Below are 97,866 nucleotides of genomic sequence, written 5' to 3'. Positions count from 1 at the left end.
GCTGCAGCAAGGCCGGATATAGAGATGCAGCCCATCCTGTCTGTCGAAACACACGAAAACTGTTGCAAACGGGACGCGTTCATATAGAAGCCATGACCGCCGAACAGACGTCGATCGATACGCTCGTGGTGGGCGCCGGCCAGGCCGGTGTCGCGATGAGCGAACACCTGTCGAGACAGGGTGTGCCGCATCTCGTGCTGGAGCGCGATCGCATCGCGGAACGCTGGCGCACCGGGCGCTGGGATTCGCTCGTCGCGAATGGCCCCGCGTGGCATGATCGCTTTCCGGGACTCGAATTCAACGACCTCGATCCCGATGCGTTCGCGACCAAAGAGCGCGTGGCCGAGTACTTCGAAGCGTATGCGAAGAAGTTCGAAGCCCCCATCCGCATCGGTGTGGACGTGAAGAAGGTGGTGCGCAGCGCGGGGCGGCCCGGCTTCACGATCGAAACCTCGGACGGCGTGCTCGAAGCCCGCCGTATCGTGGTGGCGACCGGCGCGTTCCAATGTCCGCTGATTCCGCCGATCGCACCGAAAGACGAAGCGCTGATGCAGATCCATTCCGCCCATTATCGCAACCCGGGTCAGTTGCCGGAGGGCGCGGTGCTGGTGGTCGGCGCGGGATCGTCAGGTGTACAGATTGCCGATGAACTGCTGCGTTCGGGCAGGAAAGTGTTTCTGTCCGTCGGTCCGCACGACCGTCCGCCGCGCGCGTATCGCAACCGCGACTACTGCTGGTGGCTGGGTGTGCTCGGCGAATGGGACAAGGAGACGGTGACGCCCGGCAAGGAGCATGTGACGATCGCGGTGAGCGGCGCGTACGGCGGCCATACCGTCGACTTCCGCGTGCTCGCGCATGAGGGCATGACGCTCGTCGGGCTCACGAAGACGTTCGATCGCGGCGTGGTCACGTTCCAGCCGGATCTCGCGGAGAACCTCGCGCGCGGCGACGAGAACTACCGGACGCTGCTCGATGCGGCGGATGCGTACATCGCGCGCAACGGGCTCGACCTGCCGGAAGAGCCCGAAGCTCGTAGAGCGCTGCCGGACCCGCAGTGCGTCACGCAGCCGATCCTCGAACTGAACCTCGCTGAAGCAGGCATCAGGTCGATCGTCTGGGCGACCGGCTATACCGTCGATTACAGCTGGCTGCAGGTCGACGCGTTCAAGCCGAACGGCAAGCCGCAGCATCAGCGAGGCGTATCGAGCGAACCGGGCATCTATTTTCTAGGGCTGCCGTGGCTGTCGCGGCGCGGGTCCAGTTTCATCTGGGGCGTGTGGCACGACGCGCGGCACATCGCGGACCATATCGCGATTCAGCGCAGCTACCTCGCGTATCGCGATGCGTCACAACGTGATACGGACCACGAAGTCGTCAGCGCCAATGTGCAGCGTCTCGCGGATATATCCGGCCGATAGCGCGCGTCACGTGATGCAGCGCCCTTAAAGTTCGATCAACCGTTACCACGATCCAGGTGCACGATGAACCAGCCGACTCACACCCGCATCCGCATGTTCAACACGAAGGACACGTATCCGAACCAGGCGCTCGACAACGACCTATGCCAGGCCGTGCGCGCGGGCAATACCGTGTACGTGCGAGGGCAGGTGGGCACCGATTTCGACGGCAACCTGGTCGGGCTCGGCGATCCGCGCGCGCAGGCCGAACAGGCGATGAAGAACATCAAGCAGCTGCTGGAAGAAGCGGGCAGCGACCTCACGCATATCGTGAAGACGACGACCTACCTGATCGACCCGCGTTATCGCGAGCCCGTGTATCAGGAGGTCGGCAAATGGCTGAAGGGCGTCTATCCGATTTCGACGGGGCTCGTGGTGAGCGCGCTCGGACAGCCGCAATGGCTGATGGAGATCGACGTGATCGCGGTGATTCCGGACAACTGGACGCCGAACCAGGCATGAGGAGCGAGAGATGACGTTTTCCATCGTCGGACGCTGCGCGCAAACGAGGCAACTGGGTATCGCGATCAGTTCGTCGAGTATCGCGGTGGGTGCGCGCTGTATGTGGGCGCGCGCGGGTGTCGGCGTGGTCGCGACGCAGAACGTCACGCTGCCGTCGCTTGGGCCGCGCATTCTCGATCTGCTTGAGAGTACGCAAAGCGCGCCGGACGATGCGCTTGCAAAAGCGCTCGATGCCGACGAGTGGAACGCCTACCGGCAGGTGACGGTGGTCGATGCGCGGGGCCGCACCGCGTTGTTTACCGGCGCGCAGGCGCTGGGTCTGCATCATGCGGTGGCGGGCGAGCAGTGCGTCGCGGCAGGGAACATGCTGGCCGATCTCAAAGTGATCGAAGCAGTGGCGCACACGTTCGCGAACTCGCAGGGCATGCTGGCCGAACGCCTGCTGTCCGCGATGCAGGCCGGACTCGCGGCAGGCGGCGAAGCGGGGCCCGTGCATTCGGCCGCGCTGCGCGTGATGGGCGATGTGATCTGGCCGATCGCCGATCTGCGCGTCGACTGGGCGGACGCGGATCCGATAGGACAACTGGAGAAGCTGTGGCGCGCGTACAAGCCGCAGATGCAGGACTATCTGACGCGCGCGTTGAATCCGACGGCGGCGCCGAGCTACGGCGTGCCGGGCGACGAGTAAGCGTCCGTTCGCGACGCGCTGAACCAGATCAAAATCTTCAGACCGCATAGCAACTTCAACACCGCGCACACGCGAAGCCATTCCGTGGTGCGCTGACCTCGCCGCATCCATCGCAACGACGCTTCCGCCCAGCGGAAGCCGTCTGCTCCAACCTCCATCGAGTCTCTCTCCACCCCTCGGAAACCCCAGGTCGGACGTCTTTTTTGGCATGTTGACATATGACGTCTCACCTAATACCTTGACGACTAGCGGGACGGCCGACCGCTTCCCGGCAATCCGCTGGCAATACGCCGGGAAAGCGCTCTGACAGGCAACAGAAAGACAAACCGCGCCGATGTCACACCTTGAGGTCGCTGGAGCGAGGTACTCCAGTCTTCGCGGCTTTTTTAAAACCGATCCGAAACTGCTGAGGTATCGAATGAAGATTCCCTTTGTAATCCGACCCGTGGTGCTTGCCGCTTCGCTGGCCGCAGGCGTGGCCATGACCAGCCCCGCGGCATGGGCCGCCGACGTCACGATCGGCTTTGCCGCGCCGCTGACCGGCGCGTCCGCGCACTACGGCGTGGACCTGAGAAACGGCGCGCAGCTCGCGGTCGACGACGCGAACGCGAAGAAGCTGCAGATCGGCGGCCAGACGGTGCATTTCGTGCTCGACGCCGAGGACGATCAGGGCGACCCGCGCACGGGCTCGCAGGTCGCGCAGAAGATGGTCGACGAGAAGGTGGCCGGCATCGTGGGGCACTTCAACTCGGGCACCAGCATTCCGGCTTCGCGCATCTACAACGGCGCGGGCATTCCGATGGTGTCGCCGACCGCGACCAACCCGACTCTGACGGAGCAGGGCTTCACGTACGTGTTCCGTGTCGTGAATTCGGACGCGCAGATGGGACAGCTCGCGGGCCACTCGGCGGTGGATGCGCTGAAGGGCAAGAGCATCGCGGTGCTCGACGACCGTACCGCGTTCGGGCAAGGCATGGCCGACGAGTTCGTGAAGGGCGTGGAGGCGGCGGGCGGCAAGATCGTCGATCGCGAGTTCACGACCGACAAGGCCGTCGACTTCAAGTCGCAACTGACGACCATCAAGGCGCACGAACCCGACGTGATCTTCTGGGGCGGTCTCGACCAGCAGGCGGGCATGCTGGTGAAGCAGATGCGCCAGCTCGGCATCAAGGCGATCCTGCTGGGCGGCGGCAGTTTCGAGAACGACACGTTCCTGAAGGTGGCGGGCGACACCGCCGAGGGCGCGTATTCGTGGGACTACGGCGTGCCGCTCGCGAAGATGAAAGCGGGCAAGGAATTCGACGACCGCATGAAGGCGAAATTCGGCGAAGGCGTGGTCGCCTATTCACCGGCTGCCTACGACGCAACCTGGGTGCTGATCAACGCGATGCGCAAGGCGAATTCGACGGATCCGAAGGTGTACGGGCCGTTCGTCAAATCGGTGTCGTTCGAGGGCATCTCGGGCAACATCGCGTTCCTGCAGAACGGCGACATGAAGGACCCGACGGCAACCTTCTACAAGGTGGTGGATGGCAAGTGGGTGCCGCAGGCGATTGCAACCGGCAACAAGGTCGAGCCGCTGAAGAACTGATCGTCTTAGCCAAGGGAAAGCGTCAAGCCGACGCTTTCCCTTTTGCGACGATGCACCTACTCGCCGCGGCTGCTCGACAGGTGGTGATAGCGTTCAAGGCTTTCGTTCAGATGCCGGCGCATCGCGCGCCGCGCTGCGGTCACATCCTGGGTTTCGATCGCATCGAGAATATCGCCGTGCTCGCGCTGGATGCGCCGGATGTAGGTCTTGCGCTCTTTCGCATCCGCCTTCGCATGCTTGAGGCGCAGGTCGATGATGATCTCCTGGCCAAGCGACCGCAGGATCGACGTGAAGTGCGGGTTCTCCGAGCAGGTTGCCACCGCGAGATGGAATTCGAAGTCCGCGCGCGCGCATTCCGCTTCGTCGTCCACCGGCACGATCTCCATGCGCGCATAGACTTCCTTCAACGCACGCAGATGCGCGTCGGAGCGGCGTTGCGCAGCGTACGCCGCACATTCGGTTTCGACGCCGATGCGCAGCTCGAGCACGTGCATCGAATTGTTGAGCGTGCGCGTATCGATGAACTCGGTGCCCGACGATGCTGCCGTGTTGTCGCTCACGAATACGCCCACGCCGTGCCGCGCGATCAGACGGCGGCCAAGCTTCAGCGATGCGACCGCTTCGCGGATCACGGTGCGGCTCACGCCGAATTCGGTGCAGAGTTCGGGTTCGGTCGGCAGCTTGGCGCCAGGCGCATATTCGCCGCGATCGATCTTGTCGTTCAACGCTTGAATGACGAGTTCCGTCAGGCTGCGACGCTTGCCGGAACTGGCCGCGTTTTTCAGCAGGGTTTCAGCGTCCAGAGTCATTCCAGAAGCTCCACGCCATAAGTTCAAGGCTCTGCAATTTCGGATGCAGACACACCGCGGGGCGTGGGTTCGCGGTAGCCGCGGTTGCTTGACCTACGCCGTATGACATAGTATGACTTTAACATAGTCATGCGCGCGGGCGCCGCCTTGGCGCTTGTGCGCGGGCGGCTTTCAGGACGACTTCGGGGCCGTGTCAGGCGTAGATATACCCGCCGCTGACGATCACGTTTTCTCCGGTCGCATAGGTGTTGCGGCTGCTTGCCAGCATCACCACCCACTGCGCGATCTCTTCCGGTTCAGCAGCGCGGCCGAGCGGATTGGCCGCCGCGAGCTCGCCGAGAAAGCCGAGCTTTTTCGCCTTGTCGGTCGCGAAACCGGCGGGCGCCACCGAGTTGACGAGGATGCCGTCCTTCGCCACTTCATGCGCGAACGACTTCGTCAGGCTGACCACGGCGGCCTTCGTCGCCGCGTAGTGCGCATTCTGCGGATGAGCCTTGAACGCATCCACCGACGTGATGTTGACGATGCGGCCCGCCACGTGCGCCTCGACCTTCGGCCGGTCGTGCATGTGCAGGATCGCGGCCACCGTCATGTGATACGTGCCCTTGATGTTGACGGCGTTTTCGAGGTCCCATTCGTCGTCGGAGATTTCGAGAATCGGCGCGCGCGGATAGATCGCCGCGCTATTGACGAGACAGTCCACACGGCCGAGCTGCTCCAGCGCTTCGCCGAATGCGCGGTGCGCAGTGTCCTTGCGCGTGATGTCGCCTTCGACGGCAAATACCGTATGGCCTTCGGCCCGCAGATTGCCGACGGTCTCGGCGAGCAGCGGGCCGTTCCTGTCGATCAGCGCAAGGCTTTCCGCGCCGTTCGCCAGCATCAGCTTCGCGACAGAGAGACCGAGGCCGGAAGCGCCGCCGGTAATCACCACTCGTTGATTCTTCATGATCGGGTTCAATCCTTTCGGGATGCTGAATTACTTCACGGAGACGATCTGGGAGCCGCCTGGCGCCTGGTCGGTCGGGAATACTTCCATGCGCGATACGTCGACGAAATCGGGCAGCGCGATCGCGGTCGCGATCAGCTCCGCGATGTGCTCCGGCTGGATCGAGCGGTAGGCGTCGTAGAGCTTTTCGTTCGCCCCCTGTTCGCCGAGCGCGGTGCGATACAGGCTGGTCTGCACGCGGCCGGGCGCGATTTCCGTCACGCGCACCTTGCTGCCGAGCAGATCGCAGCGCAGCGAGTCGCAGAACAGGCTGATCGCGGCTTTGGTCGCGCCATAGACGGCCGTGTTCGGATGCGGAAAGCGTCCCGCGCTCGAACCGATGAAGAACAGGTGCCCACGCTTGCGCTTCATCATCCCGTCGAGCGCCCTATGCGCGAGGCGAAGCGGCGCGCGCAGGTTGATGTCGATCATCGCGTCGATGTCGGCTGGCGTGCTCTGGTCGAAGCGCGCGATGGCCGGCAGCAGCCCCGCGTTGTTCACGACCACATCGATCTCCACGCGTTCGAAAACGTCTGCCAGCGCGGACGGATCGCGCAGATCGACCGCGAGCGGCGTGACCTTGCACTCCGCTGCGAGCGCTTCGAGCGCGTTCGCGTCGCGACCGACCGCGTAAACCTGCAGGCCTTCCTTGACCAGCCGTTGCGCGATGGCCCGGCCGATGCCGCTCGACGCGCCGGTCACGAGCGCGGTCTGGTACGAGTGTGAGTTCATGGAGTGGGGTTGCTCGTTGAGCCAGGTCAGATCACGCCTTCCTCGAGGAAGGGCTGGTTGTCGATCACGCGCTGATAGCCGAGCGGCGCAAGATCGAGCGCACGGTATTCGCCGTACGCGATGAGTTCGGAGAGGCCGCGCCCGACTGCGGGCGACTGCTGCAGGCCGTGACCGCTGAAGCCGTTCGCGAACAGGAAGTTCGTCACCTCCGGATGCGGACCGACGATCGCGTTGTGATCGAGCACGCAGAAATCATAGTGTCCCGCCCACGCGTTCACGACCTTGATCGCTTCGAACGCGGGAATGCGTTCGGCGAGCGCGGGCCAGATGATGTCGTCGAACTCGTTGTGGATCACGTCGAAGTCGTTCACATCGGCAAGCGGATCGGGCTCCGGATAGCAGCCAGTCAGGAAGTACTTGCCCTCGGGCCTGAAGAAGATCCCGGTGGTGTCGATCGTCAGCGGTACGGTGCCTTCCAGCGGCGTGCGGCAATCGAAGACGAACAGGCAACGCTTGCGCGGCTCGACGGGAATGTTCAGGCCGGCGAGGCGCGCCATCGCCGGGCCGCGCGTACCTGCCGCATTGACCATCGTGTCGCAATGGATGGTCTCGCCGCTTTGCAGCACCACGCCGGTGACCTTCGAGCCTTCGCGAAGAATCTCGACCACTTCGTTTTCGATGTATTCGATGCCGAGCGCGCGCGCCTTGCGACGCATGCCCTGCAGCAGGCCGTAGCTGTCGAACCAGCCTTCGCCCGTTTGCCCGTAGACGCCGTTGACGAGCCCCTCCGTGTTGAGCCACGAAAAGCGCGAGCCCAGCTGTTCGCGATCGAGCAGCACGACGTCGGCGCCGTTTTCGCGTTGCGTGTGATAGTTGCGCTCGAACATCGGCGCGCCGTTCGCATCGCCCAGGTACAGATAGCCGTTTTCCTTGAAGCCGAGTTCGGGCGCGTCGCCATCCACTTCGACCAGTTCATGGAAGTGCCGGATGAACTCAGTGCCGAACCGCGAAATCTGGATGTTGAGCGGGTTCGAGAACTGATGCCGGATCGACGCGCTGGACAGCGCCGTCGCGGATTTCGCATACGACCAGTCGCGTTCGACGACCAGCACCGAGCCGTCGAAATCGGGGTTCTTCGCGAGAAAATACGCGGTCGCGCTGCCGATCACCGCGCCGCCGACGATCACGACGTCGTAGTGAGACTTCGATGCCTGTTGTGCCATCTTCGTAGTGTCCAAACAGTGGTTCCGGGTCACAACGCCTAAGCGGACTCTTTCGGGTCTTCGAAATGACCGTCGGCGGCGAACTGGCCGCCCTGGAAGCGGACCGCCGGGTGACGCGGATCGCGCGCCTCGGTGTTCGCGTGGACCTCGGCCGCGTACGCATCCGCCGAATCCTGCGGGCGATAGCCGAGGTAGCCTGCCTGCGAGTTGTCCCAGAAGTTCGCGCTGTTGTTCGAGTTGCCGTACACGATCATGTGGCCGACGCTCGGCGTGATCAGCGCGCGGATACACAGGCGCGAGAAATCGTCGTAGGAGAGCCACGTCGCGAGCATGCGGCGATCGACCGGCTTCGGAAAGCACGAGCCGATCCGCATGCACACCGATTCCAGCCCGAACTTGTCGAAGTAGTAGCGCGACAGATTTTCGACGAACGCCTTGCTCACGCCGTAGAGACTATCCGGCCGCTGCGGTACGTTCGCATCGATGGTCTGCACGCATTCGTAGAAGCCGATCGCATGCACCGAGCTCGCGTAGATCACGCGCTTCACGCCGCATTGCCGGGCCGCTTCGTAGATGTGGTAACTGCCCGCGATGTTGGAATCGAGGATCACCTGGAAGGTGTTTTCGCGCGGCGCGCCGCCGAGATGGATGACCATGTCCACGCCATCCATCATCTTGAACACGGCGTCGCGATCGGCCAGATCGCAGACGAAGTGGCGTTCGTTCTCGCGCAGGTCGCCGAGCGGCTCGCGGTCGTTCAGCGTGAGCTGCGCGGCATACGGGCGCAGCGATTCGCGCAGCACCGAGCCCAATGCGCCGGCGGCGCCCGTCACCAGGATGTTCCCGAACGGCGGTTTCGTGATGTCGGTCATAGGTCTGTCCTCAGTGGCTGGTGGAAGACGGCAGCGCATCGGCCGAGATGCCGTAGTCTTCGCGCAGTTGCGATTCGGAGATGTACTCGTTGCGGATGTCGCGCCTGAGCGCTTCGTGGTCGCGCTGTTCGGGCGAGCCGATGCCGCCGCCGCCCGGCAGCGACAGCACCACACGCTGATGCTCTTCCACGAACTGCGTGCCTTTGCCCTTCATCTTCGTGCCGTCGGAGAGCGTGACTTCGCCGGCGGCGCCGGGCTTGCCGCCCGACTGCCCACGCGCCGGATGATCGATGCGATCGAACATCGCGTTGAAGCGGAACCGGTAGCCCATGCGCGGCCCGATCTCGACGATCTGACCGAGGCCGCCGCGATGCTCGCCGGCACCGCCGGAATCCGAGCGCATCTCCTTGCGCCACACGACGATCGGGCCGACCTGTTCCGTTGCTTCGACCGACATCGCGTGCACGCCGCTCGGAAACGCGGTGGCGGAGAGGCCGTCGAGCTCGGGGCGTGCGCCGGTGCCGCCGCTGTTGAACATCAGGATCTCGCTGCCTTTCAGGCCGGATTCCTCGCTCACAGGACGTGCGCTCACATGCAGATTCCACAACGCCCCCGAGCCTTCGGCGGGCACGCGGTCCGGCAGGATCTTGTGCAGCGCGCCCAGCACGAGGTCCGGCACAAAATGGCCGAGCACGTGACGCACGGCGACGGGGCTCGGACGCTGCGCATTCAGGATGCAGCCCGCGGGCGCCTGCACGCGGAACGGTTCGAGCGATGCCGCGTTGTTCGGCACTTCCGGCGCGATGATGCATTTGAGTCCGTAGCATGCGTAGGCTTTCGCATACAGCAGCGGCACGTTGATGCCGAACGGACTGGCCGGCGACGAACCCGCGAAGTCGGCGAGCAGGTGATCGTCGGAAACGGTTAGCGTGACGTTGAGCTTGACCGGCGTGTCGTAGCCGTCGAGCGTCATGTCGTTGGTCTGCGTGCCCTTCGGCAGCGCGGCAATGCGTTCGAGCGTGGCTTCGCGGCTGCGCGCCAGAATGAATTCGCCGATGCCTTCCACGTCCTTCAGCGCGAACTCGTTCAGCATCTCGATCAGCCGCTTGTGGCCCGTCTCGTTGCACGATGCGAGTGCGTACAGATCGCCGACCACCTTGTCGGCTTCGCGCACGTTGTTGCGCAGGATGTTGATCAGGTCGCGGTTCACTTCGCCGCGCTCGATCAGCTTCATGATCGGCACGAACAGACCTTCTTCGTAGATCTCGCGCGAGTCCGGGCCGAAACCGCGGCCGCCGATATCGACCACGTGCGCGGTGCTCGCGAAGTAGCCGATCAGCTCGCCGTGATGGAACGACGGCGACACGACCGTGAAGTCGTGCAGATGGCCCGTGCCTTTCCACGGGTCGTTGGTCAGATAGACGTCGCCTTCGTACATCCGCTCGACGCCGATGTCGTTCATGAAGTGCTCGACGGCTTCGGCCATCGTGTTGACGTGGCCCGGCGTGCCCGTGACGGCCTGCGCGAGCATGCGGCCGCGTTTATCGAAGATGCCGGCGGAGAGGTCGCCCGCTTCGCGCACGCTGGTGCTGAACGCAGTGCGGATCAGCGCCAGCGCCTGTTCTTCGACGACGGAGATCAGCCGGTTCCACATCACCTGCATGTGGATGGTGTCGAGATTGCTGGATGACATGCTCTTACTCCTGGTTCGCGAGGGCGGGCGCGCCACGCGTTGCCTTGGTGACGACCAGCAGGCAGCCGTCGGGCTGCACCGTCGCGTCGAACGACGACGTGACGAGCGTCGACGTTTCCGGCTCGACGATGATCGCCGGGCCGTGCACGCATTCGCCAGTTTTCAGCGAACCGCGTTCCACGATCGCCGCGTCGACGAACTGATGCAGCGCGGCGTCGAAGATGCGGCGCGTGTTCGGCGCGGCGACGGCATCGCGCGACGTCACGAGTTGCAAACGCTCGACGGGCGGCAACGGCGAACTCGCCTTCACGGCCCAGCTGACGATCTCGATGTCGAGACCTTCGATCGGCCGGCCGAAGAACTGCGTGTATGCCTTCGTGAACGCGTCGCGGAATGCGCTCGCATCGCTCGCTTCGAAACGGCGATGCGCGATCGCCACCGGGATCTCCCAACCCTGGCCGACGTAGCGCATGAACGCCTTGATCTCCACTTCAGGCTCCGCATCGCCGGAACCTTGACGCGCGAAATGCACGGACTCGTTCGTCAGGTGGTCGACGATTTCGTTGAGCGCGTTCGCATCGAAATCGTTCAGCCGCATGCTGGCGCTGCGCACGCTTTCATAACCGAACGGCGCGCGCAGAAAGCCGATCGCGGAACCGACGCCCGCGCCCGGCGGCACGATGAACTTCGCGATGCCGCTCTTCTCGCAGAGCCGCGCGGCGTGCAACGGCCCTGCGCCGCCGAACGTGATCATCGTGTAGTCGCCGATGTCCTTGCCGCTTTCCACCGCATGCACGCGTGCCGCGTTGCTCATGTTCTCGTCGACGACTTCGGCTACGCCGTAGGCGGCTTCTTCGGCGTTCAGATCGATTGAAGCGCCGACAGTTGCGACCATCGCGCTGGCCGCGTTATCGACGGAGAGCGGAATCGAGCCGCCCGCAAAATTCGCGGGATCGAGACGGCCGAGCAGCAGGTCCGCGTCCGTCACGGTGGGCTGCGTGCCGCCGCGCTGATAACACGCGGGGCCGGGTTCCGATGCCGCACTATGCGGGCCGACGCGAATCTGCCGCATCACGTCGAGCGATGCGATCGAGCCGCCGCCCGCGCCGATCTCCACCATCTCCACGACCGGAATCGAGATCGGCATCCCGCTGCCTTTCTTGAAGCGGTACGTGCGCGCGACTTCGAACGTGTTGGCCGTTTTCGGCGTGAGGTCGTCGATCAGGCAGATCTTCGCGGTGGTGCCGCCCATATCGAACGACAGGACCGAATTCAGGTCGTAGCGTGCGGCGATGTGCGCGGCGAAGATCGCGCCGCCGGCGGGGCCCGATTCGACCAGGCGCACCGGAAATTCCGACGCGCTTTCGATCGACACGATGCCGCCGCCGGAATGGATGATGAAAATCGGGCACACGGCGCCGGCCGCGCGCACTTCGCCCTGCAGGCGGTCCAGATACGACTTCATGATCGGCCGCACATACGCGTTCGCGCACACCGTGTTGAAGCGCTCGAATTCGCGGATCTGCGGCGACACTTCGCTGGAGATGGACACCGACACATGCGGCAGCCGCGCTTCGATCGCATCGCGCATCATGCGTTCGTGCTCGCCGTTTACGTATGCATGGATGAAGCCGATTGCGACGCTCTCGTAGCCGCCCTGTTCGATACGATCGACGATCGCCGCGATCTGGCTTTCGGTGGGCGACAGCAGCACGCCGCCTTGCGCATCGATGCGCTCGCTCAGCGTGAAGCGGTCGCAACGTTCGATCAGCGGAGGAGGGAGCTTGATGTTCAGGTCGTACTGCTCGAAGCGGTTCTCGGTCCGCATCTCGATCGTGTCGCGAAACCCTTGCGTCGTGACGAACGCGGTGCGCGCGCCGCGGCGTTCGATCAGCGCGTTGGTGGCGAGCGTCGTGCCGTGAATGATCACGCCGATGTCCTGCAGGCGGATGCCGGCCTTGTCGGCGACGATGCCGATGCCCTTGATGATCGCGCGCTCGGGCGCCGTGTAGTCGGTCAGGACCTTGGTGGAAAAGAGCGCGCCGCCGAGTTCGAGCGCGACGTCGGTGAAGGTGCCGCCAATGTCGACGCCGACGCGCGCCTTGTCGTGACTGGTTGCCATGAATCTCCTCTATACCGTGACATGCGTCGGGCGCCGACCTGGGTGAGCGCCTTCAGCGAAGCTGCCGAACCGACCTGAACGGACCCGGGCAAACCATTTTTTGCTCGTTGACATATGATGAGTGACGTCTTACAGTGATGTCAACACGAACAAATTAAATTTCGCGATCTGGGGGGCGGGAGGTGCTTGGGAATGTTGTTTATCGCGTTGTTTTTAAATGATAAATGCGATTTACTGTGGTTGTCGCCCTGGCACCTGTCGAGCTCTCCGGTCACTATACCGGCTCGCGGAAAGTTTGCAAAAAATTTCTATTTTTCGTGAAAATTTGAAGTGCGCAGCGTCGCCGCCCAAACCCATCGCAGAGGATCCAGCATGATTTCCACCACCGACCCGCACGTGAACCGCAAGCCGCGCAACATCTCGCAGGCGGAGTGGGACACCCGTGTGCAACTCGCCGCCGCTTACCGGCTCGCGGCGAAATTCGGGTTGACCGATCTGATCTACACGCACATCTCCGCGCGCGTGCCGGGCACGAACGACCAGTTCCTGATCAATCCGCATGGCTGGTTCTTCGATGAAATCACGGCGTCGTCGCTCGTGAAGATCGACGTGGAAGGCAATCCGATCGGCGACGACCGCTTCGAGGTCAATGCCGCCGGCTTCACGATCCATAGCGCGCTGCACCAGGCGCGTCACGACGTGGAGTGCGTCGTGCATCTGCACACCACGCACGGCATGGCAGTCGCCGCGATGGAGTGCGGCCTGTTGCCGTTGAACCAGATCAGCATGCAGTTCTACAACCGCGTCGCGTATCACGAATACGAGGGCATTTCGCTCGAACTGGACGAGCGCGAGCGCATCGTTCGTTCGATCGGCGAGAAGGACTATCTGATCCTGCGCAATCATGGTCTGCTGACCACGGGTCGTTCCGTGGCCGAAGCCTTCACGCGCATGTACTACCTGAACAAGGCCTGCGAGATCCAGGTGGTGACGCTGTCCGCGGGGCAGAAGGTGACCATTCCGTCGCCCGAGGTGTGCGAGCACGCGGCGAAACAGCACGACGACTACGCGTATCTCGACACCGTGCATCTGGACCGCGAATGGACCGCGCTGCTGCGGCTGCTGGAACGCGACGGCGACGATTACCGGTGCTGAAGCTGTGCTGAAGCGGTGCCGGTTCAGTGCTGACAGCGAGCGTTCGCGCTAGAGTACGGATTCCTCCAGACTCGCGCGTAATCCGATCGTGAAGAAGCTTTCAATTGCCGCCGCGCTCGCGGCCAGCATCCTGCTGTCAGCGAACACCATGGCCGACGACCAGCCTCAGGTCACCTATCTGCCCGCCACGGCCGCGGCGAAATTCCAGAACGCGCCGGCAATCGTCGAAGGCGCGACGGGCAGCGCCGTGAAGACCACGATCTACGTGTTCATGGACCCGAACTGCATCTTCTGCCACTTCACGTGGAAGGCGCTGCAGCCGTACGAAGCCGCGGGACTGCAGGTGCACTGGATTCCGCTTGCGTTCCTGAAACCGGATTCGCCCGGCAAGGCCGCGGCGCTGCTGCAGTCGAGCGACGGTCCCGCGTTGCTGAAGACGCTGGAAACGCACTACTCGGTGAAGACGGAATCTGGCGGCATCGCGCCGCTGCCGTCTATTCCGCCCGCCGCGCGCAGCAAGCTCGACGCGAACCTGCAGACGTTCCAGGATCTCGGCTTCCAGGGCACGCCGACGATCATCTATCAGGCGTCCGGCGGCCGTTGGGCCGACCTCCAGCAGATGCCGAAGCTGAGCCTGCTGCCGGCAATGCTGAACCTGCCCGCGCAGCCCGAGACGGATCCGGAACTAAAGATCTATCAATGAGCCGCTGCTGAGGCCGGTGCACAACCGGCCACGCGCGGGATCACGCTTCGACTTTCGCCCGCTGTTCGAGCCGCCCGAGCGTTTCGGGCACCACGAACGCGCCCACCAGAAAGATCACGCTGATCGCGCCGACGAACGCCGCGAGCGTGACCGGCAGTTCGGCGGGCGACTTCGCGACGAGCGATACGAAGGTCGGCATCATCCCACCGATCGCGAAGCCGATGTTCCATGACAGGCCCGTGCCGGTCGCGCGGATCGCGGTCGGAAAACGTTCGTTCAGGAAGATCAGGATCGGCGCGTAGCCCGCGCTGCCCAGGCCGCTCAGGATCACCGCATAGAAGCCGAGCAGCCACGGGTCGTTCGTGCCCGGCAGGACCATGTACAGCGCCGGCAGCGCGATGAGCCGCACGACGCCGATCCAGATGAACGCGCGCTTGCGGCCGATGAATGTGCTCAGATGTCCCGTGCCGATCGACGCGATCACCACCATCACGCTGCACAGCATCAGGATCGCGGCCGCGGCGCCGCTCGGCGTGTGATTCACGACCTTCAGGAAAGTCGGCAGAAAGCCCGACGTGAGGTAGTAGCCGCTGCCGCCGCCGATCGTCAGCAGCAGGTTGACCAGCAGCACGTTGCGGTATTCGCGCGAAAACAGCGTGCGCAGCGGCGAGTGGATCACCTCGACGGGTGCGGACTGCGCCTGTTGTGCGGCGCGCGCGGCCTTGTCGGCGGCGAGCTTCTGCCACACCGGAGATTCGTCGAGGCTGTTGAAGATGAAGAGCCCCAGCACCGAGCTGATGATGCCGGTGAAGAACATGCAGCGCCAGCCCCACACTTCGAACTGGTGACCTGGGAACAGCGTCGACCACGCGAGATACGCGATCGATGCGATCAGCGCGCCGACGCCCGCGCCGCCACCGCCGATCAGCCCCGACACCGCGCCGCGATATTTGAGCGCGACGGATTCGGTGCCGATCGTATGCGTCGATGCGACCACGCCGCCGACGAATACGCCCTGCACGAGCCGCAGCAGCAGGAACAGTACCGGCGCTGCAACGCCGATCTGCGCGACGGTGGGCAGCAGGCCGAACGCGGCCGTCGATATGCCGACACCCACCACCGCGACGATCATCGCGCCCTTGCGGCCGCGCCGGTCCGCATACGAGCCGAACAGCGCGGAGCCGAGCGGGCGCATCAGCAGCGTCACCGCGAACGCGGCATACACGGCCGCGAGCGACAGCATCGCGTGTTCCGACGGAAAGAACAGCTTGCCCACCACCGGCGCGACGAACAGCAACACGAACAGGTCGAACAGATCGAGCGCCCAGCCGAGACACGACGCGGCCACCGCGCCGAGTATCTGCCGGTTGCTGACGGCTGGCATCGCGTCGGCGTTCTGTGCAGCAAAAGTCATGTCTGTCTCCAAGGTGGCGGCCGCACCCATATCATGTCGTGATACATCGCTGCACGACCTGCGGGCTGCGGGCTGTGACGCGCTCGTGGCTCCTGCCGGAGCGCCGCGCGTTCTGGTTACGTTGACGAAAGCGTTGCGTGGATCACGGGTCCTGCGGTACTTCGGATGCATTTCGCGCCGAGCGCAGCGCGGTGGGCCTGAAACGCTCGTCGACGATCGTCGCGGCGATCTTCTCCGCGATCATGATGGTCGGCAGGTTCGTGTTCGCGGACGGCAGACGCGGCATCAGCGACGCGTCGATCACGCGCAGTCCGCGCGTGCCATGCACGCAGCCGGCCGTGTCGGTCACCGTCGACGGATCGCGCGGATCGCCCATCCGGCACGTGCCGCTCGCATGCCAGACGCCGAACACGTTCGCGCGAATGAACGCGTGCAGGTGTTCGTCATCCGCGAGCAGCGGCGCGAGTGCGACGCCGCGCGTGACGAAGCGCGCGATCATCGCGCGCCGCAGCGGCGCCGGCGCATCGAGCAATGCGCCAAGTAACGTGGTCAGCCATGCGTTGCGGCGGCTCACGCGGCTCAAGGCCTTCACGCGCGGCGAAAACGTAGCGGGGAAGCAGTCGCGCAGGTCGTCGCTGAGTCCTGCCGCGCTCACCACGCGCGCGAGCATCCGTACGCCGGCCGCGAGACGCGTAACGTCGCGTTCATCGTCGAGCAGATTCAGCGCGATACGCGGTGCGTCGAACGGATCGGCGGAATGCAGCTCGACGCTGCCACGCGATACCGGCCGGTTGCACCACAGAAAGAACAGCCCGAGCCGCTTGCCGAGCGCATGCCACGCGGCGCGCGTGGCGCTCGACAGGTACAGGTCCGACACGTCGTCATCCACGCCTGATGTGAAGCGCGCCGACGCCATCGTCGCGCGCCGGCGCGACAGCGGTACGCGCCAGTGCGGCGCGAGGAAATGACAGAACGTGAGAGCAGGGTGATCCTGCAGATTGCGCCCGACGCCAGCCAGATCGACCACACAGTCGATACCGTGCGCGGCGAGCGCCGGCGCCGGTCCGATGCCCGCGCGCATCAGCAGCGCGGGCGACTGCAGCGCGCCGGCCGACACGATGGTTTCGTGCGCGTCGAAGCGCAGCTGGTCGCCGTTCGCGGCGAGCGCGATCACGCCGCGCGCGGTGCTGCCGTCCATCACGATCCGCTCGACCCGCATCGACGAAAAGATCTGCAGATTGGGGCGCTCGCGCGTTGCGGCATCGAGGTAAGCGGAGGCCGACGTCGCGCGCCGGTCGTCGAGATTCGAAAACGTGCCGGGAAAATAGCCGTCGCCGAACTGCGCGTTCTGGTCGTCGAGCGTGGCGAAGCCATTCGCGCGCAAGCCCTGCGCGAACGCGTGGCAGAAGGGCGGCCAGTCGGACGGCTGAATGCGGCGGATCGGCAATGGACCGTCGGCGCCGTGCAGTGGATCGCGCGGGAAATCCACGTCGCGTTCGAGCTTGCGGAAATACGGCAGCACGTCATGCCATGCCCAGCCGCGCGCGCCGTTCGTGGCCCACTCGTCATAGTCGCGTGGCAGCCCGCGATTCGCGGACTGCACGTTGATGCTCGAACCGCCGCCCATCACGCGGCCCTGTTCATAGACCTTCGGCGCCGCACCGCGCGTCGCGCTCGCGCTCAGCTCGGGCCAGACATAGGTGTCGCCGCAGAACACCGGCATCGGGTAGCTGTCGAGAATCGCGGCGGGCACGGCGCCCGGCGGCGTATCGATGCCGGCCTCGATCAGCGCGACCTGCACGGATGGCGCCGCCGACAGCCGATGCGCGAGCACGCATCCCGCCGAGCCGCCACCGACGATCACATAATCGAAACGCGCGCCGACACGCTCCATCCCGTTCGTCTCCTCGCTATTCCGTTGGCTTTACTGTTGCCGCGCCTCGTGCATTGGTGCGCGGCGGCAGTGTGTTTCGCTACCTGTGCCGACTCAGCTACCGCGAAAATCCGGCTTGCGCTTGCCGTGAAAAGCTTCGACGCCTTCGCGGAAATCGTCCGAGCTGCGCAGCCGGCTATAGCAATGGCCTTCCAGTTCGATCGCGATTGAAAGCGGCGCGTCTTCGGTGTCGTTGAGCAGCTTCTTTGCGGTGCGTTGCGCGAGCGGCGAAAACGCGCGCAACTCGTCGACCAGCGCATCGGTCGTCGCTTCGAGTTCCGCATCGGGTACGCATTCCACTGCAATGCCCCACTCGTACGCCTGCTTGCCGGGAATGCGCCGCGAACGCATCACGATATCTTTCGTGCGGCCGATGCCGACCATCTTCTGCAGGCGCGCCGAGCCGCCCGAGCCGGGAATCTGCCCGAGCTTTTGTTCGGGCAGCGCGTAGAAGGTCGTGTCGGTCGCGATACGGAAGTCGCACGCGAGCGACAGCTCGAAGCCGACGCCGAAGCAGAAGCCGCGATTCGCGGCGATCACCGGCTTGCTGCAGCGCGCGGGCGCCGCGATGTTCCAGGCGAGCTTCGACACATGTTCCGGCGAAGCGGCGAGAAAGCCCTTGATGTCGCCGCCGCTCGAAAAATGTTCGCCCTGTGCGCGCAGCACGATCACACGCACGCGGTCGTCTTCGTCGAGCGCTTCGAACGCCGCGCGCAACTGGTCGCGCGCATGCATCGAGATCACGTTGAGCGGCGGGCGGTGCAGCACGATATCGGCGCGTTCTCGCGCTGCATCGATCTCGATCGAAAAGCCGTCGAGGTCCTGCAACAGCGCCTGGCCGCGATGGGTCAAGTCGGTCATCTGCTACTCCTTCGTGGTTTCAGTGTGATGCGCGGCGTCCGGCGCGACCATGGCATCGGCCACATACTCGCCCGCCTGCAGCTTGCGGCGCAGGATCTTGCCCACCGGCGACTTCGGAATCTCGTCGACGAACACGTACTCGCGCGGCCGCTTGAAGTTGACGAGGTCCGACGTGCGGCAATACGCGTCGAGCGTCGTGGCGTCCACATACTCGCGACGCTTGATGAAGGCGACCACGCGCTGGCCCCAGCGTTCGTCGCGAATGCCGGCCACCGCGACTTCGTCGACAGCCGGATGCAGCGACAGCACCGACTCGATATCGACGGGCGAGATGTTTTCGCCGCCGCTGATGATCATGTCGTCGACGCGGCCGGTCACGTACAGGTCGCCGTCGGCATCGAAATAGCCGGTGTCGCCGGTGAAGTACCAGCCGTCGCGCAGCGACTTCGCGTTCGCGTCCGGACGGTTCCAGTAGCCTTCGAATGCTTCGTCGCCGCGCAGGTCGGCGATGATCTGGCCTTCCTCCTGCGGCTGCGCGACGTCGTCGGGCGAAGCGGCGTCGAGCCTGACGACCCGCAGCCGCGTGTTGATACCCGCGCGTCCAGCGCTGCCGGGTTTCTTCGTTGCGTCCTGGTCGATGCTGCACGTGTAGACCTCGGACGAGCCGTAGTGATTCACGAACAGCTCCGGCCGGAATGCCGCCGACGCGCGCTTCAGCAGGCCGTCGTTCATCGGCGCGCCCGCGAAGCCGAGCTTCGCGACCGAGCGCGTATCGGTGGTCGCGAACGCGGGGTCGGCGAGCAGATCGTGATACAGCGTCGGCACCAGATAGAGGCACGTGAGCTGGTGCGCAGCGATGGTGTCCAGCGCGAGCCGCGCATTCCAGCGCCGCACGCAGACGAACAGGCCATCGACGAGCGCCATCGCGAGCAGCGAGCGCACGCCCATCGTGTGATAAAGCGGCATCACGCCGAGCGTGCGCTCGCCGTGGCGATAGAGGTTCTGCGCGACGTGCGCGAGCGCGGCGGCGCGCTCGTGCCGGTGCCGGCGCGGGACGCCCTTCGGCTTGCCGGTGGTGCCGGACGTGTAGAGGATCAGCGAGTAGTCTTCGGCGTCGGCTTCGGGTGCGATGTGCGGCGATGCGGATGGCGATGCGCGCTCGCGAAGCCTGGCGAATGACAGTGTTGCGCCCGCCGCATCGTCGAGCGCGATGCGCGGCACCTGCTGCGCGACGGGGCTGCCGTTCACCGCATCGGCCGTCAGCGGTTCGTAGACGATCGCTTTCGCGCCCGCGTCGGTCACGCAGTAGTCGAGTTCCTCGGGTTTCGCACGCCAGTTCAGCGGCACGACCACGATGCCCGCGAACTGGCAGGCCCAATGCAGCGTCGCCATTTCCCAGCGGTTCTGCAGCACCGCGAGCAGTCGATCGCCGCGCACGAGGCCGAGCCTGCGCAAGCCCGCCGCGGTATCGGCGATCAGCGTGTGCCACTGCGCGTAGGTCAGCGTCAGCTCGCCATCGGCGAGCGCGGGCGCGTTAGGGCTGCGCTCGACGCTTTGCAGGAACGTGCGGCCGAGATCAAGCATGCTGGGCCTCCTGTTCCTGTGCGTCGGCTGCGTCGCGCCGTCGCGCGGCCACATCAAGGACTGCCGCGACGATCGGCGTATAGCCGGTACAGCGGCACAGATGACCGGACAGCATGTCGCGCACCTGTTCTTCGGTCGGGTTCGGCACGCGCTGCAGATAGTCCGCGCACGACATCAGGATGCCTGCCGTGCAGAACCCGCACTGCAGCGCGTGATGACGCTGGAACGCCTGCTGAAGATCGCTTAGCGCGCGATGATCTGCACCGGCGTTTGCATCGCGCGCGGCGAGACCTTCCACGGTATCGATGCGCCGGCCGTCCGCCTGCACCGCGAGCATCAGGCACGAACGCGCGGCCACGCCATCGACATGCACCGTGCACGCGCCGCACACGCCATGCTCGCAGCCGACGTGCGTGCCGGTTGCGCCGAGCTCGTGGCGAAGGAAATCGCACATCAGGTCGCGCGGTTCGCAGTAGCCGCTGCGTTCGCGGCCGTTCAGCGTGACGGTGATGCGGCGCCGTTCGTCGTGACGATGCACGCGTTGCGGCTGATGTTCAGGGGAGTGTTGGGCTGCGTGAGTCACTGCGCCTCCTCGATGACGCGCCATCCGAGTTGCCGGACCAGATGCCGGCGATAGCCTGCGCTGACCTGCGCGTCGTCCTGTGCGCCGAGCTGCCAGCTCAGATCGTTGATGGCGTCGCGCAACGCGTCGCCGGTGAGATGCGGCCAGTGCGCGACGACCGGCCGGTCGGCAACGCCGCCGACCGCGAGCGCGATCGCATCGTCCGTGACGACGGCCGCGCACGACACCAGCGCGAAGTCGCCATGCCGCGCGGAGAATTCGGTGAAGCCGTAGCGCGCGCCGGCCTGCTTCAGCGGGAAGCGTGCCGCGACGACGAGCTCGTCGGGCTCGCGCGCTGTCATCAACATGCCCTGGAAGAAATCGCGCGCGGCGAGCGTGCGGCGGCTCCGCTTCGCGGATGCGAGCACGACTTCGCCGCCCAGCACGCTCAACACGAGCGGCAGTTCGGCGCTCGGATCGGCATGCGCGATCGAGCCGCATACGGTGCCGCGATTGCGGATCTGGAAGTGCGAGATGTGCGGGAACGCGAGCGCGAGCAGCGGCACTTCGTCGCGAAGCGTTGCGCGCCATTCGACGCTGCCCTGGGTGGCAGCCGCGCCGACCGTAAGCCGCTGCGCGTCACGATCGACGCGCACCACGTTGAGATCTTCCGTGCGCGAGATGTCGATCAGGCAGCGCGGCTGCGCGAGGCGCATGTTCAGCACCGCCATCAGCGACTGGCCGCCGGCGAGCACGCGTGCGTCTTCGCCGGTCTCCGCGAGTGCGTCGAGCGCGTGCTGGGTGTTCATCGCGCGCACATAGTCGAACGGGGCCGGCTTCATTGCTTGCCTCCGAACCATGCTATCAATCGTGCGAACCACGATGAACGTGCTTCGTTCGCCTGATGCTCTCCACGCGTGCTAACCAGCTTGCCACCAGCTTCGCGCCCGAGCGATTCGAACAACTGCTTCAGGATCACTTTCGCCGCGCCTTCCAGCATCCGGCCGCCGACTGCCGCGACCTTGCCCGACACCTGCGCTTCATAGTCGTAGCTGAGCAGCGTGCCGTTTCCGTTCGGCTTCAGTTCGACGAGACCTTCGCCGCGCGCGCTGCCAAGCGGCGACAGACCGCCGCCCGCGAGCCGCACGCGCCGCGGTCGTTCGATCTCCGACAAACCGATGCGCGCTTCGAAACGCGCCTTGATCATGCCGACGCCGACTGTTACGTCAGCGCGGTACTGGTTCTCGCCGGTTGCTTCGAGTGCGTGGCAACCGGGAATCACCTTCGCAAGACGCTCGGGGTTCAGCAGCACATCGAAAATCGCATCCGGCGAGGCGGGGAGGTCAACGGTGCCGCGCGCGGTGAGGGCTTTGCCGCTGCCTTTAGTTGGCGTCGCCGCTTCGCTCGTATTGGCTTGCGTCGATGCACATTGCGCGCCCGCTGCGGTTTCAGCAGCCTCACGCAACTCCGGCCGCGACGGCGGCGGATCGTCGAAGCCGATCAGCTGCATCACTTTCGCCGGCGTCAGCGGCAGGCGAATGTCGGCGACGCCGAGCGCATCCGCTACCGCGTTCGCGATGCACGGCGGCGTGCTCATGTTGTTGCCTTCGCCAAGCCCCTTCGCGCCGAGCGGCGTGAACGGCGACGGCGTTTCCAGATGCACGATCACCGGGTCCGGCACTTCGCAGGTGGTAGGCATCAGATAGTCCGCGAGCGTGCCCGACAGAAAACTGCCGTCCACGCCATAGCGGAATTCTTCCATCAGCGCCGCGCCGACGCCCTGTGCGAACGCGCCGCGGATCTGCCCATCGGCGAGCGCGGGGTTCAGCAGCGTACCGGCGTCGTGCGTCGTCACATAGCGGTCGATTCGCACACGGCCCGTCGCGCGATCCACTTCGACCGCGCACATATCGAACGCGAAGCCGTACGCCGCGGACGTGTTGATGCGATCCTGCTCGTCCGGCGCATCCATATGTGGAGGATTCCAGAACACCGTCTCGCGCAGCCCGGGTTCCTCGCCTTCGGGCAGCAACGCGGGCGCCCAGTGCGGCGCGTTGCTCGCGACGCGGCCGAACGGCAGCGCGCCGTCCTCGTGTCCGCGCACATCGATCTTGCCGTCGGCGAATTGCACGTCGTCCGGCGAACATCGATATTGTGCGGCGACGATGCGCGCGATCTTGTCGCGCACCCGCATCGCCGCAAGATGCACGGTGCCCGCCACCGCGCCGGCGAAGCGACTCGAATAGTTGCCGGCCGCGACCGACCATGCGTCTTTCGCGGTATCGAACTCGACGTTGACGACGATGTCCTTCGGGTCCAGCCCGAGCGCATCCGCCACCACTTGCGCGCAGACCGTCATGTGCCCCTGGCCCGCGGGCGTCGATGCGATCGTCACGTTGACGCCGCCCAGCAGATCGACGCTGACCGTCGCGCTCGCGATCGCGCCGCTCTTCGGACCGGACTTGCGGCGCGCGTCCGCGGGCATCACGGTCGTGATGTAGCCCATGTTCGACACCGACGGTTCGACGATCGCGGAGAAACCGATGCCAAACAAACGGCCTTCGCTGCGCGCCTGTTCGCGTCTGCGCTGCAGTTCGTCGTAGCCGCCTTCGTCGAGCGCGCGGCGCAGCGCTTCCTGATAGTTGCCGGAATCGAGCAGCGCGCCCGCTGCCGCACGATACGGAAAAGCGTCGGCGCGCACAAAATTGCGGCGATAGACATCGAGCACGTCGAGCTTCAGTTCGACGGCGATACGTTGCACCAGCCGTTCGAGCGCGAAATACACCTGCGGTCCGCCGAAGCCGCGCACGAGCCCGGTCGGCGTCTTGTTGGTCAGCACCACACGGTTGCGCACCAGCAGATGATCGATCGCATACGCGCCCGTCAGACAGCCGTGCATCCGGTAGAACGTCGCGGGTTCGGGCGCGCGCAGATACGCGCCGCAGTCTTCGAGCTGATCGTAGGCGAGCGCGACGATGCGGCCGTCGTCGTCCACCGCGGCTTCGAGTGTCGTCAGGCGCGCCGTTGCGGAGGTCGCCGCGCTCAGATGCTCGAGGCGGTCCTCGACCCACTTGACCGGCGCGCCGGCCTTGCGCGACGCGACGCACATCAGCACCGCGTACGGAAACACCGCCTGCTTGACGCCGAAGCTGCCGCCCGAGTCGCGCGGCGCCTTGTGGCGCAGACGGTTGGCGGGCACGTTCAGCGCCATCGCCATCACCGCGTGCAGCGAGAACGGACCCATGAAATTCGACGTGACTTCGTACGCTTCGTCGCCCGCGAGATGTTCGGCGATCACGACGCCGCATTCGATCGGCGCGCACGAATTGCGCGGGTAGTGCGCTTCGAGCTTTACGCGGTGACGCGCGTGTGCGAACGCCGCTTCCGGATCGCCGTAGCGAAACGAGCGGTCGCTGATCACGTTGCTGCCCACTTTCGGATGCAGCGCGGGCGCGTCTTCGCGTGTCGCGGTTTCGATCGACGTCACCGGGTCCAGCGGCGCGTAGTCGACCTTGATCAGGTCGAGCGCATCTTCGGCAAGCGCGCGCGATTCGGCGAGCACCACCGCGACGGGTTCGCCGACATAGCGCACGCGATCCATCGCGAGCGCCCATTGTTCCATCGGCGATTTCACACCGACCACGAACGGCCGCGACCATGCCGGCAGATCGTCGCGCGTGAGAATCGCGCGCACGCCGGGGTGTTGTGCGGCGGCATCGGTGTCGATCGTGCGAAGCTCGGCATGCGCGTGCGGCGAACGCAGGATGGCTGCGTGCAGCGTGCCGGGTTTGATGCCCAGGTCGTCGGCATAGCGGCCGCGGCCTAGCAGGATCGATGGGTCTTCGAAGCGTTGAAGCGATTTGCCGAGGTGACGTTGAGGTTGTGGTTCTGAGTGCGTTTGAGTTTGCGTTTGCTTTTGTGTCTGCTCGGCTGGCGCTTGCGTTTGCAGCGTAGACGTGTCGCTATCTGCGAAGGCCGTCGTGGTGTGAGGATCGTGAGCGTCGCGCTGATTCATGCCGGGCGCTCCTCGCCATCGTTTTCATCTTCGTTCACGCTGCCGCCACGCTTGCTGCCAAACGCATCCGCAAGCCCATTCCAGCGGCTTTCGATCTCGCGATGCTCGATCGAAAGCAGATCGAGAATCCGCCCCACCGTGTGATCGACGATATCGTCGACGGTCTGCGGATGCGCGTAAAACGCGGGCACCGGCGGCATCACGATCGCCCCCATTTCGGTGGCGCTCGTCATGTTGCGCAGATGCGCGAGATTGAGCGGCGTTTCGCGCGTGACGAGCACGAGCTTGCGGCGCTCTTTCAGCATCACGTCGGCGGCGCGCGTCAGCAGGTTGTCCGCGAAGCCATGCGCGACCGCCGCGAGCGTCTTCATCGAGCACGGCGCGATCACCATGCCACTCGTCAGGAACGAACCGCTCGCAATCGTCGCGCCGATGTCGCGTACGTTGTGCACGACGTCCGCGAGTCCGTCGAGATCGCCGCGCGTGAGGCCGAGTTCCTGAGCCGCTGTGAGCACGCCCGATGCCGACACGATCAGATGCGTTTCGTGCGTGCCGAGCCTGCGCAGTGCAGCCAGCAGGCGCACGCCGATCACGGCGCCGCTCGCACCGGAGATGCCGACCACGATCCGTTCGCGACGTCCGTTCGTCTGCATCGTCTCGTCCCTCAGCCCGCTTTGCGCGGCGTGGCGCTGGTGCCGGCGGTGAGCCATGCGTCGAACGCAGCGTTGCTGTCCGCGACGAGCCGCTTCAGGTCGACCTCGTTCTGCCCGGGAATCCGCACGCGCGTGAACACGTGTTCGGGGTAGACGACGGGCCGCGTCGCGTCGATTCCCATCTTCGCGCTTACGCCCTGCAGGTGCGCGGGAAGATCGTCGGGCTGACCGACAGTGGTGGACGGATCGAGCACCGAACCTTGCGCGCCTTCGATCACGACGAGATCGCGATCGGCCTGGAAGCGCGTCGCGATCGCCCATTCGATTTCCGCGGGGTTGTGCACATCGACGTCCGTATCGACCACGACGACCTGCTTGATGTCGTAATGCGCGCCGAACGCGCACAGAATCACGTTCTTCGCTTCGCCTTCGCGCTTCTTGTCGAACTGGATCCACAGGTGATAGCGGCACACGCCGCCGACCGAAAGCTCCACGTCCTTCACGCCCGGATGGCTGCGCTGCAGATGCGACAGCAGCGTCGCTTCGCGCGGAATCGCGCCGAGCAGCAGGTGCTCCATCTCGGCCGGCACGATGGTGTGATAGATCGGCTGCTCGCGATGCGTGACAGCGGTCACCTCGATCACCTCGCGAGCTTCGCGCGCGCTGTAGTACTTCGGGAACTCGCCGAACGGACCTTCGGGTTCGCGCACGTTCGGCAGAATGCGTCCTTCGATCACGATCTCCGCCGAAGCCGGCACGCGTACGTCGTTCGTCAGGCACTGGACGACCGGCAGCGGCTGGCCGTGCAGCGCGCCCGCAATTTCGAGTTCGTCGTTGTCGATCGGCGAGATCGCCTGCGATGCGAGCATCGTCAGCGGATCGACGCCGATCGCGATCGCGATGTCGAGCGGGTCGCCGGCTCCTTCGGCAATGCGGTGGAACGCGTACAGGTGACGCGGCAGCAGCAGGATCGCCGTGCGATCGCGGCCATGCACCTGGATGCGGTTGATCGACACGTTCTGGACGCCGGTGCGCGGATTGCGCGCGATCACGAGACCCGCGGTGATGTAAGGGCCGCTGTCGTGCTCGCTGTGCGTGGGCACGGGCAGGAGTGCGTGCAGGTCGATGTCTTTCGTGTGCACGACCTGGCGGCATGCGGCCGCATCGGCGGACACTTCGCGCCACGCGAGCGGATGTTCGGCGGCGTCGCGAAAGCGCGCGAGCAGATCGCTTTCGGCCACGCCCATCGCTTCGGCAATCCACGCGCGCCGCGACATGAAGCCGCTGACCACCGGCATCGTGTGGCTGCCAGGCTGCATGAAAACAGCGGCCTGCTGACCGTCGAGGCGTTTAGCGATGGCCGCGAGTTCGTGCTTCAGCGACACCGGTTGATCGATCGTCGCGACGCGGCCGGTCGACGACAGATGCGCGAGCCAGTCGCGCAACGTCAGCGGTTCCGGGCGGCGGGTCCATGACGTGGCGGTCACGCTGTCGGCAGGGTGGGCAGCGAAGCGGCTCGATGCGCCGTTCGCGGTGGCCTCGCGCAAATTCATCTGCACTGTCTCCGGTCTCTGACCGCTCACGCCTGGTGCGCGATGCGGTGCTGTTCTGTAAAAGCGTACCGGGCGAGGACCATAAGTTCTAATATTGTTTTTTGATGCGCCGTATCACTTGTCCTAATGCTAGTGAAAACCCGCATGACGCTTTGACGGTATTCAGCTTCAATACGCGGCTTCAGTACGCAAACCGTTCAGCGAGTAACGCGCGCAACGCACGTGCCCGCATTTGGCATCGGCGCATCGCATGTCCGTTGAAAGCGGCCACGCGCGTCCCGATGATGGCGGGTCGCGAGTCCATTCACTTCACTGATGAGTCTCCAACGCATGGACCTCAAGCAGATCCAGTACTTCATCGCGCTGTTCGAAGACGGCTCAGTCACGCGCGCCGCGAAGCGGCTGAACATCGTGCAGCCGGCGCTCAGCATGCAGATCGCGAAGCTCGAGGAAGAACTGAACCAGCAGCTCTTCGAGCGCAGCGCGCACGGCATGTCCCCGACCGCAACGGGCCGCTTGATGTACCGCCTGTTCCTGCCGATCGTGCGCGACATCGCGCATGCGCGGCAGCAGTTGTTGCAGCGTGACGAAGTGGTGACGGGGCATGTGTCGATCGGCGTGATCGCATCGGTGACGGAGAGCGTGCTGGCCGATTCGCTGTCGCGTTTTCACGCGCGCTATCCGCACGTTGAAGTGACGGTGGCGGATGGCTACAGCGCAACTTTCATCGACTGGGTGTCGGGCGGCCAGCTCGACGCGGCGCTGATCAACAAGCCGCGCACGCGGCTGTCGCTCGATTCGCAGCCGCTGCTCGACGAAGAGATGGTGCTCGTGACGAGCGCCACGCATGGCCCCGAGTTGCCGCCCACCATCGAGCTCGCGAAGCTGCCCGATCTCGAACTCGTGCTGCCCACCAAGCGTCATGGTTTGCGCGGCGTGATCGAAACCGCCGCGCAGCATGAGAACGTGCTGCTCGCGCCGCGCATGGAGATCGACGTGCTGAGCACGATCGTCAAGCTCGTCGCCGCGACGCGCTTCGCGACCATCCTGCCGCGCATCGTGATCGAGCGCGCGGTGGGGCTCGGCACACTGCGCGCTCATCCGATCCTCGCGCCGCGCATCGTGCGGCATATCGTGCGGATCAGTCATCCGCGACGGCCGCTGAGCGCCGCGGCGGAAGCGTTGATCGAAATCGTCGCGGACGAACTGCGGAAGGTGTCGGCTGCGACGACTGCCGTGAGCGCTGCGAGTGCCGCAAGCGCCAACCGCCGGGCCGCGCGCGATTCATAAAATCCACCCGGCTGGATTCGTCATTAGCAATAATATTTGTTGAGATTGCTGCACCGCACGGTCGCAATAAGCATGCTGTCTCGCCTTGAGCGCGCATCAGGGAATCTACTGAGGCGGCATGTCGATAATAATGACTAATATTATTAGCGCCAGCGCAGCCGTGGTGCCGCACGGTTGCTCACTTCAAAAGGATCCCGGTCAGACGCACGGTTCCACCCGCACGAAGCAGGGTGGCGCCGCGCTGTTGCCTGTCGTTCACGATCCCTGGCTGGCCGCAGCGATGGTGTGGGTTTGCCGATGGGGCTCCCGTTGCGCACGTCCATGGTCGGCGTAAAACATTCTTCGAGGACAGACACCGACGGTAACTGTTACGCGTGAATCTTTTAGTAATCCTGCGTTAATTGGATGTAATCCAACAGCTGGTTTATCGGAGAGGATCATGACGTTGAGAGCAATGGGACTGGTGCCCTTGCTGCTGTCGGCCGCGCTCGCGCTGACGGCATGCAATGGCGATTCACCTGCCGGGAGTTCGGCGACCGGCGTAGCGAACGCGAGTACGTCGCCATCCAATACCAACACCGAAGCGCAACCGAATGCGGCAACGACAGCCGAAGTGGGCTCGTCGCTGCCATTGCCGTGCGATGCCGCGGCTGCCGCGGGCACGTCGTGCTCGGCGGCTCACAGCGTGACGCGCCTGCTGACGAAGAACTACACGGGCCCGCTGTTCCAGATCGCGCGTGCATCGGACAACACGACCCAGAACATCTATCCGTACACGTCGGCGACGCTGCCGCACGGCGCCGGTCACAACCTGATCGGCACGACCAACGTCGCGAGCATCGATTCGTTCTGCAAGAACACGACCTGCTCGGTGACGGACATCTATGACCAGATCGATCTGGTCGCATCGCTGAAGGGCGGTACCTTCGGCAACGTGCCCGCCACGCTCACGCTGAACAGCGACGGCACCGAGTCGCTGAAGCTGCCGGTGAGCGGCCCGGGCTCGCAGAACCCGACCACGGTGCCGGTGCTCAACGGCTTCGCGACGATCACGCAGCCGGGCAGCGCGGGTTCGCTGACGGTGCAGGTCACGCAGCCGCCCACCGCGTTGACCGCGCAGGCGCCGACGCTGCAACTGACCGTCGGTAACGACCTGCCGGCGCTGTCGGGATCGCCCGCGAAACTGACGATCGTCACGGTGAACGGCACCGAGGTTCCGTCGCTGACGACGCTCGCGGGCCAGGCCTATCGCAACCGCTTCGGCACGGTGAACCAGTCGATCGGTGACACGGAGATTGCCGAGTATATGGTGGCGGGTGCGCACTACGACCAGTCGTCCACGTGTTGCGGCACCTACGGCAACATGGAGAACAGCGCGAATCCGAGCACCTATGCGCACGGCGAAGTGGAAGGCGAGATGTTCGCGCTCGCGTTCTCCGATGGCGCCGCCGCGGTGTTCGGCTACTGCGATGGCGATTCGGCCCAGTCGCCGACCACCAAGGACCCGGTGTGCAACGGCCTCGACGTCAACTGGCCGGGCGTGGATGCGGAAGCCGGCGTCTATCTGTACGGACCGCAGCAGCCGCCCAAAGAAAAGTTCGTCACGGTGCTCGCGAAGTACTCGCCGGTCACCGCATCGAATCTCTTTGCGGTGAAGGGCGGGGCCGCGACGCAGGGTGTGCTGACCGCGGTCTATGACGGCCAGCCGCCGGAAGCGTACATCTTCAGCAACAGCGCGGGCCACGCGTTCAACGGGCAGTGGCAGGGCGGCCTGTCGCTCGGCGAAGGCGGCGACGGTAGCGCGGCGCCGATCCAGTTCTACGAAGGCGCGGTGCTGGAGAAGGCAACCTCGGATGCGACGGACAACTCGATCCAGTCGAGCATCGCGAACTTCTACGGACCGCCTGCCGACCCGAACCTGGCGTCGTGCTACGCGGGCAATCTGGTGAACTCGCCGCTGAGCCTGTTCACGCCGGATGCATGGACGCAAAGCAACGGCGGCACCGCGACGCCCGCGACGGACCTCTACGGCACCACCCGCGCAGCGTCGGTTACGGCGACGAACGGGTCGGCGGTCGCGAACATTCACGAGGTGATCCGCGTGCAGGGCGGGCAGACGTACAACTTCACCGACTACGTGGCGGCGACGACCAACGCGACGGTGTTCCCGGGCGGCTCGGTGCAGACCGACGACAGCAATGGCACGGAGTTCGGCTGGGTGCTCAACACCAACACGGGTGCGATCGTGCGCGGCACGTGGGGCTCGGGCCAGGCGAATTCGCTGTCCGCGGTGAAGGTCGGCAAGTGGTGGAAGATCACGATGAACTACACCGCGCCGGCGGGCTCGAACAACGCGTCGATCTTCATCGATCCCCCGACGTCGAGCGCGGCCGGCGTGCGTTCGCAGCAGGCGTCCTACCTGACCGCGACGCACTACTGCCCGGCCATGGCGATCTCGGCGGCATCGGGCACCTGATCGATATGTCGAGTAGCTTCAGTCCGGTTTAAATAGGGCGCTGACCGCCTCCGCCCCGGGGGCGTGTAAACTGCAGCCTTTTTGCTTTGCCGGAATGGTGCATGTCCCCGAGCGTCGGGCCGTGAGCGGCCCGGCGCTCATTCGCTTACTCGCCCGCCTGACGGACGCCAATGTGGCGGCGTCCGGGCAGCCGCTCGCGGACCGGCTGGGCCAATGGCTCAGCTGGACCGACGCGATCGCGCTGTCCACGGCATTGAGCGGCAATCCGCCCGCCATCGAGCCTCGCGGCACGACTTCCGACCCCACGGAAGACGCGCTGTGCACGCGTGTGCGTACGACGCTGACGAACGCGATCGCGCGCGACGCGACGCTTGCGCCCGAGCGGCAGCGCAGCCTCGCGCGCGGCCGCGCGATCACGCCTGCGGTCGTCGACGACACGCCGCCGGACTACGCGGTGTATCGCCAGTGCTATCTGTCCTTCCAGGAAGAGATGGAGGACGCGATCGGCGATCTGCGCGCGCGTCTCAGGGCGATGCTCGCGGCGCGCAAGCCAGCGATGGCGCGGCTCGCGGCGGTGGATGGCGTGATGGAGCGCGTGCTTGGCACGCGCGAGCGCACGCTGCTGGCCGCGGTGCCGGGTTTGCTGTCGATGCACTTCGACCGTCTGCGGGCGGCGCACGAAGCGGCGCATGCCGAAGCGCACGACGCGAGTCAGTACGACGCACATGCGCTTCCGGCAGAGCCGCCAAAGGCCAACGCGAACCCATGGCTCGACGTGTTCCGCAAGGACATGCAAAGCGTGCTGTTCGCCGAACTCGAGGTTCGTTTTCAACCGGTCGAAGGGCTGCTTGCAGCGCTTCGCGACTGCTAACCGGAACCCCATGTCCAGATATCGCATCGATGTTGTCGTCTTTGTTGCCGGGCTTGCCGTCGTCTGCTGGATCGGCGCGGGCTATGCCGTCACGAATCCGCTCGCGCTCGCGGTCACGCTGCTGATCGCGCTGTGCTACGTCGCGGGCGCATTCGAACTGCGTCGCTTCCATCAAGCCACCGCGAGCCTCGCGCGGGCCGTCGGCGAACTGTCCGCGCCGCCCGCTTCCCTTGACGCGTGGCTCGAGCGATTGCATCCGACGCTGCGCGGCCCGGTGCGGTTGCGTGTGGAAAGCGAACGCGCCACGTTGCCTGGGCCGTCGATGACGCCGTATCTGGCCGGTTTGCTGGTGCTGCTCGGCATGTTCGGCACGCTGCTGGGCATGGTGACGACGTTGCGCGGCACCGGCGCCGCGCTCGACAGCGCGACGGATCTCGCCGCGGTGCATGCATCGCTCGCCGCGCCGATCAAGGGCTTGAGCTTCGCGTTCGGCACGTCGATCGCGGGCGTCGCGACCTCCGCGATGCTCGGGCTGCTGTCGGCGTTGTGCCGGCGCGAACGGATCGAAGCCGCGCGCCTGCTCGACGAGAAGATCGCGACCACGTTGCGGGTCCATTCTCAGGCATGGCGGCGCGAGGAAAGCTTCCGGCTGATGCAGCGGCAGGCGGATGCGCTGCCCGCGCTCGTCGACCGGCTGCAGACGATGATGGGCGCGATCGAGCATCACAGCGCCACGCTGCACGAGCAGCAGCGCACGAACCAGCAGGCGTTGCACGCGAGCATCGAGGCGTCGTATACGGCGCTCGCGTCGTCGGTGGGACGCTCGTTGCGCGATAGCGCGGCCGACAGCGCGCGCGGCGCGAGCGCGGCGATCCAGCCGGTCGTGCAGGCGACCATGACCGGGCTCTCGCGCGAGATGAGCGCGCTCGGCGCGACCGTGACGAGCGCGGTGCAGAAGCAGCTGGATGGTCTGTCGAGCGGTTTCGAAGCGACCACCACGACAGTGGCCGGTCTGTGGACGAACGCACTCGCGGAACAGCAGCGTTCGGACGATGCGCTCGTCGAGCAGTTGCGCGTCGCGCTGGAGCGCTTTACGAGCACGTTCGAAACGCGCTCGGCGGGCTTGCTGGATGGCGTGTCGACTCGAATCGATGCGGGTGTCGGCAGCGTGTCCGATGCGTGGAATGCCGCGTTGACGCGTCAGGAACAGGCGAGCGAAAAGCTCGCCGCGAATCATCAGCAGGCGCTCACGGCGACCGTCGCGAGCTTTGAGCAGCACGCTTCGTCGCTGCTCGGCGCGGTGGATCGTTCGCATGCTGAGCTCCAGCAGCAGCTGGCATCGCGCGACGAAACGCGCCTTGCCGCATGGACCGGCGCACTCGATGCCACGGCCGCATCGCTGAACGAGCAGTGGCAGAAAGCCGGTGAAGCCACCGCAAGCCACCAGCAGGCGATCTGCGCGACGCTCGAACAGACCGCGCGCGAAATCTCCGCACAAACGAAGACGCACGCCGCCGATACGATCGCCGAAATCGCGCGGCTCGTGCAGGCCGCGTCGGAAGCGCCGCGCGCCGCCGCCGAGGTGGTCGCGGAACTGCGCCAGAAGCTCTCCGACAGCATGGTCCGCGACACCGCGATGCTCGACGAGCGCGCGCGCTTACTCGATACGCTCAGCACGCTGCTCGATGCAGTGAACCATGCCTCCACCGAACAGCGCGGCGCGGTCGACGCGCTCGTGTCGACCTCTGCCGGTCTGCTCGAGCGGGTGGGCTCGCAGTTCTCCGCAACGGTCGAAGCGGAGACGAACAAGCTCGGCGGCGTCGCCGCACAGGTGACGGGCAGCGCGGTCGAAGTCGCGAGTCTCGGCGACGCGTTCGGTGCGGCCGTGCAGGCGTTCGGCGCATCGAACGACACGCTCGTCGCGCATCTGCAAAAGATCGAGACCGCGCTCGACCGCTCGCTCGCACGCAGCGACGAACAGCTCGCGTACTACGTCGCGCAGGCGCGCGAGGTGATCGATCTGAGCATGCTGTCGCAGAAGCAGATCGTCGAAGACCTGCAGCAGCTTGCCGTGCAGCGCGCCGATAGCGGAGCCGAAACGGCATGAACGACGAGATCGACGGCGGCGTCGAGCCGACGGCACCCGTCTGGGCCGCGTTCGCCGACCTGATGTCGGTGCTGGTGGGCGCGTTCGTGCTGATCCTGGTAGGCGTGATCGGCTTGCAGCTGGAACTGTCCGCGCGCCTGCACGACCAGGTGAAGCAGCGGCAGCTCGAAGCGGAGCGCCGCAAGACGCTGGAACAGGCGATCGCGGGGCCGCTCGCGGCGGGGCGCGTGACGCTCACGAACGGACGCATCGGCATCAGCGGCAACCTGCTGTTCGCGCTGAACTCGGACCAGCTGCAGCCGCAGGGCCGCGATCTGCTGAAGAGCCTCGCGGGGCCGCTGTCCGTCTATCTGCAGTCGCACGACGAGATTTTGATGGTCAGCGGTTTCGCCGACGATCAACAGGTGCGCGCGGGCAACCGGCGCTTCGCCGATAACTGGGAGCTGTCCGCGCAACGCGCGCTGACGGTCACGCGCGCGCTGATCGATGCGGGCGTGCCGGCTTCATCGGTGTTCGCGGCGGCGTTTGGCTCCCAGCAGCCGGTGAGTTCGAACGCGGACGATGCGGGGCGCGCGAAGAACCGCCGCGTCGAGATCGCGCCGGTGCCGAAACGCACCGGCGCGGCGGCGGAGCAGCATGAGTAGCGGCACGAGCGGCGATATCCGCCAGGTTCGCGCGACGCTCGATGCGTGGCGCGCTCAAGGCGCCGATCGCGTGAACCTCACACGCTATCGCTTCATCGATGCGCTTGAGCGGCGCGCGGCCGGCTACGACGGCGACGCGCGGCGCGTGCTCGACGAGCGACTGGCCACGCTGATCGCGGCGTATGCGGACGAGATCGAACGCGCCGACGGCGTGGTGAAGACTGCGAACGCAGCGGCAACGCTCAACGCCACGCCCGCGCGCAACACGCTGCGCGATCTCGTCAACCAGATGCATATCCGTCGCGCCGCAACCGAAGGTGGAAACGACGACGCATCGACCGCGCGCGCTGCGTCGCGCGGGCTGCATTCGCACGCATCGCCGGACCTCCCCGTGCTCGACTTCTTCCGCGAAACGTGGTCGAAAGTCAGCGCGGAAAAGCAGCTGCGGCAAGCGCTCGAACGCGTGCCGGGCAACGCGGGCCCGCTCAATTCGAACAGCCTCGTGCACCGTTCGCTCGCGTTGATGCGCGAATGTTCGCCCGGCTATCTGCAGCAGTTCCTGTCGTACGTCGATGCGCTCGCGTGGATGGAGCAGCTCGCCGGACCGATCATGGGCAACCACACGCCGACCCCGACAGCCACAGCCGAACCGCCACGCGCGGCCAGCGCGAAGAAAGGCGCGCGCGGCAAATCGCGCTGATATCGCAAGCGCGAACTCTCGCCAAAACGCCCGCTGACGGTAACGCGACACGCCGTTTGATACCATGCACCCTTTTTAAAGACGAGCGGGTAGCAGCGTGATGCGCCGATTCATTTCGTCCGTAAGGGATTTCTGCGTCCGATGGGTGCGCCGCATGGCTCACGCCGTGATGGTTTGCCTGCATGTCGCGATGGCGCTGGCCGGCTTCTTCGCGCAGCTCGTCAAGCCCGCGCTTGCCCGTGCCTGGTATCACGTGAAGCATCCGACCCGGCGCGGCGTGCTCATCACGCTCGCCACGCCGCCCGCGCTGGTGCTGCTGTACGTGATCGTGCTGATTCCGTTCACGCCGAGCATCAGCGATATCCGCAAGGCGCGCGTCGACCGGCCCGCGCAGATTCTCTCCGCCGACGGCAAGCTGCTCGCCGAATTCAAGCCGTCCAACCGCGAGTGGGTCACGCTGAAGGAGATCTCGCCGCACATGGTGGACGCGCTGATCTCGACCGAAGACCATCGCTTCTACGAGCATCACGGCATCGACTGGAAGCGCACCGCATCGGCGGCGCTGCACACGTTCGGCGGCGACCGGCAGGGCGGCTCCACGATCACGCAGCAGCTCGCGCGCAACCTGTATCCGGACGAAGTGGGCCGCGCACCCACGCTGACCCGCAAGATCAAGGAAGCGATCACCGCGGAAAAGATCGAGATGGCCTACAGCAAGGACCAGATTCTCGAGACTTACCTGAACACCGTGCCGTTCCTGTACAACGCGTACGGCGTCGAAATGGCCGCGCGCACGTACTTCGGCAAATCCGCGGACGAGCTCGACATCCTTGAAAGCGCGACGCTCACCGGCATGCTGAAGGGCAACAGCTACTACAACCCGGTGATCAACCCGGAGCGCGCGCTCGCACGGCGCAACACCGTGCTCGCGCAGATGGTGAAGTACGACAAGCTGTCGCCGGCGGCGTTCGAGAAGCTCAAGGTCAAACCGCTCGCCGTCGATTTCGAGCGCCAGGTGGAGCCGCCCGGTCCCGCGCCGCATTTCGCGCAGCAGCTGCGCAAATGGCTGATCGGCTGGGCCGATGCGAACGACTACAACATCTATTCGGACGGCCTCGTCGTCCATACGACGATCGACTCGCGTCTGCAGGCCATGGCCACCGCCGCCGTCGCGCTGCAGGGCCGGCAGTTGCAGTCGGTCGCGAACGGCGCGTGGAGCGGCCGCGCGGGCTGTTCGGTGTCGAACGATCTGTTCAAGACCTTCATGCGCGAGTCGCCCGAATACCATACCGCGCGCACCAGTGGTGCCAGCGACGACGATGCGCTGAAGCAGCTCGGCGCGGACCGCGCTTTCATGCGCAACCTGTGTCACGACAAGACCGAGGTGGAAGCGGGTTTTCTCGCGATCGATCCGCGTAACGGGCAGATCAAGGCGTGGGTCGGCAGCCGCGATTTTACCGACGAACCGTTCGATCACGTGCAGCAGTCGCGCCGTCAGCCGGGCTCGACGTTCAAGCCGTTCGTGTACGGCGCGGCGTTCGCGGCCGGCTTGACCCCGACCGATACCTTCATCGACCAGCCGGTCGAGATTCCGCTGAAGGGCGGCGAGATCTGGCGTCCGAACGACGACGTGCCGCCCAGCGGCAAGCCGATGACGCTGCGCGACGCGCTCGCGTTTTCGCGCAACCGCATTACCGCGCAGCTGATCGAGCAGGTCGGCGCGGATCGCGTCGCGCGTCTCGCGCGCGAGATGGGCGTGCGCGACAGCACGCTGGATCCGGTGCCGTCGCTTGCGCTCGGCACGAGCCCGGTCACGGTCAAGGAGATGGTGTCGGCCTACGCGACCATCGCGAACGACGGCGCGTATCTCGAACCGCGCATGGTGACGAGCATCGAGGATCACGACGGCCACGTGCTCGCGGAGTTCGAGCCGGCTGCGCCGCAGCAGGCGCTGCCGGTCGCGGCGGACCGCACGCTGATCGACACGATGCGCGACGTCGTGAACCGCGGCACGGGCGTGGGCATCCGGACGCGCTACGGGATTCGCGCGGACGTGGCGGGCAAGACCGGCACGACCCAGGACAACACCGACGGCTGGTTCATCCTGATGCATCCGCAACTGGTGGCCGGCGCGTGGGTCGGTTTCGACGACGGCCGCGTGACGTTCACCAGCAGCGCGTTGGGCGAGGGCGCGCACACCGCGCTGCCGATCGTCGGCGATTTCTATCAGCGGGCGTTGCGCGCGCGGCTGATCGATTCGCGCGTGCGCTTCGACACCGAGGTGCAGCCGGGCGCGTTCGACGTGTTCCGCGACAAGCTGCGCGCGTGGATCGCGGTGCTGAGCGGTGCGAAGCCGCAGGCGCCGACTGCGCCCGCGCCGGTGCATCACGCGCCGCCGCGGCCGGTGGCGCCGGCTTCTTCCGCGGCGCCTGCATTGGCGGTGACGCCGGCTCCAGTGGTGACGCCGTCGCAGGCGTCGGCGCCGTTGCCGGCGTCGGTGCCGCCGCTGATCGGCGTGCCGGCGAGCGGGGCGTCGGCGGCTGCGTCGGGCACCGGGGCGTCCAGTACGCCGGCCGTGTCGCCGCCGCTGCTCGCGCCCACGATCCTGCCGCCGGCTTCCGGCGCGCAGGCGACCGGCACGCCGCGCGCGAACGGTGCGTTCCCGCCGGAAGGCTCGGGCTCCTCACCGACGCCGACGCCCGATGTGCCCGAGGCGGCATCGGCAGGTGGGCAGTGAGGTTCGCAGGCAACTGAGCGGGCGGCAGCAGGGCGGCGACGCGGGTTGGGCTGAACGCACTGTGCGCCCACGCGACGGATTATCCTTCGCGAGCCGTTCAAGTATGAGAGACGTGGAATCGAAACGCGGGGATCGCATCCTGAGTTGAAGCATCGCAGGATGCGGCCTCCGCATGATTCCGCAAATCGCTGTGCCGCCGGACCACCCGACCTGCCACGACCGCCGCTCATGCCCATGCCCACCACCGACTCGCCCGCCGCGCTTCCCGACTGGTCCACGATCCGCACAGACGAAGCGGCCTGCCTGCACGGCATCGCCGTCGAACTGAGCGGCTGGATGATCCCGCTCGACCTTGCCTCGCCCCACGCCGGCTACTTCCTGCTCGCCGCCGACGAACCCTGTTGCGGCGGCTGCGTGCCGCGCGATCCGGCGAGCTGCATCGAAGTATTCGCGCGCGGCGAAGTGCCCGTGAGCGCGCATGCCGTGCGTCTGCGTGGCCGCCTGGAACGGCTCGTCGACGATCCCGCGGGCTGGCGTTACCGGCTGGTGGATGCGGTTGCGACAGCATCGAACACCGCGATGTCGCGCCGCGCGTTCCTCGCAACGGGCGTGGCGCTCGGCCTCGCGGCCTGCGCGCCGGGCCGCTTCGCTGGCTATACGGAAGCGCAGGCGCCGGATGCATCCGCGTCGTCAGCGCAGGCGGCATCCATGAGCAACGCCGCGCCCGCGTCATCGAACAGCACCGCCACGTGGGCACCCTCGCCCGGCGCGCTCACGATGGACATGCACAGCCACGAGGGCCATGTGATCGTGTCGCGGCTGCCGTCGGTCGGCGCGAACCGGCCGCTCACCGAGATCGCCGCGCCGATGCGCGAGGGCGGCATGCACGTGATCTGCCTCGCGATCGTCTCGGACACCAACGTCACGCGCGTGTCGGCGGATCGAAAGCGTTTCGAAGCCTGGCGCGCAGCGCAGCCGGGCGAGCTGTACGCGCTGAGTCAGGTCGAATTCCAGCGCGCCGGCGAGCTGATCGAGCGCGAACGCTTGCTCGTCGTCACCGACGCCGCCTCGCTCGCGACGCTGCCGCGGCAGGGACCGTGCGTGATCGTATCGGCGGAAGGCGCGGATTTTCTCGAAGGCCAGCTCGACCGCGTCGACGAGGCGTACACGCAGCACCGGCTGCGCCATCTGCAACTGACGCATTACCGCGTGAACGAGCTCGGCGACATCCAGACCGAGCCGCCGGTGCACGGCGGCCTGACGGACTTCGGCGCCGACGTGGTGCGCCGCTGCAACCGGCTCGGCATCGTCGTCGATATTGCGCATGGCACCTACGATCTGGTGAAGCGCGCGGCCGCCACGACGACGAAGCCGCTGGTGCTGTCGCACACCGCGCTCGCAACACATCCGGGGCCGCGCAGCCGGCTGATCACGGGGGATCATGCGCGCGCCGTCGCGGACACCGGCGGCGTGATCGGCGTGTGGCCCAGCTCGGGCAGCTTTCACGATCTGCAGGGGATGGCGCACGGGATGCGGCGCATGGTCGACGTGGTCGGCGTCGAGCACGTCGGGCTCGGCACCGACATGCTCGGCTTCATCTCGCCGCCGGTGTTCCGCAGCTACCGCCAGTTGCCGGCGCTCGGCGACGCGCTGCGGCAGGCCGGTTTTTCGCAGCCGGAGACGGAGCAGATACTCGGCGGCAATTACCGGCGGGTGTTCGAAGCGTCGATGGCTTGATCGACCGGCGCGGCTTGTGTCGGTGCGCGGTGGCGTCGCGCGGCTTGCTGCGCGGTGCGTGGCTATCGCGCCTTTGCGTGGCATGCACGTCCGTTCACGCGTGACACCAAAATTCCCGGATGGCATGCTCGTCGTGACGCGTGCGACGCAGGAGCGACGCCATGACTTCACCGATCGCGCTGGTGCTGTTCGACATGGAAGGCGTGCTGTCCCATTACGACCGCGGCGCGCGGACCGGTCGGCTGTCGGCGCTCACCGGCGTCGCGCCCGAGACGGTGCGGCACGCGATCTGGGGTTCCGGCCTGGAAGCGCGTGCCGATGCGGGCGAAATCAGTGCGGACGAGTATCTCGATGCGCTCGGCGACCTGCTGGGCCGCCGCGTGAGCCGCGACGAATGGCTTGATTCGCGGCGTGCGTCGATCACGCCGAATGCGCCCGCCGTCGCGCTGGCCGAGCGGCTCGCGGCGCGCCATCGCATCGCCGTGCTGACCAACAATTGCCGGCTCGTCACGGATCACGTCGGCTACCTGTATCCGCCCGTCGCGCGGGTGTTCGGCGAGCACGTGTATCCGTCGGCGGCGTTCGGTGCGGCGAAGCCTGCTGCGCGTGCGTATCTCGGCTGCGTCGCGCAGCTCGGCGCCGCGCCCGATGCAACGCTCTTCATCGACGACACCGAAGCGAACGTGACCGGCGCGGTGGACGCCGGGCTGCACGGCTATCGTTTCGTCGATGCGGATGCGCTGGAGCAGGAACTGGTGCGTTGGGAGTTGCTATGAGCGTTGAAGCGCATCCGCGGGTGATTCAGGCCGCCACGCGATCATGCCAGCCGTGCGCGCGCGCACTTCGGGCGACGCGAGGCACGTGAGCACGGCTTCATACCCCGGCGCACCCGGATACGGCGCGACGCGCACCGGCGGACTGTGGTTCGCCGGGCACAGGACGATCGCTTCGTACGCGCCGACGAGCGTCAGGTCGAGCAACGCGGACGAGCGCGTCATCAGGAAGAGCGGCGGGGCACTGGTTGCGGCGCGTTGCCGGAGATACGAACCGAGCGCTTCCTGGGTCGGATGGTCGAGTCCCTGTTCGACCATGTCCACGACGATCGCCGTCGCGCCCTCCGTTTCGAGTCCTGCCAGCAGCGTGACGAGCGCATCCGAATGCGTCGCGCCTTCGCCGATGAGCCATGCGAGCGCGCGCTCGACTTTTGGATGCAGCGCGGGCATCACCGCCGCCGCGTCATGGTTCTGCAACCGGTCGAGTCCCAGAAACACCGCGCCGGGTATCGCCTCGGCGATGCGCCTCGCGAGTCTCGTCTTGCCGCTGCCTAGCGGACCGATGAGGTAGTTGAGCGGCCGGATGTCGGCGAGTTCGAACGGCTCGCCGCCCCATGGCCACGGCAACGCGAAGCTCACTGCGGGCAGCGCTGTGCGGGCGAGCGCGTCCGTTAACGCCACCTCGTCCGGCATGCGGCCGCTGGCCAGTTCAGCCCGCAGTGCGCGCACCTTGTCGATCCGTCGAGCCTGCTGCCGGAGCTCGTCTTCGAGCGTGGCCTCGTGCGCCGCGAGCGCATCGGCGAGACTGCGCGAGTCGCCGTCCAGCACGCCCGCGACCTGCGCGAGGCTCAAGCCGAGCGCGCGCAGCGTGACGATGCGCTCGGCGCGGCGCATCTGCTCGGGCGAGTAGATCCGGTAGCCCGACGACGTGCGGCTGGGCGTGACGAGGCCGTGCTGCTCGTACAGCCTCAACGCCTTGGTCGATACGCCAAGCCGGCCGGCGGCACGGGACGCGTTGAGACCGGGGGGGCGGACATCCATGCGGGACCTCGTCGGTTGTGCGTTGTGGCCATCATGAAGGCGGCCCCGGGGGCCGGGTCAACCGGATTGTGCGCCGGCCCGCTACGGTTTCACCGCGTAGCGCACCAGTTCCATTTCGGTGGTTGCGGGCGCGCCCTTGCCGGCGAGCTGCCCCTGGAACTCGCCGCGCACGATGCGCTTCGCGCTCGGCGCGTACCACAGCGTTTCCCGCATCGGGCCGCCGCCCACGCCATATTGCGGAGTCCATGTGCCGGTCATCTTGACCTTGATTGCGGCGAACGAGCCGGCCTTCGTCGTGATCGTTTCCACGCCTTCCACTTCGCACTCGGCGCGGCGCGAGATCAGCTGGCCGCCCGGATCGTGCGCCTGGCAGTCGGCCTCGTAGCGCGCGCCCGTGCGCAACGGGAAACGCAGTCCGTTGCCGCATGCGTGTTGATCGGACGCGTTGGGGACGACGTTCGCATCCGACGTCAACACGGCATGTCCGCCGCCGGGGCCGAACTGCAGGACCGCGCTGCCGTCCGCGCGCACGCTCGTCACCGTCTGCGTGACGGTTTTCGTGTTCGGCGACAGCGCGTCGGAAAACTGATAGGTCCAGTTGTCGCCGGTCCTGTAATGCGGCGCGTTCTGCGGCAGCAGATCGGCTTGCGTGGTCGCTGCGAATGCCGCCGATGCGGCGAATGCGCTGGTCAACGCGCATACCGTTGCGCGCGATACCTTGCGCAGCGTTGAAGACATGCGGTTGCGGTTCATGTCCATGTCGTCCCCATGATCGGTTGAAAGGATTCGGGTGAACGCGAAAGCGTCTCGTTGGACTGTTGCCAGGTGCGAACGTGCGGTGAAAGGGTCCGCTTTCGTTCATTGCAGCCGCATCTATCTATCGTGCATCAAGCGTGCATCAAGCGGGGCAAGGTCCTGTCACCGGAAGGAACGAGCCAGGCGCGGATCGTTTGAAAGCGGCGCGCCGTCGCATTCAGGATTCCCTGACTCGAACAACAGCGCATTCCGAACGCAATCCGCGCGTCGTGCCTATCCAGCCGCAATCCGCAACTGCCGTTAGTTCGGGAAGGAAAACGCGCGGGCGCAACCGCGCGGCGTTGAATGACGCATCAGAAACGGGAGCGGGGAAATGATGTGCAAGACGACTGACGGACGCGCGTGCGTCCGCCGTGCAGCGGAGAGGCTCCGGTGAACAGGAGCCCGCTGCCGATCGAGGCGCTCGTCGAACAGGCGCGCAAAAATACGGCGAGCCTGTCGACGCTCGCGGCGAAGGCGGTCGCGTATCAGACCTTCGTCGAGGCGGTGCTGCCGATGCTGACGGCCGCGCAGACCGTCGATCTTTCGATGCGCTTCCAGCAGCGCATCGAGGACGTGATGGCCGTGATGGACGACATCGCGCTGCCCGCCGACTATCACGCCACGCTGCTCGCGAAAACCAACGAACTGCTTGCAGCGTTGCGCGACGATCAGAAGCGCGTGTGAATGCCGATCCGCGCGACGGCCTGGGTCGGGCTGCTCGACGCGTCGTCGGTGCCGTTCATGCCGTTGATCTGCGCATTTGCGCCGGCGTTCGCGCGCTGATACACGGCGAGCGCATAGACGCTGGTGCGCTTCGACAACGCGTAGTCGACGATGCCTGCAAGCTGGTGCGCGTGATTGTTGTCGACCACCGCGTTGCCCTTCATGTACATGTACGACGCGCCCACGCTGAGTGCCGGCGTGAAGTTGTAGTGCGCGCCGACCGAGCCTTCGTACACGCCGCCGCCATTCGCCGAGTTGTGCACGGTCGTGAAGAGCGCATTGGTAACGAGCGCGCCGAAGCGGTAGTGCGCGCCCACACCCCAGTTGCGCACGCTGACCTGCGGCGAGCCGCTCGTGTAGGTCTTGATGTTCGTGTACGCCGCGTTCGCGCCGAACGAGCCGGCCGCGTAGTTGAGGCCGAAGCTCGTCGAGTTGCCCGCGCCCACCGAACCCGCCACGCCGCCGAAACCGTACATCGCGCCGGCGCTGAAGCCCGCGTACACCGGTGACGTGTACTTCACCGAGTTCGCCACGCGTTCGCCTGCCATGCGGTCCCAGTCGAACGCGCCTGTCGGGTTGTTCGGCAGGTCGAGCTTCGTAAACGGGCCGGCGCGGAAGTCGTAGAAGTGGCCCGACAGTTCGGCCGGATCGTCGTTGCCGAAGTACAGCGAGTCCGTCATGAAGTCGTACTGATTACCCATCGTCAGCTTGCCGGTGCGATCGTTGGTCAGCCCGACGTAGGACGTGCGGCTGAACAGGCTCGAATTCGTCATGAACGCGCCGTTGTCCAGCTGGAACTGGTCGACGAGTTCGAAGATCGCCTTCGTGCCGCCGCCCAGGTCTTCCGCGCCGCGCATGCCCCACAGGTTCGGGCCGTTCACACCGTCGTCCATCTTCACGTTGTGGCTGCCCGACTGGTTGCTCACGTACGTGACGCCGCTATCGACGAGGCCGAACAGCGTGACGCTGCTCTGTGCATGTGCGAGCAGCGGCATCGTGCAGGTGCCGGCGAGTACCGCGAGCGTGATCCGGGTCTTCTTCATTGTGTAGATCTCCTTGTGTTGATTAGTTATCCAGATTATTTGTTACGCGATCTTTCTACTGGTAAGTTCTTGTCGGATCGACTTCGGGAAACGGTCAGACGCAGCTGCGGCCGCGCCGGGAACGGCGGGCCGCGCGCGCAGCGCGATCGTTCATTGCGCAGCGCGAGGTGCGACGGGTCAGGCGGCGGACGGCACGCGTCGTGTCTTCAGGAACGCTTCGAGCGTTTCGCCGCGCATCGACGCGTACATGCCGAGGTTCGACACGCCCACCACGCGCGCGAACTTCTCGAGCACGAAGAAGCACACGCCATAGCGGATCAGGCCGATCCAGTCCTGATCGTCGACCAGCTTGCGTTCTTCCGCGTTGAGGCCGGCTTCGTCGTACGTATCGGCGCGGTTCGCGAGCCAGCGGTCGCGCCAGTCCTTTTCGCGCATGCGCCAGAAGAAGCGGTTCAGGCGCAGCGTGTGCACGCTCTGCAGCACGTCGAATGGGTAGGTGCCGCGCAGGTCGCCGATGCCTTCGAGTTGCGGATTCATCGTGCGTTCTCCTCGCCGGCGTTTTCGTACACCGTGACGGCCATCGCGGTGCTAGTCGCGAGGTAGTAGTTGCGGTGGACTTCGGTCACGCGGTCGCCGAGCGCGCCGCGCATCGCGAGCCACATGATCACTTCGACGCCTTCCGCGCCGCCGCGGCGGATGTAGTCGCCGTGCTTCATCGCGGCGAGCTTCGCCGGGTCGTTCACGATCAGGTCGAGGAACTCCATGTCCCACGCTTCGTCGTTGAAACCGGAGCGTTCGCCGTGCACCTGGTGCGACAGGCCGCCGGTGCCGACCACCACCACGTTCAGGTCTTCCGGATAGCTCTCGATCGCGCGGCGCAGCGACTGGCCGAGCTTGTAGCAGCGCGCGGCGGTGGGCAGCGGATATTGCAGCACGTTGATCTCGAACGGCACCAGCGCGCCCGGCCAGCCGCCTTCATGCGGCCACAGCAGCGTGAGCGGCGAATTGACGCCGTGATCGAGCGGACGCTCCTGGAAGATCGTCAGGTCGAACTCGTCGTTGACGAGGCAGTCGGCCATGTGCGCGGCGAGCTGCGGATGGCCGGCGATGTTCGGCAGCGGACGCGGGCCCGCGCCTTCGTCGGCGAATTCGTGCGTCGGGCTCACGCCGAGCGCGAAGGTCGGATAGCAGTCGAAGAAAAAGCTGTTCGCGTGATCGTTGTAGAACATCAGCAGCACGTCCGGCTGCTTGCGCGCGAGCCACTCGGCCACGGGTTTGTAGCCTTCGAAGAGCGGCATCCATGCCGGATCGTTCTGCCGGCCGCGGTCGTACGCGAGGCCGATGGTAGGTACGTGTGAGGTTCCGATTCCGCCGATGATTCTGGCCATGTGCAACTGTCCTTGGTGCGCTTCAATGTGATAACCGGGCGCCGCGACGTCGGGCCTTGCGTCGCATTGTCTCCCTTCGTCTTGTCCATGTGCGGCCGCGCTGCGGCCTTGCGCGCCGCAATAAGCCCTGACGACCCTCGTTCGGGCGCTGCGGCGCGACGCGGAAGCAGTCTGCGGCGACTGCCCGGTTCCGGTGCATGGGATCCAATATAGTCCGACGCGGGATTTTCAGAAAGTGGTTGAAATGCGACGGATCCGGCGCTAATGTCCACTACGTCTGTTGAATATTCAAGGGTTTACATGGATTGGGCGGCATCGGATCAGCGTTCACGATGCGGCGTGGACTACCTGCAAATGCTTGGAAAACAACGGCTTTTGTATCCCGAGTGAGGTGCGGGCGATAACAGTCAGAGAAATTGGGGCGCGCAAGACCGGGAAAGGCGGACGTCTTGCCGGCGCGCTACCGATAAATAAAAATGAAGGCTCGACCGGCTACTTGGCAATGCGCCGAGGCCGGTCGAAAGGCAGGGCAGAAGGTGGGGAGCGGGTGCTTCGTCGAAACCGTCGCGTGCCGTTCAGGCGACGAACATCAGCGGATGCAGTTTCTTTCCCGAGAGGTTCAGGCTTTCTTTGGAGATGTTCGTGTGCTCTTTCATCAGCGCTTCCGCTCGCGCGCCTTCGCCGGACTTGAGCGCGGAGACGATCGAATGATGCTGCCGATGCGCGAACGCGAGCATCTGCCGCTGGCGCTCCTTCGCGTCGCGGTCGAACACCACGGTGGCGGGCGACACGAACGGGATCCGGTCGTTGAGCTGCAGCGCGGTGCGCAGCGCCTGGTTGCCCGCGGCGTCGACGATCAGCGCGTGGAAGCGGCCGTTGAGTTCCGCGTAATGCGCCGCGTCTTCGTCGGAGAGCGCGGCCTGCGCGAACAGGCGGTCGCCTTCGGCGAGCAGAGCGTCGAGCGACTGCGCGAGCTGATCGGTCAGGCCGTGTTCGGCAATCGATTTCGCGGCGAGGCCTTCGAGCACGCCGCGCACGTCGATCGCATCGAGCACGTCGGTGACGGTGAAGCGGCGCACCGCGAAGCCGCGCCCGGCCGAACGTTCGACGAGGCCCTCGGTGGCGAGCACGCTCAGCGCGAGGCGCAGCGGCGTGCGCGACACGCCGAGCTTTTCCGCGAGCTGCAGTTCGACGAGGCGCTCGCCCGGCGCGAGTTCGCCGCTCAGCACCCGCTCCCGGAGGGTCTGCACTATCGCCTGTTGCGTCGTCACGCTCATGCCGTTCCTGTCGAATGTGTTGGTTCGCGCTTCGGCCGCGATGGCCGGAGCGTCGCACATCAGTATATCCACCGCGTCGCGTTGCGCCCGTTCACGCGGGCCAGCGCGCGCCACCGTAGCGTTTGAAGAATGGAAGAACTCGACGTCTTTTCCAGCGAGCTGTTGAGCCTCACGCATCTGAAGGTGTTTCTTCAGGTCGTGTCGGCGGGCAGCGCCGCGCGCGCGGCGAAGTCGCTGTTTCGCGCGCAGTCCGCGATCACGCGCGCGCTGCACGAACTCGAGGACGTGCTCGGCATGCCGCTCTTCGAGCGCATGAGCTCGGGCATGCTGCCCACCGCGAGCGGCGAATGCGTGGCCGCGCGCGCGACGCGCGTGTTCGACGAACTGCAGACGCTCACGCGCGTGCTGATTCCGCGCACGACGCCGGGCGGCGCGGCCGCGGCGAACGCGCCGGCTTCGTGCCTGCTGAACACGCGCCGCCTCGAGATCTTCGTGCAGCTGTCGCGCGACCGCCATATGCCGACCACCGCGCGCGCATTCGGCGTGAGCCAGCCGGCCATCAGCTCCGCGATCAAGGTGCTCGAAACCGGCGCGGGCGTGCCGCTCTTCTATCGCAGCGGACGCGGGTTGCTGCTGACGGCCGAAGGCGAAGTCTGCGCATTGCACGTGCAGCGCGCGCTCAACGAGCTGCGCCGCATTCCGGAAGATCTCGCGGCGCTGCACGGCAGCGTGCGCGGCACGGTGCACGTCGGCGCGTTGCCGCTGTGCCGTTCGTCGGTGCTGCCCGAAGCGCTCGCGCGACTGAGCCACGCGTATCCGGGCATTCGCATCGTCACTGACGAAAGCGCGTACGAGCTACTGCTCGCGAGGCTGCGTTCGGGCGAAGTCGACTTCATTCTCGGCGCGTTGCGGCAATGGTCGGCGGAGAGCGGCCTCGTCGGCGAACCGCTGTGGACCGAGGACATGGTCGTGCTCGCGCGGCGCGGTCATCCGCTCGCCGACCACAAGAACCTGAAGCTCGCGCAGGTCGCGCAGCAGCAGTGGATCATGCCGCGCTCGCAGTCGCCGGCGCGGCGCATGCTGGAGCGCCTGTTCGCGACGAAGGGGCTCGATACGCCGGTGCCGAACATCGAGTCCGGCGATTCGACGCTGATTCGCGGCGTGCTGACGCGCTCCGACATGGTGGCCGCGATGTCCGCGCATCAGCTCAAGCACGAGCTCGATACCGGCGAGCTCGTCACGCTGCCCGTGCGCCTGCCGCACACGGAGCGGCAAATCGGCCTGATGCTGCGCGCCGACGCGCAGCCGGCGCCGGCCGCGCAACGGCTGATGCAGTTCCTGCGGCAGGTGGTGCGGGAGATGGGCGACGATGGCGATCCCGCGCATGCAGTGCCGTTTGGAGTCGTCGCGGACGGCGGCGGCGCGGCCGCCGCCTGATTTCGTCGCGCGTTGTCTCATAAGGTTAGTTTCGACTCGCATCGCCGTGAAAGCATTGTCCAGCATGGCTGTGGATGCTCAAATCGCTTATCGAAACACAGCATCGATAAATAGAAGAGAAGGGGATTGCGGGTCCTTCGAAAGGGCCTGGCACGCGCATCGGTCCTAGAATCGCCCTGTTCATTTCAATCCGGACAGGACTTTCAACGATGTCATCCAATCAGTCGATGCTGGTGGTGAGCGCGCATAGCGCCGATTTCGTCTGGCGCGCGGGCGGTGCGATCGCGCTGCATCGCAGGAACGGTTATCGCGTCAAGGTCGTGTGCCTGTCGTTCGGCGAGCGCGGCGAATCGGCGAAGCTGTGGCGCAAGGGCGAGATGACCGTGCAGAAGGTGAAGGACGCACGGCGCGAAGAGGCGCTGCGCGCGGCCGACATTCTCGGCACGGAAGTGGAGTTCTTCGATCTCGGCGACTACCCGCTGCGCGTGACCGACGATGCGCTGATGCGCCTCGTCGAGGTGTATCGCGAGCTGCAGCCTGCATTCGTGCTGAGCCATTCGCTGAAAGACCCGTACAACTTCGACCATCCGCTCGCGATGCACGTCGCGCAGGAAGCGCGCATCATCGCGCAGGCGGAAGGCCACAATCCCGGCCAGCCAGTGGTCGGCGCGCCGCCCGTGTACGCGTTCGAGCCGCATCAGACCGAGCAGTGCGAGTGGGTGCCGGACACCTTCCTCGATATCACCGAAGTGTGGGACGTGAAGCGCAAGGCGATCGAGTGCATGGCCGGCCAGGAGCATCTTTGGGAGTACTACACGCGCGTCGCGTTGCAGCGCGGCGTGCAGGCGAAGCGCAATATCGGCATCACGTCGAAGCGCGCGATCGAATACGCGGAAGGCTATCAGCGCGTCACGCCGCGGGTTGTTGGAGATCTGTCATGAAGCGCGGCGTCGTGGTAACGAAGGTCGAACGCGCGGACGCGTCGATCATCGAGATTCTGCAGCAGGCTGGGTCGGCAACGGTACACGAAGCGCAGGCACGCCTCGGGCTGCTCGCATCGTACATGCGGCCGATCTACGCGGGCCGCTCGATCGCCGGCTCGGCCGTGACCGTGCTCGTACCGCCGTCGGACAACTGGATGCTGCACGTTGCCGTCGAGCAATGCCGCGCGGGCGACGTCCTCGTGGTCGCGCCCACCTCGCCATGCGAGGACGGCTACTTCGGCGAGCTGCTCGCTACGTCGCTCGCGGCACGCGGTGTACTCGGCCTCGTGATCGATGCGGGTTGCCGCGACGTGCGGGCGCTGCAGCAGATGGATTTTCCGGTGTGGTCGAAAGCGGTATCGGCGCAAGGCACCGTCAAGGAAACGCTCGGCTCGGTCAACGTGCCGGTGGTCTGCGCGCAGCAACTGGTGTGCCCCGGCGATGTGGTGGTCGCGGACGACGACGGCGTGGTGATCGTGCCGCGCGAAACGGCGGGCGCGGTTGCGCAGGCGGCCACCGCGCGTCTCGCGAAGGAAGAGAAGACGCGCGCGGTGCTGTCGTCGGGCGTGCTGGGTCTCGACTACTACGAGATGCGCGGCAAGCTCGCGGCGAAAGGGCTGCAATACGTGGAATCGCTCGACGGGCTCTGATTGTCCCGTCTTCATTCAGGGAACCCAATCTGCCATGGACAACATCAAGACAGTCGCGCTGATCGGTTTCGGCGAAGCGGGCGGCATTCTAGGCGCGGAACTGGCGCGTAAGGACGTCGCCGTATCGATGTGGGACATCAAGCTCGATGGCCCCGAGGGCGCCGCAATGCGCCTCAAGGCGGAAGACGCCGGCGTGATCGCGAGGGCGAACCTCGAGGCCTGCGTCGGCGCGGGCCAGCTCGTGATCTCGGCAGTCACCGCTAGTTCGGATGCCGAAGTAGTGGAGGCGGCGGCGCGTTTCATCCGTCCCGGGCAGGTGTTCATGGATATCAACTCGGTGTCGCCCGCGACGAAGCAGCATGGCCGGCAGGTGATCGAAGCGGCCGGCGCCGCGTTCGTCGAAGCCGCGGTGATGGCGCCGGTGCCGCCATACGGGCTGCGCGTGCCGATGCTGCTGGGCGGACGCGAAGCCGCGCAGCTCGCGCCCGCGCTGCAGGCGCTTGGCTTCGACGCGACCGCGATTGCCACCGAGGTGGGCGTCGCGTCGGCCGTGAAGATGTGTCGCAGCGTGATGATCAAGGGCATCGAGGCGTTGTCGGTGGAATGCCTGAGCGCCGCGCGCGCGTATGGCGCCGAAGAACTGGTGCTGGCGTCGCTGAAGGAAACCTTCGCGAAGCTGCAACGCGACGCGGACCCGGCGGGGTATCTGATCAGCCGCGTGGCCGAACATGGCCGCCGCCGCGCGGCCGAGATGCGCGAAGTGTCGGACACGCTGCGCGAAGCGGGTATTGCGCCGCTGATGAGCGACGCGACCGCGCGGCTGCAGGACGCGACGGTCGATGCGATGGCGGCGCATGGAATCGCGTACGACGCCACCGTCCCGTTCGACTGGCGCAAGCTGGTCGATACGTTGAAAAAATGATGCGCTGAGTAATGATGCGCTGAGTCGGGCGCAGAACGACATAAAGCAAGGAGACAGGCAATGCCGAAGTGGTTCACCCAATTGTCCGGCAACGAGAAGCGCACCTTCTGGGCGTGCTTCAGCGGCTGGGGCCTCGACGCGATGGACACGCAGATGTACGCGCTCGCGATCCCGACGCTGATCGCGCTGTGGAGCATGACTCGCGCGCAGGCGGGGCTGCTCGGCACGACGGTGCTGATCATGGCCGCGCTCGGCGGCTGGGGCGCTGGGATTCTCGCGGACCGCTACGGCCGCGTGCGGGTCCTGCAGCTGACTATCCTGTGGTTCTCCGCTTTCACGCTGCTGTCCGCGTTCACGCATTCGTTCTGGCAACTGCTCGTGACGCGCAGCCTGCAGGGTCTCGGCTTCGGCGGCGAGTGGGCGGTGGGCGCGGTGCTGATCAGCGAGACGATCAACCGCGAAGTGCGCGGCCGCGTGGTGGGCGCATTGCAGGCGGGCTGGGCGGTCGGCTACGGCATCGCGGTGCTGCTGTCGACGCTGGTGTTCGACTTCCTGCCGCCGTCCGTCGCTTGGCGCGTGCTGTTCGGCGTCGGCATGCTGCCCGCGATCCTCGTGCTGTGGATTCGCCGCAATATCACCGAGGCGCCGGTGTACGCGAAGGCGCGCGCGCAGACCGACGTGCAGCGCGTGAGCATCTGGCATGTGTTTTCGCCGTCGCTGCGCGCGACGACGTTCAAGGCGATCCTGCTTACCTTCGGCATTTACGGCGGAAATTACGTGATGATCACGTGGCTGCCCGCGTACCTGAAGCTGTCGCTGCACCTGTCGATCAATCACGTGGGCGGGTATCTCTCGCTGAACATTCTCGGCTCGTTCTCGGGCGCGTTCCTGAACGGCTGGATGGCGGACCATCTCGGCCGGCGTCGCACGTTCATCACGATCGCTTGCCTGCAGGCGGTGGCGGTCGCGATCTACACGTTCGCGCCGATCAGCCTGACGATGGCGCTGCTGCTCGGTTTCGTGCTGGGCACGCTGCAGTCCGGTACCGCGGCGGGCACAGGCGCATACATCGCCGAGCTGTTTCCGACCAGCATCCGCGCGTCCGCGCAAGGCCTGTGCGGCAACGCGGGTCGCGCGGTCGGCGCGGTGGTGCCGACGCTCGTCGGCGTATTGAGTGCAACGATGCCGCTCGGCGCGGCGATGGGGTTGTGCGCGGCACTGTCGTACGTGATCGTGGTGGTGGCCGCGTTGATGCTGCCGGAAACGCGTGGCCGCGACCTCTCCGAAGTGACGGAAGCGGGCGTTGCTCAAGTGGAGGCCGCCGATGCCACGGACGCCGGCGTGACGTCGTCGCGCAGCGAGGCGCGCACGTAGTTCGCGCTACACGTCGAAGCGCATTGCCTTCACGCACATCGGCGTGCCGATTTCCACTTCGTCGGCCTTTTCGACGAGGGCGCCGGTGTGCGGATCGCGCCGCCACACCACCAGCCGGTCGCTGTCCTGCGCGGCGACCAGCAGGAAGCGATTCGACGGCGACAATGTGAAGGCGCGTGGCGTCCTGCCGCCCGCGGGATGATGTCCGCAACAGCCGGTAATCGCGCCATCGTCGGCGAGCGCGTATCCACCGACGCTGTCTTCCCCTCTGAACGTCGCATACGCGAAGCGGCCATCGTTCGATACGACGATGTCCGCGGCGGCGCTCGGCCTGGTGCCTTCTGGCAATCCCTCCACAGTCTGCAACAGCCGCAGCGTGCCGCTCGCACGGTCGTAGCCGAGCCGGCACAGCGTGTTGTCCAGTTCATCGAGCAGATAGACGTTCGCGCCATCCGGATGAAACGCGAGATGGCGCGGACCGCTGCCCGGCGCGACGCGTAACGTCCTGGCTTCCGACCACACCTGCAAACCGCCGCCCGCATCATCGATGCGATAGGTCGCAATCGAGTCCGTGCCGAGATCGGTGACGAGCGCGAAGCGGTTGTCCGGCGCCACGGCGACGCAGTGCGCGTGCGGCACCGCCTGGCGATCCGCGCGCGGCCCCGCGCCGCGATGTGTGAACTCGCTGACTGCCGGCGACAGCGTGCCGTCGTCGCGAATCGCAAAGCTCACGACGTGCCGCCCCGGCTGTTCGCCCGGCGTCTCGTGCGCGTAGTTTGCGACGAACGCATAACGGCCTTCCTTATCGGTCGTGCAGTACGCGGACAGACTGCCGCGCGTCGGATGACGCTCGCCGACCGCGGTCAGCGCGCCAGTGTCGCGATCGATATCGAACGCGCTGATTGCGCCTTCCGCTTTGCCGAATACCTCGCTCGTCGCATAGAGCATGTCGCGTGCCGGCAGCAGCGCGAGATAGGTCGGATTGTCGACGCCGCCGGTTTCAGAGAGCCGCGTCAGCTTGCCCGTCGTCTCGTCGAAAGCGAACGACGTGATGCCTGTGCCATGCGCCGCGGCGAAATGCGGCACCGCGCGAGTCAGGCTACCTGCGAACACCAGCGTGCGGCTCGTCATGCGATCGGCTCCATGTTGCGTCGGCGTAAGCGAATGCGTTGGCTCACGCAAAAGTCCACAAACGTACGGATTGTAGGGCGCGCCGCGCGCATCCAGAGACCCTTCGTCCGACAGATTCGGAAAAACACCTACTTGTATGGTAGTAGGTTGTAACATAGGATTCAGCCATCGGGAACCGTGGCGATCCATGCGCGCGCCCCGACGACAGCCGACGCTTCATCACCACGCGCACGCACGCGCTTGGCACCACCACGCTTACGGCACCCGGGCGGCGACCCAACGACATCAGGAGACGACAAGTGGCATTGATCCCTTCACAGCTGGCGCGCGTTGCCGCCCTCACGCTCGTCGCGGTGAGCACCGCGGCAGTCGCGGCGGTCGCGACCGGCGATACGTCGAAAGACAAGATCGCGCTATCGAACAGCTACGCGGGCAACACGTTTCGCCAGCAGCAGCTGAAGAGCTGGGCCGAGGTCGCGACGCAGGCGAAGAAGGCCGGCCTGATCGCCGATGCGCCCGCGTTCACCACCGCGGAAAACCAGGCCACCGAGCAGGCGCAGCAGATCCAGAACCTCGTGCTGCAGGGCTACAAGGCGATCGTCATCAACGCCGCGTCGCCGACCGCGCTGAATGGCGCAGTGAAGCAGGCGTGCGCCGCGGGCGTCGTCGTCGTGTCGTTCGACGGCATCGTCACCGAACCGTGCGCATACCGGATCGGGGCGGACTTCCACAAGATGGGCGCGACCGAGGTCGACTTCCTTGCGAAGCAACTGGGCGGCAAGGGCAATCTGCTCGAAGTGCGGGGTCTTGCCGGTGTGTCGGTGGATGACGAGATTCACCAGGGCATCGTCGACGAGGTGAAGAAGTATCCAGGCATGAAGATGGTCGGCTCGGTGTATGGTCAGTGGACGCAGACGGTCGCGCAGAAAGAGGTGGCCGGCATCCTGCCGTCGTTGCCGCAGATCGACGCGGTGGTGACGCAGGGCGGCGACGGCTATGGTGTCGCGCAGGCGTTCCGCGCCGCGAACCGCAAGATGCCGACCATCATCCTCGGCAATCGCCAGGAAGAGCTCGCGTGGTGGCAGTCGCAGGGTGTGGCCACGTACAAGACGATGTCGATCGCGGCCGATCCGGGCTCGTCGACGTTTGCATTCTGGGCGGCGCAGCAGATTCTCGCGGGCAACAAGCTGCCGCACGACATGTCGCTGCCCACGCTGACCGTCACGCCCGATTCGCTCGCGACGGTGCTGCCGAAAACAGCGCCCGGCACGGTGGCCAGCAACGTGTTCACGCGCGATCAGGTGGTGGATATGGTCGAAGGCACGAAGAAGTAAGCGCGGTTGCAGTCGCGCACCGGTGGCTTTGAAGCTGCCGGTGCGCTTTCGTTTTTCCTGTAGTCAATCATGCGTGGCGATCGATGAATCTATCCGAAAGCATGCAGTTGAGCGGGCCGCAAGCGGACGCGCCCGTGCGAGGCGCGCCACTGCTGTCGGTGCGCGCGCTCGACGTGTCGTTCGGCAGCGTACGCGCGCTGCAGGGTGTCGACTTCGATTTCGCGGCCGGCGAGTGCGTGGCGATCGCGGGGCACAACGGAGCGGGCAAATCGACGCTGATGTCGGTGCTGTCCGGCGCGCGCCGCGCGAACGCGGGCGCGCTCGACATGGACGGCGCACGCCACGCGCAGGGTTTCGATGCGGCCACCGCGCGTTCGCTCGGTATCCGCTGCGTGTTCCAGGAACTGTCGCTGTGCCCGAACCTGACGATCGAAGAGAACATGCGCGCGGTGCATCCGCAGCTGCGCAGCTTCGGCTGGCGGAGGCAGGCGCGGCGCATCATCGAGGCGCAGCTCGACGCGATCTTTCCCGGTCACGGGCTGAAGGGTACGGACGTCGTTGGTGATCTGTCGCTCACGCAGCAGCAGATGGTGGAGATCGCGCGCGGCTTCGCGCAGGTCGACGCGCCGGTGCGTCTCGTGATTCTCGACGAGCCGACTTCGAGCCTTGACCGCTATACGGCGGATCAATTGCTTGCGTACATTCGCGACCGCGCGGCGGCGGGCGTGACCTGCATCCTGATCACCCACATGCTCGAAGAGATGCTGCGCAGCGCCGATCGCGTGATGGTGATGCGCGACGGCAAGATTGTCGCGACGCTGCCCGCGAGCAATCTCGAGAAAGAGCACATCATCCGCGCGATGGGGCAGTTCACCGAAGGCGCTGCCGCTACACCGCAGCGCGCCGCGCAGGCCGCGCATCGCGCCGATTTCAGCTGGACGCTTGGCGGCACGCGCGGCCAGACGACGATCGAAGCCGCGCGCGGCAGCATCGTCGGCTTCGCGGGTCTGGCCGGGCAAGGGCAGACCGATGCGCTGCTCGCGATCTACGAGCAGGCGCGCCGCCGCGGCGCGCGCCAGAAGGTCGCGTTCGTCGCCGGCGACCGGCGCGCGGACGGCGTCTTTGCGGACTGGACCATCGCGCAGAACTTCGACATTCGCAGCCTGTTCGACGCGAACGGCAAGACCTGGATTGACCGCGATGCGTTGCGCGAGCGCTTCGACACGTGGACGAAGCGCATCGGCATTCGCGGCGCCGCACCCACCGACACGATCCTCGCGCTGTCCGGCGGTAACCAGCAAAAGGTACTGTTCGCGCGTGCACTTGCTTCGGATGCCGAACTGGTTTTGATGGACGATCCGATGCGCGGCGTCGACATCGGCACGAAGATGGAAATCTACGGCCTGCTGCAGGCCGAGGCGGCGAAGGGCCGCACGTTCCTCTGGTACACGACGGAAAACGACGAGTTCGCGTACTGCGACCGCACGTACGTGTTTCGCGCGGGCCGCGTGACGCGCGTGCTGAGCGCGAGCGAATGCACCGAAGAGGCGCTGCTGTCCGCGAGTTTCGACGAGGTGAACGCATGAGCACGAATACGGGAACCCACGCCTCGCCGCGCGCGGCCGCACGGCGGATCGATCTGCGCGCGGCGTTGCCGTTCGTATCGCTGCTGGCGGTGCTGATCCCGATGGCGATCATCCAGCCGAATACGCTGAGTTACTTCGGCATGGTGATGCTGCTCAATCTGGGCGTGCCGATCGTATTCGCGACGCTGTCGCAGCTCGCGGTGATCACCGCGAATGAGCTCGATCTGTCGATCGGTTCATTCGTGAGCCTCGTCGCGTGCATCGGCGCGACGCTGCTCACGCGCACGCCGTGGCTCGGCTGGCTCGCGCTCGCGGGCTGCGTCGTGCTGTATGCGCTGGTCGGCTCGCTGATCGAGACGCGGCGCATTTCGTCGGTGGTCGTCACGCTCGGTTTGTCGTTCGTGTGGAACGGCGCTTCGGTGCTGCTGCTGCCATCGCCTGGCGGCACGAGCCCCACGTGGCTCGGCACGCTGATGGGCTTCCATGCGCCGCTGATCCCTGCGCCGTTGCTGTGGACCGCGGCGATCGGCATCGGCGCGCACCTGCTGTTGATGCGCTCGCCGGCAGGCGTCGCGCTGCGCGGTGTGGGCGGCAACCCGGCCGCGATGCGTCGCTTCGGCTGGTCGATCGTGCGCGCGAAGGCGCTGCTGTTCGGCTGCGCGGGTCTGTTCGGCGTGTGCTCGGGACTTACGTTGCTCGGTCTCACGACGTCGGCCGATGCGAATATCGCGCTGCGCTATACGCTGCTTTCGGTAGCGGGCGTGATTCTCGGCGGCGGCGAGTTCGTCGGCGGCCGTGTGTCCGCGATCGGCGCGGTGCTCGGCGCGCTCACGCTGACGCTGGCGTCGTCGTTCCTGTCGTTCCTGCAGATCGCGCCCGAATGGCAGATCGGCCTGCAAGGGCTGATCCTGATCGTGGTGCTGTCGCTGCGCCTCGTGTTCCGCAACCGGAGAGCCCGCCGATGATCAAGTCCAGTACGTTCCGCGATCTGCCGTGGCTGTGGTCCGTGGCGGGCGCGCTGCTCGTCGGTGTTGCCGCGATGTTGTCGTTCGGCGTGGGCACCGCGGGCAACATGCTGTCCGCCGCGTCCGCGTTCGTCGTGTTCATGGTGCTGGTCGGGCTCGGCCAGATGCTCGTGGTGACGAGCGGGCCCGGCAACATCGACCTGTCGATTCCCGCGACGATTGCGCTTTCAGGTGGCGTCGCGATGCATGCGATGGCAGCGCACGACAGCGCGCTGATCGTCGGCATTGCGGCCGCAGCCGGCACCGGGATTGCGATCGGCCTCTTCAATTACGGGCTGATCCGGCTGTTGCGGATTCCGCCGATCATCGCGACGCTGTCGTCGAGCTTCGTGTTGCAGTCGATCGCGATCAGTCTTGGGCGCGGCAGCGCGGCGCCGCCGCCGGGCCTCGAAAATTTCGCGCTGAGCCATGTGGCCGGCGTGTCGAGCCTCGCGTTCCTTGCGCTCGCGGCAACCTTGCTGATCGGCATCGTGCTGTTCCGGCTCGTCCAGGGACGCAGTCTGTCCGCCGTCGGGCAGAACGCGCGCGCGGCGAACCTGGCCGGCGTGCGGGTGGAGTGGGTACGTTGCGCGACCTACGTTGCGTGTTCGCTGCTCGTCGCGTTCGCGGCGCTGCTGCTCGCTGCGTTCTCCGGCGGCGCGACGCTCGACATGGGCGCGGACTACATGCTGCTGTCCGTCGCGGTGGTCGTGATCGGTGGCACCCAGGTGTCGGGCGGACGCGCGAGCCCAACGGGCGTGTGGGGCGCGGCGTGTTTCCTGTTTCTTGTGAATGCGCTGCTCAACGCGAGCGGCGCCGATGCCGGCGTGCGCGCGATCTTCTATGGCGCGCTGATCATCGGCGTGACGACGATTGCGGGTGGGTCGCCGGCGGCGCGGCGCTAGGTTGATGTGAAAGCGGCGAGCTTCGGACGAAGGCGCGCCGCGTGTTCAGGAAAATCAGGCGTACCTGGTAATCGCGTGTTTCGCGCCGCGTTCGAGTTCGGCGAGCGTGTCACGCAGCGCGATCTGAAACCGCGCATTGCCGGCCAGTTCCGCAGGAAAGATTTCATGCACGCCGAGCAACGCCTGCATCAACGCATCGTGCGATGTGCCCGCTGATGCAGCGAGCGAAGTCAACCGCGCCGCCATCGGGTCGCTGATCTCGAAGCGCTCACCGTTGTCGGCTACGCCGCGCAGGAAGCGCATCCATGCGGCAATCGCGAGCGCGAGCCGCGCGAACGGCTGGTTCGCATCGAGGCGCGCGGCGATCGTGCCGAGCAGACGCGGCGGAATCTTCTGGCTGCCGTCCATCGCGATCTGCGCGCAGCGATGCTTGAGCGCCGGGTTCGCGTAGCGGGCGAGCAGCGCGTGACGGTACGCGTCGAGATCGAGCGAAGCGGGCACCTGCAGCGTCGGCGCGATCTCGTCGCGCATCATCGTGTCGATCAGCGTGTGCATCGCCGGATCGGCGATTGCAACGTCGATAGTTTCGAAGCCGGCGAGCATCGACAGATACGCCATCGTCGAGTGGGTCGCGTTCAGCATGCGCAGCTTCGCGAATTCGAACGGCGTCACGTCGTCGACGAGCTGCGCGCCGACTTGCTCCCATGCGGGACGTCCCGCCGGAAAGCGGTCTTCGACGACCCACTGGCGAAACGGCTCGCATGGCACCGGAACGGCATCGCGATGCGCGAGTGCCGCAGTTGCCGATGCGCGCTCGGCGTCTGTCGTGGCCGGCACGATGCGATCGACCATCGTCGACGGAAACGCGACGGACGTGTCGATCCAGTCGGCAAGCGCAGGGTCGAGCTGCCGTGCGTATGACACGACGACGCGCTGCAGTGCGGCACCGTTGTGCGCGAGGTTGTCGCACGACAGCACGGTGAACGGATTGGCCCGGCGCGCACGCAGCGCGGCGACGAGCAGGCCCGGCATCGTGCGTGGCGTGTCCGGCGATTGCAGGTCGTGCTGGACGTCGGGGTGCCACAGATCGATGTCGCCGGTGGTGGTGTCGCGGCAGTAGCCTTTTTCGGTCACCGTGAGCGACACGATGCGCACCAGCGGATCGGCGAGGCGCGCGAACAGCGCGGCACGGTCGTGCGGCAACGCGAGCACTTCGCGCAGGATCCGTGCGACCGTCACGCGCTCGCCCTCGGGCCCGCGCTCGACGACGCTATAGAGCCCGTCCTGCGCCATCAATGCGTCGCGCTTCGTGACGTCGCCCTGCAGCGTGACGCCGCAGATGCTCCAGTCGCCGCCCGCGGCGAGCACGGCTTCCTCGGTGAACAACGCCTCGTGCGCGCGGTGAAAGTTGCCGATACCGAAGTGCACGATGCCGATGCCCGGCTCGCGCCAGCTGTCGGAGAGCGTGTGGGCGCGCAGTTGCGGCAGCGCGCGGCGGGTGAGCAGGGGCAGGGTGGCGGACGTCATGGTTTTCGATGTCTCCCAATGTGGGTGCGGGGTGTGTACCGTGCACATACTTGTATGGTAGAATGAGCTGCATCGGTGGTCGTAACGAGCAAAGCGTCGATGCGACGCGCTTTCGCGATGCGGCAATACTGCCATGCCGGAGCGTTCGTGGCGCCGCGCGGCGGCGCGTTTTTCTCCCTGATTTCGCAAGGATGAATGCCATGAAGATCGTTCGCGCAGACGTGATCGTCACCTGCCCAGGGCGCAACTTCGTCACGCTGAAGATCGTCACGGACGAAGGCGTGCACGGCATCGGCGATGCGACGCTGAACGGCCGCGAGCTGGCGGTCGCGTCATATCTGAAGGACCACGTGTGCCCGACGCTGATCGGACGCGACGCGGGGCGTATCGAGGACATCTGGCAGTACCTGTACAAAGGCGCGTACTGGCGCCGCGGGCCGGTCACGATGACCGCGATCGCAGCCGTCGACATGGCATTGTGGGACATTCTCGGCAAAGCAACGGGCATGCCGCTCTACCGCCTGCTGGGCGGCGCATCGCGCGAAGGCGTGATGGTGTACGGGCATGCGACCGGACGCGATATCCCTGAAGCGCTCGAACGTTACGCGGAGCACGTCGAAGCGGGCTACAAGGCGGTGCGCATTCAGTGCGGCGTGCCGAACATGCGATCGGTCTATGGCGTATCGAAGAGCAGCGGCGCGTACGAGCCGGCCACGAAGGGCACGGTCGAAGAGCAGATCTGGTCGTCGGAGAAGTATCTGGACTTCGTGCCGAAGCTGTTCGAAGCGGTACGCGAGCGCTTCGGCTTCGATACCCATCTGCTGCACGACGTGCACCATCGTCTGACGCCGATCGAGGCCGCGCGACTCGGTAAATCGGTCGAGCCGTACCGGCTGTTCTGGATGGAAGACCCGACGCCCGCGGACAATCAGGCGGGTTTCCGGCTGATTCGCGAGCACACCGTTACGCCGATCGCGGTGGGCGAAGTGTTCAACAGCATCTGGGACTGCAAGCAGCTGATCGAAGAGCAGCTGATCGACTATATCCGCGCGACGCTCACGCACGCGGGTGGCATCACGCATCTGCGTCGCATTGCCGATTTCGCGTCGCTGTATCAGGTGCGCACCGGTTGCCATGGGCCGTCCGATCTGTCGCCGGTGTGCATGGGCGCCGCGTTGCACTTCGACCTGTGGGTGCCGAATTTCGGTGTTCAGGAGTACATGGGTTTCCCGGAGGAAGCGCTCGAGGTGTTCCCGCATGCGTGGCGTTTCGATCAAGGCATGATGCATCCGGGCGATGCGCCAGGCCACGGTGTCGACATCGACGAAGCGCTCGCGGCGAAGTATCCATACGATCCCGCGTGGCTGCCGGTCGCGCGGCTCGAGGACGGCACGCTCTGGAACTGGTGAGGCATCAGGCATGAGCACGAATAACGAAAACGGAGACACGACCCAGCCCGATCCGGCGATGCTGCGCCGCGTCGCGCTTGCGTCGACCATCGGCACCGCGGCCGAATACTACGACTTCTTCGTATACGGCACCGCGGCCGTACTGGTGTTCGGACAGAAGTTCTTTCCCGCCAGCGATCCGCTGACCGGCACGCTCGCCGCATTCGCAACCTACGCGGCAGGGTTTTTCGCGCGGCCGCTGGGTGGCATCGTGTTCGGCCATTTCGGCGATCGCATTGGCCGCAAGAAGGCGTTGATCGCGACGATCCTGACCGTCGGTCTCGGTACCTTCGCGATCGGCTTGCTGCCTGACTATCAGACCGTCGGCATGTGGGCGCCGGCCGCGTTGCTGCTGATCCGCGTGTTGCAGGGCTTCGGCGTGGGCGGCGAGCAGGCTGGCGCCGTGCTGCTGACCGCCGAGTACGCGCCGCCCGCGAGGCGCGGCTTCTTCGCGAGTCTGGTGCAACTGGGCGCACCGGCTGGCTTCCTGATTCCATCCGGTTTATTCGCATTGCTGACGAGTGTATTGACGCCCGCGCAGATGATCGACTGGGGCTGGCGTCTGCCGTTTCTCGGCAGCGTCGTGCTGGTGGCGGTCGGCCTCTATATCCGGCTGCGCACGGAGGAATCGCCGATCTTCGCGGCGATCCGGCGCACGAAGGCGATCGCGACGCGGCCGGTGGTCGAAGTGGTCCAACAGTTCGGCCCGCTGATCGCGAAAGGCGTGGGCGCGAAGCTGATCGAGGCGTGCACCTTCGCGATGTACACGTTGATCGTGCTCGCGTACGGCAAGGCACACGGTATCGCGCAAAGCCTGCTGCTGCAGACGGTGATCGTCGCCGTGGCACTCGAACTCGTGACGATTCCGTTCGCGGGTGCGTTGTCCGATCGCATCGGCCGCCGCACCACCTTCATTGCCGGCGCGCTGCTGCACGTGCTGCTCGCGTGGCCGTTCTTCGCCGCGATCGATAGCGGTTCGCGCATCGCGATCCAGATCGTGATGATTCTCGCGATTTCCGTGGGCCACAGCCTCTGCTATGCGCCGCAGGCCGCGCTGTTTCCCGAACTGTTTCCGGCGCGCGTGCACTGCAGCGGCATCGCGCTGATCTGGCAGGTCGGCTCGCTGCTGGGTAGCGGCGTGCTTGGCCTGGCCGCCGTGAAGCTGCTGCAGGTGAGGCATGGCGGCCCGCTCACGCTGGTCGCGTACGTGGTGGTGCTGGGCGTCGTGTCCGCGATTTCGCTCGCCTGCCTGCCTGAAACGGCGCCGCGACGTCGTTCGTCGGCCGTCGATCTGCACGACTGGGTCACGCATACCGGCACGGTGGACGATGCCGCATCATCGCGGCCGCTCGCCGCTTCAACCTCATTCGTTGCGCGCCGCTGAGCGCGCGGCTTCATCAGGAGTTCACCATGCTGGCTGCCGTTCTGCACGAACCGAAACTGATCCGCATCGACGAGGTCGAGCCGCCCGAACCCGGCGCCGGCCAGGTGCGCGTTCGCGTGCGCGCGGGCGGCATCTGCGGCTCGGACCTGTCGTACTACTTCAAGGGCAAGAGTGGCGATTTCGCGGTGCGCGAGCCGTTCGTGCTGGGCCACGAAGTGGCCGGCGAGATCGAATCGTTCGGCGAAGGCGTGACGGGGCTGCAGGTCGGGCAGCGCGTCGCGGTGAACCCGGGGCTCACATGCGGCACGTGCCGCTATTGCGCGAGCGGCATGCCGAATCACTGCCTGAACATGCGCTTCATGGGCAGCGCGTCGACGTTTCCGCACACGCAGGGCATGTTCCGTCAGTTCATCGTCGTCACCGCGCGTCAGTGCGTGCCGGTGTCGGCGGGCGTCGATTTCACGCGCGCGTCGATGGCCGAGCCGCTCGCGGTCGCGCTGCATGCGGTGAAGCTGGCCGGTTCGCTGGTCGGTGCGCGCGTGCTGCTGGTCGGTTGCGGTCCGATCGGCTGTCTGCTGCTGAGCGTCGCGCGTCATGCGGGCGCGCACACGCTCACCGCGATCGATCTGTCGAGCCGCGCGCTGCAGATCGCGCAAACGCTCGGCGCGGACGAAACCGTCGACGCCGCCGACAGCGCGACGATCGCGCGCTGGGCCGAGCAGCGCGGTACTTTCGACGTGGTTATCGAAGCCTCCGGCAGCCCTGCGGGTCTGGATACCGCGTTGCGTTCGGTGCGGGCGGGCGGCACGGTGATCCAGGTGGGCAATCTGCCGGCCGGACAATCGCCCGTTGCCGCGAACCTGGTGATGGCGAAAGAGATCCGCTATCAGGGCTCGTTCCGCTTCACCGACGAATACGCGGTCGCTGCCGACGCGATCGCATTGGGCCGCATCGATCTGCAGCCGCTGATGACGCACGCGTTCGACATGGCCGATGCGAACCACGCGTTCGAAGTCGCGCACGACCGCTCGCAGTCGATGAAGGTGCATTTGCGGTTCGACTGAGCACCCGAATCGCCAATCGCGCATTCTCGCGCAACACTAAAAAAGCCTTGGCACAAAGGCAAGACATCGAAGACGGAGACATCTGATGATGATGAAGAGTCAGCGCTGGTACATCGTCGCGTTGTTCTTTCTCGCGGGCCTGATCAACTATCTGGACCGCTCGGCGTTATCGATCGCGGCGCCGCTGATCCAGCGCGATCTGCATTTTTCGCACGCGCAGCTGGGCATCGTGTTCAGCAGCTTTTTCATCGGCTACGCGCTGTTCAATTTCGTCGGCGGGCTGCTGTCGGACAAGATCGGCGCGAAGCGGGTGTTCGGTGCGGCGATGGGCGTGTGGTCGGTATTCTGCGGCGCGACCGCGCTCGCCACCGGCATCGGTTCGCTGATCGTGCTGCGCGTGCTGTTCGGCATGGGCGAAGGGCCGTTCAGTTCGTGCAACAGCAAGATGGTGAACAACTGGTTTCCGCGCCGCGAGGTGGCGAGCGCGATCGGTGTGATCAGTTCTGGCACGCCGCTCGGCGGTGCGGTTGCGGGGCCGGTGGTCGGCTACATGGCACTGCGTTTCGGCTGGCGCTGGGCATTCGTCGCGATCATGCTGCTCGGCCTCGCTTGGCTGGTGCTGTGGATCCTGACGACGACCGAGCATCCGCACGAGCACCCGAACATCTCGCCACAGGAACTCGAGCTGATCACGCAGGACCAGGCGGACCCGGTTGTGGTCCATGCGTCGCAAACGCCATCGCATGCAACGGCTGATGCCGAACGCCCGAAGCTCTCGTACTTTTTGCATCAGCCCGTGATACTCGCGACCGCGGCCGCGTTCTTCGCGTACAACTACGTGCTGTTCTTTTTCCTGTCGTGGTTTCCGACCTATCTGACCGAGGCGCACCACCTGAGCCTGCAGAGCATGAGCATCGTCACCGTGATCCCGTGGCTGCTGGGCAGCATCGGGCTCGCGGCAGGCGGCTTCATTTCGGACGGCATCCTGCGTGTCACGGGCCGTGCGCTGCTGTCGCGCAAGATCGTGCTCGGCACGTGTCTGGGTGCGGCTGCCGTGTGCGTCGCATTGGCGGGGCGCGTGGAGAGCACGGGCAGCGCAGTCGCGCTGATGTCGGTGTCGATCTTCTTCCTGTACGCGACGGGTTCCGTGTACTGGGCCGTGATTCAGGACACCGTGCCGCGCGAACACGTGGGCGGCGCGGGTGGTTTCGTGCACTTTCTCGCGAATCTCGCGGGCGTGATCGGCCCCGCGATCACCGGCTTCATCGTGCAGGCGACACACGGCGCGTACGGCAGCGCGTTTACGCTGGCCGGCGCGATCGCGGTGGTGGGCGCGGTGTGCTCGGTCGTGTGGATCCGCGAGCCGCGCGCGACAGCCGAGATGAGTCGCGCATGGTAGTATGGTTCTACCGTCCGTGCCTTGCGCGGCGGGCATTCGCGCCGGTTATCGAGGTATCCGCAACGCGTTTTGCCCGTCTCGCAGCGAGTCTTTTCCAACCAGCCGAATGCCGATGAAAGCCCGTCAGAATTCCGCGCCCTCCGCCATTGCCGATGGCGGAATCGTCACCGAAAGCGGTCTCGTCGCGCCGCGCTCGCGCCGGCGTGTCGGCCCGATGGCGGCGACGCGCGTTGCGCTGCCGGACCTGACGTCACTGGTGTCGTTCGATTCGCACGAGCCGATCAGCCGGCAGATTTTCCGCGCGCTGCGCCAGGCGATCTTCGCGGGCCAGATGATGCCCGGTACGCCGCTCTCCGAGAAGGAAGTGTCGGACATGTTCCAGGTGTCGCGGCAGCCGGTGCGCGAGGCGTTCATCAAACTCGTGGAAGCGGGCGTGTTGCAGGTGCTGCCGCAGCGCGGCACGCTGGTGAAGCGCATTTCGCCGCGCCGCGTGCGCGAAGGGCGCTTCATTCGCGAAGCGATCGAAACGGCGGTGGCGCGCAAGGCGGCCGAATCGATCACCGACGATCAACTCAAGCTCCTCGCGGACAATCTGCGCGATCAGCGTGTTGCGGCAAAGGCGAACGACACGGCCGCATTTCTCGCGCTCGACGAAGCGTTCCATTGCGCGATCGCACAGTCCATCGACTGCGCGGCGGCATGGGACACGATCCAGGACATCAAGGCGCAGATGGACCGCGTGCGCTATCTGAGCCTGCCCGATGTGTCGCCGCTCGATCACCTGATCCGGCAGCACGCGAAGATTCTCGCGGGGCTGCGCGCGCACGACCCCAGCGCAGCGGAAGACGCAATGCGCTCGCATCTGCGCGAGATTCTCGTCACGCTCGGCCCGATCGCCGCGCGCAATCCCGACTGGTTCGAAGCCGACGAACCGGAGCGCGTGCCGCTTCTTGGTTGATTCGCAGGCTGATCGCTGATTTACAGGCGTGATCTCACGCCGTGAGGTAGCGCCCGCTACCTGCGCAACAGGCTGTTAGCCGGAATGCGCGCATCGCCGGCAGGCGCTGCCGCCGGAAAACCCTTCGGGTAATCGATCACGCGCAACGCGGCGGACGCTGTGCCGGTCGCGGACAACGTCTCGGCGACCGCGCCGAAAAAACGCCCACCTGTTCGAGCCCCGCCGACGATCGCGGTCATTGCCGCACGATCGAGTTCGACGCTTTCGAGCAAATCCTTGATGACGAGCTTGGACATGGCTGTTCGGAAGAATGGGTCGCGTGCCGCCTGAGCGACCCGCGCGGGATCCGATCGCGCATTGCGATCGCACTGAACTGAACCACGAGTTCAGTATAGGAAATCCGCGCTCATCGAAGTGTGGACTGGCGAGCATTCCGGAAGCGGTGAAGACACGCGAGCCTTCACCGCGACACGCGCTCAGACTACAGCGGTGGCGGCCGCCCACTGCGACGGGCTGACATTGACGTTCGGACCGACGAAGCCGGCGCCGATGATGCCGTCGTTGTTCAGCGTCGAGACGTCGATGAGCTGAGCCTGGGTGATGTTCTGGTTCACGTTGACGTCGATCTTGGCGACGGGGCCGAGACCGCTGAGCCAGCTGTTGCCGCTGACGCCCGGCGTGCCTGCACCGCCGGATACCGCGGACATTTCACGGTGATCGAGGGTACGCGAGCCGTCGAGATCGCGAATCATGAGGGTGGACATGGTGCTTCTCCAGAGGAAAGGTGGTCACGCCGGAACGACCTGGGAGCGCCGCGCGGGCGGCGCTCCCGGTCCCCGTGAACTACGTGTGGTTGTTACGCGAACACGTTGTTCGTGCCGTTGACGTTCGACTTGATCGAGGTCGGCAGGCCTTCGTTGAACGCGTCGTTGTTGTCGCTGACGTTGTTGACCGTCAGCGCGTTGTTTACAAGCTGCTCGGCATTGACCGTCTTGCTGTTGTTGATGCTGAACGTGTTGCTCGGGAAGATCGGGAAGCCGTAGCCGTAGCCGCCGCGGACAGCTTGCATCGCCTTGCTGTCGAGTTGTTCGGTGACGGACAGGTCTTTGATCATCAGTGCGCTCATGACAGTTCTCCTAAGAAGATAACGAGGTAAAGGCCTCGGTGTTGCGGTTGATTGAGCATCATGTCTGCTCGGGCGTCACTAACGCATGGGTCGTGCCAAACGAAGGCCAGTGCGTGAAGAAATTTTCGGGAAACCCGCTGCATAAGGCTTTCGCGGCGACGCTAAGGGAGCATGTGTGATCCGGCAGAGGATTCAGGATGTGCGTGCTGACGGATGGCGGCCAACGGATCGCCGGAAGCTGTCGGATACTGGGCAACACTTCGCTAGCGGTGCTCACGGGCAGGACCTGATTTGCGAAAGGTAACCATGCGAACTACCATCGAACCAGCATTTGTAATGGGCTACGACACACACATTCTTCGGCCATGGGGAGCGGCGTCGCTTTAAAGCCATGACTAGTCTTGCGCACGCGATTCATGACTATCAGAGCGGCACGCTGACGCAGGATGCGTTCGTCGCTCAACTCGACAACACGCTGACGACCGAAGGTCTCGGCGTCGCGCGTCTGCTCGACATTCTTCGCGAAGCGCATACGAACAAGCCCTTGCCGCAGGACCTGTATGCGGAAGTGCGCCGCAGGATCGAGCAGATGCCGGTGGCCAATCTCGCGGGCGGCGAGGAAACGCGCATGCAGACGGTCGCGGATCGATTCGCCGCGCCGCCGCCCGCAAGCGGCAACGAAACCCAGCAGCCGGAGCCGGGCAGCGCCGACCGGATGAAGGGCACCGGCGATACGCTCAACAACCGCTTCGTGCTGGAGGAGTGTCTCGGCGTGGGCGGCATGGGCACCGTCTACAAGGCGCTCGACATGCGCAAGCTCGAGGCGTCGGACCGCAAGCCGTATGTCGCGATCAAGGTGCTCAATACGCAGTTCCGCGGCAATCCGAAGTCGCTGATCGCGTTGCAGCGCGAGGCGCGCAAGGCGCAGGTGCTCGCGCACCGGAATATCGTGACTGTCTACGATTTCGATCGCGATGGTCCGATCGTCTATCTGACGATGGAATACCTGTCGGGCCAGCCGCTTAGCCAGGTGCTGCGTGCGCCGGGCTTCAAGGGCATGCCGGTGGCCTCGGCATTGCCGATCGTGCGTGGCATGTCGAATGCGCTTGCCTACGCGCATGAACGCGGCTTCGTGCATTGCGATTTCAAGCCGGCCAACGTGTTTCTCACCGACGCGAACGAAGTGAAGGTGATCGACTTCGGCATCGCGCGCGTGTTCCAGCGCCCGGAAGAGGAAAGCGATGCGACGGTGTTCGATCCGGCAAGCCTCGGTGCTTTGACGCCTGCCTATGCGAGCCCGGAAATGCTCGAGCATCTGGAGCCGGACCCGCGCGACGACGTGTATGCGCTTGGCTGCATTACGTATGAACTGTTGACGGGGCGCCACCCGTTCGATCGCAAATCCGCGACCCAGGCGCGCGCGTCCAATCTCGTTCCCGCGCGTCCGGAGAATCTCGGCACGCGTCCATGGCGCGCGTTGCGCTCGGCGCTGGCGTTCGATCGCAACGCGCGCACGCCGAGCGTGGCGCGTTTCGTCGAAGCGTTCGGCGCTCAGGAGCGGCCAGCGGCCGCTCGTGCGGGGGCGGGTGCTCGTGCGGCTGCGCGTGTTCCGCGACCGCAGGTGGATCGTAGCGGGCTGCTGGCGAAGTCCGCTATCGCGGGCCTCGTGCTCGCGTGCGTGGCGGGCGGCACGCTGTATCTGCATCGCAGCCCGGTGGGTCCACATCGGACTGCAAACCGACCGGCGGATGCGACCGTGTCGGATGCGTCGGTTGCTTCCGCGGCCCTCGTTCGCTCGGACGCGGTCGCGGCTATGGCGTCCGCGGCTTCCAGAGCTTCCACGACGCCGGCGCATGTTTCGATGTCGCCGGGCACTGTAGCAGCGACGTCGGCTCCGCAACCTGGCGAATCAACCGCGGCGCCCAGCGCCGCGACGGTCGCCTCGCTGCTCGCGCAACTGCCGTGCTCAGCGCTCGCGGCGTCGGAACAGGACCACACGTTACATGTGCGCGGCTTCGCATCGCGACAGGCCGAAGCGCGCATTGGCGAAGCGCTCGCGCGGGTGCCGGGCATCACATCGACGAAGCTCGAACTCGATGTGACGTCGGTCGGCGCTGACAAATGCGACGTGCTGAGAGCGCTCGGTCCGTCCTGGTCGCGCAACTGGCAGGCCGGACACGTCGCGAGCCTCGCGGCTCGCATGCCGAACGGCGTGCTGACCGAAGGCGATCCGCTCGTCGTCGACGTGGCGACGCCGGGCTACGACTCCTATGTGACCATCGACTACTACATGCTCGATGGTCAGGTCGTGCACATGGTTCCAGGGCCGCGCGTGAAGGACAACCAGGCGCCGTCGCACTACGCGGCGGCAGTCGGCACGGGCGGTGAGTGGATCATCTCGAAGCCGTTCGGTCCGGAACTGGTGGTGATGATGATCACGCCCGCGCCGCTATTTGCCGCGCCGCGTCCGGAAATCGAGCCGCGCGCCGACTATCTGCGCGCGCTCGATACTCGGCTTAAGCAACTCGCCGCGACTTACGGCGAAGGACGTGTGGTAGCGGATATCGCGCAGATCACGAGCCAGGCACGCGTGCAGCGCGCCTCGCAATGAGTCACGCTTCAAGCGGCGCGTTGATCCCTGCCTTAAACCCCGTCTTAACCCGCGATTTAGCGATCCAGGCGCTCATTTGAGCTCTTTCACGACCCGCATCCCATCCTGCGACTGACGCACGCTCTGGCTGTACTTGAAGCGCGTCGACGTCAGCATGTAGTCGTTACCTTCGCGCCACGAGCCGCCGCGAATCACGCGCATGCTGCAGCCCGGCGTATCCCACACATGGCCGTCGTTCGGTGCGTTCTGATACGAGTTGTGCCAGCAGTCGCCGACCCATTCCCACACGCCGCCGTTCATGTCGAACAGACCGTTCGGATTGGCCGCGAAGCTGCCGACGGGTTCCGGCGCTTCCGCGTGATACGGGTCGCCGCAGTCCTTGCAGTTCGCCATGCCTTTGCGCATCTGGTCGCCCCACCAGTATTTCGTCGTGGTGCCCGCGCGGTCCGCATATTCCCATTCGGCCTCGCTCGGCAGACGATAGGTCTTGCCCGTCACCTTGCTGAGCCACTTCACGTAGGCCTGCGCATCGTCCCAGCTTAGATCGCGCGCCGGTGCATTCTTCACGCTGTTGCTCTCGGGCGCGAGTTTGGGGCAGCCGTTGACGTCCGCGCATGCATTCCATTGCTCGACCGTGATTTCGTACTTGCCGATTGCAAACGGCGCGGCAATGGTCACATGATGCGGCGGCTTTTCCGAAGGATCGTCGGAGCTGTTGCCCATCGTGAACGAGCCCGCGGGCAGTTCGATCATCGCGGGGCACGCCGCGCAGTCCTTGCTTTCCGCGCCGGCATGCACAGGTGGCGATACGGGAGCCGGTGCCGGTGCTGCCACGGTTTTGGGTGGTGCGGCAGGCGCGGGCGGCTTTGCAGGCGCTGGCGCGGATGTCTGTGCTGGCGCCGGTGGCGGTGTGTGCGATGCGGACGCAGGGGGCGCGCCCGGTGTGCCGGCAGAGGACGCCTTGAGCCGCTCGATGCGCGCCTTGGCGAGCGCCGCGAAGCGGCCGTTCGGATAGGCCTTCAGATACGCTTCGTAATCGCCAGGGTAATTGCTGTCCTTGATCGAATCCCAGAACGTCAGCTCGTACTGCTCGTTGCTGTCTTTGGGCAGAATGCCGCGTGTGATCGCAGATGGGCGCGAATGCACATAAGCGGTGGTCCCATCCAGCACTTCATCCTGCGTTAGCGCGAGCGCTGCGGCAGGAAGTGGAAGCGCTTGCGTAAGCGACGACGCAATCCACGGCCGTTGCAAGCCGTTCGTGCTGTGGCTGACGCGCGCGACAACCTGCGCAAACATCAGATCGATGGGTTCTTCCGGCACGCGCGCCATTTCGTCCAGCCATGCGCCCGTGAACACGCCATGACGCGCACCGTCCTCCGCCTGTTCGCCCGGTGCCGCGGCATAGGCGATCAGCGTCTGCGATGGCAGCCTCGGCGTTACCAGGGTCGCAGAGAACGGTTGCGTGAGACACGTGTCGAGCACGATCACGCTGGCAGCATGCGGCCGCTCGATCGATAACGCAGACAGAACGTCCGACAGATCGACACTCGTCGCCAGCAACGCCGCAGGCGCGTTCGGATCCGCATGCGTGGGAGTGAGCAGCGTGGACCCACCCGCCTGCAAGCCATGCCCCGCGTAATAAAACACGCCGATGCCGCCGGCCCGCAGGCGGCGCCGAAACTCGACAAGCGCATCGCGCATCTGCGACGCAGTGGCGTCGGTGCGCAACAGCACGTCGAAGCCTCGCGCGCGCAACGCAGCGGCGACGCTCCGCGAATCGCGCGCGGCATTCGGCAGCGCGTACTGCGGGTAATCCGCATTGCCGATGACGAGCGCAACCTTGTTGCTGGATACGTCTAACGAACGACCAGACGTGAATGCGGTCGCGTGGTCAGCCGTGTCTTGAGGCCATGGCTGCGCATCGGCGCATTGCATGGAGAGCGCACTGGCCACGCCAAAGAAGAGAAGTAGTCGCCACATATCCGCATCCTGTTTGTTCTGGACGGAAGCTGGTTATCGGACGAGTCGGCGTGATATCCGTGTCACTGCCGCCGGTCGCCATGCGATGCGGGGGCGTGCACTTCGTTGGTTCGCGTGAACGCGAATGAAACGCTTCATGCGCGTCATCTGGTCTCTCGTCGATAGCGCGTGATCAGTACATCACAATGATCACAACGTTAACGAGCGTCGCGTATCTTTTTAACAAGTTACGTCCTAAGCTAGAGCGGAAGCAATAAGCACTGACGCTCTGCGGAGAACGCGCTATGCGAAGAACAACATGGCTGGCGACCTTCTGGATGCTGCTGCTCGCTTCAACCCTGGCGTTCGCGGGACCGACGCCTTCGCCACCCGGCGCCGAGGAATACATCATATGGCCGCCGGACGGCGCCGTGATCACGGGCGGCAAGCTGTGGGTGCGGATGGGGCTGCGCAACATGGGCGTGTGCCCGAAAGGCGCGAACGTGCCGAACACGGGGCATCATCATCTGCTGATCGATACGGACCTGCCGCCTATGGATCAGGAGATTCCGTCCGACCGAAACCATCTGCATTTCGGCGCCGGCGAAACGGATGCGCGCATCGAACTGCCGCCCGGCAAGCACACGCTGCAACTGCTGCTGGGCGACTATAACCACGTGCCGCACAACCCGCCCGTCTATTCGAAGAAGATCACCATCACTGTGAAGTGAGCGCGCCGCCGGGCCGCGGTTCGATTGCGTGCCGGCGCAGAACGCATCAGCGGGAGAAGAGCCATGGTCAAGATCGTTGCCGTCGCGGCGCTCGCCGTGCTTGTCTCGATGAGCACGGCATTCGCCGGGCCGACACCGGCGCCGAAGGATGCATATGCGTATATCGGCTATCCGAACAACGGTCAGGTCGTGCCGGCAAACAAGCCGTTTCGCGTGTGGTTCGGCCTGCGCTTCATGGGCGTCGCGCCGAAGGGCGTCAAGTATCCGAACACGGGCCACCACCATCTGCTGATCGACACGGACTTGCCGCCGATGCCGATGGATCAGGAGATTCCGTCGGACCGTCAGCATCTGCATTTCGGCGCGGGCGAAACGGAAACGATGATCGAGCTTCCGCCTGGCAAGCACACGCTCCAGTTGCTGATGGGCGACGAAAATCATATCCCGCACAACCCACCGGTCTACTCGAAGAAGATCACCGTGATCGCGAAGTAGCGCTCGTTAGCGGCTGGCGCGACTGCTTGCCGGCCCGCTGTCTCCTGCGAACCAACAGTTCACGCGCCCTTGTTGGCCTGAGCCCGGCAGTAACGGGCGAAGCGCCATGCGTTGACTTCCACGTAGTGCTCTTTGGCTCCCCTGAGAATCCCGCTGCAACAAGGCTCTGCGCATTTTTCTCCGACACGCGAATGCAATTGGCACGGCCTGTGCATTAGTGAGGCTCGAGCAGACACGATGCTCGAACCTAACCGAAGCACCTAGCGAAACCTTTTCGCATACCTCTCAGGAGAACTGTCATGAGCGCACTGATCGTCAAAGACCTGTCCGTTGCCGAAGAACTCGACAGCACGGCCATGAAGGCCGTTCGCGGCGGCTACGTGGTGTATCCGTACTTCCCCACGAGCGACGTATTCAAGATCGACAACAGCAAGAACGTCACCGCCCAGCAGCTGATCCAGCAAGGCATGACGATCAACAACATGAGCGACAACAACGACGCGTTCAACAACGGCCTGCCGACGAAGATCACGCCGACGATGAACGCCGAGAACAACGTCATCGTGAGCTGATCGCGACGAACCCGCGGAGGCCCGAAGCGCCTCCGCGGGTGCAGCGTCCCACGCAAGCATCAAACGCAGCATCAAAAGACCAACACAGCAATTCGTTTTCTCACACACGCATCCGCAGCATCACCGCACGCACTCCACGCAAACGGATATCCCGCAGCCGTAAAAGCTGGTGGCCCCGCTTTGCCTTCATCCGATGGTGCGATCCGACTGCGCGATACCTGATCAAGATCGGAGAATATCGTGTACGTATCGTCAGATTCCTGCTTTTCCCGCTGCTCGCGCATCGTCGTACGAACCGCTGCCGTGAGCGCGGCGTTGCTGCTGGGCGCATGCGTGGACGTGCACGTGGCCGACTACAAGCGTCCCGATACGCCGGCGAAAACGTCATGGTCGGACAAGACGGGCACGCTCGTCTCGCCTGCCGCCACGATCGAACCCGACTGGTGGAAGACCTTCCAGGACCCGTATCTGAACACGTTGATCGACAAGGCGATCGGCGGCAATTTCGACATCAAGGTGCTGGCTGCGCGCATCGACGTGGCGCACGCGGAGATCGCCGAAGCGAACGCGGGCGCACTGCCCAGCGCGGATCTCGGCGCGGGAGCGAATTTCCAAAAGGTTACGTCTCAGCCGTTCTCGAAGCAGTACAACCTTGCTGGCCAGGTGAACTGGGACATCGACATCTGGGGCAAGGTCGAGAAGGGCGTGCAGGCGCAGACGGCCGAATTCCACGCAACGGAAGCGGACTGGCGCGCGGGCTATCTCGAACTGGTGTCGAACGTCGCGACCACGTATTTCCAGATTCTCCAGTTCGACGACCAGATCGTCGCGCAGCAGAAGATGGTCGACGAGAACAAGCAGATTCTAGCAATCTACGACGGCCTGAGCCGCAACGGTCTGATCCCGCAGACGCAGGTGATTCGCCAGCAGGCGGAGATCAATCGTCTAACGAAGGATCTGATGGACCTGCGCCGCTCGCGCAAGGTGGCGAACAACGCGCTGTGCACGTTGATCGGTGTGCCGGCGGGCGAATTCGAAGTGCCTGCGGGCCACCTGCAGCAGCGCGTGCAGTTGCCGCCGGTGCCCGCAGGTTTGCCCGCGCAGCTGCTGTCGCGCAGGCCGGACATCGTGGCGGCGGAGTTTCGCGTGCTCGAAGCGTACAAGTTGGTGGGCGAAGCAAAGCTTGCGCAGCTGCCCACCATCAGCCTGACCGGACATGGGGGCACCGCGAGCTTCGCGCTGTCCGATCTGCTCAAGTCGTTCACGTTTGGCCTGATGCCGAGCATCGACATTCCGCTGCTCGACCCGAGCGTGCGTGCGCATGTGAAGACGACTGAAGCGCAATCGGGCGTCGCCGAGCAGCAGTATCGTCAGACGGTGATGGGCGCATTCGAGGAAGTGGAAACCGCGCTCGTCAATCTCGATGCGCACCGGCAGCAGCGTGTCGAGCTCCTGCAGGAAGTGCAGCGGCTGCGGCTCGTTGCGGACCAGATCGAAGCGCAGTTGCATGAAGGCGTGGTATCGCAGCTCGAAGTGTTCGAAACGGAGCGCACGCTGCTTCAGGCACAGCTCGACGTACTCGCGAATCATCAGGAGATTCTTGCGGATACGGTGCTGCTCTACAAGGCGCTCGGCGGCGGCTGGCCCGCTGTCGACGTCGAAGCGCAAACGCAAGCGAAGCAATAGACGAATGTTCGTTCTGCTACGGCATCGACCGTGCGACCGTGCGATGGCACGCGCACCACGCGACCCGACAATTGACTAACACCATGCGTGACTTAAACTTCTTCGATAGCTGTCAGCATGAACGTTGTGTCGAGTGCACTGCGCTTTGCGTGCAACTCGATGCCCCGATCCTGTCGTTCGCGACAGTCGTCCACGCCCGGTGATGCTGAGAGATGAACCCCGGCGAAGCTCCGATTGCTGAGATGTGGGCGGCTCTGGACCAGGAGTTCGACGTCCTGCTGCTGCCCACCTCGCATCCGTCCCTCGGTGCGATCCGCATCGCCGACGAACTGTTCGCGATCGGTCGCAGCGAAGCGCCGTTTGCCGGTTATCCGCAGGAGCTCGTCACCAAATTGTCGCGCCGTCACGCGCGTCTGTTCGTCGAGCAGGGCGCGATCTTCGTCGCGGATCTGGACAGCAAGAACGGCACCTGCGTGAACGGTACAGCGGTGCGGCAGACACCGTCGCGCGTACGCGCCGGCGACGAGTTGAGCTTCGGCAACGCGTTGACGTATCGCGTGGCGATCGAGACGCGGCCGTCGGGTCCGCTATCCGCGCGCGGCGCACAGCACGTGACGATCGCGTTGCAGCCTGAACGCGCCGATCTCGGTCTCGAACCGATCGACGTGGCCGCGTTTCCGTTTCTGGTCAGCAAGACCGACGAACTGTTCGCGCGCTACAAAGACCGCTATCCCCATCAGGTCAACTATATTTCGCGGCGCCACGCGCATATTTTCCTGAAGGGCGGCGAGCCGTGGATCGAAGATCTCGGCAGCACGAATGGCACGTTCGTGAATGGCGAGCGTCTCGGCGATTCGGCGCATCCGCTGCAGGATGGCGACGTGATCGGTTTCGGTGGCGACCACTTCGTCTATCGGGTCCTGCTGCAGGAAGCTTTCGAAGCGGAGCCGACCGTCACGCAAACCGCGCTGGGCGCGGCGCCCGTCGCTGCAATTGCTGCGGTCGCTGCGGTCGATCAGCCGCCCGAAGCTGCGCCATTGCCTGCAATCGACCCCGACAAGACCACCTTCGTCGGCGCTGCACATTCGTTTCTCGACATCTTCTGTGTCGACCGCGCGTTGCAGCGCGAGGACGAAATCAACGTCGAGGCGGCCGCCATTGCGCCAAAGGCAGAGCCCGAAGCGCCCGCGCGCACGCCGCGCCGCCGCTGGCAGATTCTCGCGGCCGAACTGGCGCGCACCTTCTCCGCCGGCGACCATTCAATGATGCGACGCATCGGGTGGGGCGCGCTCGGCGTGTGCGTGATCGTCGCGGGTATCGCCGTTGGAATCTATCTGCACGGCGAGCGCGAGCGCCAGGTGAAAGGGCTGCTAGCCGCCGGCCAGTACGAAGCCGCCGCCGATGCCGCCGCTTCGTGGCTCAAGCAGCACCCTGCCGGCGAGTCGATCCGCTCGCTCGCAAGCGAGGCGTTGATGAAGGCGCGCGTGCCCGGCTGGCTCGCGGCATTGCGCGGGCGGCAGTTCGATCATGCAACGACGCTGGTCGACGGCATGCGTGACCTGGGCAACGGCAATACGGATGCGACCACGCTGATCGATCAGCTGCAGTGGGTCGGCGATCTCGAGCGCTTCGTCGTGGGCCGTGGCGGTCCGGATGCACCGATTCGTATCTACGCAGACGAAAGCCGGATCCGCGATCTGCTGCATCGCTGGAACGACGACGCGAAGGGCCATCAACGCGTGCTGGATCGCATCGCGTCTTACGTGCCCGAGTTCGCCGAACCCTACGCGCTTGCGATGAGCCACTTGCGCAAACTGCAGAGCGACGATTCCGTATACCTCGCGGCGATCGACCGGCTCGATGCGACGATCGCGACGGAGCTCGCGCGCGACGATCCGCAGGCGCTGCCGGCCGTGCTCGACGACGATGCGCAACGCTACCCGCGTCTCGCCGGGCTCGATGCGGTGCGCGCGGATCTGCGGCAATACACGCAGCTACTGGACGCGTTGCGCGCGCGGCACCTTGCGCCGCTGCTGGCGGCGATGCACGAGGCGCGCTTCACGACGCCGCCGTTTGAGGCGCAGTACCGTCAGCTGGCCGCGAGCCGTTTGCCGTCCGCCGACGTGGTTGCGCGCTATGACGCTGTCAGCGCGGCTTGGCGCAACGGCGACAGCCAGCGTGCGCTGGATGGACTCGCCGCGATGCCGGCGGGCCCGTGGTCCGACATGATGACCGCGGATCTGGCGCGCAGAAAGAGCGTGCTCGCGCAGTTCGCCGATCTGCAGAAGAGTCGCGGTAGCGCGAGTCATGACGACAAGCTGCTCGCGTTCTACGCGGCGATCGATCCCGCGGACGACGTGTATTACGCGCGAGCGATCCAGGCGGACGTCGACGCATTGCGCGACCGGGCACTCGCGCATGCGAACGATGAAATCGCGCATGCGCAAACGCTGTGGCGGCAATATCGCGCGAATGGCGCGATCGGCGGCACGCAGCGTCTGGAGTCGGGTATCTCGGACGGCTTCCGCAACCAGGCGCATCTGTTGTCCGAAGCGAATGGCGACGTGCAGCAGGGCATGCGCGTGTTCACGCAGCTCAAAGCGCCGCATCCCGCAGGCGCGGACCAGCTGTCGAGCGACATCGAGGCCGAAACGCAGCTGCAGCGGCGCTCGCTCGACGAACTGCGCATGGTGCTCGACCCGGCCTTGCTGAAATCCAAGCTCGCATTGATTGGAGGCGATGGCAGTGAAACGCGACAGTCTCCCTAAATCGCTGCACGAGGCGCTGGAAGATCACAGTGCCGAGGGCGTCGCGATCCTCACGGCGGAGCCCGCGAAGATCGCGCAGGCGCTCGTGCTGACCATGGTCGCACTCGTCGTGGCGGGGCTGCTCTGGTCGTTCTTCGGGCGCGCCGACGTGATCGTTACCGCGCAGGGCACGCTCGCGCCGGAGTCGGACGTGCGGCGCATCTATGCACCGATCGACGGCGAACTGACGGACCTCTACATCGCCGAGGGACAACCCGTATCGAAGGGCGATGTGCTCGCGCGCCTGAATGCGCGTGGCGCGATCGAGGCGGCCACCAACGCATTGCAGGCGCAGCTGAAGCTCGAAGACGCGGAGCGCGAATGGAAGGACTTTCCGCAGAAGAAAGAGCTGATGGAGCGCAAGGCCGCCGCGCTCAAGGACCAGCTCGAAGTGGAAGAGCGTCAGCACGAAAACCGCATTACCGAAGGCACGACGAAGCTCGCCGAAGGGCAGAAGGCCGAGCTCGAGGAAGCGCGCAGCACGCTCGACAACACGCGCCGTGCGCGCGATGCCGCGCGCGAGGAAGCGGACAAGTACTCGCGTCTGCTCGCGCAGCCGGGCGGCGGCGGTGTCGCCGAACTGCAGGCGGACGCGAAGCGAAACGCGTATCTGGAAGCGGAAAACGCGTACCGCGTCGCGCAGTCGAAGTTGACCGAGCTCGATCTCAAGCTGAGCCACGAATATTCGGAAGCGAACGCGCAGCTCGAAACGAGCGGCCAGCAGGCGACGTCGCTGCAACTCCAGTACGACGACGCAGTGCGCGACATCACCACTACCGAGGAAAAGCTGCGCCTGCAGCTGCAGACCGCGCGCCTTGCCTCCGATGCCGCCGCCCGCATCCGCTTCGAGAACATCGACAAGGACAACTTCCTGCTCATTCTCGCGCCCACGTCGGGCGTGATCACGGACGTCACGTCGACCCAGGCGGGCGACAAGATCCAGGCGAATACGCCGCTTGGCGCGATTGCGCCGAAGGATGCGCGCCAGGTGCTGAAGATCGAGATTGCCGAGCACGACCGCGCGTTTCTGCACGAAGGCATGCCCGTCAAGCTGAAGTTCAACGCGTTTCCGTATCAGCGCTATGGGGTGATCGACGGCACGCTCGTCTATATTTCGCCGGCGACGAAACCTTCGGTGCAGGACAAGCAACCGGTATACGAAGCCCGCGTGGCGCCGTCGCGAGACTACTACCAGGTCGCGGAAAACCGCTATCCGCTGCGCTATGGAATGACGGCGAGCGCCGAGATCGTCGTGCGCGAGCGGCGGCTGATCGATCTTGGGCTCGATCCGTTCAGGCAGCTGGCCGGATAGCTTCGACAACGCGTTGATACGACAACACCAACCGTCGGGCCGCCAATCGATCCGGACGACGACCAGAGGAGCGAGCGATGACCGCGATCGTGAGAATCGACGATGAAGTCGTGGATGTCGGCGAATTCGTCAGGCTGCTGAAGTTGACGGGACAGTTCGAAAGCCTGATCGAGCAGCTGGTGCGCGACAAGCTGACCGTGCACGCCGCGAAAAAGCACGGCGTCAGGATCAGCGAAGACGACATCCAGCAGCGCGCGGACCAGTTCCGGCGCGTGCGTGGTCTGCATCGTGCCGCGGACATGAATCAGTATCTCGATGCGCTGAAGGTGAGTCTCGACGAATTCGAAGCGTTCATCACGGACAGCCTGTATCAGGAGCGGATGCTCGAAAGCATCGGCGATAACGGGGCGGTCGAAGAGTACTTCTCGATGAATTCGCCGAAGTTCGATGCGATCGAGGTGAGCCATATCCTGCTCGACGACGAAGGAAAGGCGAAGGAGATGATCTCGTACCTGCGCGAAGACCCGGATGCATTTGCGGAGATGGCGCGCGAGCATTCGATCGCGGACACGAAAGGCTCGGGCGGTGTGATCGGCAAGGTGCTGCGCGGTTCGCTGAAGCCTGACATCGAAGCGAAGATCTTCAACGCCGAGGTGGGCGAACTGCTGGGGCCGTTCGCATCGCTGGACCGTTCGTGCTTCGAGATTTTCGCGGTGACCGCGAAATATCCGGCGCAGCTCGACGCCGACGTTTCGGCGGAAATCAAACGCCTGTTGCGCGAGGAGTGGCTGATGACGCGCGCGCAGGAACATGTGATCGAATCGCTTTGAGCGGCGCGCGCCGCTGCCGGGGACGATGAGCATCATGGATGCACCGCAAACCACGCAGCCTCTTGCCGACTTTCTCGCGTCGGTGGAAATCTTCTCGCCGTTCACGCGCGACGAGATCGAATCGTTCGCGCAGCTGGCGCAGTCGCGCTTCTGTTCGTTCGGCGAAACCGTCTGCAATGCGGGCGAAGCGGCCGACGGTCTCCATGTGATCAAGTCCGGCTCGGTGCGGCTCTTTACCGAGGAACACGGCAAAGAGATCAGCATGGGCGTGCGCAAGCAGGGCGAAGTGTTCTCCGAAATCGCGATGCTGCGCTCGTACGCGCACGAAGCATCGGTGCGGTCCTCCGGCAAGACGGAGCTGCTGTTCATCCCGCGCTCGGCGATCGAGCCTGCAATGGCCGCGAACCAGGCGGCGCTGGCGTTCGTCGCGAGCTATGTGGCGATCAATTCCGCGGGTGGTTTCGTCGCGCGGCTGTTCGATCTGCGCGGCAAGCTGAACAAGGCGGAACTCGAAGAATACGTGCGCAGCGTCGGCGTGAAGCGCGTGGCCGCGGGCAAGGAGATTTTTCGCCAGGACTCGCGCGAGGACCGGCGGCTCTATGTGGTGCGGCAGGGCGAAGTGCGGATCGTGCGCAACGAGGACGGCCACGACTTCACGATCGCCACGCTGCGCGAGGGCGAGATATTCGGTGAGAAGGCCTGCCTGATGCGTCAGGAGCAGCCGGCTTCCGCGATCGCGGTGACCGACACGCGGCTGCTGGTGATTCCGGAACGCACGGTTCATTTCATCCTCGAGCGCAATCCGAAGCTGCGCGAGGTGCTGGACGAACGCATCAAGTACGCGGAGCGCGAGCTGGATCGCCAGAAGCGCATCGAGCAGCGCCGCAGGCAACCGCTCAGGCTCGATCTGCACACGAAGCCGGAAGTGGGCGAACGGGTGATCCGCCGCTTCGCGCTCGTCGAGCAGGCCGAAGAGATGGACTGCGGCGCCGCGTGCCTCGCGATGATCTGCCGGCACTACGGCATTCCGATGACGCTCGGCAAGCTGCGCGAACTGGCGAACGTGACGACGCAGGGCGCGACGCTCGACAGCCTCGCGCGCGCCGGCGAATCGCTGGGCTTTACCGCGCGCGGCGTGCAATGCACGTTCGATTCGCTGCGCGGTTTCGAGCTGCCGTTCATCGTGCACTGGGAGGGCTACCACTACGTGATCGTGTACGGCGTATCGAAACGCCACGTGTGGCTAGCCGATCCCGCACTGGGTTTTCGCAAGCTGAACCTCGAAGATTTCGAACGCGGCTGGAGCGGCACCTGCCTGCTGTTCACGCCCGGGCCGAACCTGCTGCACCTGTCGGCGACGCGCTCGCCGTGGCTGCGTTTCGTCGGCTATCTGGCGCCGTACCGGAAGATCCTGCTGCACCTGTTCCTCGCTACGTTCGTGATCCAGGTGCTGGGCGTGGCGCCGCCGCTCATCATCCAGAACATCCTGGACGGCGTGATCGTCCATCAGAACGTGAGCCTTCTGCATCTGCTGATACTCGGGCTCGTGATCACGAACCTGTTTTCGCAGCTGACGGCGATGATCCGCGCGTATCTGTCGAACTTCATGGTCCGCAACATGGACTTCTCGATGATGTCGCAGTTCTTCCGCCATACGTTGTCGCTGCCGTTCTCGTTCTTCGCGAAACGCAAGACCGGCGATATCTTCGCGCGCTTCCAGGAGAACCAGACCATCCGCGCGTTCCTGACCGAATCGACGGTGACGACCGCACTCAATCTGCTGATGGTGTTCATCTACTTCGCGATCATGTTCTTCTACAACGCGAAGATGACGTTCGTGCTGATCGCGTTCGTGATTCCGATCATGGGCTTGACGCTGATCGCGACGCCGCGCATCAAGCGTTTCGCGCGCGAGACGTTCACCGCGTCGACGGATGCGAAGTCGTTTCTGATGGAGGCGCTTTCGGGCGTCGAGACTGTGAAGGGGATGGGCATCGAACGGCCGGTGCGGCTGCGCTGGGAACGCAAATACGCGAAGGCGCTGGAGGTGCAGTACCGCGCGCAGGCGTTCAATATCCGGATCGGCTTTGTCAGTCAGTTGCTGAACGCCACGACGACGATCGCGATCCTGTGGGTTGGCGCGAACCTGGTGCTGGCGCGCGAGATGACGATCGGCCAGCTGATTGCGTTCAATGCGTTCATGGGCAGCGTGCTCACGCCGCTGATGGGGCTCGTCGGGTTGTGGAGCATGCTGAACGACGCCGGCGTGGCGATGGAGCGGCTCGGCGACGTGCTGGACATCGAGCCCGAGCAGAAGCCGGAAGAGCTGCCGTCGCGCGTGATGTTGCCGGACCTGCGCGGCGAGATCAGCCTGAACGGCGTGTACTTCCGCTATGGCGAGAACGACGGCGCGTACGTGCTGGAGAACATCAGCTTCGACATCAAGCCTGGAGAGCTCGTTGCGGTGGTAGGACGCAGCGGTTCGGGCAAGACCACGCTCGCGAAGCTGCTCGTAGGTTTCTACATGCCGAGCGACGGCAACATGACCGTGGACGGCTACGACATGAACGTGATCGACAAGGCGTTCTACCGCGCGCAGATCGGCTACGTGATGCAGAGCAACCTGCTGTTTTCCGGCACGATCGCGGAGAACATCGCGAGCGGCGACGAAACGCCGGATCGCCGGCGTATCGAGGAAGTTGCGAAGATGGCCGATGCGCACGCGTTCATCAGCCGGCTGCCGCTCGGCTACGAGCAGGTGGTGGGCGAGCGCGGGCTGGGTCTGTCGGGCGGCCAGATCCAGCGGCTCTGCATTGCGCGCGCGCTGTATCACGACCCGCGTCTGCTGGTCTTCGACGAGGCGACGTCGGCGCTCGATGCGCAGTCGGAAAGCAATATTCTCAGCAACATGCACGAGATCCTCAAAGGGCGCACGGCCATCGTCATCGCACACCGGCTCAGCACGATCATGCGCGCGGACAAGATCCTCGTGCTGTATGAAGGCGCGATCGTCGAGCAGGGGCGCCACGAGGAACTGGTCAACCGGAAGGGCATGTATTACCAGCTCGTCCAGAAACAGTTGAACGCATGATGAAGATACTCGACCAGCTAGAGGAAAGCGGCTTCGCGATGTCGTACGCGGGATTGATCGAAAAGATCGAGATCCTGCGCTCGACGCTGCGCTGGTCGTCGCGGCTCGAACGCGCCGACATCGAGAAGCTGCTGAAACAGGCGAGCACGCTGCGCGACGAAGTGATGCAGATGTCGCACAAGGAGCGCTTCGTGCAGGCGGCCGTCGTCGAGCCGTTGCGGGCCGAGCAGTCGCGCGGCGCGCGGCGGCAGGCGTTGCTCGCGCGCAGCTTCGTGTTCGAAGGCACGTTCGGCGACAACCCGAAGCTGCTCGAAGCACTGGAAATTGCGGAAAAAGCTGCGCCGACCGATCTCCCGGTGCTGATCGACGGCGAAAGCGGCACGGGCAAGGAGTTGATGGCGAAGGTGATTCATGCGAACGGCAGCCGATCCGACAAGCCGTTCATTTCCGTGAACTGCGGCGCGATTCCCGACAACCTGCTTGAGTCGGAACTGTTCGGCCATCGGAAGGGCGCGTTCACCGGCGCGACGAACGACCGCAAAGGCAAATTCGAAAGCGCGCACACGGGCACGATCTTTCTGGATGAGATCGGCGAGTTGCCGCTGCCGGGGCAGGTGAAGCTGCTGCGCGTACTCGAGGCGCACGAGATCCAGCGCGTGGGTTCCGATGAACCTATCGCCGTGGATACGCGCATCGTCGCGGCAACCAATCGCAATCTGCGCAAGCTGAGCGAAGAAGGTACGTTCCGCGAAGACCTGTTCTACCGGTTGAGCGTGATTCACGTCACGCTGCCCGCACTGCGCGAACGGCGCGACGAAATCCCGCTGCTGATCCAGTACTTCGGCGACGAAGCGGCGGGCACGCTAAAGCGCCGCCCCGTCAGGATCACCCCTAAACTGCGGGACTTTCTGCTGTCGTACGCGTGGCCGGGCAACATCCGCGAGCTGCGCAATGTGATGTATCGCGTCTCGTGTCTCGCGGGCGACATCGCGGACGTCGAGCATCTGCCGTCCGACATGCGTCCCACGCAGCCAGCGTCGCCATGGCTGCGCGGCGATGCGGCGGAGGCCGGCAGCGGCACGGGAAACGGTGCCGCGAGTGTGACGAATCTGCTGTCGCTGAGCGATGCGAAGCGGGCCGCGAGCGACGAGGCGGAGAAAGCGTTCCTGCAACGGGGTTTGCAGGAAGTGGGCGGCACGGTGGCCGAACTCGCGCGGCGCGTCGACATGAACCGCTCGCATCTGCAGATGCTGCTCAAGAAGCATGGCCTGCATTCGAAAGATTTCCGCCGGCAGCATGCGCAGGACAACGGGCGCAAAGACATGTCGGCAAGCGGCGACGATGCCGACTCGCGTTAGGGTCTTGGTTAGATCGTCAGATCGCTAGGGCGCCGGGTTCAGCAGGGTTTTATCGGTCGCGTGCGGGTCTTCCGCGTGCACGACTACCGCGGTGATATTGTCACGGCCACCGCGCGACAGCGCGATGTCGACGAGCTCGTCCGGCGCGTGCCTGCACTCTACGGTCGCGAGCGTCCGCAGTATTTCTTCGTGCGTGACCTCGTTGGTCAGACCGTCGCTGCATAGCAGGAACACGTCGCCGTCCGCGACTTCGATCGCATCGTCGTCCAGCACCAGATGATCCGTCGCGCCCACTGCGCGCGTGATCACGTGCTGCGCCGGATGATTGCGCGCTTCATCGTCGGTCAGATGACCGGACTGACGCAGCGCTTCCACCTGGCTGTGATCGCGCGTCAACTGACGCAACTCGCCTTGCCGCAGCAGATAGATACGGCTGTCGCCGGCCCACAGGTAGCCGCAGAAACGATCGCACGCAATCAGCACGACGACCGTCGAACCGATGCGCTGCACCTGGCGGCGGCTCGCTTCTTCGCGCAGCATCCGGTTCGCGTTCTGCAACCGCAGGCGCGCCGCGGCGATCGACCTGCGGATGCCGCCCGTGTCCGGCAACTCGCCGAGCGCATCGATCACGAGCCGGCTCGCGACGTCGCCCACCGCGTGCCCGCCCATGCCGTCGGCCACAGCCCAGCGGCCGCGTTGCGGCTGGTCGAGGCAGGCGTCCTCGTTGATCTCGCGTACCCGTCCGGTATCGGAGCGTGCCGCCGACGCCCACCGGAATTGGCTGGCGCAGGTCACGATCGCTACACCAGGTTTCTGCTGCGCGCGTCGGGCGAAACCGTGATGTTCGAGTTGGAGCCGGTGTTGCGAACGTCGACGTTCTGAAACTGGTTGATCATCTGGTTCGCGTAGTAGTTGTTCGTGACGTCGTAGAGGTTCACGACGGGGCCCACGCTCGGCGTCTCGCTGACGTAGGGCGTGATCCAGCCGAACACCCACGGTGCGCCGCCACCGCCGCTGATCGCGGACATTGCCTTGCGATCGAGGGCCTGGCTGTGGGGAAGATCGTTGATGGTGAGGGAAGCCATGACGTGTCTCCGGTTTCTCCATGAAGGCGGTTGCGGGTTGCTGGTTGCGTGCGATGCAACCCGGGAAGCGATGCGCCTGTAGGTGCAAAGGGTATGCCAGATTGCGGCGCCTGTATGGGCTTTCGCACGCGGCCTTGCGGGATGCGGGAGACAGCGGATACGTCTTGCTTGATCGGCGATGCAGGCGAGGTAGTCGTTGGTTGAGGCCCAACGGAAAGTCGCGGCGACTGGTGGGACGGCCAACACTTTGACGAGCACCGCCGCGGGTGCGGAGTCGCGGCGAAATGATGGGCGCTACACAACACAACTGCCCAGAATTCTGTTGGCCTTCAACCGACAAGCTGCATTGTCGAGGACTACGAAAAAGAAGGAAAACAGCGAGTAATCAATGGTTTGTGACGACTGGCCCGGTTGATGCAAAAGAGGCTGCAACAGTGTTGGCCTTTCTGAACCGGATACCGGGACCCGCCATGAACCGCAACCTTCACCAGCCGCGCAACGATTCGAGCTCCCGCGCGGCGGCCTACGCAGCAGCGGACGTCGCGCTGGAGGATGGCGGCGACGAACCCGCTGTCGGCGCACACCTCGTCACGCAGCGTCGCGGTTACGAGCATCACGGCATCTACGTCGGCAACGGCCTGGTCATTCACTACGCGGGCTTCGCAAAGTCCGCGCATCGCGGTCCGGTCGAAGAAGTGCCGCTCGAACAGTTCGCGGCGGGCCATGAGGTTTCCGTCCGGCCGCATCCCTTTCCGAAGTATTCCAGCGACGAAACGGTGGGCCGCGCGCGTTCGCGCCTCGGCGAAAACCGCTACCGCCTGCTGACCAACAACTGCGAACACTTCTGCATGTGGTGCCTGCTCGGCGAAAGCCGCAGCGAACAGGTGCATGTGTGCCTCACGCATCCGCGTGCCGGCGTCCAGGCGCTGGCGTGTCTGCTGACGGCATTCGTCGGCCGCCGGATTGGACTCGGGCACTGGGCTGCGGATGCAGTGTGAACAGCGGTAGCGAACGGATCGATCGAAGCATCAGGTGAAGCGCGACGAGGAACGAGGAGAGCATCATGGGCACGTCCGGCAAAACCCTGCACTGGGCCGTCGATAAATGGCTCGCGCCGACCGCGGCGATGCCCGCGCGGGTGGTGGGCCTGGGTCGCGAAGCGACCCGCCGGCGCCGCTGCGTGCGCGTCGAAGCCGTGCGGCCTGGCGGCCTGCTGTCGATCCTGTTCTTCCGTCACGACGACGGGTCGTGGAATGTGTTTCCGCCGATGGACCCGCGGCCGGCGATGTCGGTGGCGAGGATGGCGCGGTGAAACGCTGATCCCCTCAAGCCAACGCATCCAGCAACCGATACCACGCCACCCCCGCAGTGATATAAAACCGCTGCAAGCCATGCATCGGAATCGGCTTCACCGCCGTGACGGGAAACGGGGAGGGCATGCGCGTGTCTCCCGCAATACGCGCAGCGAGGTGCCGGCCCATCGTCGTTGCCAGTGCGATGCCGCGACCGTTGTAGCCGAGCGCGATCGTGAGGCCCGGCGCAGGTTCGTGCACGTGCGGCAGAAAGTCCGCGGTGATCGCGACGCGTCCCGCCCACCGGTAGTCGTAGCGCACGCCCTTCAGTTGCGGATACATGAGTTCCACCGCGCGTTCAAGATGTGCCCAGTCCGTCGCGCCCGCCGGCTCCGCGAACGGGCCGCGGCCACCCATCACCAGACGCCCGGCCGCATCGCGCCGGAAGTAGAGCAGCAGGCGCCGCGAATCGGACGCCACTTCGCCGCCCGCAAGAATGTCCCCACCGATGGCGGGCGCGAGCGGCTGCGTCGCGACGAGGAAGCTGTTCGCCGCGATCACTGACTGCCGCAGCCCTGGCCACAACGCGCCGGTGTAGCCGTTGGTCGCGATCACGACGCGCTCCGCGGTTACGGTCGCGCCTTGCGCAGTCGAGAGGCGCCAGCGGTTGTGCTCGCGCGAAAGCGCGACGACGGGCGTCTGCCTATGCACACGCACCCCGAGCGATTGCGCGGCGCGCGCCAGCCCGCGTGTGTAGTTGAGCGGATGCAGACTGCCCGCGCGCTGGTCGATCCAGCCGCCGACGTACGCATGGGTGCCGAGTCGCCGCGACACTTCGGCTGCATCGAGCAGCGTCACGTTCACGCCGCGTGTTTCCCATTGCTTTGCTCTGCGCGTGACGGTCTCGAGCATCGCCTGCGATGGTGCAGGCTGGATCCATCCGCGCCGCACTGCCGCGCATTCGATGCGGTACTTCGCGATCAGATCGAACACGGTATCGGCCGCGCGACCGATCACGTCGATCAGCGGCTCGGCGGTGCTCGCGCCGAAGCGCCGCACCAGTTCGTCGGGGTCGTACTTCAGGCCGGGAATCACCTGACCGCCATTGCGGCCCGATGCACCCCAGCCGGGCTCCGCTGCATCGAGCACGCCGACCCGCACGCCGCGCTCGGCGAGATGCAGCGCAGTCGAAAGCCCGGTAAAGCCCGCGCCGACGATCGCGACGTCGAATGACGCATCGTCGCGCAGCGGTGGCGTAAGCGGGCCGGCGGTGGCCGTCGCGGCCCACAGCGAGTCGGGCAGCGGTGCGCCTGGTTTCACTTCCGTCATGTCGGGTTCGGATGGCTGGTCTGCGACGCGTCGCCTGTCGTGAGCAGGCGGCGCAGGAATTCCTGGGTGCGTGGATGCTGCGGACGGCCGAGCACATCCTGCGCGGCGCCGGATTCGCAGATCGTGCCGTCGTGCAGGAAGCACACGCGGTCCGCTACTTCGCGCGCGAAGCCCATCTCGTGGGTGACGACCACCATCGTCATGCCGTCGCGCGCGAGCGAGCGCATCACGTTCAGCACTTCGCCGACGAGTTCGGGGTCGAGCGCGGAGGTTGGTTCGTCGAACAGGATCGCTTCGGGTTCCATCGCCAGCGCGCGGGCAATGGCAACGCGCTGCTGCTGGCCGCCCGACAGCTGCGCTGGATACGCGTTCATCCGATGCGACAGGCCGACCTTGTCCAGCAGCGCGCGCGCCTGTTCGCGGGCGCGCGCGGCGGGTGTTCTGCGCACGACGAGCGGGCCTTCCATCACGTTCTCGAGCGCGGTGCGATGCGCGAACAGGTTGAAGCGCTGAAACACCATGCCCACCCGCATCCGCAGTTCGTGAATGTTTTTCGCGCGCGCATCGACGCGTGTGCCGCTGACTGTGATCGAGCCTTGATCGTAGCTTTCGAGGCCATTGATACAGCGCAGTAGCGTCGATTTGCCGGAGCCCGACGGTCCGATCAGGCACACGACCTCGCCGGCGCCGACCGACAGGCTCACGCCGCGCAGCACTTCATGATCGTGAAAGCGCTTGTGAATCGAGTCGATTTCGATCATTGGCTTTTCCTCGCGCCGAGGCGTTTGCCGAGGCGGTTCACGCCGAACATCAGCGGCAGGCTGAGCACCAGATAGACGATCGCGACGAGCGTGAACACGGTCATGTTCTGGAATGTCGACGATGCGATCAGTTGGCCTTCACGCGTGATCTCGGCCACGGTGATCGTCGATGCGACCGATGAGTCCTTCAGCATCATCACGAGCGTATTGCCGTACGGCGGCAGCGCGATCTTGAACGCCTGCGGCAGCACCACGCGCCGCATGATCGCGCCGGCGCGCATGCCGAGCGCCTGCGCGGCTTCGATCTGGCCGTGGTCGATCGCCTCGATGCCGGCGCGGAAGTTCTCCGCCTGATACGCGGAGTACGCAACGCCGAGACCGACCACGCCCGCCTGGAAGGCCGACAGCTGGATGCCGAGGTCGGGCAGCACGAAGTAGATATAGAAGAGCTGCACGATGATCGGCAGCCCGCGGATCAGGTTGATGACGGTGCTCGCGAGCGTCGACAGCGCGCGGTTGCGCGACAGCTTCAGGAGCGCCAGCACGAGCCCGAGCACCGAACTCAGCACGAACGAGCACACGGTGATCTCGATCGTGACGATCGCGCCCTTCAGCAGGATCGGCAGAAACTCGATGGCGTTTTGCAGGAACATCGGATCTCCAGCTTCATTCGGCTGTGGGCGCGCAGTTCAATGATTCAGCGGTTCAGTGATCCAGCCGTTCAGTGAACGGCGCGCCGTCGCGCTCAATAAGCCGCCGCGGCGTTCAGGTCAGCTCATGTGCCACTTCTGCAGGATCTGCTGCAGCGTGCCGTCGGCCTTCATTTTCTTGATCGCGTCGTTCAGCAGATTGAGCGTGGTGGTGTCGCCCTTGCGCACGACGAAGCACACCTGGCCTTTCACCGCCGGCTGATACTCGGATACCAGGCGCACCTGCGAGTTCGCGCCGTGATCGAGCTGCCACGCGATGATCGGCTGGTCGCCGAAGCCGGCCTTGATGCGGCCGAGCGCCACGTCGCGCATGATGTCTGCGACCGAATCGTAGGTGCGCACTTCCTTGAAGATGCCCTTCTTGTTCAATGCGTCGACGAACGCGGTGCCGACCTGCGCGCCGACCACCTGGCCCTTCAGATCGTCCATCGACGTGTAGTGGCCGGTGTCGTCGGCTTTCACGATCAGACCTTCGCCGTACGAGTAGACGGTGTCGGAGAAGTCGACGATCTGCTGGCGCGCGGCCGTCTTCAGCATGGCTGCCGAGATCACGTCGATCTTCTGCGTGGTCAGCGACGGAATCAGCGACGAGAACACGTTCTGCTGCACGTCCACCTGGAAGCCGCCTTCCTTGCCGGCCTGCGTGATCGCGTCGACCATCATTCCCTGGATCGTGCCGGTCTTCACGTCGAGGAACGTGAAGGGCACGCCGGTGGCCGTTGCGCCGATCTTGAAGGTCGGCTCCGCGGCGAACGCGGCGGCCGGAGTGGCCGCGAGCGCAACGCAGGTGGCAAGACCGGTTGCAACACCGGCGAGGCGTTTGACGAGCGAAATCATGAGCAATCTCCAGAAGAGGCCAAGACGCTGAAACCGGGTCGCAGATTCAATATCCGACGATGAATACATCGTAAACGAATCAAAAAAATCGCAAGAAGATTTTTGGGTATCGATATTCGATACGATAGAATGAATTATCGATCACACCGGGTTCACCAGAATGAACACGCCGCCGCCCGACAAAACGGCTGAAAGCGCCACTGAAAGCGCCGCCGATCTCTTGTTCAACCAGTCTCTGGAAAAGGGCCTCGCCGTGCTGCGCGCGTTCAGTGCGAAGCGCCGCACGATGACGCTCGCCGAAATCGCGGAGGCCACGTCGATCACGAAGAGCAGCGCGCAGCGTATGGTCTACACGCTCGAGCGGCTTGGCTACGTCCGCAAGCATCCGGTCACGCGTCGCTACCAGCTCGCGCCGCGCGTGATGCAGATCGGCTTCAACTATCTCGCGGCGGACACGCTGATCGACGTCGCGAATCCGTTCCTGTCCGAACTGACCAACGTGACGGGCGAAACCACCAACCTCACCGAACCCGACGACGACGAGATGGTCTACGTCGCGCGCTTCGTGTCGACCAAGTTCGTGCCGATCCACATGCCGATCGGCAGCCGCATTCCGATGTTCTGCACCGGCAGCGGCCGCGCGTACCTGTCGGCACTGCCGGCGGACGAAGCGCTCGAGCGGCTCGCGAAGATGGATCGCATCGAGTACACGGCGCGCACCGTCACGTCGCTCGACGAGATCGGCGAGCGGCTGGCCGAAGCGCGCCGCGTGGGTTACGCGACCAATCGCGAAGAGCTGTTCATCGGAGATATGACGATCGCGGCGCCGGTGCTCGGCAGTCAGGGGCGGCCGGTGGCGGCGGTGCACGTGGTTGCGCCGACGAGCCGCTGGGCGTTCGAAGACGCGTGCCGCAAGCTCGCGCCGGCCGTGATCGACTGCGCGCGCGGCATCAGCAACTCGATCCGCACGCTCGAGTGAGCGCGCCGACGTTCACACACCAAACCGGCTCGCGCTGAACGGCGCGGGGTCGCACACGGTCGGCGCGCCCGTCATCATCTCGGCGATCAGCCGGCCGGTCACAGGACCGAGCGTCAGCCCGTGATGCGCGTGGCCGAACGCGAACCACATGCCGCTGTGACGCGGTGCGGGGCCGATCACGGGCAGCATGTCCGGCGTGCAGGGGCGGCAGCCCATCCACGGTTCGCTGTCGACGCGCTCGCCGAGCGGAAAGAGCGCGCGCGCAACGGGTTCGACATCCGCCAGTTGCACGGGCGTCTTGCCCGTGTCGCGCAGGCCCAGTTCGACGCCGGTCGTGAGGCGGATGCCGCGCGCCATCGGCGTGATCAGGAAGCCGCTCTGCACATCGAGCACCGGGTGACGCAGACTTGCGCCGTCGCGTGCCGCGTAGTGCATGTGATAACCGCGCTTCACCGCGAGCGGCAGGTCGTAGCCGTATTTCGACGCGATCCATTCCGACCACGGTCCCATCGCAACTACGACGGATTGCGCTTCGATCGGGCCTTCCTGGGTACTCACGCGCCACTGCGGTTCGAGCGTCGTCGCATCGCCGACGAAGACGCGGCCACCAAGCGACTCGAAATAGCGCGCGTACGCGCGCACCAGCGCCTGCGGATCGCTGACCGAATCCGACGCGGTATAGCGCAGCGCGCCGACGAGCGTTTTGCTGAGATCGGGTTCGATGCGTTGCAGCGCCGCAGGGTCGAGCGCTTCGTAGGTGACGCCGTACTCGCGATTCCACTGCCCGGCGGTGCGCAGCTCCGCATCGAATTTCTCAGGTATACGGAAGATCTTGAGCCAGCCGTCGTGACGCAGCAGCGCGGTGGCGTCTGCCGCTTCCGCGAGTTCGCGATGCTCGCTCACGCAATGCTCGATCAGCGTCGCGTAGTGGCGCGCGATCGCGGCGTGCCGCGTCGGCTCCGACTGCTGCCAGTAGCGCATCAGGAACGGCGCGAGCTTCGGCATCGCACGGGGGTGATAGCGGACGTCGGGCGCGCGGTTGCGCGCGTAATGCAGCAGCGCGCCGGCCGAGCGCGGGAACGCATACGGATACACGCCTTCGCGCTGGATCAGCCCCGCGTTGCCGAGCGAGGTTTCGCTGCCGGGCGGCTTGCGATCGACGAGCGCGACCGCACGGCCGCGCCGCTGCAGATGCACCGCGACCGATACGCCGACGATGCCGCCGCCAAGCACGACCGTGTCGAATTTCATCGTCATACCATGGAAGGACCGGAGTGGTTGCTGCTGGTCGAGTCGAGGATGGGCGGTGCCGTCACGATGGATTTAAGCGATGGTGTCGGTTGTGCGAGTTTCGACAGATCCGGGCGCGGGCGGCGTAGTTCGGGCGACGCGGCGAAGGCCTGTTCGAGCGCGTGCGAAACGGCGAGCGTCTTGCGGTCGCCATGGAACGGCCCGATGATCTGCAATCCGAACGGCATGCCGGCATCGTCGACACCGCAGGGCAGCGACAGCGCAGGATGAGTCGTGAGCGTGACGACATAGGTCAGCGCGAGCCAGCGGTAGTAGTTCTCCTGCTCGCGGCCGTCCACGTGCGATGCGTACAGCTGCGTCCACGGGAACGGCGAAACCGGCGTGGTCGGCGACAGGATCACGTCGTAGTGTTCGTACGCGGCCTGGAAGCGCCGGAAAATGCGCGTCTGCTCCGCCTGCGCCCATGCGCTGTCCGCGAGCGTCATCTTCGCGCCGAGCTCGTAGTTCGCGCGCGTGTTCGGGCCGAGCACGCTCGGGTCGCGCTCGTAGGTGTCGCGCAGACCGGCCACGAAGCTCTCGGCGCGGATCACGTCGAACGCGCGGTGCACGTCGCCGAGATCGAACGACACTTCTTCGCAGGTGCGAACCATCGGCTTCAGCGCGGCCATGCGCGAACGGAACAGCGCGCGGATCGCGCCGTCCACATCGCAGCAGCCGAAGTCTTCGGTCCAGCCGATGCGCAGCGTCGACAGGTCGATAGGTTCCGGCGTCGCGAAGCTCAGCGGATCGATTTCGTAGCTGAGCGGGTCGCCCGCCGTCAGCCCGGCCGTGGCGGCCAGTTGCAGGCATGCTTCGGCCACGGTGCGGCCGAGCGGGCCGACCACCGAAATCGGCGTCCAGCCGAGCAGCCGCCGCGAGTTCGGCACGAGCCCAGGTGTGGGCCGGAAGCCGACCACGCCGCATTTCGATGCGGGAATCCGCAACGAGCCGCCGGTATCGGAGCCGGTGCAGACCGGCAGCATGTCGCACGCGAGTGCCGCGGCTGCACCGCCCGAAGAACCGCCCGCGTTCAGCTCCGGGTTGAACGGATTGCCGGTGGCGCCCCACACGACGTTGCGGGTGTTTGCGCCCGCGCCGAGCTCCGGCACGTTGGTCTTCGCGACCAGAATCGCGCCCGCCGCGCGCAGCCGTTCGACGAGCACCACGTCGCGCGTCGGCACATTGCCGCGCGAAGCCGGCGAGCCGTAGGTGGTGAGCAGGCCCGCGGTGTCCTCGAGGTCTTTCACGCCGAGCGGCAGACCGTGCAGCAGGCCGAGCGGTTCGCCGTTCAGCACCTGACGTTCGGCGGCCTTCGCGGCTTCGCGCGCGGCCGGGTAGCAGGTCGCGGTGACGGCGTTGACCGCCGGGTTGATCGCCTCGATCCGTCCGATACAGGCATCGAGCAGTTCGACGGGCGAGATGGTTTTCGCGCCGATCAGCCGCCGCAGTTCGACGGCGGTGAGACTGACCAGCTCGTCATGCATTGCCATGATGAAGTCCTTCAGGCGAATGAATGTTCAGTGAAGCAGGGGTGTTCAGGATAATGCTTCTCCGGTGCGGTCGCGCAGCCAGATGACCGGCACCAGCGAAATCGCGCAGGCCGCGGCGACGTACCACGCCGGCGCGAGCGGATTGCCGGTGCGCGCCGCGAGCCAGGTCGCGATGAACGGCGAGAAGCCGCCGAAGAACGACGCGCTCACCACGTAGGTCAGCGCGATACCCGTTGCGCGTACGTGTTTCGGGAACAGCTCCGGGATCATCACGAGCACCGGCACGATCTGTCCCGCGACGAAGATCGCGAGGAACGCCGACACCGCGCACAGCGTTGCCAGCGAAGGGTGCGCGCCGAGCCACGCGAATGCCGGATAGACGGTGAACAGCAGCACGGTGCGCGAGATCACGAGCACGCGCTTGCGGCTGTAGCGGTCCGCGAGCCGCCCCGCGACCGGCGCCGCGACGAACAGCACGAGCGCGCTGACGATGCCGGACACGACGCCCGCGGTGGCGGACAGGTGCAGCGTGCGCACTGCGTGAGCGGGCAGGAAGAACGCCGTGATGTACACGGAGACGGAGCCGCCGAGCTCGGCGAACGTGCCGAGAATCGTCAGCTTCAGATGGGTCGTGAGCGCGGCCTTCACGGCGCCGGCATGGCGAGCTTTGCCCGTGCTCGCGGGCAGCGTTTCTTCGAGACGGCGGCGGATCAGCATGCCGACCGGCGCCGCGACGATGCCGAGCAGGAACGGCACGCGCCAGCCCCACGCGAGCACGGCATCTTTGGGCAGCGCCGCGTGGACGGCGGTGGCGACGCACGCGCCGAGCGCGAGACCCAGCGCGGACGCCGCGAAGTTCCAGCTGGCGAAGTACGCGCGCGTCGTATCGGTCGCGTATTCGACGAGCAGCGTGGTGCCCGGCCCGAACTCGCCGCCGGCGGCGAAACCTTGCAGCAACCGCGCCGCGAGCACGATGAACGGCGCGGCGAGGCCGACCGTCGCGTAGCCCGGCGCGAACGCGATCAGCGCGCAGCTTGCCGCCATCAGCATGATCGTCAGCACCATCGCCTTCTTGCGCCCCACGCGGTCCGCGTACGCACCGATCACGATGCCGCCGAGCGGACGCACGACGAAGCCGACGCCGAATACGCCGATCGACAGCAGGAACTGGTTGACGGGCGAGGTGGCTGGGAAGAACAGCTGCCCGATCTGGATCGCGAAGAAGCTGTAGATCGTGAAGTCGTAGAACTCGAGCGCGCTGCCGAGCGTGGTCGCGGCAATCACCTGTGCCTTCGAGAGTCCTGCCTTGTCCAGTGCGAGAGTCGACACGATCGGGTCCTTTCAGTGAGGGAGGCGGGCGACGGTTTATCATATACGAGAAAAAATAATTTCTCATATGCGAGAATTCCCGCATGCGCCGGGATGCATTTCGATATGCAGTTCATTTCCGGCGCGCGGTCTCGTTCAGTCTGTTGATGTTTGCACCGCGTTCACTGAACTGAAGGAAGCCGATTCGATGCCCAGACAGGTCGTTCGACGTAGCAAGCCCGCCGCTTCACCTGTTACTGCAGCTACGCCCACCGCTGCGGAGCAGATCGATCATGGCGCGGTCGGCGCGCGGATTCGCGATGCGCGCAAGGCGCAGGGCCTCACGCTGATGCAGCTCTCCGAGCGCTCCGGCATCGCGCTGTCGACGATCTCGAAGGCGGAGCGCGGCGACATCGCGCTGACCTACGACAAGTTCGCGGCGCTCGCGCACGCGTTGCAGCTGGATTTCGATGCGATCTTCGGGCGCCGCGCGCGAACGGCCGCGGAACCGATGAAGCCGTCGTTCACCGCGTCCGGCGAGCAGATGATCTACGACACGCCGAACTACGAGTACGGCATGCTCGCGAACGATCTTACGGGCAAGCGGATGGTGCCGATGCGCGCACACGTGCGCGCGCGGACGCTCGACGATTTTCCGGACTACATCCGTCATGCGGGCGAGGAGTTCGTGTTCCTGCTCGGCGGACAGCTGGAATTGCGCTTCGAGAACGGCGACGTGTTTTCGCTGCAGCCGGGCGACAGCCTGTACTTCGACAGCGCGGTAGGGCACGTGTACCTGAGCGTTGGCAAAGGCGACGCGGAGGTGCTGGTCTGCTGCGTCGACGCGGATGTGCCGCGGCCGCGGGATGCGATCTGAGTCTTTTGAAGCGCAGTGCGTTCAAAAGGCGCCGCGTTCAAAGCGCGTTCAAAAGAATGAAGCCGCGCATCGTGTTCGATCGTGCGGCTTCAGTATTACGTTGGATGCGTTGAACGGGTTCAGAAGATCACATAGATCTTGCGCATCGTTTCGTCGACCTTCCACAGTCCTTCAGTATTCGCTTCGAAGAACAGCGTATCGCCGCTGCGGAAGTGGATCGTGTCTTCGCCGTCCGGCGTGAACGTGCCCGAACCTGCGATGAAGTGCATCACCTCGGCCTGTTTGACCGAGCGCCGGTAGGTTCCGGGCGAGCACTCGAACACGCCCGTATCGATCGCTTCGCTGCCCGGAATCACGTACTGACGTCCGGATACCTGCGCGGCTTCCGTGCCGGGCAGACCGGCGGTGCCCCAGTCCTCCAGTTCAGCAAGTTGAACGGCCTGTTTGATCTGCTGGACTTTCACGTGTTGTTTTCCTGTTTGCGTGGCGAGAGGTCGATGCGTTGTTCGATCCGGCCGAGCCGGACCACGGTGACGCCGGGCCGCAGCTGGCGCAGCGACGGCATCACGAGCATGCAGTCGTCGTAGGGCGTGGCGACTGGCTGGCCGTCTGACCAGCCGATCACGGTGCCGGCCTTGTCGAACACTTCGAGGCCGGTGTACGGGCCTGCGAAACGAAAGTCCATGCTCTTCGCGACGACCGGCTCCGTTACGCGCACGACGCGCATTTCATCGGGCAGCGGCACGATCCAGCCGGCCGGCAGATCGCCTGCTTCGACGATCCCCGACAGCAGCAGGAAGCGCGCGGTACAGTCGTGCGCGACGATCACGGCGTTCTTTTCCCAGTGCTGTCCGCATTCGATCAGCAGCGCGTTCTTCGGGCTCGCTTCGTCGCCGAAGCCTTCGTAATCGCGCATCCGGCGGCCTTCCGGATGGCCCTCGTCGCAGATCACGGTGGCGGGTGTGCCGAGGTTCACCGCGAGTTCGGTGCCTTTTTTCAGCGGGCCGGCGACGATCAGCGGCAGGCTCTTCTCGTGCATCGAATGCAGGTCGAGCAGCAGGTCGACCGTGTCGATCACCGGCCGCATCGCGCGGGCGCGATCGAGTTCGGATGAGGTCGTCGCGAGATCGTCGAGCTTCGCGGCGGTCCATACGCGGTTGAAGTCCTGATCGACGAAGCGGGCCTTGTCCGGCATCGCGGGATCGAAACGCGCGAAGGCCTTCACGTTCGCGAACGACAGCGTGAGCTTGCCGCGGCGAGGCCGCAGCTGCGCGCGCAGCAGTTCGTGCACGACGATCGCGCCGCACACCTCGTTGCCGTGCGTGAGTGCGTTGATCATTACGTGCGGGCCGGCCACGCCGGAATCGAACGTATGCACATACGCGACGCCGGTATTGCCGAGCGCGTGCTCGGCAATGTTGGGGAATTCGACTTCGATCGGATAGGCATCCATATTATTCCAACCCTCCCTGGCACAGGTACTTGATCGACAGATAGTCGTCGAGGCCGTACTTCGAGCCTTCACGCCCGTAGCCCGACTCCTTCACGCCGC

The 97,866-nt window shown here is 65.4% G+C and carries 83 protein-coding genes; 44 read left to right on the top strand and 39 right to left on the bottom strand.

The window, feature by feature from the left end:
• Positions 1-92: 92 nt before the first annotated feature.
• The 4 genes from DVS29_RS26435 (at position 93) to DVS29_RS26415 (ending at position 4,198) form a co-directional block, all read left to right on the top strand.
• On the top strand, positions 93-1,418 hold the full coding sequence (locus tag DVS29_RS26435; RefSeq protein WP_118183473.1) for a flavin-containing monooxygenase: 1,326 nt from the start codon (positions 93-95) through the stop codon (positions 1,416-1,418).
• Positions 1,419-1,481: 63 nt separating this feature from the next.
• Positions 1,482-1,919: a RidA family protein gene (locus DVS29_RS26430; protein ID WP_118183472.1), complete on the top strand. Its 438-nt coding sequence runs from the start codon at positions 1,482-1,484 to the stop codon at positions 1,917-1,919.
• A gap of 10 nt (positions 1,920-1,929) precedes the next feature.
• Positions 1,930-2,607, top strand: a complete 678-nt coding sequence (locus tag DVS29_RS26425) for a DUF1028 domain-containing protein (RefSeq protein ID WP_118183471.1) — start codon at positions 1,930-1,932, stop codon at positions 2,605-2,607.
• 481 nt (positions 2,608-3,088) lie between these two features.
• Entirely contained in the window at positions 3,089-4,198 is a 1,110-nt protein-coding gene (locus DVS29_RS26415) for a branched-chain amino acid ABC transporter substrate-binding protein (protein ID WP_240655803.1), read from the top strand.
• 56 nt (positions 4,199-4,254) lie between these two features.
• Here DVS29_RS26415 and DVS29_RS26410 read toward each other — a convergent pair whose 3' ends face one another.
• The 7 genes from DVS29_RS26410 to DVS29_RS26380 form a co-directional block, all read right to left on the bottom strand.
• The gene (locus tag DVS29_RS26410; protein ID WP_118183468.1) at positions 4,255-5,007 is read right to left on the bottom strand and encodes a FadR/GntR family transcriptional regulator; all 753 of its coding nucleotides are present in this window, start codon (positions 5,005-5,007) and stop codon (positions 4,255-4,257) included.
• A 193-nt stretch (positions 5,008-5,200) separates the two neighbouring features.
• Entirely contained in the window at positions 5,201-5,953 is a 753-nt protein-coding gene (locus DVS29_RS26405; protein WP_118183467.1) for an SDR family NAD(P)-dependent oxidoreductase, read from the bottom strand.
• A gap of 30 nt (positions 5,954-5,983) precedes the next feature.
• The gene (locus tag DVS29_RS26400) at positions 5,984-6,724 is read right to left on the bottom strand and encodes an SDR family oxidoreductase (RefSeq protein WP_118183466.1); all 741 of its coding nucleotides are present in this window, start codon (positions 6,722-6,724) and stop codon (positions 5,984-5,986) included.
• A gap of 26 nt (positions 6,725-6,750) precedes the next feature.
• Positions 6,751-7,947: an NAD(P)/FAD-dependent oxidoreductase gene (locus DVS29_RS26395; RefSeq protein ID WP_118183465.1), complete on the bottom strand. Its 1,197-nt coding sequence runs from the start codon at positions 7,945-7,947 to the stop codon at positions 6,751-6,753.
• A 38-nt stretch (positions 7,948-7,985) separates the two neighbouring features.
• Positions 7,986-8,819 carry an NAD-dependent epimerase/dehydratase family protein gene (locus tag DVS29_RS26390; RefSeq protein ID WP_118183464.1) on the bottom strand — a complete coding sequence of 278 codons (834 nt, stop codon included), beginning with the start codon at positions 8,817-8,819 and terminating at the stop codon, positions 7,986-7,988.
• Between the two features lie 10 nt (positions 8,820-8,829).
• Positions 8,830-10,512, bottom strand: coding sequence for a hydantoinase B/oxoprolinase family protein (locus DVS29_RS26385; RefSeq protein ID WP_118183463.1), 1,683 nt, complete (start codon positions 10,510-10,512; stop codon positions 8,830-8,832).
• A gap of 4 nt (positions 10,513-10,516) precedes the next feature.
• Entirely contained in the window at positions 10,517-12,634 is a 2,118-nt protein-coding gene (locus DVS29_RS26380) for a hydantoinase/oxoprolinase family protein (protein WP_118183462.1), read from the bottom strand.
• A gap of 372 nt (positions 12,635-13,006) precedes the next feature.
• Between DVS29_RS26380 and DVS29_RS26375 the strand changes: the two genes are divergently transcribed.
• Both DVS29_RS26375 and DVS29_RS26370 read left to right on the top strand, forming a co-directional pair.
• A complete protein-coding gene (locus DVS29_RS26375) occupies positions 13,007-13,789 on the top strand; it encodes a class II aldolase/adducin family protein (RefSeq protein WP_118183461.1) in 783 nt (260 codons plus the stop codon).
• An 88-nt stretch (positions 13,790-13,877) separates the two neighbouring features.
• Positions 13,878-14,492, top strand: a complete 615-nt coding sequence (locus tag DVS29_RS26370; RefSeq protein ID WP_240655802.1) for a thioredoxin fold domain-containing protein — start codon at positions 13,878-13,880, stop codon at positions 14,490-14,492.
• A 40-nt stretch (positions 14,493-14,532) separates the two neighbouring features.
• On the opposite strand, the gene DVS29_RS26365 is transcribed toward DVS29_RS26370, so the two are convergent.
• From DVS29_RS26365 to DVS29_RS26325, 9 genes are all read right to left on the bottom strand, one after another.
• On the bottom strand, positions 14,533-15,906 hold the full coding sequence (locus tag DVS29_RS26365) for an MFS transporter (protein WP_118183460.1): 1,374 nt from the start codon (positions 15,904-15,906) through the stop codon (positions 14,533-14,535).
• 142 nt (positions 15,907-16,048) lie between these two features.
• Complete coding sequence (locus tag DVS29_RS26360; RefSeq protein WP_118183459.1) at positions 16,049-17,800, bottom strand: GMC family oxidoreductase; 1,752 nt, start codon at positions 17,798-17,800, stop codon at positions 16,049-16,051.
• Positions 17,801-17,893: 93 nt separating this feature from the next.
• Positions 17,894-18,700, bottom strand: a complete 807-nt coding sequence (locus DVS29_RS26355; RefSeq protein ID WP_118183458.1) for an enoyl-CoA hydratase/isomerase family protein — start codon at positions 18,698-18,700, stop codon at positions 17,894-17,896.
• A gap of 3 nt (positions 18,701-18,703) precedes the next feature.
• Positions 18,704-20,284: an AMP-binding protein gene (locus DVS29_RS26350; protein WP_118183457.1), complete on the bottom strand. Its 1,581-nt coding sequence runs from the start codon at positions 20,282-20,284 to the stop codon at positions 18,704-18,706.
• Complete coding sequence (locus tag DVS29_RS26345; RefSeq protein WP_118183456.1) at positions 20,277-20,891, bottom strand: (2Fe-2S)-binding protein; 615 nt, start codon at positions 20,889-20,891, stop codon at positions 20,277-20,279. Before DVS29_RS26345 ends, DVS29_RS26350 begins: the two co-directional genes overlap by 8 nt.
• Positions 20,864-21,688, bottom strand: a complete 825-nt coding sequence (locus DVS29_RS26340; protein WP_118183455.1) for an FAD binding domain-containing protein — start codon at positions 21,686-21,688, stop codon at positions 20,864-20,866. The genes DVS29_RS26345 and DVS29_RS26340 overlap by 28 nt, the downstream gene beginning before the upstream one ends.
• Positions 21,685-24,861, bottom strand: coding sequence for a xanthine dehydrogenase family protein molybdopterin-binding subunit (locus tag DVS29_RS26335; protein WP_118183454.1), 3,177 nt, complete (start codon positions 24,859-24,861; stop codon positions 21,685-21,687). Before DVS29_RS26335 ends, DVS29_RS26340 begins: the two co-directional genes overlap by 4 nt.
• Entirely contained in the window at positions 24,858-25,514 is a 657-nt protein-coding gene (locus DVS29_RS26330) for a UbiX family flavin prenyltransferase (RefSeq protein WP_118183483.1), read from the bottom strand. Before DVS29_RS26330 ends, DVS29_RS26335 begins: the two co-directional genes overlap by 4 nt.
• Before the next feature lie 11 nt (positions 25,515-25,525).
• A complete protein-coding gene (locus DVS29_RS26325) occupies positions 25,526-27,067 on the bottom strand; it encodes a UbiD family decarboxylase (RefSeq protein WP_118183453.1) in 1,542 nt (513 codons plus the stop codon).
• Positions 27,068-27,397: 330 nt separating this feature from the next.
• On the opposite strand from DVS29_RS26325, the gene DVS29_RS26320 reads away from it, so the two are divergent.
• The 9 genes from DVS29_RS26320 (at position 27,398) to DVS29_RS26280 (ending at position 40,405) form a co-directional block, all read left to right on the top strand.
• Entirely contained in the window at positions 27,398-28,357 is a 960-nt protein-coding gene (locus DVS29_RS26320) for a LysR family transcriptional regulator (protein WP_118183452.1), read from the top strand.
• Positions 28,358-28,796: 439 nt separating this feature from the next.
• A complete protein-coding gene (locus tag DVS29_RS26315; RefSeq protein WP_118183451.1) occupies positions 28,797-30,833 on the top strand; it encodes an arabinofuranosidase catalytic domain-containing protein in 2,037 nt (678 codons plus the stop codon).
• 94 nt (positions 30,834-30,927) lie between these two features.
• On the top strand, positions 30,928-31,704 hold the full coding sequence (locus DVS29_RS26310) for a DUF3348 domain-containing protein (protein WP_118183450.1): 777 nt from the start codon (positions 30,928-30,930) through the stop codon (positions 31,702-31,704).
• 10 nt (positions 31,705-31,714) lie between these two features.
• Positions 31,715-33,811: a DUF802 domain-containing protein gene (locus DVS29_RS26305; protein ID WP_118183449.1), complete on the top strand. Its 2,097-nt coding sequence runs from the start codon at positions 31,715-31,717 to the stop codon at positions 33,809-33,811.
• Positions 33,808-34,455: an OmpA family protein gene (locus tag DVS29_RS26300; RefSeq protein WP_118183448.1), complete on the top strand. Its 648-nt coding sequence runs from the start codon at positions 33,808-33,810 to the stop codon at positions 34,453-34,455. The genes DVS29_RS26305 and DVS29_RS26300 overlap by 4 nt, the downstream gene beginning before the upstream one ends.
• Complete coding sequence (locus tag DVS29_RS26295; protein ID WP_118183447.1) at positions 34,448-35,155, top strand: DUF2894 domain-containing protein; 708 nt, start codon at positions 34,448-34,450, stop codon at positions 35,153-35,155. Before DVS29_RS26300 ends, DVS29_RS26295 begins: the two co-directional genes overlap by 8 nt.
• Before the next feature lie 154 nt (positions 35,156-35,309).
• Positions 35,310-37,892 (top strand): penicillin-binding protein 1A, encoded by a 2,583-nt coding sequence (locus DVS29_RS26290; RefSeq protein WP_420816165.1) that lies wholly within the window; start codon positions 35,310-35,312, stop codon positions 37,890-37,892.
• 228 nt (positions 37,893-38,120) lie between these two features.
• Positions 38,121-39,629: a dipeptidase gene (locus tag DVS29_RS37415; protein ID WP_164707989.1), complete on the top strand. Its 1,509-nt coding sequence runs from the start codon at positions 38,121-38,123 to the stop codon at positions 39,627-39,629.
• Positions 39,630-39,790: 161 nt separating this feature from the next.
• Positions 39,791-40,405 (top strand): HAD family hydrolase, encoded by a 615-nt coding sequence (locus tag DVS29_RS26280; RefSeq protein ID WP_118183446.1) that lies wholly within the window; start codon positions 39,791-39,793, stop codon positions 40,403-40,405.
• On the opposite strand, the gene DVS29_RS26275 is transcribed toward DVS29_RS26280, so the two are convergent.
• Both DVS29_RS26275 and DVS29_RS26270 read right to left on the bottom strand, forming a co-directional pair.
• Positions 40,400-41,443, bottom strand: a complete 1,044-nt coding sequence (locus tag DVS29_RS26275; protein ID WP_118183445.1) for a MerR family transcriptional regulator — start codon at positions 41,441-41,443, stop codon at positions 40,400-40,402. The two genes, DVS29_RS26280 and DVS29_RS26275, sit on opposite strands and share 6 nt — an antisense overlap.
• A gap of 81 nt (positions 41,444-41,524) precedes the next feature.
• Positions 41,525-42,196 carry a hypothetical protein gene (locus tag DVS29_RS26270; protein ID WP_124800719.1) on the bottom strand — a complete coding sequence of 224 codons (672 nt, stop codon included), beginning with the start codon at positions 42,194-42,196 and terminating at the stop codon, positions 41,525-41,527.
• A gap of 435 nt (positions 42,197-42,631) precedes the next feature.
• Here DVS29_RS26270 and DVS29_RS26265 point away from each other — a divergent pair, with 435 nt between their 5' ends.
• Positions 42,632-42,925, top strand: coding sequence for a hypothetical protein (locus tag DVS29_RS26265; RefSeq protein ID WP_118183443.1), 294 nt, complete (start codon positions 42,632-42,634; stop codon positions 42,923-42,925).
• Here DVS29_RS26265 and DVS29_RS26260 read toward each other — a convergent pair.
• The 4 genes from DVS29_RS26260 to DVS29_RS26245 all read right to left on the bottom strand — a co-directional run bounded on the left by DVS29_RS26260 (position 42,910) and on the right by DVS29_RS26245 (position 46,672).
• Positions 42,910-44,007: a porin gene (locus DVS29_RS26260; protein ID WP_118183442.1), complete on the bottom strand. Its 1,098-nt coding sequence runs from the start codon at positions 44,005-44,007 to the stop codon at positions 42,910-42,912. The genes DVS29_RS26265 and DVS29_RS26260 overlap by 16 nt on opposite strands.
• A 177-nt stretch (positions 44,008-44,184) precedes the next feature.
• A complete protein-coding gene (locus DVS29_RS26255; RefSeq protein ID WP_118183441.1) occupies positions 44,185-44,544 on the bottom strand; it encodes a protocatechuate 3,4-dioxygenase in 360 nt (119 codons plus the stop codon).
• Entirely contained in the window at positions 44,541-45,395 is an 855-nt protein-coding gene (locus DVS29_RS26250; RefSeq protein ID WP_118183440.1) for a gallate dioxygenase, read from the bottom strand. The genes DVS29_RS26255 and DVS29_RS26250 overlap by 4 nt, the downstream gene beginning before the upstream one ends.
• 575 nt (positions 45,396-45,970) lie before the next feature.
• Entirely contained in the window at positions 45,971-46,672 is a 702-nt protein-coding gene (locus DVS29_RS26245) for a GntR family transcriptional regulator (protein ID WP_118183481.1), read from the bottom strand.
• 129 nt (positions 46,673-46,801) lie between these two features.
• Between DVS29_RS26245 and DVS29_RS26240 the strand changes: the two genes are divergently transcribed.
• From DVS29_RS26240 to DVS29_RS26220, 5 genes are all read left to right on the top strand, one after another.
• Positions 46,802-48,109: a LysR family transcriptional regulator gene (locus tag DVS29_RS26240; RefSeq protein WP_118183439.1), complete on the top strand. Its 1,308-nt coding sequence runs from the start codon at positions 46,802-46,804 to the stop codon at positions 48,107-48,109.
• 209 nt (positions 48,110-48,318) lie between these two features.
• Entirely contained in the window at positions 48,319-49,050 is a 732-nt protein-coding gene (locus DVS29_RS26235; protein ID WP_118183438.1) for a PIG-L deacetylase family protein, read from the top strand.
• Entirely contained in the window at positions 49,047-49,742 is a 696-nt protein-coding gene (locus DVS29_RS26230) for a 4-carboxy-4-hydroxy-2-oxoadipate aldolase/oxaloacetate decarboxylase (protein ID WP_118183437.1), read from the top strand. Before DVS29_RS26235 ends, DVS29_RS26230 begins: the two co-directional genes overlap by 4 nt.
• Before the next feature lie 34 nt (positions 49,743-49,776).
• Positions 49,777-50,664 carry an NAD(P)-dependent oxidoreductase gene (locus DVS29_RS26225; RefSeq protein ID WP_118183436.1) on the top strand — a complete coding sequence of 296 codons (888 nt, stop codon included), beginning with the start codon at positions 49,777-49,779 and terminating at the stop codon, positions 50,662-50,664.
• Between the two features lie 60 nt (positions 50,665-50,724).
• On the top strand, positions 50,725-52,038 hold the full coding sequence (locus DVS29_RS26220; RefSeq protein ID WP_118183435.1) for an MFS transporter: 1,314 nt from the start codon (positions 50,725-50,727) through the stop codon (positions 52,036-52,038).
• Between the two features lie 6 nt (positions 52,039-52,044).
• Here the strand turns inward: DVS29_RS26220 and DVS29_RS26215 are convergent, their stop codons facing one another.
• Entirely contained in the window at positions 52,045-53,169 is a 1,125-nt protein-coding gene (locus DVS29_RS26215) for a lactonase family protein (RefSeq protein ID WP_164707988.1), read from the bottom strand.
• A 305-nt stretch (positions 53,170-53,474) separates the two neighbouring features.
• Between DVS29_RS26215 and DVS29_RS26210 the strand changes: the two genes are divergently transcribed.
• The 4 genes from DVS29_RS26210 to DVS29_RS26195 all read left to right on the top strand — a co-directional run bounded on the left by DVS29_RS26210 (position 53,475) and on the right by DVS29_RS26195 (position 57,998).
• Positions 53,475-54,503 (top strand): ABC transporter substrate-binding protein, encoded by a 1,029-nt coding sequence (locus tag DVS29_RS26210; protein ID WP_420816167.1) that lies wholly within the window; start codon positions 53,475-53,477, stop codon positions 54,501-54,503.
• A 101-nt stretch (positions 54,504-54,604) separates the two neighbouring features.
• Positions 54,605-56,089, top strand: a complete 1,485-nt coding sequence (locus DVS29_RS26205; protein WP_420816166.1) for an ATP-binding cassette domain-containing protein — start codon at positions 54,605-54,607, stop codon at positions 56,087-56,089.
• The gene (locus DVS29_RS26200; protein WP_118183432.1) at positions 56,086-57,054 is read left to right on the top strand and encodes an ABC transporter permease; all 969 of its coding nucleotides are present in this window, start codon (positions 56,086-56,088) and stop codon (positions 57,052-57,054) included. The genes DVS29_RS26205 and DVS29_RS26200 overlap by 4 nt, the downstream gene beginning before the upstream one ends.
• Positions 57,051-57,998, top strand: coding sequence for an ABC transporter permease (locus tag DVS29_RS26195; protein WP_118183431.1), 948 nt, complete (start codon positions 57,051-57,053; stop codon positions 57,996-57,998). The genes DVS29_RS26200 and DVS29_RS26195 overlap by 4 nt, the downstream gene beginning before the upstream one ends.
• 54 nt (positions 57,999-58,052) lie before the next feature.
• Here DVS29_RS26195 and DVS29_RS26190 read toward each other — a convergent pair whose 3' ends face one another.
• Positions 58,053-59,525, bottom strand: coding sequence for a mannitol dehydrogenase family protein (locus tag DVS29_RS26190; RefSeq protein WP_118183430.1), 1,473 nt, complete (start codon positions 59,523-59,525; stop codon positions 58,053-58,055).
• A gap of 200 nt (positions 59,526-59,725) precedes the next feature.
• On the opposite strand from DVS29_RS26190, the gene manD reads away from it, so the two are divergent.
• The 5 genes from manD to DVS29_RS26165 all read left to right on the top strand — a co-directional run bounded on the left by manD (position 59,726) and on the right by DVS29_RS26165 (position 65,778).
• Entirely contained in the window at positions 59,726-60,934 is a 1,209-nt protein-coding gene (gene manD / locus DVS29_RS26185; RefSeq protein ID WP_118183429.1) for a D-mannonate dehydratase ManD, read from the top strand.
• Between the two features lie 10 nt (positions 60,935-60,944).
• Positions 60,945-62,357, top strand: coding sequence for an MFS transporter (locus DVS29_RS26180; RefSeq protein ID WP_240655800.1), 1,413 nt, complete (start codon positions 60,945-60,947; stop codon positions 62,355-62,357).
• Positions 62,358-62,383: 26 nt separating this feature from the next.
• Positions 62,384-63,421 (top strand): L-idonate 5-dehydrogenase, encoded by a 1,038-nt coding sequence (locus DVS29_RS26175; RefSeq protein ID WP_118183428.1) that lies wholly within the window; start codon positions 62,384-62,386, stop codon positions 63,419-63,421.
• An 88-nt stretch (positions 63,422-63,509) separates the two neighbouring features.
• The gene (locus DVS29_RS26170) at positions 63,510-64,820 is read left to right on the top strand and encodes an MFS transporter (RefSeq protein ID WP_118183478.1); all 1,311 of its coding nucleotides are present in this window, start codon (positions 63,510-63,512) and stop codon (positions 64,818-64,820) included.
• A gap of 112 nt (positions 64,821-64,932) precedes the next feature.
• The gene (locus tag DVS29_RS26165; protein ID WP_118183477.1) at positions 64,933-65,778 is read left to right on the top strand and encodes a GntR family transcriptional regulator; all 846 of its coding nucleotides are present in this window, start codon (positions 64,933-64,935) and stop codon (positions 65,776-65,778) included.
• Between the two features lie 56 nt (positions 65,779-65,834).
• On the opposite strand, the gene DVS29_RS26160 is transcribed toward DVS29_RS26165, so the two are convergent.
• The 3 genes from DVS29_RS26160 to DVS29_RS26150 form a co-directional block, all read right to left on the bottom strand.
• Positions 65,835-66,074 carry a hypothetical protein gene (locus DVS29_RS26160; protein ID WP_118183427.1) on the bottom strand — a complete coding sequence of 80 codons (240 nt, stop codon included), beginning with the start codon at positions 66,072-66,074 and terminating at the stop codon, positions 65,835-65,837.
• A gap of 180 nt (positions 66,075-66,254) precedes the next feature.
• Positions 66,255-66,542: a hypothetical protein gene (locus tag DVS29_RS26155; protein ID WP_118183426.1), complete on the bottom strand. Its 288-nt coding sequence runs from the start codon at positions 66,540-66,542 to the stop codon at positions 66,255-66,257.
• A gap of 92 nt (positions 66,543-66,634) precedes the next feature.
• Positions 66,635-66,904, bottom strand: a complete 270-nt coding sequence (locus DVS29_RS26150; protein WP_118183425.1) for a hypothetical protein — start codon at positions 66,902-66,904, stop codon at positions 66,635-66,637.
• Between the two features lie 391 nt (positions 66,905-67,295).
• On the opposite strand from DVS29_RS26150, the gene DVS29_RS26145 reads away from it, so the two are divergent.
• On the top strand, positions 67,296-69,515 hold the full coding sequence (locus DVS29_RS26145; RefSeq protein WP_118183424.1) for a serine/threonine protein kinase: 2,220 nt from the start codon (positions 67,296-67,298) through the stop codon (positions 69,513-69,515).
• Positions 69,516-69,587: 72 nt separating this feature from the next.
• On the opposite strand, the gene DVS29_RS26140 is transcribed toward DVS29_RS26145, so the two are convergent.
• Positions 69,588-71,495 (bottom strand): SUMF1/EgtB/PvdO family nonheme iron enzyme, encoded by a 1,908-nt coding sequence (locus tag DVS29_RS26140; RefSeq protein WP_118183423.1) that lies wholly within the window; start codon positions 71,493-71,495, stop codon positions 69,588-69,590.
• A 284-nt stretch (positions 71,496-71,779) separates the two neighbouring features.
• On the opposite strand from DVS29_RS26140, the gene DVS29_RS26135 reads away from it, so the two are divergent.
• From DVS29_RS26135 to DVS29_RS26095, 9 genes are all read left to right on the top strand, one after another.
• The gene (locus DVS29_RS26135; protein ID WP_118183422.1) at positions 71,780-72,205 is read left to right on the top strand and encodes a DUF4399 domain-containing protein; all 426 of its coding nucleotides are present in this window, start codon (positions 71,780-71,782) and stop codon (positions 72,203-72,205) included.
• Between the two features lie 63 nt (positions 72,206-72,268).
• Positions 72,269-72,700, top strand: a complete 432-nt coding sequence (locus DVS29_RS26130; RefSeq protein ID WP_118183421.1) for a DUF4399 domain-containing protein — start codon at positions 72,269-72,271, stop codon at positions 72,698-72,700.
• 299 nt (positions 72,701-72,999) lie between these two features.
• Positions 73,000-73,272, top strand: a complete 273-nt coding sequence (locus tag DVS29_RS26125) for a hypothetical protein (protein WP_118183420.1) — start codon at positions 73,000-73,002, stop codon at positions 73,270-73,272.
• Between the two features lie 303 nt (positions 73,273-73,575).
• A complete protein-coding gene (locus DVS29_RS26120) occupies positions 73,576-74,958 on the top strand; it encodes an efflux transporter outer membrane subunit (RefSeq protein WP_338069347.1) in 1,383 nt (460 codons plus the stop codon).
• 212 nt (positions 74,959-75,170) lie between these two features.
• Positions 75,171-77,726: an FHA domain-containing protein gene (locus tag DVS29_RS26115; protein WP_118183418.1), complete on the top strand. Its 2,556-nt coding sequence runs from the start codon at positions 75,171-75,173 to the stop codon at positions 77,724-77,726.
• Positions 77,704-79,077, top strand: coding sequence for a beta-barrel domain-containing protein (locus tag DVS29_RS26110; protein ID WP_118183476.1), 1,374 nt, complete (start codon positions 77,704-77,706; stop codon positions 79,075-79,077). The genes DVS29_RS26115 and DVS29_RS26110 overlap by 23 nt, the downstream gene beginning before the upstream one ends.
• A 77-nt stretch (positions 79,078-79,154) precedes the next feature.
• The gene (locus DVS29_RS26105) at positions 79,155-79,907 is read left to right on the top strand and encodes a peptidylprolyl isomerase (RefSeq protein ID WP_118183417.1); all 753 of its coding nucleotides are present in this window, start codon (positions 79,155-79,157) and stop codon (positions 79,905-79,907) included.
• Between the two features lie 34 nt (positions 79,908-79,941).
• On the top strand, positions 79,942-82,998 hold the full coding sequence (locus tag DVS29_RS26100) for an ABC transporter transmembrane domain-containing protein (protein WP_118183475.1): 3,057 nt from the start codon (positions 79,942-79,944) through the stop codon (positions 82,996-82,998).
• Complete coding sequence (locus DVS29_RS26095; RefSeq protein WP_118183416.1) at positions 82,995-84,356, top strand: sigma-54 interaction domain-containing protein; 1,362 nt, start codon at positions 82,995-82,997, stop codon at positions 84,354-84,356. The genes DVS29_RS26100 and DVS29_RS26095 overlap by 4 nt, the downstream gene beginning before the upstream one ends.
• 24 nt (positions 84,357-84,380) lie before the next feature.
• Here the strand turns inward: DVS29_RS26095 and DVS29_RS26090 are convergent, their stop codons facing one another.
• Positions 84,381-85,151 (bottom strand): PP2C family protein-serine/threonine phosphatase, encoded by a 771-nt coding sequence (locus DVS29_RS26090; protein WP_118183415.1) that lies wholly within the window; start codon positions 85,149-85,151, stop codon positions 84,381-84,383.
• Positions 85,152-85,156: 5 nt separating this feature from the next.
• Positions 85,157-85,441 (bottom strand): hypothetical protein, encoded by a 285-nt coding sequence (locus DVS29_RS26085; RefSeq protein WP_118183414.1) that lies wholly within the window; start codon positions 85,439-85,441, stop codon positions 85,157-85,159.
• Between the two features lie 470 nt (positions 85,442-85,911).
• Here DVS29_RS26085 and DVS29_RS26080 point away from each other — a divergent pair, with 470 nt between their 5' ends.
• Together DVS29_RS26080 and DVS29_RS26075 are read left to right on the top strand one after the other, a co-directional pair.
• On the top strand, positions 85,912-86,439 hold the full coding sequence (locus tag DVS29_RS26080; protein ID WP_118183413.1) for a lecithin retinol acyltransferase family protein: 528 nt from the start codon (positions 85,912-85,914) through the stop codon (positions 86,437-86,439).
• A gap of 65 nt (positions 86,440-86,504) precedes the next feature.
• Positions 86,505-86,753 (top strand): hypothetical protein, encoded by a 249-nt coding sequence (locus DVS29_RS26075; protein WP_118183412.1) that lies wholly within the window; start codon positions 86,505-86,507, stop codon positions 86,751-86,753.
• Positions 86,754-86,766: 13 nt separating this feature from the next.
• On the opposite strand, the gene DVS29_RS26070 is transcribed toward DVS29_RS26075, so the two are convergent.
• From DVS29_RS26070 to DVS29_RS26055, 4 genes are all read right to left on the bottom strand, one after another.
• On the bottom strand, positions 86,767-88,062 hold the full coding sequence (locus DVS29_RS26070; RefSeq protein WP_118183411.1) for an NAD(P)/FAD-dependent oxidoreductase: 1,296 nt from the start codon (positions 88,060-88,062) through the stop codon (positions 86,767-86,769).
• Positions 88,059-88,823, bottom strand: a complete 765-nt coding sequence (locus tag DVS29_RS26065) for an amino acid ABC transporter ATP-binding protein (protein ID WP_118183410.1) — start codon at positions 88,821-88,823, stop codon at positions 88,059-88,061. Before DVS29_RS26065 ends, DVS29_RS26070 begins: the two co-directional genes overlap by 4 nt.
• Entirely contained in the window at positions 88,820-89,476 is a 657-nt protein-coding gene (gene ehuD, locus DVS29_RS26060; RefSeq protein ID WP_118183409.1) for an ectoine/hydroxyectoine ABC transporter permease subunit EhuD, read from the bottom strand. Before ehuD ends, DVS29_RS26065 begins: the two co-directional genes overlap by 4 nt.
• 117 nt (positions 89,477-89,593) lie before the next feature.
• The gene (locus DVS29_RS26055; protein ID WP_118183408.1) at positions 89,594-90,370 is read right to left on the bottom strand and encodes an ABC transporter substrate-binding protein; all 777 of its coding nucleotides are present in this window, start codon (positions 90,368-90,370) and stop codon (positions 89,594-89,596) included.
• Between the two features lie 160 nt (positions 90,371-90,530).
• On the opposite strand from DVS29_RS26055, the gene DVS29_RS26050 reads away from it, so the two are divergent.
• On the top strand, positions 90,531-91,349 hold the full coding sequence (locus tag DVS29_RS26050; protein ID WP_118183407.1) for an IclR family transcriptional regulator: 819 nt from the start codon (positions 90,531-90,533) through the stop codon (positions 91,347-91,349).
• Positions 91,350-91,361: 12 nt separating this feature from the next.
• Here DVS29_RS26050 and DVS29_RS26045 read toward each other — a convergent pair whose 3' ends face one another.
• Genes DVS29_RS26045 through DVS29_RS26035 form a run of 3 tightly spaced genes read right to left on the bottom strand, consistent with a single transcriptional unit; the run spans position 91,362 to position 95,458 of the window.
• Complete coding sequence (locus DVS29_RS26045; protein ID WP_118183474.1) at positions 91,362-92,600, bottom strand: NAD(P)/FAD-dependent oxidoreductase; 1,239 nt, start codon at positions 92,598-92,600, stop codon at positions 91,362-91,364.
• Positions 92,601-92,602: 2 nt separating this feature from the next.
• A complete protein-coding gene (locus tag DVS29_RS26040) occupies positions 92,603-94,129 on the bottom strand; it encodes an amidase (protein ID WP_118183406.1) in 1,527 nt (508 codons plus the stop codon).
• A 45-nt stretch (positions 94,130-94,174) separates the two neighbouring features.
• The gene (locus DVS29_RS26035; RefSeq protein WP_118183405.1) at positions 94,175-95,458 is read right to left on the bottom strand and encodes an MFS transporter; all 1,284 of its coding nucleotides are present in this window, start codon (positions 95,456-95,458) and stop codon (positions 94,175-94,177) included.
• Between the two features lie 187 nt (positions 95,459-95,645).
• On the opposite strand from DVS29_RS26035, the gene DVS29_RS26030 reads away from it, so the two are divergent.
• Entirely contained in the window at positions 95,646-96,314 is a 669-nt protein-coding gene (locus tag DVS29_RS26030; RefSeq protein ID WP_118183404.1) for a helix-turn-helix domain-containing protein, read from the top strand.
• Between the two features lie 119 nt (positions 96,315-96,433).
• On the opposite strand, the gene DVS29_RS26025 is transcribed toward DVS29_RS26030, so the two are convergent.
• Both DVS29_RS26025 and DVS29_RS26020 read right to left on the bottom strand, forming a co-directional pair.
• A complete protein-coding gene (locus DVS29_RS26025; protein WP_118183403.1) occupies positions 96,434-96,778 on the bottom strand; it encodes a cupin domain-containing protein in 345 nt (114 codons plus the stop codon).
• The gene (locus tag DVS29_RS26020; RefSeq protein ID WP_118183402.1) at positions 96,775-97,767 is read right to left on the bottom strand and encodes a M14 family metallopeptidase; all 993 of its coding nucleotides are present in this window, start codon (positions 97,765-97,767) and stop codon (positions 96,775-96,777) included. The genes DVS29_RS26025 and DVS29_RS26020 overlap by 4 nt, the downstream gene beginning before the upstream one ends.
• Positions 97,768-97,866: the final 99 nt, after the last annotated feature.

It is taken from the genome of Paraburkholderia phosphatilytica, assembly GCF_003443895.1.
GTDB lineage: Bacteria > Pseudomonadota > Gammaproteobacteria > Burkholderiales > Burkholderiaceae > Paraburkholderia > Paraburkholderia phosphatilytica.
Note: the sequence above shows the minus strand (reverse complement) of the source record. Positions and strands in the feature narration are given on the sequence as shown.

What these genes read in the sequence shown, in the direction of transcription:
- DVS29_RS26435 (WP_118183473.1), top strand. Translation starts at nt 93, where the DNA reads ATGACCGCCGAACAGACGTCGATCGATACGCTCGTGGTGGGCGCCGGC.
- DVS29_RS26430 (WP_118183472.1), top strand. Translation starts at nt 1,482, where the DNA reads ATGAACCAGCCGACTCACACCCGCATCCGCATGTTCAACACGAAGGAC.
- DVS29_RS26425 (WP_118183471.1), top strand. Translation starts at nt 1,930, where the DNA reads ATGACGTTTTCCATCGTCGGACGCTGCGCGCAAACGAGGCAACTGGGT.
- DVS29_RS26415 (WP_240655803.1), top strand. Translation starts at nt 3,089, where the DNA reads ATGACCAGCCCCGCGGCATGGGCCGCCGACGTCACGATCGGCTTTGCC.
- DVS29_RS26410 (WP_118183468.1), bottom strand. Translation starts at nt 5,007, where the DNA reads ATGACTCTGGACGCTGAAACCCTGCTGAAAAACGCGGCCAGTTCCGGC.
- DVS29_RS26405 (WP_118183467.1), bottom strand. Translation starts at nt 5,953, where the DNA reads ATGAAGAATCAACGAGTGGTGATTACCGGCGGCGCTTCCGGCCTCGGT.
- DVS29_RS26400 (WP_118183466.1), bottom strand. Translation starts at nt 6,724, where the DNA reads ATGAACTCACACTCGTACCAGACCGCGCTCGTGACCGGCGCGTCGAGC.
- DVS29_RS26395 (WP_118183465.1), bottom strand. Translation starts at nt 7,947, where the DNA reads ATGGCACAACAGGCATCGAAGTCTCACTACGACGTCGTGATCGTCGGC.
- DVS29_RS26390 (WP_118183464.1), bottom strand. Translation starts at nt 8,819, where the DNA reads ATGACCGACATCACGAAACCGCCGTTCGGGAACATCCTGGTGACGGGC.
- DVS29_RS26385 (WP_118183463.1), bottom strand. Translation starts at nt 10,512, where the DNA reads ATGTCATCCAGCAATCTCGACACCATCCACATGCAGGTGATGTGGAAC.
- DVS29_RS26380 (WP_118183462.1), bottom strand. Translation starts at nt 12,634, where the DNA reads ATGGCAACCAGTCACGACAAGGCGCGCGTCGGCGTCGACATTGGCGGC.
- DVS29_RS26375 (WP_118183461.1), top strand. Translation starts at nt 13,007, where the DNA reads ATGATTTCCACCACCGACCCGCACGTGAACCGCAAGCCGCGCAACATC.
- DVS29_RS26365 (WP_118183460.1), bottom strand. Translation starts at nt 15,906, where the DNA reads ATGACTTTTGCTGCACAGAACGCCGACGCGATGCCAGCCGTCAGCAAC.
- DVS29_RS26360 (WP_118183459.1), bottom strand. Translation starts at nt 17,800, where the DNA reads ATGGAGCGTGTCGGCGCGCGTTTCGATTATGTGATCGTCGGTGGCGGC.
- DVS29_RS26355 (WP_118183458.1), bottom strand. Translation starts at nt 18,700, where the DNA reads ATGACCGACTTGACCCATCGCGGCCAGGCGCTGTTGCAGGACCTCGAC.
- DVS29_RS26350 (WP_118183457.1), bottom strand. Translation starts at nt 20,284, where the DNA reads ATGCTTGATCTCGGCCGCACGTTCCTGCAAAGCGTCGAGCGCAGCCCT.
- DVS29_RS26345 (WP_118183456.1), bottom strand. Translation starts at nt 20,891, where the DNA reads ATGGCGCGTCATCGAGGAGGCGCAGTGACTCACGCAGCCCAACACTCC.
- DVS29_RS26340 (WP_118183455.1), bottom strand. Translation starts at nt 21,688, where the DNA reads ATGAAGCCGGCCCCGTTCGACTATGTGCGCGCGATGAACACCCAGCAC.
- DVS29_RS26335 (WP_118183454.1), bottom strand. Translation starts at nt 24,861, where the DNA reads ATGAATCAGCGCGACGCTCACGATCCTCACACCACGACGGCCTTCGCA.
- DVS29_RS26330 (WP_118183483.1), bottom strand. Translation starts at nt 25,514, where the DNA reads ATGCAGACGAACGGACGTCGCGAACGGATCGTGGTCGGCATCTCCGGT.
- DVS29_RS26325 (WP_118183453.1), bottom strand. Translation starts at nt 27,067, where the DNA reads ATGAATTTGCGCGAGGCCACCGCGAACGGCGCATCGAGCCGCTTCGCT.
- DVS29_RS26320 (WP_118183452.1), top strand. Translation starts at nt 27,398, where the DNA reads ATGGACCTCAAGCAGATCCAGTACTTCATCGCGCTGTTCGAAGACGGC.
- DVS29_RS26315 (WP_118183451.1), top strand. Translation starts at nt 28,797, where the DNA reads ATGACGTTGAGAGCAATGGGACTGGTGCCCTTGCTGCTGTCGGCCGCG.
- DVS29_RS26310 (WP_118183450.1), top strand. Translation starts at nt 30,928, where the DNA reads ATGGTGCATGTCCCCGAGCGTCGGGCCGTGAGCGGCCCGGCGCTCATT.
- DVS29_RS26305 (WP_118183449.1), top strand. Translation starts at nt 31,715, where the DNA reads ATGTCCAGATATCGCATCGATGTTGTCGTCTTTGTTGCCGGGCTTGCC.
- DVS29_RS26300 (WP_118183448.1), top strand. Translation starts at nt 33,808, where the DNA reads ATGAACGACGAGATCGACGGCGGCGTCGAGCCGACGGCACCCGTCTGG.
- DVS29_RS26295 (WP_118183447.1), top strand. Translation starts at nt 34,448, where the DNA reads ATGAGTAGCGGCACGAGCGGCGATATCCGCCAGGTTCGCGCGACGCTC.
- DVS29_RS26290 (WP_420816165.1), top strand. Translation starts at nt 35,310, where the DNA reads ATGGCTCACGCCGTGATGGTTTGCCTGCATGTCGCGATGGCGCTGGCC.
- DVS29_RS37415 (WP_164707989.1), top strand. Translation starts at nt 38,121, where the DNA reads ATGCCCATGCCCACCACCGACTCGCCCGCCGCGCTTCCCGACTGGTCC.
- DVS29_RS26280 (WP_118183446.1), top strand. Translation starts at nt 39,791, where the DNA reads ATGACTTCACCGATCGCGCTGGTGCTGTTCGACATGGAAGGCGTGCTG.
- DVS29_RS26275 (WP_118183445.1), bottom strand. Translation starts at nt 41,443, where the DNA reads ATGGATGTCCGCCCCCCCGGTCTCAACGCGTCCCGTGCCGCCGGCCGG.
- DVS29_RS26270 (WP_124800719.1), bottom strand. Translation starts at nt 42,196, where the DNA reads ATGAACCGCAACCGCATGTCTTCAACGCTGCGCAAGGTATCGCGCGCA.
- DVS29_RS26260 (WP_118183442.1), bottom strand. Translation starts at nt 44,007, where the DNA reads ATGAAGAAGACCCGGATCACGCTCGCGGTACTCGCCGGCACCTGCACG.
- DVS29_RS26255 (WP_118183441.1), bottom strand. Translation starts at nt 44,544, where the DNA reads ATGAATCCGCAACTCGAAGGCATCGGCGACCTGCGCGGCACCTACCCA.
- DVS29_RS26250 (WP_118183440.1), bottom strand. Translation starts at nt 45,395, where the DNA reads ATGGCCAGAATCATCGGCGGAATCGGAACCTCACACGTACCTACCATC.
- DVS29_RS26245 (WP_118183481.1), bottom strand. Translation starts at nt 46,672, where the DNA reads ATGAGCGTGACGACGCAACAGGCGATAGTGCAGACCCTCCGGGAGCGG.
- DVS29_RS26240 (WP_118183439.1), top strand. Translation starts at nt 46,802, where the DNA reads ATGGAAGAACTCGACGTCTTTTCCAGCGAGCTGTTGAGCCTCACGCAT.
- DVS29_RS26235 (WP_118183438.1), top strand. Translation starts at nt 48,319, where the DNA reads ATGTCATCCAATCAGTCGATGCTGGTGGTGAGCGCGCATAGCGCCGAT.
- DVS29_RS26230 (WP_118183437.1), top strand. Translation starts at nt 49,047, where the DNA reads ATGAAGCGCGGCGTCGTGGTAACGAAGGTCGAACGCGCGGACGCGTCG.
- DVS29_RS26225 (WP_118183436.1), top strand. Translation starts at nt 49,777, where the DNA reads ATGGACAACATCAAGACAGTCGCGCTGATCGGTTTCGGCGAAGCGGGC.
- DVS29_RS26220 (WP_118183435.1), top strand. Translation starts at nt 50,725, where the DNA reads ATGCCGAAGTGGTTCACCCAATTGTCCGGCAACGAGAAGCGCACCTTC.
- DVS29_RS26215 (WP_164707988.1), bottom strand. Translation starts at nt 53,169, where the DNA reads ATGACGAGCCGCACGCTGGTGTTCGCAGGTAGCCTGACTCGCGCGGTG.
- DVS29_RS26205 (WP_420816166.1), top strand. Translation starts at nt 54,605, where the DNA reads ATGCAGTTGAGCGGGCCGCAAGCGGACGCGCCCGTGCGAGGCGCGCCA.
- DVS29_RS26200 (WP_118183432.1), top strand. Translation starts at nt 56,086, where the DNA reads ATGAGCACGAATACGGGAACCCACGCCTCGCCGCGCGCGGCCGCACGG.
- DVS29_RS26195 (WP_118183431.1), top strand. Translation starts at nt 57,051, where the DNA reads ATGATCAAGTCCAGTACGTTCCGCGATCTGCCGTGGCTGTGGTCCGTG.
- DVS29_RS26190 (WP_118183430.1), bottom strand. Translation starts at nt 59,525, where the DNA reads ATGACGTCCGCCACCCTGCCCCTGCTCACCCGCCGCGCGCTGCCGCAA.
- manD (WP_118183429.1), top strand. Translation starts at nt 59,726, where the DNA reads ATGAAGATCGTTCGCGCAGACGTGATCGTCACCTGCCCAGGGCGCAAC.
- DVS29_RS26180 (WP_240655800.1), top strand. Translation starts at nt 60,945, where the DNA reads ATGAGCACGAATAACGAAAACGGAGACACGACCCAGCCCGATCCGGCG.
- DVS29_RS26175 (WP_118183428.1), top strand. Translation starts at nt 62,384, where the DNA reads ATGCTGGCTGCCGTTCTGCACGAACCGAAACTGATCCGCATCGACGAG.
- DVS29_RS26170 (WP_118183478.1), top strand. Translation starts at nt 63,510, where the DNA reads ATGATGAAGAGTCAGCGCTGGTACATCGTCGCGTTGTTCTTTCTCGCG.
- DVS29_RS26165 (WP_118183477.1), top strand. Translation starts at nt 64,933, where the DNA reads ATGAAAGCCCGTCAGAATTCCGCGCCCTCCGCCATTGCCGATGGCGGA.
- DVS29_RS26160 (WP_118183427.1), bottom strand. Translation starts at nt 66,074, where the DNA reads ATGTCCAAGCTCGTCATCAAGGATTTGCTCGAAAGCGTCGAACTCGAT.
- DVS29_RS26155 (WP_118183426.1), bottom strand. Translation starts at nt 66,542, where the DNA reads ATGTCCACCCTCATGATTCGCGATCTCGACGGCTCGCGTACCCTCGAT.
- DVS29_RS26150 (WP_118183425.1), bottom strand. Translation starts at nt 66,904, where the DNA reads ATGAGCGCACTGATGATCAAAGACCTGTCCGTCACCGAACAACTCGAC.
- DVS29_RS26145 (WP_118183424.1), top strand. Translation starts at nt 67,296, where the DNA reads ATGACTAGTCTTGCGCACGCGATTCATGACTATCAGAGCGGCACGCTG.
- DVS29_RS26140 (WP_118183423.1), bottom strand. Translation starts at nt 71,495, where the DNA reads ATGTGGCGACTACTTCTCTTCTTTGGCGTGGCCAGTGCGCTCTCCATG.
- DVS29_RS26135 (WP_118183422.1), top strand. Translation starts at nt 71,780, where the DNA reads ATGCGAAGAACAACATGGCTGGCGACCTTCTGGATGCTGCTGCTCGCT.
- DVS29_RS26130 (WP_118183421.1), top strand. Translation starts at nt 72,269, where the DNA reads ATGGTCAAGATCGTTGCCGTCGCGGCGCTCGCCGTGCTTGTCTCGATG.
- DVS29_RS26125 (WP_118183420.1), top strand. Translation starts at nt 73,000, where the DNA reads ATGAGCGCACTGATCGTCAAAGACCTGTCCGTTGCCGAAGAACTCGAC.
- DVS29_RS26115 (WP_118183418.1), top strand. Translation starts at nt 75,171, where the DNA reads ATGAACCCCGGCGAAGCTCCGATTGCTGAGATGTGGGCGGCTCTGGAC.
- DVS29_RS26105 (WP_118183417.1), top strand. Translation starts at nt 79,155, where the DNA reads ATGACCGCGATCGTGAGAATCGACGATGAAGTCGTGGATGTCGGCGAA.
- DVS29_RS26100 (WP_118183475.1), top strand. Translation starts at nt 79,942, where the DNA reads ATGGATGCACCGCAAACCACGCAGCCTCTTGCCGACTTTCTCGCGTCG.
- DVS29_RS26095 (WP_118183416.1), top strand. Translation starts at nt 82,995, where the DNA reads ATGATGAAGATACTCGACCAGCTAGAGGAAAGCGGCTTCGCGATGTCG.
- DVS29_RS26085 (WP_118183414.1), bottom strand. Translation starts at nt 85,441, where the DNA reads ATGGCTTCCCTCACCATCAACGATCTTCCCCACAGCCAGGCCCTCGAT.
- DVS29_RS26080 (WP_118183413.1), top strand. Translation starts at nt 85,912, where the DNA reads ATGAACCGCAACCTTCACCAGCCGCGCAACGATTCGAGCTCCCGCGCG.
- DVS29_RS26075 (WP_118183412.1), top strand. Translation starts at nt 86,505, where the DNA reads ATGGGCACGTCCGGCAAAACCCTGCACTGGGCCGTCGATAAATGGCTC.
- DVS29_RS26070 (WP_118183411.1), bottom strand. Translation starts at nt 88,062, where the DNA reads ATGACGGAAGTGAAACCAGGCGCACCGCTGCCCGACTCGCTGTGGGCC.
- DVS29_RS26065 (WP_118183410.1), bottom strand. Translation starts at nt 88,823, where the DNA reads ATGATCGAAATCGACTCGATTCACAAGCGCTTTCACGATCATGAAGTG.
- ehuD (WP_118183409.1), bottom strand. Translation starts at nt 89,476, where the DNA reads ATGTTCCTGCAAAACGCCATCGAGTTTCTGCCGATCCTGCTGAAGGGC.
- DVS29_RS26055 (WP_118183408.1), bottom strand. Translation starts at nt 90,370, where the DNA reads ATGATTTCGCTCGTCAAACGCCTCGCCGGTGTTGCAACCGGTCTTGCC.
- DVS29_RS26050 (WP_118183407.1), top strand. Translation starts at nt 90,531, where the DNA reads ATGAACACGCCGCCGCCCGACAAAACGGCTGAAAGCGCCACTGAAAGC.
- DVS29_RS26045 (WP_118183474.1), bottom strand. Translation starts at nt 92,600, where the DNA reads ATGAAATTCGACACGGTCGTGCTTGGCGGCGGCATCGTCGGCGTATCG.
- DVS29_RS26040 (WP_118183406.1), bottom strand. Translation starts at nt 94,129, where the DNA reads ATGGCAATGCATGACGAGCTGGTCAGTCTCACCGCCGTCGAACTGCGG.
- DVS29_RS26030 (WP_118183404.1), top strand. Translation starts at nt 95,646, where the DNA reads ATGCCCAGACAGGTCGTTCGACGTAGCAAGCCCGCCGCTTCACCTGTT.
- DVS29_RS26020 (WP_118183402.1), bottom strand. Translation starts at nt 97,767, where the DNA reads ATGGATGCCTATCCGATCGAAGTCGAATTCCCCAACATTGCCGAGCAC.